This window comes from Arthrobacter sp. SAFR-179 (assembly GCF_059414945.1).
In genome coordinates, this window is sequence record NZ_JBPFDM010000001.1 from 506672 (window position 1) to 599725 (window position 93054).

Here is a 93054-nt window from a genome sequence, read left to right on the forward strand (position 1 = left end):
GGCGCCGGCCAACAATTTCGTGGCGTCCTTCGTGGGGCGGGACCGTGGCTTCCGCCACTTGGGCTTCACCCCGTCCGACGGCGTGGCCATCCATCCCGTGCCGACGATTGTCCGCTCCCCGTCAGGAGTTGAGTCGGATTCCAGCGCTGCAGGTGACTGGCAGCTGGTGGTGGACGCGGACATGCACCCCCAGGGATGGTCCGCGCCGGGCACCGAGACCGAGCTCGTTCCGGGCGGGTCGCTGTTCCGCCCCGGGGAGAGCCTGCGGCGGGCATTGGACGCCGCCCTGTCCTCGCCGTCGGGCCTCGGTGTTGCCGTGGATCCCGACGGCAGGGTCCTGGGCGTGGTCCGCGGCGGTGAGGTCCTGGCACTGATCGAAGAAGCGCGCCAGGTGCGGCAGGCTGCCCTCTGATGGAATGGTTCCTGGCCAACACCGGCATGATCCTGGAGCGCGGCGGCCAGCACCTGGTGCTGGCACTCATTCCCATGGTCCTGGGCCTGCTGATTTCCATCCCGCTGGCGCAGTTGGCACGGAAGAACAGGGCACTCCGCTCCCTGGTGCTGACGGCATCCTCACTCCTCTACACCATTCCCTCGCTGGCCCTGTTCATCATCCTGCCCACCATCCTGGGCACGCGGATCCTGGATCCCCTCAACGTGGTGGTGGCGCTGACCATCTATGCGGTGGCACTTCTGGTCCGCGCCGCCCTGGATGCCTTCGATTCCGTCGACGCGGACGTCAGCCAGGCCGCCCAGGCCATGGGGTTCAAGCCCCTGGCCCGGTTCCTGCAGGTTGACCTGCCGCTGTCCCTGCCGGTCATGTTCGCCGGGCTGCGCGTGGTGTCCGTCAGCAACATCTCGCTGGTCAGCGTTGCGGCCCTGCTGGGTGTCGGCAACCTGGGCATGCTCTTCACGGATGGACTCCAGCGTGACTTCGTCACCGAGGTGGTGGTGGGGATCGTGGCCATCCTGGTCCTCGCGCTGGTGATGGATGCTCTCCTCGTCCTGCTGGAACGCATCCTCACCCCATGGGAGCGGGCAGGAACGCGGCGGGGCCGCTCCCATGGGGACAACGTTGGGCCGGCCGCAGCGAAGCCGGGGACGGCCATGGCGGGAGAAACAGCGTGAGCAACGTCTTTTCCGATACCTTCGCCTGGCTCGCCGACCCGCTGCACTGGTCCGGAAGCATGGGCATCCCCGCCCGGCTGGGTGAGCATCTGCAGTACACGGGGCTCGTGATGCTGATCGCCACTGCCATCGCCGTCCCAGTGGGGCTCTTTGTCGGCCATACCGGCAGGGGCCGGGTGGCCGTCGTCGCGCTGGCGGGAGCCCTGCGTGCCCTTCCCACCCTTGGCCTGCTCACCCTGTTCGTGCTGCTGGCCGGAATTGGGCTGATGCCGCCTATCTGGGCGCTGGTGATCCTCACCGTGCCCCCGCTGTTGGCTGGAACGTACGCCGGCATCTCCAGCGTGGACCGGAACGTGGTGGACGCGGCGCGGGCCATGGGGATGACTGAACTGCAGGTCCTGTTCCGGGCCGAGCTGCCCAACGCGCTCACCGTCATGTTCGGCGGGTTCCGGACCGGCGTGCTGCAGGTGATCGCCACCGTCTCCGTCGTCGCCTACATCAATCTTGGCGGCCTGGGCCGCTATCTCTTCGACGGCCTTGTCCTGAGCGATTTCCCCCAAATGCTGGGAGGTTCCCTCCTGATCGCGGTGCTGGCGATCGCCGTCGACCTCGTCCTGTCCCTTTTCCAGAGGCTGTTCCTGACCCGGGGCGCCTTGAAGCTGTCCTACCGCAGCCAGGAGGCTGCGGTTGATCTCACAGACCCCGTTGTTGCGGAGACTGTTGTACAAGGAGGTAAGTCATGAAAGATAGCCGTCCCCAGCGCCTTGGCAGGCGGGCGTTCAGCGGCCTGGCCGCCGGGCTTGGCCTGGCAGTGGCATTGTCCGCATGTGGAGGCTCGTCCGACCCGCTGAAGAACCCACCTGCATCCAGCAGCGGCGCATCGGGTGGGGCAACATCGCTGGTGGTGGGTTCCGCCGACTTCCCGGAGAGCCAGATCATCGCCGAGCTGTACGCCGGTGCCTTGAACGCCAATGGCATCACCGCCACTACCAAACCGAACATCGGCTCCCGCGAGGTCTACTTCAAGGCGGTCCAGGACGGGTCCGTTGACGTGGTGCCGGATTACAGCGGCAACCTGCTGCTGTACGTAGACAAGGAAGCCAAGGAAGTCTCCGCCGCTGACATCGCCAAGGCGCTGCCCGGCAAACTGCCGGACGCCCTGGGCGTACTGGACGTGTCCAAAGCCGAGGACAAGGACGCCATGGTTGTCACCAAGGCAACCGCCGAGAAATACCAGTTGAAGTCCATCGAGGACCTCGCCAAGGTCTGCAGCGAAATCGTGGTGGGGGCCCCGGCCACGTTCGCCGAGCGCGCCTACGGCCTGCCCGGATTGAAGAAGAACTACAACTGCGTCCCCAAGAAGCTGGAGCCATTCAGCGACGGCGGCGGTCCGGTGACGCTCAAGGCGCTGCTGGAGGACAAGGTGCAGGTGGCCGATATCTACACCACCACACCTTCCATCGCAGACAACGACCTTGTGGTGCTGGAGGACCCGAAGAACAACTTCATCGCCCAGCAGGTCCTCCCGCTGTACAACAAGGCGAAGATGACGGACAAGGCCGAGCAGGCGCTGAACTCCGTGTCCAGCACGCTGACCACCGATGACCTGATCAACCTCAACCGGGCTGTCAGTGGCAGCCAGAAGCAGGACGCCAAGGCGGCGGCAACCGCCTGGCTGAAGGACAAGGGCATCGTTAAGTAACACGTTCCCTGCCTGCGTGGGCAGGCAACAAATTGGTGATGACGACGGCGGCTGCCGGACCTGCAAGGGCCCGGCAGCCGCCGTCGTCCATGTGGCAGACGTCTCAACGGCCGTCCATCCTTCCTGTGGCATATTTGAGGGATGGCAGAATTCAGGCAGTCCACGAAGCTCAACAACGTCCTCTATGACATCCGTGGACCCATCCTGCAGGCCGCCCAGCAGATGGAGGCGGAGGGCCACCGCATCCTCAAGCTGAACATCGGGAACCCGGCCCCGTTTGGCTTCGAGGCGCCGGACGCCATCCTGGTGGACATGATCCGGCACCTGCCCCACGCCCAGGGCTACAGCGATTCCCGCGGCATTTTCTCCGCGCGCACCGCCGTCTCGCAGTACTACCAGACCCGTGGCATCCAGAACATCCATGTCGATGACATCTACCTGGGCAACGGCGTCAGCGAGCTCATCACCATGTCCCTCATGGCCCTTTTGGACGACGGTGACGAAGTCCTGATCCCAACCCCCGATTACCCGTTGTGGACGGCGTCCGTGGCACTGGCCAGCGGCAAGCCGGTGCATTACCTCTGCGACGAGGAATCCGGGTGGCAGCCCGACCTCGATGACCTGGAAGCCAAGATCACGCCACGCACCAAGGGCATCGTGGTCATCAACCCGAACAACCCCACGGGTGCGGTGTATCCGGAAGAGACGCTGAAACGGATCGTTAACCTGGCGCATAAGCACGGCCTGGTAATTTTCGCGGACGAGATTTACGAGAAGATCCTGTACGAGGATGCCGTCCATGTGAACCTTGCCAAGCTCACCGACGACCATGTCCTGTGCCTGACTTTCAGCGGGCTTTCCAAGGCCTACCGGGTCTGCGGCTACCGCGCAGGATGGATGGCGATTTCAGGGCCCAAGAAGGACGCTGCGGACTACCTGGAGGGCATTAACCTTCTCGCCAACATGCGCCTGTGCGCCAACGTCCCGGCCCAGCACGCCATCCAGACGGCGCTGGGCGGTTACCAGAGCATCAACGACCTGATCCTCCCCGGCGGCCGGCTCCTGGAGCAGCGCAACAAGGCGTACGACATGCTGAACGCCATTCCCGGCGTCAGCACCCAGCAGGCCAGGGGAGCCCTGTACCTCTTTCCCCGGCTTGACCCGGAGGTCTACCACATCCGGGACGACGAGAAATTTGTCCTCGACCTCCTCAGGGAACAGAAAATCCTGGTCTCGCACGGCCGGGCCTTCAACTGGGTGCGCCCGGACCACTTCCGCATGGTGACGCTGCCCAATGTCAAGGACATTGAAGAGGCCATTGGCCGCATGGGGGACTTCCTAAGCAGGTACCAGGGGAACTAGCCTGTGCTCACGGGCCCGCCGGTCCGTTGCATCCTGCGGAAAGGACTCCCATGGCCCGCGTCGTCGGCTTTGACCAGCACCCTGCAGAGACCCTTCGGGTAGGGAAGGGGTTCTCCCTTGCCGCGGTGGATCCCGGGTCAACACCGGGGTACAGCGGCAACAAGGCCGACGGGAGGCTGCTGTTGACGGAGATGGACGATGAACTTTCCGAACTGCAGGAAAAGCTCTTTGCCGAATCACGCTTCGGCGGGACCAAAAGGGTCCTGCTGATCCTGCAGGCTATGGACACCGCCGGCAAGGGCGGCATCGTCAACCACGTCATGGCCGCCATGAACCCGCAGGGCGTCCAGTTCAAGGCGTTCAAGGCCCCCACGGACGAGGAAAAGTCGTACGACTTCCTGTGGCGGATCGAAAAGGAAGTACCGGCCGCCGGGATGGTGGGTGTGTTCGACCGCTCCCACTACGAGGACGTGCTGATCCACCGTGTCCACGGCTGGGCCAGCCCGGACGAGATCAAGCGGCGCTACGTGGCCATCAATGAGTTCGAGGCGCGGTTGGGGGACTCGGGAACGAAGGTCGTTAAGGTGATGCTCCACATCAGCGGTGCGGAGCAAAAGGAAAGGCTGATGGCCCGGCTGGATGATCCCTCCAAACACTGGAAGTACAGCCGGGGCGACCTGGACGAGCGGGCCCACTGGGAGGACTACATGGCCGCGTACCAGGCGGCCATCGACGAAACGAGCACGCCGAATGCGCCGTGGCACGTTGTTCCGGCGAACAAGAAGTGGTTTGCCCGGATTGCCGTCCAGCAGCTGCTGCTCGGCGCCTTGTCAGACATGTCGCTCGAGTGGCCCAAGGCCGAATTCGACGTCGCTGCCGAGCGGGAGCTCGTGGCGCGTTCCTGACACCCCCTGGCCCGGGTGCTGCCGGTTCCAGTTCTTTCCGGTGGTTAGAGCGGCTGATCCCGGGCCGCTGCCAGCCGCTTCCGCGCGCCTTCCAGCCACTCCTCGCAGCCTGCGGCCAGTGCCTCGCCGCGTTCCCACAGTGCCAGGGATTCCTCCAGGCTTGCCCCTCCTGCTTCCAGCCTGCCCACCACTGCGATGAGCTGCTCCCGCGCCTCCTCATAGCTCAGGGCTGCGACGTCGGACTCTGGTTTCTGTTCTGTCATGCCTTCTCTTCCAATTCCTGCTGGTGGTCTGCGTTTCCTGCGTGCGCCACGGTGGATGTGGCGCCGGTGGACGTGGCGCCGAAACGGCCCTCCGCCACACGGATGGACAGGGCCGCCCCCGCCGGCGCGTCGGCGGGACGGCGGACAACAGCGTGGCCCGCTTGGGCAATCCGGGCGGCCTGGTCTCCCGCCAATTCGACGACGGCGTATCCCCGGTCCAGGGTCTTCTGCGGTGAGAGGGCGCGGACCTGGGCCTTCAGGTGCTCAAGCTGGTCGGCCGCACGCACCACCGTGGAACTCACTGCAGCGGAGGAGCGCCGCAGCAGCCGCTCGATTTCCTCTGCCCGGACTGAGACCATGCCCTCCGGCGCGGCCATGACCGGGCGGGAGTGCAGTGCCATCAGCCGGTCCGACTCCCGGTCCACCAGTCGCTCCATGCACCGCCGCAGCTGCTCCCGCGCCTGGCGCACGCCGGCAAGTTCTTCGGAGACCTCGGGAACGATCCGCTTGGCGGCATCAGTGGGGGTGGAGGCCCGAAGGTCGGCAACATCATCCAGCAGCGGGCGGTCTGCCTCATGCCCGATGGCACTCACCACGGGGGTGGCGGCAGCAGCCACGGCCCGGATCAGGTCCTCGCTGTTGAAGGGCAGAAGGTCCTCCAGCGCGCCGCCGCCGCGGGCGATAACGATGACGTCCACCTCCGGCCGGGCATCCAGGTCACGCAGGGCGCGGACCACCTGGGCCACCGCGGTATTCCCCTGGACGGCAACCTCGCGGATCTCAAATTCCACCGCCGGCCAGCGCAGGGCTGCGTTCCGCAGGATGTCCTTCTTTGCGTCCGAATCGCGGCCCGTGATGAGGCCGATCCGGTGCGGCAGCAGGGGCAGGGGCTTCTTCCTGGACTCGGCAAACAGGCCCTCAGCCGCCAGGGCCTGGCGCAACCGCTCAATCCTGGCCAGCAGGTCGCCCAGGCCCACAGGCCGGATATCCCGCACCAGCATGTTGAGCCGGCCCGTCTTCAGCCAGAATTCCGGTTTCAGCAGGGCCACCACCCGCGAACCACGCTCCAGCGGAAGGTTCTGCCGTTCCAGCACCTTGGTCCAGACGGATGCCGGAAGGGAAACCTCCGCATCCACGTCGCGAAGTGTGAGGTAGGCGTTGGTGCCGCGACGGTTCAGCTCAATGACCTGGCCTTCCACCCATGCAGACGGGGTGCGGTCGATATGGGCCTTGAGCTTCTGCGACAGCAGCTGCAGCGGCCAGGGGTTATCCGGGCTTGTCTCCGCTGCAGTGGCCGGCAGGGTAGTGGGCGCCGTACCTGGAAGGGAGGCCTGGTCAGACATGCGGACGCCGGTGGGAGGCTGGTGCTGCGGGCATGCGGTCCTTCATCTGTTGTTGGCGGTCAATCAACCTTATCCATAAGGTCTAGCACCGGGGACTGACACGGAAGGCCCTTCGACCCTGCCTAGGATGGGGTAAGGCCCCCCAACCCCGAAGGACCTGCTGTGCGTACTTTTGTTTCCGCCGTCGCCACCGTGCTGGGCATCCTCCTGGCCGCCGTTGCCGTTCCCGCCATCTGGGTGGACCGGAACGTGGTCCAGGAAGATGGTTTTGTCCGTCTTGCGGCACCGCTGGGCAAGGACTCGGAGTTCCAACGGAAGCTGGCCACGGCGGCGGTGGGAACGATCGATACCGGATCAGTTCCAGGTTTTCTCTCCGGGCTGGTCCAGCCGATGCTTGAGAAGGCAGCGCAGTCGCTGACCGGGCTTCCAGGGTATCCGGCGGCCTGGGAGGAGACACTCCGCAAGAGCCACCGCCTCAGCTTCGCGGACCCTGCCGGTTCCCAGGACGGTGCCTCGACATCCTCGCTGACCCTCGACGTCGCCCCGTTAGTTTCCCTTGGTTCGGAGGAGATTTCGCGCACCACCCGGCTCCCGCTGGACCCGCCGGAGCAAACGCTGATCAACGTGGGCCAGCCCGCGCAAAAGGAGTGGACCGAGCGGCTGGCAACGTATGCGCCCATGGGCTACATCCTGGCCATCGGTTCGGCCGTGGCGTTCCTGCTGGCCCTCGTGGCGGCCCGCCGCCGCTGGACAGTGCTGCTGGCCGCCGGACTTGGGGGCCTGGCCCTCGCCGGGCTGTGGGGGTTGGGCTTGCAGCTGGGCTCCGAGCGGGCACAGGCAACGGACACCGGCAATGCTGTGGCCAACATGTTCCGTGACGAGTTCCTTGCCGCGGCAGGCGCCGATTTCCAGATATGGATCACCACGGCCGCGGTGACGGGCGGCGTCCTGGTGGCGGCAGCCGTTGTGACCTTGTTCGCATCCCGGAAACGGGCCCGGACCAGCCGGTAGCATGGAGGAATGACCACCTCGGCTGTATCCCTCTCGATGCCAACCATTCCGCGCAGGCGCCGCTCGCCTGAGGACGTAGCAGCTGCCGCCCCCGTCAACGGCGCCAAGAAGGTGCTGTTGGCTGCCCCCCGCGGCTACTGCGCAGGCGTTGACCGGGCCGTGATCGCCGTCGAAAAGGCGCTGGAACACTACGGACCGCCCGTCTATGTGCGCAAGCAGATCGTCCACAACGTGCACGTGGTCAGCTCCCTGGAGGAAAAGGGTGCCATCTTCGTCGACGAGACGGACGAAGTGCCCGAAGGCGCACTGGTGATCTTCTCTGCCCACGGAGTGTCCCCGGCAGTGGTGGAATCTGCCGAAAACCGCGGACTGCGCACCATTGATGCGACTTGCCCGCTGGTTACCAAGGTGCACAAGGAAGCCGTCCGCTTCGCCAAAGACGATTTCGACATCCTCCTGATCGGCCACGACGGGCACGAGGAAGTGGAAGGCACCTCCGGTGAAGCACCGGAGCACATCCAGATCATCAACGGACCCCACGAAGTGGATAAGGTCACCGTCCGCGACCCCGAGAAGGTCATCTGGCTCTCCCAGACCACCCTGAGCGTAGACGAGACCATGGAAACCGTCCGGCTGCTCAAGGAGCGGTTCCCCACCCTGCAGGACCCGCCCAGCGACGACATCTGCTACGCCACCACCAACCGCCAAGTGGCTATCAAGAAGATTGCGCCCAAGGCGGACCTGGTGATCGTGGTCGGCTCGGCCAACTCATCGAACTCCGTCCGGCTGGTGGAGGTGGCACTCGAGTATGGCGCCAAGGCCTCCTACCGGGTGGACTTCGCCAACGAGGTTGACGAAGCCTGGTTCGAGGGCGTCGCCACTGTGGGCGTCACGTCCGGGGCTTCCGTTCCGGAGGTACTGGTGCAGGACGTCCTGAGGCTGCTGGCCGACTACGGCTACGGCGCGGTGGAGGAAGTGGTCACCGCAGAGGAGGACCTCCTGTTCTCGCTGCCCAAGGAACTCCGCGCCACCCTGAAGCAGGCCGGCGACGTCAGCCGCGCGCTGGGCGGGCGCAGGCCCCGCAGCTGACAGAGCGGCGGCTGTATCCAGGAGCCGGCATCCGGCAGAAGTAAAAGGATGGGCCGGGCAGTTAACCAACTGCCCGGCCCATCCTGCACTCGCGGTCCCTTGTCAGGCTGCTTCCTCGTCGCCCTGGAGTTCGGGCGCCACCAGCGCGCGGGGGGCCACCTCCACCACCGGAGGTGTCACCAACCCGGACTCCTCGAGGGAGTTGAGTTTCCGTGCCGTGGGCAGGACCCGGGCTTCCAGGGTGCCCACCATCGCGTTGTAGCGGTCCACCGATGACTTCAGGGATGAGCCCAGTTTGCTCACGTTTTCGCCCAGGGTTCCCATCCGGTCGTACAGCTGCCGCGCGAGCTCGAACAGCTCGCGTGCACTGTCCGTCAGGACGTCCTGGCGCCAGGTGAACGCCACGGACTTCAGTACGGCCAGCAGGGTGCTGGGGGAGGCCAGGACCACGTTGCGCGACAACGCGTGGTCCAGGAGCCCGGCGTCGGCCGTGAGGGCTGCAGCGAGGATGGATTCGGCCGGGATGAAGCAGACCACAAGTTCCGGAGAGTTCCCCGGGATGTCCCAGTACTTCTTTGTGCCCAGCGCGTCGACGTGCGCCCTCAGCGCCTTGGCGTGCGCTGCCAGCAGGGCCTGCCGGTTCCGCCCGTCGTTGGCAGACTGCAGCCCGGACGGCTGGCCAGCGCGCGGGTCCACCGCCCCCAGTTCCTGCGCCTCAAGGTAGGACGAGAGCGGGACTTTTGCGTCCACCACCAGCTGCTTGTCGCCCGGCAACTGGACCACCAGGTCGGGGCGGACAGCCGAATCGTGGCCTGCGCTGTGCACCTGCTCCACGAAGTCCACGTGGCGAAGCATCCCCGCGGCCTCCACTACACGCCGCAGCTGCACCTCGCCCCACTGGCCCCTGGCGCTGTTGGAACGCAGGGCAGACTCCAGGGCATGCGTGGACCGGATGAGCTGCTCATCGGAAAGCCTTGCCTCCTGCAGCTGCTGTGCCAGCTGGCCGTACTGTTCCACCCGGTCCCGCTCCAGCAGTGCCACCTGCTGCTGGACCGCGGACAGCTTTTCGGCCACCGGAGCCAGGGCGCGCAGGACGCTGCCGTCCTGCGTCCTGGCCTCACCCAGCTCACGGTTCTGTACCGCCAAAAGCCGCCGCTCGGCGTCGGCCGCTGCCAGCTGCGCCGTGACCTCTGAAAGGCGGGACGACACCTGGTCAAAGTCTGCCTCCAGGGCATGGGAGTTCCTGCGCAGTGAGAAGTAAGTGGCAGCGGCGCCGGCAAGCGCGCCCAGCAGCAGCATGAGAAGGGCCAGAATCAAGGCGAAAGCATCCATGGCTTCACTGTTGCACGGGCCTCTGACAATCACAGGCAGTGACATCCGCCGGTACTGCCTCCAGGGGCCCGGCGGGTAGAATCAATGCTCGTGGCTCTTACTATTGGCATCGTCGGACTGCCCAACGTCGGCAAATCAACCCTCTTCAACGCGCTTACCCGCAACCAGGTCCTGGCCGCGAACTACCCGTTCGCCACCATTGAACCCAATGTCGGTGTCGTGAACCTCCCGGACCCCAGGCTCCAGAAGCTCGCCGGGATCTTCGGCTCCCAGCGTGTCCTGCCTGCCGCCGTGTCCTTCGTCGACATCGCAGGCATCGTCAAGGGTGCGTCCGAGGGGGAGGGGCTGGGCAACCAGTTCCTGGCCAACATCCGGGAGGCTGAAGCCATCGCTGAAGTTGTCCGGGTCTTCGACGACCCCGATGTGGTGCACGTTGACGGCAAAGTGGATCCCCGCTCGGACATGGAAACCATCAACACCGAGCTGATCCTCGCCGACCTGCAGACCATCGAAAAGGCGATCCCGCGGATCGAAAAAGAAGTCAAGATCAAGAAGCGGGAGGCCGCCGAGCTTGCCGCCATCAAAGCCGCCCAGGCTGTGCTGGAGCGGGGCGACACCATCTATTCCTCGATCAAGAGCGACAAGCTGGAGATGGAGCACCTCAAGGAGCTGGGGCTTCTGACGGCCAAGCCCTTCATCTACGTGTTCAACGCGGATGAAGCCATTCTGGGCAGCCCGGAAAAGCAGGAGGAACTGCGCGCCATGGTTGCCCCGGCGGACTGCATCTTCCTGGACGCAAAGCTCGAAGCAGACCTCGTGGAACTGGACGAGGAAGAAGCCCGCGAGATGCTTGAAATGAACGGCCAGGACGAATCCGGCCTGGACCAGCTGGCGCGCGTCGGCTTCCACACTCTGGGGCTTCAGACCTACCTCACCGCCGGGCCCAAGGAAGCACGCGCCTGGACCATCCGGCAGGGGGACACGGCGCCGCAGGCCGCCGGCGTCATCCACTCCGACTTCCAGCGCGGGTTCATCAAGGCCGAGGTGGTGTCCTTCGCGGATCTTGTGGAGGCTGGCTCCATGGCTGAGGCAAAGTCCCGCGGCAAAGTCCGCATCGAAGGTAAGGAATACGTCATGGCCGACGGCGACGTGGTGGAGTTCCGCTTCAACGTCTGACCGCCCGGACGGCTTATCCTGAATCTGCAGGGCGTGATCGTGGCGACCCAGTCCCCTCCTGGGAGGGAAAACACAAGGAGGCGGCATGCCGGTCCGGCGTCTGATGCAATTGCTCATCGCCGCGGTGGTGGCTGCCCTGGTTCTTTCGGGGTGCTCGGGAACCAGTGCCCCGTCCGTTGTGGTGGGGGAGGCAAAGCGCGGCGGCAGCGTGACCGTGGCAGAGGTCAATGCCTTCTCCTCGTTCAACCCGTACAGCGCCAACGGCAATACCGACATCAATTCGAAAATCGGTGCCATCACCCACTCGGGCTTCTTCTACCTCGACGACAGCTCCAAGGTTGTCCGCAACGACAAGTTCGGGCACTTCGAGAAGGTTTCCGACGAGCCGCTCAAGGTGAAGTACACGGTCAACGAGGGCGTCAAGTGGTCAGACGGTGCACAGATCGGCGCAGCGGACCTCCTGTTGAGCTGGGCCGCCGGGTCGGGCTATTTCGACGACCTGGATCCAGCCGCAGGGAAGGGAACCAAGTACTTCTCGGTAGCCTCTGACACCACCGGACTGGCGGGCACCCTGTTTCCCGAGGTCGGGTCCGATGGCCGGTCCATCACCATCGAGTACGCCGCGCCGTACGCTGACTGGGAGGTGGCGTTCGACGTCGGACTGCCCGCGCACGTCGTCGCTGCCAAGAGCGGCCTGAACGACGAGGAGGACCTGGTCCAGCTCCTCAAGGACACCCCGCGCGGCAATCCGGAAAAGCCTGCATCACACCCTGAGCTCAAGAAAGTCAGCGACTTCTGGAACACCGGGTTCGATGCAAAGTCCGTTCCCGACGATCCGGCGATCTATCTGTCCAGCGGACCTTACATTGTCCGCGACATCGTGCCGGAAGTTTCCATGAAACTTGTCCGTAACCGGGACTACGTATGGGGTGCCGAACCCTGGCTGGACGAGATCAATGTCAGGTTCACCGGGGCGGTGCCCGCCGCCGTCGATGCCCTGCGCAACGGCCAGGCGGACATCATTTCGCCCCAGCCGTCAGCCGCCACGGACAACTTGCTCACGGGACTGTCGCGCCAGGGCATCACCGTGGAACGGTACAAACAGTCCGGCTACGACCACCTGGACCTCAATTTCGCCGGACCCTTCGCCACCAAGGACGTCCGGGAAGCATTCCTCATGACGGTTCCACGGCAGGCAATCGTGGACGCAGTGGTGGGGACCCAGGTCCCGGACAGCAAGCCGCTGGACTCCCACGTCTTCCTGCCAGGACAGCCAAAATACGACGAAACCGTAAAGAACAACGGCTCCTCGAACTACGCCAAGGTGGACGTCGACGCCGCAAAGCGGCTCCTGAAGGGTGCCACCCCCACCGTCCGCATCCTCTATAACCGGGACAATCCCAACCGTGCCAAGGCGTTTGCCCTGATCCGCGACTCCGCTGCGCTGGCCGGCTTCCGCGTGTCCGACGGCGGGCAGGGGAGTGCCGACTGGGCAGCGGCGCTCAGCCGCGGCGGCTACGACGCTGCGTTGTCCGGATGGATTGGCACGGAAGCCGGCGTCAGCCGGGTGCCGCAGATCTTCCGGACCGGGGCAGGAAGCAACTTCACGGGATATTCCGACGGCGACGCGGACAAGGTCATGGAGCAACTGGCCGCGACCACGGACCTGGGCAGGCAGGATGAACTCCTGGCCGACATCGACAAGCATGTGTGGGAGGACGCGTACGGCCTGCCGCTCTACCAAACCCTTGGCACTACCGCCTTCAATTCGCGCGTGGCCGGCATCAAGACCAGTCCTGGCCCCCTCGGCGTGTGGTGGAACGTATGGGACTGGCGGCTGTCCTGATTCAGCCGCGTCACCTTTGGGCCTTCCGCCCCTTGCGGACCCTTCACCCTGCCGATTCGCCGTCCGGCCTACCGGCGAGTAGCATGTGACGTGCCTAACTGATTGCTGTGACTTGGGGCATTTCACTGCCCCGGTCACGTTTTGGCAACGGAGTACCAGTATCTGGACTTCGTGCGGTTAGGCTAACTCGTATTATGTAGGTTTCGTCACAGCGGTGAGCTGCGTCCGGCCTGCGGGGAAGCACAAGATTCCCCTATATATCTCTCCCACAACTCATAGGAGGCGGAATGCGTTTTACGCGCACTTCCAAAGCACTGGGCATCGTGGCAATCGCCGCGCTTGCCCTGACCGGGTGCGGCGCCGGCGGCGGCGGCAGCACTGACGGGTCCAGCACTGCTGCCGGGGATCCGAACAAGGTCATCACCGCCTACAGCAACGAGCCACAAAACCCGTTGCTGCCGGCGAACACCAATGAGGTCTACGGCGGCCGCGTGGTCGAGCTCCTCTTCGAGGGCCTGCGCACGTACGACGCCAGCGGCAAGCCCGTCAATGCCCTGGCCGACTCCATCGAGTCCTCGGACGCCCAGAACTGGACCATCAAGGTCAAGCAGGGCCAGAAGTTCACCAATGGTGAAGCCATCACGGCGAAGACCTTCGTTGACTCCTGGAACTTTGCAGCCAACTCCAAGAACCTGCAGAACAACGGATTCTTCTTTGAGTCCATCGCCGGTTACGAAGATGTTTCGGCCGTGAACTCGGAGAAGGGTGCTGACGGCAAGACCAAGACCACGCCGGCTCCCAAGGCCGACACCATGTCCGGCCTGGCAGCAACCGATGATTCCACCATCACCGTCAAGCTCGCCCAGCCTGAAGCCGACTGGTCCCTGCGCCTTGGCTACTCCGCCTTCTTCCCGCTTCCGTCCGCCGCGCTGACTGACCCCAAGACCTTCGGTGAAAACCCCGTGGGCAACGGTCCCTACAAGTTCGAGAAGCAGGGTTCCTGGGTCCACGACCAGTCCATCTCCCTGGTCAAGAACGCCGATTACAAGGGACCGCGTGAGGCCAAGAACGGCGGCGTGACCTTCAAGTTCTACACCGACCCGGGCCCCGCATACACGGACCTCCAGTCTGACAACCTGGACATCACCGATGTCCTTCCGTCCAACGCCCTGAAGACCTACGTTGCTGACTTCCCGGACCGGAATGCCACCAAGCCGGTTGCCACCAACTCCACGCTGAACATCCCGCCGTACAACCCCAATTTCCAGGGTGAAGCCGGCAAGCTGCGCCGCCAGGCACTGTCCTACGCCATCAACCGCGAGGAAATCGCCAAGGTGGTCTTCAACGGCACCCGCACCCCGGCCAAGGCATTCGTCCCGCCGGTCATTGACGGGTTCAAGGAAGGCCTCAAGGGCAGCGAAGTCCTGAAGTTCGATGCCGCAAAGGCCAAGGACCTGTGGGCACAGGCTGAGAAGATCCAGCCGTACGACAACTCCAAGCCGCTTCAGATTGCCTCCAACACCGATGGCGGCAACAAGGAATGGATCGACGCCGTAGCCAACGGCTTCAAGAACAACCTGGGCATCCAGGCTGAAATCCAGCCCTTCGCCAAGTTCGCTGAAGTCCTGAACCTCCGCAAGTCCCAGCAGCTGCCCGGCCTGACCCGCGCGGGCTGGCAGGGCGACTACCCGTCGCTGTACAACTTCCTGGGACCGGTCTGGGCCACCAACGCCTCCTCCAACTACGAGAAGTACTCGAACCCCGAGTTCGACAAGCTCCTCAAGGAGGGCCTGGCTGCCAAGAGCACGGATGAAGCCAACGGCAAGTTCAACCAGGCACAGGAAATCCTGTTCCAGGACCTGCCCGGCCTGCCGCTCTGGGATCAGGCACGCCCGATCGTTTGGAGCAACAACATCGTGAAGGCCGAAACCGGCTGGAACGGCGGCATCCTGTACTACGGCATCACTGCCAAGTAGTCCCAGATCTAACTTGCCGAAAGCTGATGGGGGTTCCGGTCACGTCCGGGCCCCCATTGGCTTGCAAGCGGCAGGAAGGCACTCATGAACGCGTTCTCCCCCTTACCGGAAGGCAGGTAATCCTGTGACCCGGTTCATTTTGCGCCGACTTCTTCAGGTGATCCCTGTCTTCCTCGGCACTACCCTTCTGGTGTACTACATGGTGTTCGCCCTGCCGGGCGATCCCATCGCCGCGCTGTTCGGCGACCGCCAGCCCCCGCAGTCAGTGATCGACACCCTGCGCAGCCAGTACAACCTGGACCAGCCGTTCTGGGTCCAGTACGGCCTGTTCCTCAAGAACCTTTTTACCTTCAACCTGGGCAATGACTTCACCGGCCAGCCCATCGCGGCAAGCCTTGCCCGTGTGTTCCCCGTGACGGCCATGCTCGCCATCGAGGCACTGGCCATCCAGGCCGTCTTCGGCGTGGCGTTCGGCGTCTTCGCGGGCCTGCGCCGCGGCGGCTGGTTCGATTCCACCGTGCTGGTGGCCTCGCTGGTGGTTATCGCCGTCCCCACCTTTGTCCTGGGCTTCGTTTTCCAGCTCGTCTTTGGAGTTCAGCTCGGCTGGGCCAAACCCACCGTGGGCGCCAATGCCAACTGGGTAACCCTGCTTCTGCCGGCAGTGGTCCTGGGTCTGGTGTCCTTCGCCTATGTCCTCCGACTGACCCGTGCATCGGTCAGCGAAAACATGAACGCCGACTACGTTCGGACGGCAACCGCCAAAGGCCTTTCCAGGCCCCGGGTGGTCCTGGCGCACATCCTGCGCAACTCGCTGATTCCAGTGGTGACGTACCTGGGCGCCAACCTTGGCGGCCTGATGGGCGGTGCCATTGTCACGGAGGGCATCTTCAACGTTCCCGGTGTAGGCAACAAGCTCTACCAGGCTGTCCTTCGCAGTGAGGGCCCCACCATCGTCTCCATCGTCAGCGTGCTGGTGCTGGTGTTCGTGGTGGCCAACCTGCTTGTCGATCTCCTGTACGCCTGGCTTGACCCGAGGATCCGCTATGACCAGTAACAACAGCCACTACGTGGCCCCCATCGACGAGACACCGCTGCAGGCAACGGACGCCGTCAAGACGGACCAGGCCCCCCTCAGCCTGTGGGCAGACGCCTGGCGCAAGCTCCGCCGTCGTCCGCTGTTCATCATCTCCACACTGCTGATCCTTGCCCTGATCGTGATTGCGCTGTTCCCGGGCCTTTTCACTTCCACCCCGCCCAACGAGGGCTGTGAACTCGCCAACTCCGAGGCCGGCCCCACCGCAGGGCACCCGTTCGGCTTCACCTTCCAGGGCTGCGACGTCTACTCCAGGGTCATCCACGGCACGCAGGCCTCCCTTTCCGTGGGCCTGCTCTCCGTACTCTGCGTCCTGGTCATCGGCGTGACCCTCGGCGCACTGGCCGGATACTACGGCGGCTGGATCGATGCCGTCCTGGCCCGGCTGGGCGATATCTTCTTTGCCCTGCCGCTGGTGCTCGGCGCGCTGGTGATCACCCAGCTTCCGCTGTTCCGCGAGAACAAGAGCGTATGGACCGTGGTGTTCGTCATCTCGCTCCTGGCGTGGCCGCAAATGGCCCGCATCACCCGGGGCGCGGTGATCGAAGTGCGCAACGCGGACTTCGTCACCGCTGCACGCGCGCTGGGCGTTTCCAAGTTCGGCGCACTGATCCGCCACGTCCTGCCGAACGCCCTGGCTCCGATCATTGTCCTGGCAACGCTGGAACTTGGCGTGTTCATCGTGGCCGAAGCCACCCTGTCCTTCCTGGGCATTGGCCTCCCGCAGAGCATCATGTCCTGGGGCAATGACATCGCAGGTGCGCAGGCATCGATCAGGACCAGGCCGGAAATCATGCTCTACCCGGCCGCCGCGCTCTCCCTTACGGTGTTGAGCTTCATCATGCTGGGCGACGCCGTGCGTGACGCCCTTGACCCGAAGAGCCGTCAGCGATGAGAGAAAAAGAGATGACAACTCCAGAAGTCCGCATCGATGAAGCCGGCACCACCGGCGTCAGGCCGCTGCTCGAAATCCGTGACCTGGCCATCACCTTCAAGACCGGCGGCGGTGAAGTCAAGGCTGTCCGGGACGCCCACCTGACCATCATGCCGGGTGAGACTGTCGCAATCGTGGGGGAGTCCGGCTCCGGAAAGTCCACCACGGCCCTGGCCGCCATCGGACTCCTGCCCAACAACGGCAGGGTCTCCGGCGGCCAGATCCTGCTTGACGGCGAGGACATCGCCCATGCCTCCGAGCAGCGCATGATCGAACTGCGCGGCAACACCATCGGCATGGTCCCGCAGGACCCCATGTCCAACCTGAACCCGGTATGGAAGATCGGCTACCAGGTCAGGGAAACACTGAAGGCGAATGGCCGTCCCAGCGGACCGGACGACATCGCCAAGGTGCTGTCCCAGGCAGGGCTGCCGGATGCCAAACGACGGGCCAACCAGTACCCGCACGAGTTCTCGGGCGGCATGCGCCAGCGCGCGCTGATTGCCATTGGCCTCTCCTGCCAGCCGCGCCTGCTGATCGCGGACGAGCCGACCTCGGCCCTCGACGTCACCGTGCAGCGCCAGATCCTGGACCACCTGGAGACCATGACCAACGAGCTTGGCACCTCGGTCCTGCTGATCACCCACGACCTGGGCCTGGCCGCCGAGCGTGCAGACAAAGTGGTGGTTATGTACCAGGGCCGCGTGGTTGAAGCTGGGCCCTCGCTGGAATTGCTCCGGAACCCGCAGCACCCTTACACCAAGCGGCTCGTTGAGTCCGCGCCCTCGCTGGCCAGCCGCCGAATCCAGGTGGCCAAGGAGCAGGGTGTGGAGACGACGGACCTCCTGGCACCCGCCGCAGAAACGCTGAAGTCCGATACGTTCCTGCAGATCCAGGACCTGCGGAAGGTGTACAAGCTGCGCCAGGGGCTTGGCAAGGCAACGGACTTCGCGGCGGTCGACGGCGTGAGCTTCGACGTGCGGCGTGGAACCACGACGGCGATCGTGGGGGAGTCGGGGTCCGGCAAGTCCACAGTGGCCAAGATGGTGCTCCAGCTGGAAAAGCCGACGGACGGCAGGATCCTGTTTGACGGGGTGGATACCTCCGCCCTGAAGCCGGCCGAACTGTTCAAGTTCCGCAGGCGGGTCCAGCCGATCTTCCAGGACCCGTACGGTTCCCTCGATCCGATGTACAACATCTACCGCACCATCGAGGAACCGCTAAGGGTCCACAAGATCGGGGACCAGGCCAGCCGGGAGAAGAAAGTCCGGACGCTGCTGGACCAGGTGGCGCTGCCCCAGTCCGCCATGCAGCGGTATCCGAACGAGCTTTCAGGCGGGCAGCGGCAGCGTGTTGCCATTGCCCGGGCGCTGGCGCTGGACCCCGAAGTCATCATCTGTGATGAGGCGGTCTCTGCACTGGACGTACTGGTGCAGGCGCAGGTGCTCAACCTGCTCGCCGACCTGCAGGCCAACCTTGGGCTGACGTACCTGTTCATTACGCACGACCTTGCGGTGGTGCGGCAGATCGCGGACCACGTGTGCGTGATGGAAAAGGGCCGCCTGGTGGAGACCGGGTCCACGGATGAAGTCTTCGAATCGCCGAAGCAGGACTACACGAAGGCGCTGCTGAACGCCATCCCCGGCGCGAAGCTGATGCTTCCGCCTGAGGTGGCATAGCGGGACGCCTGATCTGAACAGCTGGAGCCGGGACCTTTGGGTCCCGGCTCCGGCTGTTTAACTGCACTACTGCTCCACCGCTGTCTTTCGGTCCAGCCCCAGTTGACGCAGTCTGTGGTCAAGGATCCCGCCGAGCGCTGCGCGGCCTTCGGTGTTCATGTGGACGGCGTCTGCAAGGTCCTTGGCCAGTCCGTACCTGGTGAGCCAGTCGCCCACGGAAACAAAGGGAAGTCCGTTGCCGGCTGCCACGGCACCCAGCAGGGCGTCCACCTCGCTCCGGCGGCCGCCGCCGTCGTTTGCTCCCCGTGCCAGGGTGCCGATGATGGCAATCCTTGTGCCGGGATAGCGGGTCCGCAGCTCGGCAATCAGCCGCTGGGCGTTTCCGGTGATCTGCGCGTCGCTTGCGCCCTTGGCGGCGTCGTTCCCGCCGCCCTCGATAACGATCAGGGCCGGAGTGCCGGAGGGAAGCAGCCAGTCCCCGCGCTGCAGGGCATCGATGTAGTTGCCTGTGGCGCCGTTCGCCGCAACATAACCGGTACCGCCGCGGCCGCAGAAGTACACGTTGTAACCGGCGGCGGCGAGGCCCAGGCGCGGCCAGCCGTCCGCCGGCTCCGACTGTGAGTCACCGATCAGCAGGACAGTCCTGCTGATGTCCGGAACCACGGCTTCCAGCCTTCCGTTGCCGGGATTCAGGATCCGCGACGTGGCCGTCACCGCGGGATTCCCTCCTGCGCTGACGGCTTGCCCGGTTGCCGCCCGCGCCAGTCCGCCCGCGGCAGAGTCGCCGGAAAGTCCACAGGCGGCGAGTCCCAGGACCGCCGATACCGCCAGGAGGCCGGACACAGCGGCAGTGGTGGCCCGGGCGGCACCGCGGGGTGTGCTGGCCTTAGCAGGGGGCATCGTTGTCTCCGGCGCGCTCAAGAGTGGGCTGTGTCACAGCAATCATGCCACGCAGGCGGAAGTGGTAGTGAACTTAGTCACACTGCGCAGGGGGGATGCCTGAGGGCAGCGTCCCCGGCGGCGGCAAACCCTGCCGGAATTTAGGCCAACAAATGGCTCAGCGGCTAGAATGGAGGAAGGCGCCCTGTGCCAAGGGCCTTGTCCGTCGTGCGTTCCAGTTGGAAATGTCGCGATACAACAGCTGACTCCACTGAATCGAGCCATTACGCATGTCTGAAACCACCACCAACACCGCGGTAGCCACTGCATCGCGCAGTGACCTGCGCAACGTCGCGATCGTGGCCCACGTTGACCACGGCAAGACCACCCTGGTCGACGCCATGCTCAAGCAGACCAACTCCTTTGCCGAGCACAACCACCTCGAAGACCGCGTGATGGACTCCGGTGACCTGGAGCGCGAAAAGGGCATCACCATCCTGGCCAAGAACACCACGGTGGCCTACAACGGTCCGTCCTCCAACGGCGAGACCATCACCATCAACGTCATCGACACCCCCGGCCACGCCGACTTCGGTGGCGAAGTGGAGCGCGGCCTGTCCATGGTGGACGGCGTTGTCCTCCTCGTCGACTCCTCCGAGGGCCCGCTGCCCCAGACCCGCTTCGTGCTCCGCAAGGCCCTTGCCGCGCACCTCCCGGTGATCCTGCTGGTCAACAAGACCGACCGTCCGGACGCCCGGATCGACGAAGTGGTTCACGAGTCCATGGACCTGCTCCTGGGCCTGGCGTCCGACCTCGCCGACGAAGTGCCGGACCTGGACCTGGACAAGGTCCTTGAGGTTCCCGTTGTCTACGCCGCCGCCAAGGTTGGCCGCGCCTCCCTGGAGCAGCCGGCCAACGGCTCCGCCCCGGACAACGAGGACCTTGAGCCGCTGTTCAAGACCATCATCGAGCACATCCCGGCCCCCACGTACAACCCCGAGGGTGTCCTGCAGGCGCACGTCACCAACCTGGACGCCTCCCCGTTCCTGGGACGCCTCGCCCTGCTCCGCATCTACAACGGCACGCTCCGCAAGGGCCAGCAGGTTGCCTGGGCCCGCCACAACGGTGAGCTCAAGACCGTCAAGATCACCGAACTCCTCGCCACCAAGGCACTGGAGCGCGTTCCGGCCGAGTCCGCCGGCCCCGGCGAGATCGTGGCTGTCGCCGGTATCGAGGACATCACCATCGGTGAAACCCTCACCGACGTCGAGAACCCGCAGCCGCTGCCGCTGATCACCGTGGACGATCCCGCGATCTCCATGACCATCGGTATCAACACCTCCCCGCTGGCCGGCAAGGTCAAGGGTGCAAAGGTCACCGCCCGCCAGGTGAAGGACCGCCTGGACAAGGAACTGATCGGTAACGTCTCCATCAAGGTGCTCCCCACAGAGCGTCCGGATGCCTGGGAAGTCCAGGGCCGTGGCGAGCTGGCGCTGGCCATCCTGGTTGAGCAGATGCGCCGCGAGGGCTTTGAGCTGACCGTCGGCAAGCCGCAGGTTGTCACCAAGACCGTCGACGGCAAGATCCACGAACCGATGGAGCACATGACCATCGACGTGCCCGAGGAATACCTGGGCGCCGTCACGCAGCTCATGGCTGCCCGCAAGGGCCGCATGACCAACATGGCCAACCACGGCACCGGCTGGTGCCGCATGGAATTCATCGTTCCCGCCCGCGGCCTGATCGGCTTCCGCACCCGCTTCCTCACCGACACCCGCGGCGCCGGCATCGCAGCCTCCATCTCCGAAGGCTACGAGCCCTGGGCCGGCCCCATTGAGTACCGCACCAACGGCTCCATGGTGGCCGACCGCGCCGGTGTTGTCACCCCGTTCGCCATGATCAACCTGCAGGAACGCGGCTCCTTCTTCGTGAAGCCCACCTCCGAGGTGTACGAGGGCATGATCGTGGGCGAGAACTCCCGCGCCGACGACATGGACGTCAACATCACCAAGGAAAAGAAGCTCACCAACATGCGTGCCGCTTCCTCCGACACCTTCGAGAACCTGACCCCGCCCCGCGATCTCACCCTCGAAGAATCGCTGGAATTCGCCCGCGAGGACGAGTGCGTCGAGGTGACCCCGGAAGCCATCCGCATCCGCAAGGTCATTCTGGACACCAACGAGCGCGCCAAGGCCAACCGCGCCCGCGCCAAGGCATAACACCGCCCTGACCTAACAGAATGCCACCGGCCCCAGGCCGGTGGCATTCTGCGTTAAGTCTTATTCCTGCCGTGAGGGCGGCGCTTGTCGGGCTGGACGGCGCGGGGGAGCGGGCGGGACCTCCCTGGCGGCCACCACCTGCGCAAAGGGAATGACGACGTCGGCCTGCCGCGTCCGGACCGTGCAGGAACCGGCGTCGCAGGCCAGCAGATGGCCCAGTGCGTCCGTGAGGCCACCTTCGATCCGGTAACGCACCACCACTCGGATCCCGGGCGCAGCCGAGGCAAGAAAGCGGGCGGGTGAAGGTAATGGCTGACTCACCAGTTCATACTAGGGGCGCCGGCTAGGTTCGCGGGAACGGGCTGGGAGATAATAGGCTCAGATGTCAATAGTCCGGCCATGCTGCCGGATGCAAGAGCCGGCGGGAAGCCGGAACCCAACGTGGAGAGGCCAGGGACGTGACGTACGTAATCGCGCAGCCGTGTGTGGATGTCAAGGACAAGGCATGTATTGAGGAATGCCCGGTCGACTGCATCTATGAGGGCGAGCGTTCGCTGTACATCCATCCGGACGAATGCGTGGACTGCGGCGCCTGCGAACCGGTGTGCCCGGTGGAAGCCATTTACTACGAGGATGACACCCCGGAGGAATGGGCCGACTACTACAAGGCCAACGTGGAGTTCTTCGACGACCTCGGTTCCCCCGGCGGCGCGGCCAAGATCGGCAACACCGGCAAGGACCACCCCATGATCGCCGCCCTGCCGCCGCAGAACCAAGACCACTGACGCGGACGCACGCCGTGACCGCAGCAGTGAATTCGTTTGGCCTGGACCTGCCCGACTACCCGTGGGAGGCCATGGCCCCGTACCTGGCCAAGGCTTCGGAGCATCCCGGCGGAGCCGTGAACCTGTCGATCGGCACACCTGTGGATCCCACGCCGCAGCTGGTGCAGGACGCACTGAAGGCTGCCGCGAACGCCCCTGGCTATCCCACAGTTCACGGCACCCCGGCCCTCCGGGAGGCTATCGCGGGCTGGTTCGAACGGCGCCGCGGCGTCGCCGGGCTGGACCCCGTCAACATCATGCCAACGGTTGGCTCGAAGGAACTCGTCGCGTGGCTCCCGCTGCTGCTGGGCCTCAAGCCCGGTGACGTCGTCGTACGCCCCAAGGTGGCCTACCCCACGTACGATATCGGCGCCACCCTTGCCGGCGTCACCTCGGTGGCGACGGACAACCTGGGCGAACTCGATGACGCCACCCGCTCCCGTGTCCGTCTCATTTGGGTCAACTCGCCTGGCAATCCCACCGGCAGCGTCCGGAACGTCGAATCCCTGAAAGCGCTGGTGGAGCAGGCCCGTCAGCTGGGCGCCGTGGTGGCCTCGGACGAATGCTACGCAGAACTCGGATGGGGGGACTGGGATGTCCAGCGCGGCGGCCGGCGCGTCCCCAGCATCCTGGACCCGCAGGTGGCGGGCGGCTCGCACCAGGGCCTGCTGGCCGTGTACTCACTGAGCAAGCAGTCCAACCTGGCCGGCTACCGGGCAGCCTTCGTTGCCGGTGATCCGGACCTGATGCCCAACCTGGTCAACAGCCGCAAGCACGCAGGGATGATCGTCCCCTATCCGGTCCAGGAGGCTATGCGCGTGGCCCTGGGCGACGACTCGCACGTCGAGGCCCAGAAGGACCTGTATCGGGGCCGCCGGGACCGGCTGGTGCCGGCCCTGCTCGACTTCGGCCTGCAGATCAAGGATTCCGACGCCGGCCTGTACCTTTGGTCGACGGCGGGGGAGGGCACGTGGGACACGGTGGCCCGCCTGGCTGACCTCGGCATTGTGGTTGGACCGGGCGTCTTCTACGGAGACGCAGGCAACGGGTATGTCCGGGTTGCCCTCACCGGATCCGACGAACGGATTGACGCTGCCGTGGCACGCATGGCCGCATCAGCTTCCTAGGGGTACGTAATAATCATGTGACTCGCCCCACATCCAGTGCCTTTTGGGCTGGGTTTGAAGGCTGCGGATTAGTGACACCCGCCAAGGAGCGGTACTTTTTAAGTGACTATCAATGGTGGCTTTCTACAAGAAGGCAGCCCGGGTGTTGGAACCTGTCCTCTCAGGCTTCGTGCGCGGCTCACCTGATGTTGGATCAAGCTTTCGACAGAGGCCCAGAAGCCTCATGAAGGGGACTCCATGACTGAGACCAACAATGCTGCGACCCTGCTCCACGCAGGTGGCGAGCTGAAGCTCCCGCGCATCCAGGTTGTTGAAGGGAACGAAGGTTACGACGTCTCCAAGCTGCTGAAGCAGACCGGTGCCGTGACCTTTGACCCCGGCTTCATGAACACCGCAGCAACCACCTCGGCAATCACCTACATCGATGGCGATGCGGGCATCCTGCGCTACCGCGGATACCCCATCGAGCAGCTGGCGCAGCACTCCAGCTTCCTTGAGGTGTCCTACCTGCTGATCTACGGCAACCTGCCCACGCCCACCGAGCTGGACGAGTTTGACCAGAAGATCCGGCGCCACACCCTGCTGCACGAGGAGCTCAAGGGCTTCTTCGGCGGCTTCCCCCGGGATGCGCACCCCATGCCGGTGCTGTCCTCGGCTGTGTCCGCGCTGTCCACGTTCTACCAGGACTCGCTGGACCCGTTCAACGCCGAACAGGTGGAGGTCTCCACCATCCGCCTCATGGCCAAGCTGCCGGTCATCGCCGCCTACGCGCACAAGAAGTCCATCGGCCAGCCCATGCTGTACCCGGACAACTCCATGAACCTGGTGGAGAACTTCCTGCGCCTCAGCTTCGGCCTGCCCGCCGAGCAGTACGAGCTGGACCCGGTCATCGTCAAGGCCCTGGACCTGCTCCTCATCCTGCACGCCGACCACGAGCAGAACTGCTCCACCTCCACGGTGCGCCTGGTCGGTTCCTCCAACGCCAACCTCTTCGCCTCGGTATCCGCGGGCATCAACGCGCTCTTCGGCCCGGCCCACGGCGGTGCCAACGAGGCCGTGCTGAAGATGCTCCGCCAGATCCAGGCCGAGGGCCTCAAGCCCGAGGACTACATGGAGAAGGTCAAGAACAAGGAAGACGGCGTCCGGCTCATGGGCTTCGGGCACCGCGTGTACAAGAACTACGATCCGCGCGCCAAGATCGTCAAGGCCACGGCACACGAGATCCTTAGCAAGCTCGGCGGCAACGACGAACTGCTGGACATCGCCATGCGGCTGGAAGAGAAGGCACTCAGCGATGACTACTTCATCCAGCGCAAGCTCTACCCCAACGTGGACTTCTACACCGGCCTGATCTACAAGGCGATGGGTTTCCCCGAGAAGATGTTCACCGTCCTGTTCGCCATCGGCCGGCTCCCGGGCTGGATTGCCCAGTGGCGCGAAATGATCAGCGACCCCAACACCAAGATCGGCCGTCCGCGCCAGCTCTACATCGGCGAGCCGGAGCGGGACTACCCGGCCCGCTAATCCTGCAAAGGCCTGAATTACGACGGCGGCCGCCCACCTTTCCAGGTGGGCGGCCGCTTTTGTTTCAATCGAATGCTCCGTACTGGTCGTTCTGACGGGCTAGAACGACAAGTACGGGGCAATCGACGGGGTCAGGAGGCGTAGCCCTGGGGGTTGTTCTTCTGCCAGCGCCAGTGGTCCTCGCACATCTGGTCCACGGTCTTGGTGGTGGACCAGCTCAGGTCTGCCAGGGCGGAGGTGGCGTCGGCCCAGAAGGCGGGAAGATCCCCCGCGCGTCGGCCGGTGATCTCGTAGGGGATGGGCTTGCCTACTGCCTTTTCAAAGGAGCGCAGGACCTCCAGGACGGAGGAGCCCTTGCCGGAGCCCAGGTTCCAGCGGAAGACGCCTGCGCGCCCGGCGATGTGGTCCAGCGCCGCAACGTGCCCTTCGGCCAGGTCCACCACATGGATGTAGTCGCGCAGGCAGGTGCCGTCAGGGGTGTCGTAGTCGCCGCCGAAGACCATGAGCTTCTCGCGGCGGCCCACTGCCACCTGTGCGATGAACGGAACCAGGTTGTTGGGGATGCCTTGGGGGTCTTCGCCGATCCGGCCGGAGGGGTGGGCGCCTACTGGGTTGAAGTAGCGCAGCAGTGCTATGTGCCAGCGGGGGTCGGCGGCGCCGAGGTCGGAGAGGATGTCTTCGATCTGTTCCTTGGTGCGGCCGTAGGGGTTGTTGGCGCCGATCTCCATTTTTTCCACGTAGGGGACGGGGTTGTGTTCGCCATAGACGGTGGCTGAGGAACTGAACACGATGGAGCGGACGTCGTGCCGGTCCATGACCCGGATCAGGTTCAGGGTGCCCACCAGGTTGTTGTAGTAGTACTTCAACGGCTCCTGAACCGATTCCCCTACGGCCTTGAGCCCGGCGAAGTGGATGACGGCCTCGATGCCGCTGCCGGCAAAGACCTTTTCGACGGCGGCCTCGTCCACCAGGTCAACGTGGTGGAACTCTGCGGCCTTGCCGCTGAGTTCGGCCACGCGCCGCAGCGATTCCTCGCTGGAGTTGACCAGGTTGTCCATGACGACCACGTCGTGGCCGGCTTCCTGCAGGGAAAGAACAGTGTGGGAACCGATGTAGCCGGTGCCCCCTGTAACCAAGATTTTCATGCCCCAACGCTATCCCACGGGGAGCGGTACCCGCCCCAGGGTTCCGGATGGCGGGCACGCAGCAAGGGCGGCGGAAGAAGCAGTGGAAGCACAAGTGTGCTAATAAGAATGGTGCCCAAAATAGTAGACGCTGATGCCCGGCGCCAGGATGTAGTCCAAGCTGTTCTCCGTATCATCGCCGTGGACGGGCTGGAGCGGGCCTCGCTGCGGGAGGTGGCGGACGAGGCCGGGCTTGCGGTTGGTTCCGTCCGGCACTACTTCGAAGGCAGCGAGGAACTCCTGGCGTTCTCGTTCGGCACTGTGGTGGACCGGGTGGTTGGCCGGCTCCAGGCCCTGCTGCCGGCGGTGCGGGACGCTGCACAGGCCAGCCCGGAACAGCGGCAGGCCGTCTTGACCCTGCTGGGCGGCATGCTTCCCCTGGATGAGGAAACAGCTGTGGAGGCCTGCGCCTGGCTGGCCTTCAAGAACGCGGGGCGGATCAGGCCGTTCCTCGCTGCGGAAGCCGACCGCAGCCATCGGGACGTCGCGGTCATCGTTGGCGGGGTGGTGGCTTCCCTGCTCCCGGAGGATGAATCGCAGGAGAACCTGGTGGTGGAGGCGGAACGGCTGCTGGCGACGCTGGATGGGCTGTGCATGCATGCCCTGCTGCAGCCCGGCTGGATGACCGCGCAGATGTGCCGCGACGTGCTTGAGCGGCACCTGGACGGGCTCGCACGGTAAGCCTCCCGCCATCCGCAGCCTGTCCTGCACTACCGTGAAGTGGCTGCGGGAATAGACTGATAACCGGGTACAGCGCACCGGCTCACGCCGTCCGGCACGGGCAGGCCAGGGAAGGACTTGGGATGCATCACGCAAGCGGTTCAGGGTGGCAGATCACCACCGACACGTCCGGGCCGATGATGATCGCGCTTTACGTCCGGGACGCGGCCGGCCTGAACGGAGTGGGGCATCCCATGCTGTCCCATACGACGCCCAAAGTGCGCCCCGCCGACCACACCCACCTGACGGCGGACGTGGGCGGGCTCGGCGCGCTTAAGACCGAGTGGGAAGCCTGGTGGGAGCAGCTGCTGAAGGCCCACCCGCACACCGCTCCGGAGCTCTCCCCGCCCAGCTTCGAAGCGTTCGGCAACTCTCCGGCACTCCAGCGGGTCCTGCAGGCGCATTTTGGCTCCGCCCTCACCTGGGCCAGGGAACGCAGGAGCGAATACGCCGAGCTGGAGGCCGAGCGCGTGGCCTCGGGAACGGACCAGTTGCTTGAGGACATGGTGGACGACAGGCTGATGGAAGTGGGGCGGGACTCGCGGGACTTCAGGCTCACCATCATCGAACTTCCCTTGGACGAGCAGCGGGCCTGGTACCTGGAGCCGGACAAGATCATCATGAGCCGGCATCTGATGGGGCAGCCCGATCTTTTCCGCAGCTACGTCCAGCCCGTGCTGGAAATCCTGGTCTAGCCCTCCGCAGCCAGCCCTTAGCAAGGCAGGACGACGGCGGCGCTCAGCTGCCGCCGTCGTCCGCCCGTACGGTGATCCGCACCTGCCCGTCAGGGACCCCTGACACCTGCCAACCGTCCCCGTTGGGACGGTTCCAGGTGCGGCCGGCGACGTCCACCTGGGTAATGGCCAGGTCCTTGGCGCTGGCGACCGCCCATTGCGCAACGGACCAGGCCAAGGGCCCGGTGGCGTCCACCACCAGGGTGGCCCCGTCCACCTGTGAATCCACACCACCGTAGGCCTGCTCCAGTTCAGCGGCTACCGATGCGGAATCCCCGCCGGCCACCGAGGAGCGCAGGGTGCACTGGACTCCCGCCGGCGTCTGCCCGGTAAGCGCGGAGGCAAAGGCCCGTCCCATGTCCTCGTGCTGGGCATAGGCCTTGGGGTAGGCAGACTTCTGGACCAGCTGTGCTGCCTCCGTAATGTCCAGCGACTCGTATTCCGGGATTTTCACCAATGCGTCGTAGAAGGCGTTGACAGCGTAGTAGGGATCCATGATTTGGGCCTCGGTGCCCCAGCCCTGGGAGGGGCGCTGCTGGAAGAGCCCGCGCGAGTCGGGGCCGGCCTGGTCGCCGTGCCCGATGTTGCGCAGTTTCGATTCCTGCATGGCAGTGGCCAGGGCGATGGTGGCGGCCCGCGGCGGCAGTCCCCGCCGGACAGCCACCGCGGTGATCAGCGCTGCGTTGGCTGCCTGGTCCGGCGCCAGCTCACCGCTCCGGTTGCCGGCCGTGGCGGTGCAGCGTTCCGAAACGAGGGTTTCGGAACGCTGCACAAAGAACACGGCGGTGTAGATGCCGCCCGCTGCCAGCGCGAGGGTGAGCAGCAGCACCGCCAGGCGGCGCAGGCCGCGTCTGCGTGCCACGAAGGAATCAGTTGGCGTGAAGGGCGTCGTTCAGTTCAACGGTCTGGCCCTTCCGGGGAAGGGCCTCCACCGCGCCGGTGGTGGAGTTGCGCCGGAACAGCAGGTTGGGCACGCCGGAGAGCTCGGCGGCCTTGACGATCCTGGTGGTGTCCTCACCAACCTCATCCTTGGGGCCCGGAACGCGGACGCGCGTGCCCGCCGTGACGTACAGCCCGGCTTCCACCACCGAATCGTCACCGATGCTGATGCCCACGCCGGAGTTGGCGCCGAGGAGGACGCGCTCACCGATGGTGATCTTCTCCTTGCCGCCGCCCGACAGGGTACCCATGATCGAGGCGCCGCCGCCCACGTCGCTGCCGTCGCCGGTGACAACGCCGGCGGAAATGCGGCCCTCAACCATGGAGGTGCCCAGGGTGCCCGCGTTGAAGTTCACGAAGCCTTCGTGCATGACGGTGGTGCCCGGCGCGAGGTGGGCACCCAGGCGGACGCGGTCGGCGTCGGCAATCCTCACGCCGGTGGGAACGACATAGTCCACCATGCGCGGGAACTTGTCGATGCCGTAGACCGTGACGGCACCACGGCGGCGCAGGCGTGCGCGCGTCAGTTCGAAGCCCTCGACGGCGGCGGGGCCGAAGTTGGTCCAGACCACGTTGGGGAGCTTGCCGAAGATCCCGTCCAGGTTGATGGTGTTGGGCTGGACCAGGCGGTGCGAGAGCAGGTGCAGACGGAGGTAGGCGTCCGCGGTGTCGGCCGGCGCTTCGTCGAGGTCGATCTGGACAAAGACCACCTTCTGCTCAGTGCCGCGGTCCTCATCGGCGCCGTCCTCGGCGATCCGGGTCAGGACCTCGTCAGCGTTGTCCACCGAGCGGAGGTTCTCCGCTGCGACACCCAGGGCCGGCGCCGGGAACCAGACGTCCAGGACGGTGGCGTCAGCGGTGGCTATGGTGGCAATGCCAAAGCCATAGGCGGAACGGTCTTCAGCGGTGGAGGTCAGGGTTTCGGGCACAGCAGAGGAAGCGGTCTCAGTCATGTGCCCCAGTCTATCGACGGCGGGGCATGGGGTTCGAACTAGACTGGCTTCGTGACTGCCGAAACCGCCCCTGACTCTTCCGTGTCCACCCTCGACCTGCGCCAGGACGTGGCGCTGCTGACCGCGGCGCTGATGGACATTAACAGCGTGTCCGGCAATGAGAAGCAGCTCGCCGACGCCGTGGAAGCCGCTTTGCTGGAGATCCCGCAGCTGAGCGTGGTGCGTGACGGCGACGCCATCATCGCCCGGACCGAACTTGGCCTAAGTGAGCGTGTGATCCTCGCTGGCCATCTGGACACGGTGCCCCTTCCGCTCACCGAAGGTTCCCGGGGCACCGTTCCCTCGAGCTGGGAATCCGGTGTTCCGGGGGAGGGTGTCCTGTATGGCCGCGGCGCCACGGACATGAAGGGCGGGGTGGCCGTCCAGCTGGCGCTGGCGGCAGGATTGTTCGACGGCGGCGCGCAGCCCAAGCGGGACGTCACCTTTGTCTTCTACGACCACGAGGAAGTGGAAGCCGTGAAGAGCGGCCTGGGACGACTGGTCCGCAACCATGGAGGCCTGCTGCAGGGAGACTTCGCCATCCTGCTCGAACCGACGGACGGCACGGTGGAGGGCGGCTGCAACGGCACCAGCCGGTTCGAGGCAAGCACGGTGGGGGAGGCCGCGCACTCGGCCCGAGCCTGGATGGGCAGCAATGCCATCCACGCCGCGGCACCCATCCTGGCCCGCCTGGCGGCTTACGAACCCCGGACCATTAATGTTGATGGACTCGACTACCGGGAAAGCCTCAACGCGGTGAAGATCAACGGCGGCACGGCCGGCAATGTCATCCCTGACCGCTGCGTGGTGGAAATCAATTACCGGTTCGCCCCGGACAAGACGCCGGACCAGGCCGAGGCCCACGTCCGGGAGCTGCTGGCGGGCTTCGACGTGGTCCGCACCGATGCCGCCGCCGGTGCACGGCCGGGACTGCAGCACCCTGCTGCCGCCTCCTTCGTTGCCGCCGTGGGAGCCGAGCCGAAGCCCAAGTACGGCTGGACCGACGTCGCCCGATTCAGTGAGCTGGGCATCCCGGCGGTGAACTTCGGCCCGGGGGACGCGCTGCTGGCGCACAAGGACAACGAGCACGTGCACGCCGACGCCATCCGCAAGTGCCTTGCCGCGCTGGAGAGCTGGCTCGCTGCCTGAACTTAAGGGCGCCCCATTTCTTAAAGCAGGATGGCCCGGACCAGAAGGTCCGGGCCATCCGCTTCATGAAACAGCCTGCAGGGGGTTAGGGAACCGGGGCGCTGGCCTTTTCAGGTTCGGCCTTCGCCACACCGCCGGCAGCCTTCTTGGAACCGCGGCGCTCGATCCACACCGCAAGCCGTGACACCGAGATGTTGATGGCGATGTAGATGGCCGCCGCCACGAAGAAGATCGGGAACAGGTACTGCGTGCCCAGGAAGTCCGCCATGACCTGGACCGCGCGCAGCAGCTCGCCGTAAGCCACAATGTAGCCAAGCGAGGTGTCCTTGAGCAGCACCACCATCTGCGCCACGAGCGAGGGCATCATGCGCCGGATCGCCTGCGGCAGCTCGATCAGCATGCGTGACTTGTAGCTGGTCAGGCCGATGGCCAGGCCCGCTTCCCGCTGGCCCTTGGGCAGCGACTGGATACCGGCACGGATGATTTCTGCGAACACCGCGGCGTTATACAGCACCAGGCCGGCCACGACCGCGACGAACGCGGAGGTGCCGAAGCCCAGCAGGATGAAGAGCATCATCAGGACCACCGGCATGCCGCGCAGGAACTCCAGGATGACCCGTATGGGCACCCGGATGAAGGCGGCGTCCGAAATGCGCAGCAGGCAGAGCATCAGGCCCAGGGGGAACGCGATGACTGCCGCGAGTGCCGCCGCCGAAAGCGTGGACCCCAGGCCGTTGCCAAGCAAACGCCAAACGTCGGCGCGGGTGAAGATCTGCCAGCGGCGGGCCTCGAAGATGCCCTGTTGGGCAAGGATCAAAACCACCCAGGCCAGCAGGCCGATAATCAGCAGGCCGCCGATGATGGAGGCAATGAGGGAGACCCGGCGTGCTTTGGGGCCGGGGACGTCGTAGAGAACGGAGCTCATCGGGCAATCGCCACCTTTCGTTCCACCGTGTTGGCCAGGATTCCCAGCGGAACGGTGAGGAGCAGATAGAAGAACGCCGTGCCCAGCAGGACGGTGATGACGGCGTCGCCATTGGCGTTGGCCAACTGCCGGCCGTAGCCGAACAGCTCCAGGACGAAGAAGGCGCCGGCCACCGAAGAGTTCTTGACGAGCGCGATCAGGATGTTGATCAGCGGCGGGATCACCGTCCGCAGCGCCTGGGGGAGGATGATGAGCGAGAGCACCTGGCCGAACTTCATGCCGATGCTGCGTGCTGCCTCCGCCTGGCCGACGGGCACACTGTTGACACCTGAGCGGACAGCTTCGGCGATGAACGCGGCGGTGTAGGTGCTGAGGGCGATGATGGCGGCGATCTCGAACTGCTCGAACTTGACCCCGATGCGGGGGAGCACGACTGCTGCGAAGAAGAAGGCGATGGTCAGCGGGGTGTTGCGGAGGACTTCCACGTACACGGTGCTGAAACCGCGGAGCGCCGCGACCGGGGAGACGCGTGCCGCGGCAAGCAAGGTGCCAAGGATCAACGCGAAGATACCGGAGACGACGGACAGGAAAAGAGTGCGGAGAAAACCCTCCCAGTACAGGGGCAGGTTTTCAAAGATGACGTCCATAAGATCCTTCGGCTGTAAGCGTGGACGGATTGAAGGCTGTGCTGCCGGGGCCGTTGGGTGGCCCCGGCAGCTTGCGGACGCTGCTTAGTAACGGTTGATGGCCGGGAGCTTGGGCGCGGTCTTAATGACCGAACCGGCGGTGGCTTCCCAGGCCTTCTTGTAGGAGCCGTCCTTCTCGAAGGATTCCAGCTGGTCGTTGATCCAGTTGCGGAACTCGGTGTCGCCCTTCTTCAGGCCGATGCCGTAGGGCTCCTTGGTGAAGGTTTCCTCCGACGCGAGTTTGAAGGCTTCCGGTTCCTTGTCCACGAAGCCGGCGAGGATCACGTTGTCGGTGGTCACGGCTTCAACCTGCTTGTTGCGCAGCGGCTCCAGGCAGGCGGAGTAGGTGGCGGCCGGAACCAGTTCCGCGCCGTACTTGTCCACGATGGTGGCGGCGGGGGTGGAACCCGTCACGGAGCAGACCTTCTTGCCCTTGACGTCCTCGGGCTTCTTGATGGAGTCGTTGTCCTTGTTCACCATGAGGGCCTGGCCGGCTTCGTAGTACGGGCCGGCGAAGTCGACAACCTGCTTGCGCTTGTCGCTGATGGTGTACGTGGCGATGACCAGGTCAACCTTGCCCTGCTCGATGAAGGGTTCGCGGTTGGCCGAAACGGTCTCGGACCATTCGATCTTGTCTGCGGCGATACCCAGCTTGGCGGCGATCAGCTTGCCGATTTCAACGTCGAAACCGACGGGCTTGCCGTCCAGGCCGACCTGGCCGAACAGCGGCTGGTCGAATTTGGTGCCGATCTTGATGGTGCCCGCGGAGGACAGCTTTGCCATGGTGGTTCCGGCAGCGAACGACGGCTTCTCCACCGGGCTGGGGTTGCTGGAGCCACCGGAGTCCCCTCCGCCGCAGGCGCTCAGGGACAGGGCGAGGGCAGCTGTAGCCGCCACGACGAAGGATTTCCGCCTGGACATAAATGCCTTCATGACATTCCTTTCATTGGTGGCCGGGGGTTTTGCGGCCTGGATGCGAACTGACGTGTGGTTGGTTCGGTAATTCAGTGGGTGAGCAGCTTGGACAGGAAGTCCTTGGCGCGGTCGCTCTTCGGGTTGGTGAAGAACTCCTCCGGGGTGGCGTCCTCCACGATCTGGCCGTCCGCCATGAAGACCACGCGGTCCGCAGCCTTGCGGGCGAAGCCCATTTCGTGCGTGACCACGATCATGGTCATGCCTTCCTTGGCCAGCTGGACCATGACATCCAGGACCTCGTTGATCATTTCGGGGTCCAGTGCGGATGTGGGCTCGTCGAACAGCATGACCTTCGGCTTCATTGCCAAGGCACGGGCAATCGCAACGCGCTGCTGCTGGCCGCCGGAGAGCTGGGCCGGCAGCTTGGGGGCCTGGTGGCCCACGCCCACGCGTTCGAGGAGGGCCATGGCGTCCTTTTCGGCGGCTGCCTTGGAGGCGCCCTTGACCTTGATGGGTCCCAGGGTCACGTTCTCGAGGATCGTTTTGTGGGCGAAGAGGTTGAAGGACTGGAAAACCATTCCGACGTCGGCGCGGAGCTGGGCGAGTTCCTTGCCTTCCTCGGGGAGGACTTTCCCGTCGATGCTGATGGTTCCACCCTCAATGGTTTCCAGGCGGTTGATCGCCCGGCAGAGGGTGGACTTACCGGAACCCGAGGGTCCGATGACCACAACAACCTCGCCCTTGCGGACCTGCAGGTTGATGTCCTTCAAAACGTGCAGCTGGCCGTAATGCTTATTAACGGCGTTCAGGGAGACGAGGGCATCGCCGGGCACATGAGTAGTCATAGGAACGAATCTAGCGAACAACACTGCGTTATGACGCCAATCACCCCAAGTTCCTGCTGATCGTGATTCAAGAGATACCTGGATCAGGAGGTTAGCCTAGGGGAATGAGCATCAACGCAGATCCGGCCAAGAATTCCCAGCCACGCCGTAAGGGGCCCCTTGAGCTGCGCCGCAAACAGGCGGCCGTGGAAATGTCGGACCAGCACCTGCTTGATACCAAGGGGCCGGGCCAGTTCGTCCACACCGACCCGTGGCGGGTCCTGCGGATCCAGAGCGAATTCGTCGAAGGCTTCGGTGCCCTCGCGGACATCGGAAAAGCGGTCAGCGTCTTCGGTTCGGCACGGACCAAGCCCGGCAGCCAGTATTACGAGATGGGCGTGGAGGTGGGCCGAAAGCTCGCCGAAGCCGGAGTGGCAGTGATCACCGGCGGCGGTCCGGGCTCCATGGAGGCGGCCAACCGGGGGACAGTGGAAGGCAATGGTGTGTCCGTTGGCCTCGGCATTGAACTGCCGTTCGAGCAGGGCCTGAACCAGTGGGTGGACCTGGGGATCAACTTCCGGTACTTCTTCGCCCGCAAGACCATGTTCGTCAAATACGCGCAGGGCTTCATTGTGTTGCCCGGCGGACTGGGCACGCTGGATGAGCTTTTCGAAGCCATGGTCCTGGTCCAGACGCGCAAGGTGACATCTTTTCCCATCGTGCTCCTCGGCGTCGAATTCTGGGGGCCGATGATCGACTGGATCAGGGGCACCCTGGTGGCAGAGGGCATGGTCTCGGAGAAGGACCTGGACCTCATCCAACTGGTGGACGATCCCGCCGAGGCTGTGGACCGGGTCCTGCAGGCCGGAGTGACGCCGTCCCTTAACGGGGAGCAGCGGCCGGAGTAGCCGCAGGCCAAAGTCCGGGCCGCCGGTCTGGCACGATGGAACCGTGAGCTTCTTCCTCGTTTTCCTGGCCGTCGTACTGGTGGCGGCCGTCCTTTGGGCCGGCCTCGGCCGGCGTTCCCGCAAGACCGGCGGTGCCGTGCTGCCCGGATTGCTGGACGGGGGATTCGAAGAACCGCCCGCAAACCTTCCACCCGTGCTGCTGCCGGAGCGCGCCGCACCCGGAGACATTGAGCAGGTGCGTTTTTCGCTTGGCCTTCGCGGCTACCGGATGGACCAGGTGGACCAGGTCCTGGACGAACTGCGCGACCAGTTGGCCACACGGGATGCGGAACTGGCTGGGCTTCGCAGCCGGCTGGCTGCAATGGAGCAGGCCGGAGTGCAGCACGGGGAGCACAGTTCCGACGGCGGATCCGGGGCGGGCGCCGCGTCGCCCGGACAACAGGACCCGGAAACGGGTGCAGAAACTGGTACAGGAACTGCTGCGGGAGACGGCGGGAACCGGGCGGCCGATGAGGTTGCCGCCCAGGGGACGGGCGGCCAGTGAGCACGGTGGCCCGCCGCAACCCGCTGGCCTCGGCCGGGGATCTGGCCCTCCGGATGGTTTCCGCCGTCCGGAGTTGGCCGTGGTGGCTTCAGGTCACAGCCCTGTACTGCGGCACCCGGCTCGTCACAGCCTGCGTCTTCATGGCCGCGGCGCTCCACCAGGGCTTCAGCCCCTGGTTCCCGGCCAAACCGGATTACTGGAACTTCATCAACATCTGGGATGCCCGCTGGTATGCGCAAGTCATCACCCACGGCTACCCTTCAGTTCTTCCCACGAACACGGCCGGCACTGTGCAGGAGAATACCTGGGCCTTCTACCCGCTCTTTCCCGCACTGGCCGGCGGACTCAGCCGACTCACCGGGCTCAATCCTGCCGCGTCGCTCACCCTGGTCGCCATGCTTGCCGGTTGGGGCGCCGCGCTGGCGGTGTACGCGCTCTTCCGGCAGAAGGCGCCGCACCCGCCAGCCATGTGGGGGGTGGCGTTCTTTTCGACGTTCCCCGTCTCCGCCGTGCTGCAGGTGCCCTACGCCGAGCCGCTGTCCCTCCTGCTGCTCGCGTGGGCCCTGCTGCTGGTGGTCCGCCGGCAATACCTGTGGGCCATGCCCGTGGTGTTCCTGCTGTCCCTGTCCCGGCCCGTCGGCGTTCCCTTCGCCGCCATGGCGGGGCTGCTGCTGGTATCCCGCTGCATCGCGCACATCAGGAAGGGGCGGGAGCGCAACGGCGATGAAGCCGCCCATTCCCTGGGGGACCTGGCGGCACTGGCCGGTCTCACCGCCGTCGCGGGCATCTCGGCGCTCGCCTGGCCCGCCGCTGCATGGGTAGCGACGGGTGACCCGGAGGCGTACACCAAAACCGAAACCGTGTGGCGGCACGAGGCCCTGGTCCCTTTCAAGCCGTGGTTCGACACCGGCGTCGAACTTTTCGGCCCCGTCCTGGGCCTCCTTGCCCCCCTCGTTTTCGTGGGATTGTTCGCCGCGATGCTGTTCCTTCCGCCCGTGGTGCGGCTCGGCACGGAGCTCCGGCTCTGGTGCGCCTGCTACATGGGATACCTGCTGATGTTCCTGCACCCGCAAACCAGCACCTTCCGGATGCTGCTGCCGCTGTTTCCGCTGGCACTGGGGGCGGCACTCCTGTCCCGCTCGAGGGCTTACCGGGGGACTGTGGTGGCCATGTTCCTGCTGCTCCAGATCGTGTGGATCGTCTGGCTTTGGGCCTGGGCGCAGTTGCCCGGCGGCGGGGATTACCCGCCCTGACAAATCCTGCTTCTGCGCAGGTCAGCCCGGGAATAACGGTTGCCGGGAAATGTCCATCGATTAGCTACGTACGTGTAATTACGCGATAATGATAGGTAAGCAAGGACAAAAGCATTCAGAAAGCGCGCAGCCTTGGCGGTGGAAACACCACCCTGCCATAGCGGCCTGATCGACATGCGGACACAGCCCGCCCGGGCTGATTAGTCCTGGGACAAATGGAGGGGAATTCCTCATGGCGGCTATGAAACCACGCACCGGCGACGGCCCAATGGAAGTCACCAAGGAGGGCCGCAGCCTGATCATGCGCGTCCCGCTCGAAGGCGGCGGGCGCCTGGTGGTCGAACTCAATGCGGCCGAAGCAGCCAACCTCAAGGAATGTCTGGTCGGCGTTACTGAATAATCGTGCCGGACAGGGTGCGCAGCCCGCGGGCTGCGCACCCTGTCCCTTTTCGCTACGCCTACTTCTTGACTGCCACCAGCAGGCCGTCCCCGGTGGGCAGCATTGCCGACGCCAGCCGGTCGTCGTCGCGGATTGCCCTGCCCACCTGGCGCAGGACTACAGTGGTTGCCTCCCGGCCCGCGGGGTTGGCTACCTTGTCCTTGTCCAGCGCGTCATTGATGACCAGCAGGCCCGCGGGCTTCAGCAGCCGGATGGCCTGCTCCACGTAGCCGGGGAGGCCCGGCTTGTCCGCATCGATGAAGACGAGGTCGTAGGCGCCGTCCGTGAGCCGGGGCAGGACATCGCCCGCGCGGCCGGAAATGGTGCGGGTCCGGTTGGCGGGGCTGCCGGCCTCGGCGAACGCTTCGCGCGCGGCCCTGAGGTGTTCGACATCCACATCGATGGTGGTCAGGACGGCGTGCGGGCCCAGCCCCCGCAGCAGGCAGACGCCGGAGACGCCGGCGCCGGTGCCGATCTCGACGGCGGTCTGGGCCTTGGAGGCAGCAGCCAGCACCGTGAGGACGGCGCCCACACCGGGGCTGATGGCGCTGACTCCCAATTCATACGAACGTTCCCGGGCCCGAAGCATGACCTCGTCCTCAGCGGGCAGATCTTCTGCATAGGACCAGCTGCTGGACTTGTCGGCGCTCATGAATTATCGCTTTCTGGGCGTAAAGGGGGAATGTCTCCTCAAGCCTACTGTGTCCCGCCGGGCTGGCCGGGAAAGACAGTGTTGCGCCCAAGGCTGAAGTTTGCCGGCGGTCAGGAAATTCCCAGCCAAGTTTGACATGATTAATGTCCGCTCATCCAAAAGGTGACCGGCGCCGAATCAGAGATGTCAACAGTATCCGGGCGTTAGCATTCCACGAGGGGAGTGGACGATGTCATCTTCAGTTGTGGCACCTGTCCCTGCAGTAAACAATCCCGACGATGAGTGGGTCCGTCCCACCTGGGAAGAAGTGGTCACCAACCACTCCGCAAAGGTTTACCGGCTGGCGTACCGGCTGACGGGCAACAAGTACGACGCCGAGGACCTCACCCAGGAGGTCTTCGTCCGCGTCTTCCGGTCGCTGGAGAACTTCAAGCCCGGAACGCTGGATGGCTGGCTCCACCGCATCACCACCAACCTGTTCCTTGACCAGGCCCGGCGGAAGACGCGCATCCGGTTCGACGCCCTTGCCGAGGATGCCGAGTCCCGGCTGCCCGGTCGCGAACCCGGGCCCGAACAGAGCTTCGAGCTGAACAACCTGGATCTGGACGTACAGGCCGCCCTGGAGGAACTTCCGCCGGACTTCCGTGCCGCCGTAGTCCTGTGCGACCTTGAGGGTCTGTCCTATGACGAGGTCGCCGAGGCCCTGGGCGTGAAGCTGGGCACTGTCCGCTCGCGCATCCACCGCGGCCGGACCATGCTGCGCGAAAAGCTGGCCCACCGTGACCCCCGTCCGCAGCAGTCCCGCCGCAAGCTTGCGCTGCCGCGCATCGCCGGCATCCTCTGAACGGCACATGAGGTCCCAGTTTCCTTTCGGCGGCAGGCATCAGCGCACCGGCAGCCACCTAGAGGCCTGCCAGGAGTGTGCTGCAGCCGTGCGCCGGGAACGGCAGTACCTTGAACGGCTGCGCGAAGCCCCCATCCCGCCTGCCAGCCAGGACCTGACGGCACGGCTGCTGGCACGCACCCACGAACTGGCTGCCCAGCCTCCCGTGCCTCAGGGCGGCACCTCCCGCATGGCCGCGCGTGCGCTGGGGCTCGCCGCCGGCGGGACCATGGCGGCGGCCGGTGTGTTGGCCGTGGGTGCCTTCACCGCAGCGGGTGATCCCGCCGCGGACGGGCCGGTGGGAACCGAAGCGGCCTTTTCGCACGTTTCCTCCCAGACCCCGGCGGACGGCCGGACTTTGACCGCCCCGCAGCTGGCCACGTTGCGGTCCGAGGGATGGGCCTGCCCCGAACTTCAGGCCATGGGATTCCACCTGGAAGCTGCCCGGGCACTGGTGGTTGACGGGCAACCTGCGGTGGAGCTGCACCTCACTGACGGGACGCATCACGCCACCATCACGGAGCAACACCCGGTGGGTCATCCAGCAGCAGGCCAGGAGGGTGGTCCGCTGCAGGTTTTGGGCACCTCTCCCTGGTCTGCCACCTACCGGGCCGCCGGGCTCACCATCACCTACCGCTCCGACCTGCCCCCGGAGCAGGCCGATGATGCGCTGCCCATCCTCGAGCAACTTGCCCACACCGCCACGGAAGGGGTTGACGCGGCCGTTCCGGAAACGCCGGGAAGCCCAACCCCGGAGCCCCTGGAGGCACGGCTGGAGCGGGGAATCAGCAAGATCGCAGCCATGTTCACCCAATGACACGGACTGTTTCCCCGTCCGCCGGACGGGAATCGTCACTCGCAGCCCGGAGAGGGTAATCTTCCTAAAGTGTTTGGAATCAACGGCCCGGAGTTCATCCTTCTGCTGATCATTGGCGTCCTCGTGATCGGCCCCCAGCGGCTGCCTGAATACACCCAGAAGCTGGCAAACCTGGTCAAGGAACTCCGCCGCATGGCTTCCGGCGCGCGCGAACAGATCAAGGAAGAAGTGGGCATCGACATCGACGATGTCGACTGGAAGAAGTACGACCCGCGCCAGTACGATCCCCGCCGCATTATCAAGGAAGCACTGCTCGACGACGACACCAAGCCCGTCAGTTCAGGAGCCCCTGCCGCCGTGGCCGCAGTCTCCGGCGCCGCAGCCGCAGCAGATTCGGCACCTCAGCGTCCCGAACGGGTGGTGCAGAGGCTGGCCCCGGGCGATACCGCCCCGTTCGACACCGAAGCCACCTAGGGTAAGCGCCGGCAGTGCCGGGTCCGATCAGCGCGGCTGCAGCCCCAGCTTCATCCCGGCGAGCCCGCGGGGTTTGGCGGCCAATTGGCCTGCGATGCCTGCCAGCGCGACAGCCCCCGCCGAACCGGGCTGGCCCAGGACGATTGGAACGCCCGAGTCCCCGCCTTCGCGCAACTGGATGTCCAGGGGAATCTGGCCCAGCAGCGGCACGTCCGTCCCCACCGTGGCGCTGAGGCGCTCGGTGAGCACCGCCCCGCCGCCGCTTCCGAAAAGTTCCATCCTGCCGCCGTCGGGCATCTCCAGGTAGGACATGTTCTCGATGACGCCCGCGATCTTCTGCCCCGTCTGGGTGGCGATGGCGCCTGCGCGTTCTGCAACGTCGGCAGCCGCCGCCTGGGGGGTGGTGACCACCAGGATTTCTGCCTTGGGCAGCAGCTGGGCCACGGAGATGGCGATGTCACCTGTCCCGGGCGGAAGGTCCAGGAACAAGGCATCCAGGTCGCCGAAATAGACGTCGGTGAGGAACTGTTCCAGGGCCCGGTGCAGCATGGGTCCGCGCCAGGCAACGGGCTGGTTGCCGGTCACGAACATGCCAATGGAGATGACCTTCACCCCGTAGGCAACCGGAGGGAGGATCATGTCATCGACTTGGGTTGGGGCTTGGGTGATGCCCATCAGCGCCGGCACGGAGAAGCCGTAAACGTCCGCATCCACGATGCCCACCCGCAGGCCCTGGGCAGCCAGCGCGGTGGCCAGGTTGACCGTGACCGAGGACTTGCCCACTCCGCCCTTGCCGCTGGCCACGGCATAGACCCTGGTGAGGGAATCCGGTTCGTTGAACGGGATCCTGCGCTGGCCGCCGGCGCCGCGCAGCTTCTCCTTGAGGGCATCGCGCTGGGCCTGGTCCATTACTTTGAGCTCGACGTCGACGGCGGTGACGCCGGGGACGGCGAAAAGGGCCTTCTGCGAATCGGCGGTGATGGTGTCCCGCAGCGGGCAGCCGGCGATGGTGAGCAGGACCGCCACGGTGACTTTTCCGTCGTCGGAAACGTGGACCGAGTCCACCATGCCCAGCTCGGTGATGGGACGCCGGAGCTCGGGGTCGATCACAGTGGCCAGGGCAGCATTGACTGCCTCAGCCAACGGGGTGCTGGCAATGGGTTCGGTCATTAGCGGTCCTGTGTGGAATGGCCGGGTTTCACCCGGGGGATTTGCTGGGTGCGCGGGCTCCGTTGCCGGTCCCGCTGTTCGCGCAACTTGTCTTTCACTTTGTCGCGGGGGGATTCGTGCGAACCGGGTCCGGTGTCGTCGTGGGTCCGCAGCTCCTCCTGGGCTTCCAGCAGGTCTTCGAGGAGTGAGCGCAGCTCGGCCCGGACGTAGTCGCGGGTGGCCACCTCGCGCAGTGCGATCCGCAGGGAGGCGAGCTCCCGGGTCAGGTACTCGGTGTCGGAGAGGTTGCGTTCGGCGCGCTGCCGGTCCTGCTGCACCGAGACGCGGTCCCGGTCATCCTGCCGGTTCTGCGCCAGCAGCAGCAGGGGCGCCGCGTAGGAGGCCTGCAGCGACAGCATCAGGGTCAGCAGGGTGAAGCCAAGGTCCCTCGAATCGAACTGCCACTCGGCGGGCGCCCACGTGTTCCACCCCAGCCAGAAGATGCAGAACACCGTCATGTAGACCAGGAACTGCGGGGTGCCCATGAACCGGGCAAAGCCTTCTGTGGCGTGCCCGAACGCGTCCGGATCCGGGGAGAACTTGGGCAGGATCCGCTGGCGGGCGCTCAGGGGTGTGTCGAGGCTGCCTTTTGAATCCGCGTTGGCCAGGTTCCGCTGGTTGGGGTTCTTCGGAGCGCTGTTATCAGCCAATGCGGCCACCCAGCCTTCTTATCGGGGCCTCACCATCATGGGCGCGCCAGTCGTCCGGCAACAAGTGATCCAATACGTCATCAACAGTCACCGCCCCCACAAGCCGGCCGGCGTCATTGACCACCGGGAGGGAGTTCAGGTTGTACGTGGCCAGGGTCCGGGCCACTTCGCTGATGTGCGCCTGGTCGGACAACGGCTCGAGGTTCTTGTCCACCAGGTTTCCCAGTGCCTCGAACGGCGGGAAACGCAGCAGCTGCTGGATGTGCACCACGCCCAGGAAGCGGCCGGTGGGAGTTTCCAGCGGCGGCCGGGCAATGAAGATCGACGACGCCAGTGCCGGGGAGAGCTCCTCCCGCCGGACGTGGGCCAGGGCTTCGGCGACCGTGGCTTCCGGCGGCAGGATGACCGGCACCGGGGTCATGAGGCCGCCGGCGGTGTCCTCGTCGTACTCCAGCAGGCGGCGGACATCCTCTGCGCCTTCGGGCTCCATCAGCTGGAGCAGTTCCTCCGCCTGGGCAGAGGGGAGTTCACCGAGGAGGTCGGCGGCGTCATCGGGATCCATCTCCTCCAGGACATCCGCGGCGCGCTGGACATCCAGCGCGGAGAGAATTTCCACCTGGTCGTCTTCCGGCAGTTCCTGGAGGACATCTGCCAGCCGCTCGTCCTGCAGTTCGCTGGCCACTTCGAAACGGCGCTTGTCGCTCATTTCCTGCAGTGCCTCGGCGAAGTCGGCGGGTTTGAGGTCCTCGTGGTTGGCCACGAACTGGGTGGCGGCCTGCGGCTCGGTGCGCGGCCCCTGCTGGGCGTCCGCCCAGTCGATGATCAGGGTCTCGTTGCGGCGCAGCCGGCTCAGGGGGGACAGTGAATGGCCGCGGCGGACGAAGAGCTTGCTGACGAACCAGTCGCGGGATCGGTGCTGGTCAATGGCGATGTCCTCGATGGTGGCGTCGCCGCTGCCGTCTCGGAGCGTCACCCGCCGGTCGAACATTTCGGCCACCACCAGCGTTTCGGCTCCGCGCTGTTCAAACCGGCGCAGGTTGACCAGGCCCGTGCAGATGATCTGGGTTTGGTCGATCGACGTAATGCGCGTCATGGGCACGAAGACACGCTTCTTTCCCGGTACTTCCACCACGATGCCCACCACGTGCGGGGCTCCCTGGGTTCCCCGGGACAGCACAACAACATCGCGCAACCGGCCCAGCCGGTCGCCCAGGGGGTCGAAAACATCGAGGCCCAGGAGGCGCGCCACGAAGACGCGGGTAGGTGTTGTACTCACCTCTACAGGCTACCGAGTCTGCTCTCTTTTAGCTGAATTTACAGGCAGCACCCACCTTGATGGGCAAGAATGGGGTTATGTCTAACATTTTTGGTGCTCCCAGGGCCGGTGGCCCCAACGGTACGGATGACGCCCGTGCCGTACCCACCGGTGACACCGTAGGCTCCTACAACTCCTACCTCGATGCCCAGAAGGCGGTGGACTACCTCGCCGACCAGCAGTTTCCGGTCCAGATGGTGTCCATCGTGGGTAACGAACTGAAGATGGTGGAGCGGGTTACGGGGCGCCTGAGCTACCCCAGGGTGGCCCTTTCGGGGGCGCTGAGCGGCATGTGGTTCGGCCTGTTCGTGGGCGTCATGCTGTCCTTCTTCGCACCGTCACCCGGATACTTCTCGATCATGACGTCCGTGCTGATGGGTGCGGCCTTCTTCATGCTGTTCGGCATCGTCACCTACGCCATGCAGCGCGGGAAGCGCGACTTCACGTCCACCAGCCAGGTGGTGGCCACCAGCTACGACGTCATTGTTGCGCCCGAGGCCGCCCACGAGGCCCGGCGCCTGCTGCAGCAGCTGCCCATGACCCGTTCGGATGCGGCATCCGGACCGGGACCGTACACACAGCACGACTACTACAACCAGCCGTACCAGCACCAGCAGCAGCCGGGGCAGCAGCAGGGTCCGGCCCGGCCCGCGGGCTGGAACGACCCCTACGGCCAGCGGTCCTCCGGCTCATCGGTCCAGGACGGATCGGGGCAGGGCGGCCCCGGCCAGGACGGACACGGCTACCCGGACGACGGCGGCCAGCAGCACAGCGCCCCGCAGCAGAGCGGGCAGCAATACAGTGGCCAGCAGTACGACGGCGGCCAGCACCAGCAGCCGGCACAGCCGGCCGGCCCGGCCCGGTCGGTCCGCTACCCGGACCTGCCGGACGGACGCCCGCAGTACGGTGTCCGGCTGCCGCAGAGTCCTGCAGCAGCCCCGGGCCAGCAGGGGACAGGACAGCCGGGGCGGGGACAGGACGCAGAACCTGGTGCCGAACACCCTGCCGAGGGCCAGTACGGTCCGGACGGGGATCAGCACCAGGGCGGGCACCGGCAGTAAGACGGCAGGAGCGGCCCGGGTTCAAGCAGCCTGGGAGCGCCTGGCCTGAAACTGCCCGGCCAGCGCCGGAACAAAGAGCGGGGCCGCCGGATTGAATCCGGCGGCCCCGCTCTTTGCTGTTTGGCCCTGGTGACCAGTGTTTCTGGCCGGGTCAGGCTTCTTCGGTCCGGTAGATGCCGGCCATCCAGTCCTCCACGTCCTCCGGATTACGCGGCAGGGCGGCACTGAGGTTGACGGGGCCGTCAGCCGTCATGAGGATGTCATCCTCGATCCTGACGCCGATGCCCCGGTATTCCTCGGGGATCGCCAGGTCTTCCTCCTTGAAGTAGAGGCCGGGTTCGATGGTGAAGACCATGCCTTCGGTGAGGATGCCGTCCAGATACAGTTCGCGCTTGGCCTGGGCGCAGTCGTGGACGTCCAGGCCCAGGTGGTGGCTGGTACCGTGCGGCATCCAGCGGCGGTGCTGCTGGCCTTCGGGACTGATGGCCTCCTCCACGCTGACGGGCAGGATGCCCCATTCGGCCAGGCGCTCGGCCAGGACCGTGGTGGCGGCGGTGTGGATGTCCCGGAACTTGGTGCCCGGCTGGGCCGCGGCGAACCCGGCGTCGGCAGCATCGAGGACCGCCTGGTAGATCTTGCGCTGGATGTCGCTGAAGGCGCCGCTGGCCGGAAGTGTCCGGGTGATGTCTGCCGTGTACAGCGAGTCAGCCTCGACGCCGGCGTCCAGGAGCAGGAGCTCGCCGGCGTGGATGCGCCCGGTGTTGCGGGTCCAGTGCAGCACGGTGGCATTGTTGCCGGACGCTGCGATGGTGTCGTAACCCAGCTCGTTGCCCACCTCGCGGGCGCGGGCGAAGAATGCTCCTTCCACCACCCGCTCGCCGCGGGCATGGGTAAGCGCCCGCGGCAACGCCTTGACCACTTCTTCAAACCCTTCAACGGTGGCGGAGACCGCGGTCTTCATCTGCTCGATTTCCCACTCATCCTTGAGCAGGCGCAGTTCGGAGAGGGCCTCAGAGAGCTTTTCGTCCAGGGCGTCCAGGACGGCAAGGTCCAGGTTCTCGGGGTCCCTGGCCGTGTTGTACCGGGCCGTGTCCACCAGGGCGTCAATGTTGTCGTCCACCTTGCGGACCAGCCGGATGGAGATGCCGCCGATTTCCGGGGCGCCCACGTCCTTGGTGATGGCGGTTTCCAGTTGGTCGATGTGCGCGGTGGCCAGTCCCAGGCGGGCCTCGAACTCTTCGAGCGTGGGACGGGCGCCGATCCAGAATTCGCCGGAGCGGGAGTCCGCATAGAACTGTTCCGTGTCCCTGCCGGCCAGCGGCCGGAAGTACAGCGTGGCCCGGTGGTTCGCGCCGTCGTCGCCCGTTCCTTCTGCAACCGGTTCCAGGATCAGGACGGCGTCCGGTTCGTGGTCCAGGCCCAGTCCCGTCAGGTGGGCGAAGCCGGAATGCGGGCGGAAGCGGTAGTCGCAGTCATTGGAGCGGACTTTCAGCGGCCCCGCGGGGATGACCAGGCGTTCGCCGTTGAACAGGGCAGAGATCGCCTTGCGGCGCGCTGCGGCGTAGCCGGCCACGACGTCCCGCTGCGGAAGTTCGTGGCTGGACGGTGCCCAGTTGCTGGCCATGAAGGCCTTGAAGGCGTTGGAACTGGGCCGCTGGGAGCGGTTGTTGACGCGTTCCTCCAGCGGCTGGGAAGCGGAGTTTTGGGTGTTTTCGGCATCGTTCACGGCACCATCGTCTCACCAGCTTCGCGGCTATGCGAACGTGCCGGCCGGGTTCCCTGCCGTGCCGTCCACTACGCTGGACCAGTGAGGATTGACCTGCATGCCCACTCCAATGTTTCCGACGGCACCGAGACGCCCGCCGATGTCATGGCATCCGCTGCGCGCGCCGGCCTTGACGTGGTTGCCCTGACCGATCACGATTCAACGGCAGGCTGGGCGGAGGCAGCCGTGGCCGCCGCAACCTGCGGGGTGGCACTGGTGCCCGGCATGGAGGTCTCGTGCCGGACGGAAGAGGGCATCAGCGTCCACCTGCTGAGCTACCTGCACGACCCCAACCATCCGGGACTCCTGGAGGAAATCACCAAGGCCAAGGACTCCCGCCTCAGCAGGGCCGAGCGGATGGTCACCATCCTCGCGGAGGACTACCCGCTGACGTGGGACGACGTGATCCACCACGTGGCACCCGGCGCCACCCTTGGGCGGCCGCACATCGCCGACGCCCTGGTCGCGGCGGGCGTGGTGGAGGACCGTTCGGAGGCGTTTGCCTCCATCCTCACATCCCGGTCCCGGTACTTCATCCCGCATTACGCACCCGACCCGGCCACCGCCGTCGAACTTGTCCGTGCCGCCGGCGGTGTTCCCGTGTTTGCCCATCCCGTGGCGTCGGCCCGGGGACGGATCGTGGGGGAGCGGACGTACCGTGACATGATCGACGCCGGGCTGGCAGGCCTGGAGATCGACCACCGGGACAACCCGGAAGAGGGCAGGGATTTCCTGCGGAAGCTGGCCGCCGAACACGACCTGCTGATCACCGGTTCCTCGGACTATCACGGCACCGGCAAGCCCAACCTGCTCGGCGAAAACCTGACCTCGCCGGACATGCTCGCCCGGATCGAGGCACTGGGCACGGGAGCCGCCGTCGTCCGTCCCTAGTTGGGCTGGAACGAGGCCAGGGTGGCGTGGGCACCCAGCCGTTTGGCCATGATGTCGATGGCGGGCTGGTTTTGGTCCACGCACACGAACTTCCGGCCAAGCTTGGCGGCAACTGCCCCCAGCGTGCCGGAACCGGCGAAGAAGTCCAGGCACCAGTCACCGGGCCTGCTCGACGCGGCAACCACCCGGCGGACCAGGCCCTCCGGCTTCTGCGTGGGGTAGCCGGTCTTCTCCTTGCCCGTGGGCGAGACGATGGTGTGCCACCAGACGTCGGTGGGCAGCTTTCCCAGTTCACGTTTGGCAGGCGTCACCAGCCCGGGGGCCATGTACGGCTCGCGGTCCACCTCGGCACTGTCGAAGTGGTACTTGGCCGGGTTCTTCACGTACACCAGGATGTTGTCGTGCTTGGTGGGCCACCGGTTTTTCGCCCGGGCGCCGTAGTCGTAGGCCCAGATGATCTCGTTCAGGAAGCATTCACGGCCGAAGATCGCGTCCAGCATCACCTTGGCGTAGTGCACCTCGCGGTAGTCCAGGTGCAGGTACAGGGTTCCGTCGTCGGCCAGCAGTCGCCATGCCTCGACCAGCCGGGGTTCCAGGAAGGACCAGTAGTCGCTGAACGCGTCATCGTAGCGGTGCAGGGCGCCCTTGATGGTGTCGTAGGAGCGGCCCTTGAAGCCCACGCGGTCGCCGCTGCCGCCGGCGTTGACCACCATCCGGGTTTCCTGGCGCTGCTGCGGCCTGCCTGTATTGAAGGGCGGGTCCACGTAGATTAGTGTGAAGGCGCCGTCCGGCAGCGTGGGGAGGTACTCCGCGTTGTCCGCGTGCACCACCAGGCTGCCGCCGTCCGGCGCCCAAACAGTGTCAGTCATCGGGGCAGTTAGCCCTCGGAGTTGCCAGGCTGCGTGCCCGTGTCGGCGCCGGCCACCACTTCGCCGTTGCGGCGGCGGGTGCGGGTCCTGGTCCGGCGGGCGCGTGAGGGCTGTTCGCCCTCGGTTGCGGGAGCAGCAGCCTCACCTGCGGGAGCGGCGGAAGAGTCGGAGGTACGACGACGGCGCTCACCGCTGCGCTTCGTGTCGCCGCCGCTGCGGCCACCTTCGCTGCGGCCACCTTCACGGTTGCCGCTGCGGCTTTCGCGGCCGCGGCCGTCCCTGTCGCTTGTCCTGTCCCGGGACCGGCCGCCGTCGCGGCCGCCGCTGCGGCTGTTCTTCTTGCCGGTTTCGCCCAGGTCCTCAAGCACCTCGGCGTCAACGCCGGCCAGGGTGCGCTTGTCACGCGGCAGCCGTCCCTTGGTGCCCACGGGGATGTCGAGGTCCGCGTAGAGGTGCGGCGAGGAGGAGTAGGTTTCCACGGGTTCGGGCACATTGAGGCCCAGTGCCTTGTTGATCAACGCCCAACGGGGAACATCGTCCCAGTCCACGAACGTGACTGCGGTGCCCTTGTTGCCCGCGCGGCCGGTGCGGCCCACCCGGTGCAGGTAGATCTTTTCGTCTTCCACGCACTGGTAGTTGATGACGTGGGTGACGTCCTCGACGTCGATGCCGCGGGCCGCAACGTCGGTGGCCACCAGGACGTCCACCTTGTTGTTGCGGAACGCCCGCAGCGCCTGTTCGCGGGCACCCTGGCCCAGGTCGCCGTGGATGGCGGCAGCAGCGAACCCGCGGTCCACCAGTTCCTCGGCCACCTTGGCGGCGGTGCGCTTGGTCTTGGTGAAGATGATGGTGCGTCCACGGCCCCTGGCCTGGAGGATGCGCGCCACCACCTCGATCTTGTCCATGCTGTGGGCGCGGTAGATCAGTTGGCGGATGTCGCGCTTGGTCAGGCCCTCATCCTCGGGGTCCGCGGCCCGGATGTGGGTGGGCTGGGTCATGTAGCGGCGGGCCATGGCGATGACCGGGCCGGGCATGGTGGCGGAGAACAGGAGTGTCTGCCGGACGGCCGGCGTCGCCGCGATGAGGGTCTCCACATCCGGGAGGAAGCCAAGGTCCAGCATCTCGTCGGCCTCGTCCAGGACCACGATCTTGACGTTCTTCAGGCTCAGGTGCTTCTGCTTGTAAAGGTCGATGAGGCGGCCCGGGGTACCCACCACAACCTCCACGCCCTGCTTCAGCGCCTCCACCTGGGGCTCGTAGGCGCGGCCGCCGTAGATGGTGGCGATCCTCGCATTGCGCTTCCGCGATGCCGTCACCAGGTCCCCGGCCACCTGCACGGCCAGTTCGCGGGTGGGGACGATGACCAGGGCCTGCGGGGCTCCCGGCACGGCCAGCTTGGCGTAGCCGGGGTCGTCCTGCCCGATGACCCGCTGGAGTGCGGGAATGCCGAAGCCCAGGGTCTTGCCGGTGCCGGTCTTGGCCTGGCCGATGATGTCGTGGCCGCCCAGCGCCACCGGCAGGGTCATGGCCTGGATGGGGAAGGGGTGGGTGATCCCGGCGTCAGCCAGGGACTCCACGATGTCCTCGCGGACGTTGTAGTCGGCAAAGGACTTCTCCGCGATCTCATGCGGGGTCTCGTCCGAGATGATGGTTTCTTCCGGCTCGATGGTTTCCGTACCGGACTCATCGCTCAGAAGCTGGTGGGTATGCAATTCACTCACGGGGGAGTTTCCTTATTCATTTGGGCAATGGCGCTGCCTGCTCAACGGGCCGGCCAAGGCTGGCCGCTCCGGAGCACGCTCAGGCGCGCAAGCGATTCCAGTGGAAGCCGATCGCGGGCTATCTAATGCTGGCACTGGTGACCAGCGGGTAATTCTCAAGATCGCGTAGGGGCGGGCTTGTTGGTTTCAAATCAAGGAAATCAACGACCGGGCATCCATTTCTACCCTTTCAGTCTAGCCGTACGGGCGCAGAAACACTGTTCCGGCCCGCCTGCCGCGCCTGCCGGCCCTCAGGGGACGAGCTCGAAATGGATCTCGCGGGTGGTGATGTCCGACGAAAGCAGGCGGACCCGGACCTTGGTTCCGGACTCCAGCTCGCCGGCGCACCGCGCGGTGACAGCCGGTTCGGCAACCTGGATAATGCCCGAACTTCCGCCGCCGTTGCCGTTCTTTCCGTTGCCGTTTTTCCCCGTGCCGTTGCCATTGCCGTTCTGCGGTTTGGACCCGGAAATCACGATCGCGTCGAACTCCTGCCCAATGTGGTTCAGCAGCAGCGCCGCCTCCACGGTGTCCAGGGCCAGGCGTTCCATCCGGGACGCCAGCTGGTCTGAGCCGGCCATGATGCCCGGCAGCAGCGGAAGGGCCTCCCGGGCCCAGCCAGGAACATCGCCTCCGTTGCTCAGGGCCTCGCAGATGACCAGGACGAAGCGGTCCACCAGGCGGCGCAGCGGTGCGGTGGTGTGGGCATAGGCCGCGCCGATGGCGGACTGCACCCCGTCCTCGGGGACCGTGCCGTCGAAAGCGGTATACGAGGCTCCCCGGAACAGCATGCCGGCGGAATGCATGATGGCCAGTTGGCGCGGATCGGTGGGATCGAGTGAACGCAGGTACTCGCCGTAGCTGACCTCGCCGTCCCAGGGCCTGCCCAGCACCTCGGTCTGCAGGCGGAAGTGCCGCAGGGACCGTTCGTCCGGGGCGGGCATGGTGCGCAGGATTCCCACCTTGCCCTCCAGCATGAGCTGCGCGGCCGCCATCCCGGTCATCAGCGATATCTGCGCGTTCCAGTCCTCCACGGGAAGCTGCGGGACGGCGTCAATGCGGTAGCCGCCATCGGGCAGCTGGACAATTTCCTGCTCGGGCATGTTGAGGCTTGCCCCTCCACGTTCCCTTTCCAGGGCTACCCGTTTCAGGCCCACCTCGCGGAGCAGCCGCAGCACCGTTGATGCAGTCCCGGCGTCGAGGTCTGCCTGCGCGCCCTTGTAGCTGAGCTTGTCGCGGCTGCGGACCCGCGCCCTCCTGACACCCACCGACAAAACGGACGCATCGCCGTCGAGCGTGAAGTCCCATACGAACGCTGAACAGTCCTGCCCCGGCAGCAGGCTCCCTGCCCCCTCGCTGATGACTTCCGGATGCAGCGGAATCCTGCCGTCCGGAGCGTAGAACGTCTGGCCCCGGCGACGGGTCTCGGCGTCCAGGGGCCCTCCCGGGGCAACAAACGCCGGGACGTCGGCGATCGCGTACAGCACCCGGTAGCCGTTCCCGTCCGGTTCGATGAACACCGCCTGGTCAAGGTCCGTGGACGATGCCGGATCGATGGTCACGAACTCCACGGCGGTCAGGTCATAGGACGGCAGCTTCAGGGCAGCCACGGCGGCCCGGGCATCGGCTACTGCGTCAGCGGGGTAGGGCCCCGGCAGTTCGAGTTCGGTCCGCAGCAGGCCCAACGCCTCTTCCAAGGCGTTCCTGTGGTCATGGACGTTGGGGGCCAGCCGATGATGTGACACAAAAATCAGCGTAGCTCCAAGTCCACGGATATGGCATCAGGCGCCGGCGGCGTCCAGCGCGTCGAGGAGTGAAGCAGCCGCGGCCGCGGGGTCGGGAGCCTCAGTGATGGCGCGGACCACCACGATCCTGCGGGCACCGGCTTCCGCCACCTGCCGGACGTTTCCGTGGTCGATGCCGCCAATGGCAAACCAGGGCACCGGATCTGCCACCTTTCCTGAGGCGTCCGCGGCGTACTTCACCAGGTCTGGTCCGACGGCTGCCCTGCCGGGTTTGGTGGGGGTGGCCCAGACCGGACCCACGCAGAAATAGTCCAGGCCGGCCGGACCGGCAGCTGCTGCCAGCGCGGCGTCCACCTGCCCCGTTGTGTGGCTGGAGAGCCCGATTGCGGCATTTCCATTGACCAACGTACGTGCTGCGGGCAAGGGAAGGTCCTTTTGGCCGATGTGGAACACCGGCGCCCCGGAGAGGACGGCGATGTCCGCACGGTCATTGACAGCCCACAGCCTGCCGTGCCGTACCGCCGTCTCCTTCAGCACCGCCAGGAGGTCCAGTTCCTCGGCAGCCTCGATGGCTTTGTCGCGCAGCTGGATGATGTCCACGCCGCCGGCGAACGCGGCGTCAACGAACTCCGCAAAGTCGCCGCGGTCCCGGCGCGCATCGGTGCAGAGGTACAGGCGGGCCGCCTTGAGGGCGTCGCTGTCCCGTGAATTGACAACTTCGGTGGCGGGAGCGCGGTGGCCGGCGGGGAAGGATGGGGTGGACACATTCATGCGTGCAAGCCTAGTTCCTCTAAACTGGGCTGGTACTGCGGGAGCCCGCGGCAGCTGTCACAAAGCGCCGGGCTGAGAGGGCGTCAGAGCCGACCGCTTGACCTGATCCGGGTAATGCCGGCGTAGGGAAGGAATCCATATGCGCACCCCTTTCAACCATCCCGGGTCCGCCGACGCCTCCAGCTCCTCCACGGTCCGGGCCGATGTTGCGGTCATCGGCGGGGGAGTGGTGGGGCACGGAATCGCCTGGGAGGCGCAGCGTTCCGGACGCTCGGTGGTCCTCATCGACCACGCACCGGGCACCGGCGCCAGCTGGGCGGCCGCCGGCATGCTGGCCCCCGTCAGCGAACTGCACTACCAGGAGGAAGACCTCCTGGAACTGATGCTGGACGCATCATCGCGCTGGCCGGGGTTCGCCGCCGCCCTGGACAGTGCCACGGGCGCGGATTCCGGATACCTCACGACGGCGACACTCGCGGTGGGTGCCGACGCAGCCGACCGCCGGGCACTCATGGATTTGCGTTTGGTCCAGCAGGACAACGGGCTGGAGGTGGAGCCCCTCACCGTGCGCGAAGCCCGGAAGCGCGAGCCGCTGCTCAGCCCGGCCATTGCCTGCGCCCTGGACACCCCGGCAGACCACCAGGTGGACCCGCGGCGCCTGGTGGCAGCCCTGCGCCTGGCCCTGGCCGGCGCGGCGCAGGAGTTGCCGGAACTGGCCGTTGCCGGGGCAGTCGATGGTTACGCCGTTCCGGACCGGGCAGCCCGGCTGTTGTGGGACGGCGGAGCTGTTGCCGGCGTCCGCCTTGCGGGCGGCGGCACGGTGCTGGCAACGGAGACGGTGGTGGCCAACGGGCTGCAGGCGGGGGCGCTTGACGGCCTGCCGGACGGCCTCGAGCTGCCGTTGCGGCCCGTGCACGGGGACATCCTCCGCCTTGCCGTTCCCCGCCACCTTCAGCCCCTGGTCACGTCAACGGTCCGCGGGCTGGTCCACGGCGTGCCGGTGTATATCGTCCCGCGGCAGGACGGGACGGTGGTGATTGGAGCCACCCAGCGCGAGGATGCCCTGTCCGGCGCCGTCAGTGCCGGAGGCGTATACCAGCTGCTGCGGGACGCGCAGGCGCTGGTGCCCGCCGTCGCCGAACTTGAACTCCTGGAATCCACCGCCCGTGCCCGGCCCGGAACCCCTGACAACGCACCGCTCCTGGGCCGGGTGCCGGTGCCTGGGGCCTCCGTGGGCGGACAAGCCGGGCATGTCCCGGGGCTCATCATTGCCACCGGATTCTTCCGGCACGGCGTCCTGCTCACCCCCGCCGCAGCGGCCATCTGCAGGGAGCTGCTGGACGGAAAGTCCGATCCCCGCTGGGCACCCTTCAGCCCGGACCGGTTCTCCAGGCCGGCCACAGCAGCAACAAGCCCCTTCATCAAGGAGACAGCGTGAACATCACCCTTAACGGAAACCCGCACACGGTTGCCGACGGCGCCTCCATCACCACGCTGGTCAGCCAGGTCACCGGACGCCCGCTGGCTGACAACGGGCAGGCGACCGACGGCGAGAAGCTGGGGGTCGCCGTCGCGCACAACGCACAGGTGGTGCCGCGCAGCCAATGGTTCGCCACCGCGCTCGCCGAGGGTGACGACATCGAACTTGTCACAGCAGTACAGGGAGGCTGACACCATGACCGAAACCAGCACCATCAACCCCGCAGGAAGCCCCGGGACCGGCGACGCCCTGGTGATCGACGGCGTCGCCCTCGGATCCAGGCTCATCATGGGCACCGGGGGAGCGCCCAGCCTCGACGGCCTGGGCGCAGCGCTCCTGGCTTCCGGCACCGCGCTGACCACCGTGGCCATGCGGCGCTACTCCACCGCGGAAACCGGATCACTGTTCCAGCTGCTGGTGGACCACGGGATCCGGGTCCTGCCCAACACCGCCGGCTGCTTCACCGCCCGGGACGCGGTCCTCACCGCAGAACTTGCCCGCGAGGCACTGGAGACCGACTGGGTCAAACTCGAGGTCATCGCGGACGAACAAACCCTCCTCCCGGACGCCGTGGAACTCGTCGAGGCCACCGAGCAGCTGGTCAACCGCGGCTTCAAGGTCTTTGCCTACACCAATGACGATCCCGTGCTGGCGCTGCGGCTGGAGAACCTTGGCGCCACCGCCGTCATGCCGCTGGGCGCCCCGATCGGCACCGGCCTGGGGATCCTGAACCCGCACAACATCGAGCTCATTGTTTCCCGGGCCACCGTGCCTGTGGTCCTGGACGCCGGCATCGGCACGGCGTCCGACGCCGCCCTTGCCATGGAGTTGGGCTGCGATGCCGTGCTGCTGGCCACGGCTGTCACCCGGGCGCAGAACCCGACGCTCATGGGCGAGGCCTTCAAGCACGCAGTGATTTCCGGCCGGATGGCCCGGGCGGCCGGGCGCATCCCGCGCAGGGAGCACGCCCTGGCATCGTCGGCAATGGAGGGCAGGGCAGAGTTCCTCTAGGCTCCCGATATCCGGTTAAACGGCTGTGGCCACCACCCGCGTGGGTGGTGGCCACAGCCGTTTAGTCTTTGCCGCCACGTGCACGCGACTGGAAGCTCAGCGCCGCAGGATCGCCGTGAGCTGCTGTGCGTCGTGGCGCGCACGCGTGCGGCCCAGGTAGACGACGGCGGCGATGGCGGCTGCAATGCCGAGAACGATGGGCAGGACCCAGGGAAGCCAGGTCAGCCCTGGCAGGTAGCCGAAACCGGCTGCCATCAGGATGATCCACACCAGCGCCGCAACACCTGCGGCCACGCCCGCCGGCAGCGCCGCCCCGTACTTGGCATGCCGCCTGTCATTGGCCCAGACGACGAAGCCCGCGGCGACAGTGGCCAGCACCACAATGATCAGCGAAAGCATGGATCTCCTTGGAACCGGGGACTAGAACTGGCCGAACCCGACGCGCCGGACCTCTTCGGCGCCGATTTCCACATACGCCAGTGCGTTGCCCGGAACGATGATCACGCGTCCTTTGTCATCCTTGAGCCGCAGTTCGCTGCCGCCATTGATGGCTTCACCAACAACCTTGGCCACAGTCTCCGCGTCCTGGGTCGATTCCAGCACGATCTCGCGGCCAACGTTTTGAACGCCGATCTTAATTTCCAAGGGGGCCTCCCAGCCTGTGAAAGTACTCGTGTCTACGAGGTGTTGTCTTATTTGTAGTCTAGGACTCTTTGGGGAAGCGAGAGATTCCGCGCCAAGCTAAACGGTAGATCAGGTCGCTGGCCACGTTGAGGTCCAGGTTGCCGTCCGTTTCCAGCCAGTACCGGGCGCTGACCTGCGCCATTCCAGCCAGTCCGCGGCCCAGGAGTTCGGCTTCGAGGTGGGGGAGCTTGGTGTCCTCGGCAATGACCCGGGCGATGGCATCGGCGAAGGTCCGGTTAAAGGTTTCCAGCCTGGAACTCACATCGGGGTCGTTGATCAGGTCGGACTCGAATACCAGCCGGTGGGCCTGGTCGTCATTGGCGATGAAGTGGAAGTAGGCGCGCATGACGGCCTGGACGCGTTCATCATTGTCCGTGGTGGAATTCAGGGCGCCCAGCATCAGCTCGGTCAGGGATGCCAGATGGCTTTCCAGCAGTGCCAGGTACAGGTCGCGCTTGGAGGGAAAGTGCTGGTACAGCACGGGTTTACTCACGTGCGCGGTCTCTGCAATTTCATCCATGGCCGCACCGTGGTAGCCATTGGCTACGAACACCTCCTGGGCTGCCGCCAGCAGCTGTGCGCGGCGCTCATCCCGGGGCAGCCGGGCGGACCGATGGCCTGCGGGGCGGGAGGCGGTTTGCGGTTCGGCGGCGGGCGGGCGGTCAGCCCGTGCTTCAGGGACCACAGTTGTCCTTCTTTCCATTGCAGTTACCCTTCACTTTACTGCGGGGTAATATGACCCGCTGGTATTCCGGGGCATACATTGAAGTATGGCTTCGTCTTTCACCGCAAATGTTTCAACCCTTTCGCTGGATCCGCTGGTGGAACCGGCTGCCGGCCTGACCCCTGATGAGGTGGAGCGTTACTCCCGGCACTTGATCATTCCCGAGATCGGAGCCCTGGGCCAGCGGCGGCTCAAGAACGCCAAGGTCCTGGTGATCGGTGCCGGCGGCCTGGGCGCACCGGCCTTGCTCTACCTGGCCGCGGCGGGCGTTGGCACCATTGGAATCGTTGATGACGACGTGGTGGACCTGAGCAACCTGCAGCGCCAGGTGATCCACGGTGTCAGCGACGTGGGCCGGCCCAAGATCGAGTCTGCGCGCGATGCCATCGCGGAGCTGAATCCGCTGGTGGATGTCCGGCTGCACAACCTGCGCCTGGACGCGTCCAACGCCCTGGAGCTGTTCAGCGGGTATGACCTCATTCTTGACGGAGCCGACAACTTTGCCACCAGGTACCTGGTGAACGACGCCGCCGCCATCCTGGGCAAGCCCTACGTGTGGGGTTCCATCTTCCGGTTCGACGGCCAGGTCAGCGTGTTCTGGGAGAAGCACGGTCCCACCTACCGCGACCTGTATCCGGAGGCTCCCCCCGCCGGTTCCGTCCCTTCCTGCGGCGAGGGCGGGGTGTTCGGCATGCTCTGCGCTGCCGTGGGATCGCTCATGGTGACCGAGGCAGTGAAGCTGATCACCGGCGTCGGGCGTTCCCTGCTGGGCCGCGTGGCCCTGTTCGACGCCCTGGGCGGCAGTTGGCGCGAGATCCGCGTGTCGAAGGACCCCGCGGCGGAACCCATCACGGAACTCACCGACTATGAGGCCTTCTGCGGCATCCCGCCCACAGCCGAGGCGGATACGGAACATACTGTTACCGCCACGCAGCTGGCCACCATGCTGGCGTCCCGGAAAGCCGGGCTCAAGGACTTCGAACTGGTGGACGTCCGCGAGGCCGGCGAATACGACATCGTCCGGATCGACGGGGCCAAACTGATCCCGCAGGGACGGATCCTCGCCGGCGAGGCGTGGGACGAACTGCCGGAGGACCGGGACATCGTGTTCCACTGCAAGGCCGGGACCCGGTCCGCAAACGTGCTGGCGGCGGCACGGCAGGCGGGCTACCAGCGGGTCAGCCACCTCGACGGCGGGATCCTGGCCTGGGTGCGCGACGTGGAACCCGACAAGCCGGTCTACTGACAGGAACGCCCGCTCACGTCTGGCAGCTTTTTTGGTAACGCCCGCTCACTTGCTTGAAAAAAGTGAGCGGGCGTTGCCTGGAAATGGACCAAACGTGAGCGGGCGTTGCCGGATGTGGCGCAGGTGCTGATGGCGCGTTGCGGGGGTCAGGCGGTTTCGCGGCCCTGGTGGTCCACCGGGCATTCGGCCTCGACGGCGGCAGGGGCGGCGGTGCCGGGCTGTTCGACGGTGATGCCGTAGAGGGCCTCCAGTGCGGCGACGTAGTCGTCCTGCTGGCCGTTGGCGGCCAGTTCGCGGGCGCGGACCGTGGGAACGTGCAGCAGCTGCTTGACCATGCGGCGGAGCGCGAACTCCACTTCTTCAGCGGCGGCGGTGCAGCCGTGGCGGGCGCGGACCTTTTCCATCTCCGCGTCCAGGACGTTCATGGTGTGCCGCCGCAGGGCAACGATGGCTGAGTCGACGGACCGGGCTTTCCGCTCCTGCTCGAACGCCTTGGCAGCACCCTTCACGATGCCGCTGGCCTGGGTCAGGGATTCCGCCTGTTCCTGCGGCGCGGCAAGGCGCACTGACTCCAGGGTGAGCAGCTCCACGCCGTCCAGCTCGCCGACGGCGGGGTCGAAGTCGTGGGTAAGGGCAAGGTCGATGGCGATCAGGGGCTGCGGTGAATCGGCCCGCACTTCGGCCAGCTCATCGGCTTCAACCCGGGTGTCCGATCCGCTGCAGCCGATCATCACATCGGCAGCAGCCACGGCGGACCGCAGTGAATCCACGTCCAGGGCGGTGCCGCCGCGGGAGGCCACGAAACCTTCGGCCCGGCCGGAGGAGGAGTAAACGGAAATGTCCGTGCAGCCGCGTTCACGCAGCAGTGCCATGGTGGCCCCGGCGTAGGCACCGGTTCCGAACAGCACAACCTTCTTGGCTGACCAGTCGGGGTTCTCGGAAAGATCGGTGGCCAGGTCCAGTGCAACGGAGACGATGGACAGGCCGCGGGAACCAAGGGCCGTCTGCGCGCCCACGTCCTTGGCGGTCTTGGAGGCGGCCTGGAAAAGCCGGACCAGGCCGGCGCTGGCAGTGCCGTCGTGCTGGGCGGTAATCAACGCCCGCCGCACCTGCCCGGCAATTTCGCGTTCACCGACGACGGCGGAGTCAAGTCCCGCGCTGACGGCGAACAGGTGCTGGGTCACCTCGGGTCCGGTGCGCGTGCTGAAGGAACGCGAGACGAGGGGTTCGGCCAGCCCGCTGGCCTCGCTGATGCGGGCCACGAGTGCTGCACGGGCAGCTTCGACGTCGTTGGGGTTGGCGGCTTCACCGTAAATTTCGTAGCGGTTGCAGGTGGCCAGGACCACTGCCCCTGCGACGGCGGGGGATTCGGTGAGGGCGGATGCGGCAATCCCGGAGGAACCGTTGCTCAACTGAGCAACGGTTTCAAGATCGATGTCGGCGTGTGTAGCCACCAATGAGAAAAGAACCACAGCAGACCAATCATAGCTTTTTCGTTGCCTGGTAGAACAACCACCGGAAAGGATAGTCGCCACAGTCCACGGTGATCTGCGCCACCCTTCCTGCGCCCACACTGTCAGCGACAGGTTGTCGTTATCTTTTGCAGCTCTTTTTCGGCACAATCAAAAGCATGACTCCTAGCCCTGCCGTCTCCGCTGCCGGCGTCCTTTCCGCATACCATCCGCTGATGGACGGCCGTACAGCGGACTCACCGCTGATCACGGCCTACCGCGGGGGCAAGCCGTCCCGCCGCCCCGTCTGGTTCATGCGGCAGGCAGGCCGGTCGCTGCCGGAATACCTCATGGTGCGCGAGGGTATCGCCATGCTGGACTCCTGCCTCCGGCCTGAGCTGGCATCCGAGATCACGCTCCAGCCAGTCCGCCGCCACGACGTGGACGCCGGCATCTTCTTCTCGGACATCGTGATCCCGCTGAAGCTCGCCGGGGTAGGTGTGGACATCGTCCCCGGCGTGGGTCCTGTCCTGGACAAGCCCGTGCGCACCGCGGCCGACGTTGCCGCGCTGCCCCAGCTCACCTGGGAAGCCCTCGAACCCATCCGCGAAGCCGTCCGCCTTACCGTGGCTGAACTGGGGAAAACGCCTCTGATCGGTTTCGCCGGTGCGCCGTTCACCCTGGCCGCCTACATGGTGGAAGGGAAGCCCTCGCGCGACCACCTCGGCCCGCGGACCATGATGCATGCCGATCCGGAGACCTGGACCGCGCTGGCCAACTGGGCCGCCGACGCCTCCGGCATGTTCCTCCAGGCGCAGCTGGAGGCCGGCGCCTCCGCCGCCCAGCTCTTCGACTCCTGGGCCGGTTCGCTGGGACTGGCCGATTACACCAAATACGTTGCGCCGGCGTCGGCCCGTGCCCTGGACCATGTGCGCCACCTCGGGGCTCCGCTGATCCACTTCGGCACGGGTACCTCCGAACTTCTCGTGGCCATGCGCGACGTGGGCGTGGACGTGGTGGGCGTCGATTACCGGCTACCGCTCGATGAGGCCAACCGGCGGCTGGGCGGAACCGTGCCGCTGCAGGGAAACATCGACCCCGCACTGCTGTCCGCCCCGTGGGAAATCCTTGAGGCCCACGTCCGCGAGGTCATCGCGGCCGGCTCCGCAGCTCCCGGCCACGTCTTGAACCTGGGGCACGGTGTACCTCCCGAAACCAACCCGGACGTCCTGACCCGGGTGGTGGAGCTCATCCACTCCATCTCGCCGGAATAACCAGTGGGCACCTCAGCGGCGAAGCCCCGGACAGCACTGGTGGTGGGCGGCGGTATCTCCGGACTGCTCGCCGCCCGGGAACTGGCGGCCGCCGGGCACCAGGTGACCGTCCTGGAGGCGGGCACGGCGTGGGGCGGCTGCGTAGGCAGCCATACCGTTGCGGGGCTCACCCTGGACAGCGGTGCGGAGTCGTTCGCCACACGCTCCGACGCCGTCGCCCGGCTCTGTGCCGAACTCGGCCTGGGCAGCAAGATTGTTCCTCCGCGTCCCGGCGGCGCGTGGGTGCAGCTTCCGGACGGTCCCCGCGAACTGCCGAGGACCGGCGTGCTGGGCATCCCCGCCAACCCCTGGGACCCTGAGGTCCGCCGCACCCTGGGCACCCTGGGTTCGCTGCGGGCTTCCCTGGACCGGCTGCTGCCCACTTCCGTGGGAGCCGGCAAGGACGTCACCAGCGTCTCCGCCCTGGTCCGGGCCCGGATGGGTTCGCGGGTGCTGGAACGCCTGGTCTCGCCTGTGGTGGGCGGCGTCCACTCTGCAGATCCCGGCTTGCTCGACGTCGACATGGTGGCTCCCGGCCTGCGGGCCGGAATGCGCCAACACGGTTCGCTCGCTGCCGCCGTTTCAGCCCAGCGGCGCGGCGGAACAAACAAGGCCGACGCACCTGCGGACAAACCCGCCAAGGCCGGCTCCGCCGTCGCCGGCCTCGAGGGCGGGATGCACACTCTCGTGGAGGCGCTGGTGGCGGATCTCCGCGGCCGGGGCGTCACACTTCTGGCGGGCACCGCCGCGACATCGGTGTCACGTACTCCGGACGGCTGGCTGGTCGACGCCGCCGGGACAATCTTCCGCACCGCCCTGCTGGTCATGGCCGTGGACGGCCCGGCCGCCGTCGGACTGCTGGAAAATGCTGTCCCCCTGATCGCGGGCAAGAAGCCTGCGTCCGGACCCGACGTCAAGCTGGTCACGCTGTTCCTGGACAAGCCGGAGCTGGACCGGCGGCCCAGGGGAACAGGAATCCTGGTGGCCCCGCAAACGCCGGGCATCGAAGCAAAGGCGCTGACCCACGCCACGGGCAAATGGGATTGGCTGACGGCCGCTGCCGGGCCCGGACGCCACGTGGTGCGGCTGTCCTATGGCCGGGTGGACGGCGCTTCCGCGCAGCAACCCGCCGGCCCGGAAACCGATGACGAGCTTTTCGCTGCCGCACTGCGGGACGCTTCCGCCCTCCTGGACGTGCAGATAGCCGGGGACGAGGTACGGGGCTGGGATGTGGTGCGGTGGCGCGGATCCCTGCCGTTCGCGGCTGTGGGACACCGGGCGCGGGCAGCGGCAATCCGCCAGGCGTGCACTGCCACTGGTGGGCTGGCGGTGGTGGGCGGCTGGGTGGCAGGAAACGGCCTCGCCGCCGTCGTTGCCGACACACGTGAGCAAATCGGCCAATTGACCCACGCCTGAACATCGCCGCTGGTCAGCGCGGCGCGTCTGGTTGGCGCCGGCGCTGAGCAGGGGCCGCCGGGCGCTTCCCGGTTTTCAATCGGGCAAGCGTTCTGGTTAGGGTCGATGACTATGGTTTCAAACAGGTCCGAGCTTTCCATGTCCCGGACCGGTATCCATGGGGGACTCCGCCGCGGCACTGCAGCCGCAGCCGTCGGAGTGGTACTGGTTCTTTCCACCGGCGTCCAGGCGTCCTTGGCCGATGACGCGGCCCCGCCCCAGGATCCCTTGGTGCAGGCGACTGCCGCAGCAAATGCCGCAGCGTCCGGTGGTTCCGGCGACGCCCGGACCCCGCGCGGAAAGGCTCCCGCCATCCCTGCGGTGCCGGGTGCATTGCTTCCGGCCGTGAAGGCCACGCTCTCCACGGGTTCGACGTCGGCGACGGCCACGGCCACAGCCACCGGGGACGCTGCGATTTCCGGCCTGCCCGTTCCAGTCCTCCCCACCGTCTCAGGGACGCCCCTGGCGCCCGGTGGACAGACCGCCGCTCCCACAGCGCGGGCGACGGCTCCCACGGGAGCGCCGGGCACCTCCTCCTCTGCGGCCCAAACCGGCGCCACCCAAAAACCAGGCTCCACGCAGCCGGGATCCACATCAGCCGCCGCAGCCGGGGCTGCCCCCGCCGCCGGCACGCCCGACCTGCCCGGGGCAGTCCCTCCTCTCCTGGGAACGGGAGCCGGCGAAGCCGCTGACCAGGCTGACGCACAGGCGGCCGGGCCGGGATCCGGCGGGACGGCAGGAACGCTGGCTCTTGACGGTGCAGGCGCTGCGGAACCCGGCGGCGGGGCCGGCACAGCCGCCGGCGGGGCAGGGGCTGCGCCTTCTTCCGCCCTGCCCACGGCGTTGTCCATCAATGCGCGGCAGTCCCAGCCCACCCGGATGCCCCAGGCTGCCGCTGCACCCGAAGGCCCGGGCCGCGCCGTTTCCTCCACCGGACCGCTGCCGGAGATGCCTGATGCCCTAGTGTGGCTGGGCGCAGGACTGGTTGGCCTGGGGACCGCCGCAGGGCTCGTGTTCCTGCGTATGCGCCGCCCCTTCTGATGCTGCGGGGGATGGCTCCCGCGCCCGCGAACGTGACTTTGCTCACTTCTACGAGTTGTAGAACTCTTCGGTTTCGCCTTGGGGGCAGCGAAGGGGCAAACTTGTAACCATGAGCCACACTTCTGCCGAATCTGTCACTAAAACCGAAGAATCAGCCGAGCAATTCTTTACCCTCTGGACGGTATTCAAGCGGTCAGTGCCCGTAGTCCGCAGTGCGAATGCCGCCGCCGACTTCGAAGCCCTGCTGGAGCGGCTCGCCGCGGCCGGCGTCACCCACCGCGGCAGCTACGATGTCTCGGCCATGCGCGCCGACGCTGACGTCATGGTGTGGCTCCACGGCCCCAAGCCGGAGGCGCTGCAGCAGGCCATCCGCGACATCCGCCGCAGCACACTCTTCGCCGGCACCGAGATCGTATGGTCCGCCATGGGCGTCCACCGCGAGGCAGAGTTCGCCAAGAACCACACCCCCGCCTACTCGCGGGGCGTCGCTCCGGCCGAATGGCTCTGTGTCTACCCGTTTGTGCGCTCCTACGAGTGGTACATCCTGCCGGAGGCCGAGCGCGGCAAGATGCTGCGCGACCACGGCCTGCTGGGCAGGGATTTCCCCCAGGTCATTTCCAACACCGTCTCGTCCTTCGCCCTGGGCGACTGGGAGTGGATCCTCGGCCTGGAGGCACCCGAACTGGTCGACCTTGTGGACCTCATGCGCCACCTGCGGGCCACGGAGGCGCGCAACCACGTCCGTGAGGAAGTCCCGTTCTATACCGGACGCCGGATCACCGCCGAAGAAGTAGCAGAGGTGCTCGCATGAACCCGCTCGATCCCACACTTGCCACGGCCGTCAACCCGGTCACCGAGGCCGGACGCATGGCGCCCAAGAACTACGACGCCGTCCTGCTCGCCTCTTTCGGCGGCCCGGAAGGCCAGGAAGACGTCATCCCGTTCCTCCGCAACGTCACCCGCGGCCGGGGGATTCCGGATGAGCGGCTTGAGGAAGTGTCGCACCACTACCGCGCCAACGGCGGCATCAGCCCCATCAACCAGCAGAACCGCGAGCTGAAGGCAGCGCTGGAAGCCGAACTGGCTGCCCGCGGCATCGAGCTGCCCGTGCTGTGGGGCAACCGTAACTGGGCGCCATACATCCCCCAGACCCTGCAGGAAGCGTACGACGCCGGCCACCGCCGGGTGCTGATGCTCACCACGAGTGCCTACTCCTGCTACTCCAGCTGCCGCCAGTACCGCGAGGACATCGGCATGGCATTGACGGAGACCGGCCTGGACGGCCGGCTCGAGGTGGACAAGGTCCGCCAGTACTTCGACCACCCCGGTTTCGTTGAGCCGTTCGTCGAAGGAACGTCCGCCGGACTGGCCGATGTCCGCGCCAAGCTGGCCGATGCCGGAAGTCCGGACGCTCCCATCCACATCCTGTTCGCCACCCACTCCATTCCTACCCGGGACGCGGAGGCTGCAGGCCGGTCCGAGGGTGAGCCGCGGAAGTTCGAGGAAGGGTCCGCCTACGTGGCCCAGCACCTTGCCAACGCCGCAGCCGTCATGGAGCGGGTCAAGGAAGAATCGGGCGACACCGCGCCGTGGTCCCTGGTGTACCAGTCCCGCTCCGGCGCTCCGCATGTGCCGTGGCTGGAGCCGGACATCAACGACGCCATCGAGGAACTGGCCGGGCAGGGTGTCAAGGGCATCGTCATCGTCCCCCTCGGCTTCGTCAGCGACCACATGGAAGTTGTCTGGGACCTGGACACCGAAGCCATGGAAACCTGCGGAAACCTCGGCCTGGCCGCAACCCGCGTCCCCACTCCCGGTACGCACCGGAAGTTCGTCAGTGGCCTGGTGGACCTCATTTGCGAGCGGACGGTGGCCAACAACATCAGTGACCGGCCCGCCCTGACCGGTCTTGGCCCCTGGTACGACGTGTGCCGTCCAGGCTGCTGCGCCAACTTCCGCGGTGAAAAGCCCACTATTTCCGGCGCCGACACCACGATTGGGACCGGGCATGATCCCTATCCGTCGGGGGATGCAGCCGAAACGGCCCAGCCGTGACCGTCCGGATCGGCACCCGCGCCAGCAAACTGGCGCTCACCCAGACCCAGCAGACCGCTGACCAGCTCGCCGCCGTGGGAGGTTTCCCGGTGGAGCTGGTGCACATCCGCACGGATGGCGACGTCCTCACCGGGTCGCTCTCCCAGATGGGCGGAACCGGGGTCTTCGTCGCCGCGTTGCGCGATGCGCTGCTGCGCAATGAGTGCGATGTCGCCGTCCATTCGCTGAAGGACCTGCCCACCGGCGCGGCGGTAGGACTTAGCCTTGCCGCCACGCCGCGGCGGGTGGACGTCCGCGACGTGCTATGCGCCCGGGACGGACTGAAACTGGCCGACCTGCCGGCCGGAGCCCGCGTTGGCACCGGATCGCCGCGGCGCGCAGCACAGTTGCGCGCCGCCCGCACCGACCTGGACATCGTGGACATCCGCGGCAACGTGGACACGCGCCTGGGCCGCGTTCCCGGCCTGCCCGGCAACTCGACCGACCAGGTGGTGCCCGGAAAGTCATGCGACCTCGATGCCGTAGTGCTTGCCGCCGCTGGCCTGGAGCGCATTGGCCGGCTGGACACCGTCAGCGAGTACCTCGAAACCGACGTCATGCTGCCCGCGGCCGGCCAGGGATCGCTGGCCATCGAGTGCCGCACCGCCGACGCGCCACCAAAGCCGGGATCGGCCGAAGGCTCCCGCGAGGTCCTGGCCCAGGCCCTTGCGGCCCTGGACGATCCCGACACCCGCCTCGCCGTCACGGCGGAACGTGCCCTGCTGGCACGGCTCGAGGCAGGCTGCGCAGCTCCGGTGGGCGCCTACGCGTTCCGGAAAGGCAGCATGCTGCACCTGGAAGCCGTTGTGTGCGCCGTTGACGGCACCGCCACGGTCCGGGACAAGAGGGCCACGGACGGGCTGACGGAAGTCGGAGCCACCCTTTTGGGCATCGAACTTGCCGAAGCCCTTCTTGCTGCCGGTGCCGCCGACATCGCAGACCTGCAGGCGTCCTGACCTGGCAATGACGCAGCCTTCCCGCAGATCCGGATCCGGCACGCCGCCCAGCCAACCCCTGCTGGCTGGAGCCCGGGTCCTGGTGACGCGCAGCCCGGAACGGTCCGGAGCCCTGGTGGAGGCGCTGGCAGAAGCCGGCGCGTCGCCGGTGCTGCTGCCGCTCATCGACTTCGAACGGGCCCCTGACCAGCACGCGCTCGACGTCGCCTGCGACGCCCTGGCTGCGGGTGCCTTCGACTGGCTGGTGGTCAGCAGCGCGACCACGGTGCACGTCCTGATGGAAAAGGCCGCCGAGCGCGGCCTCGCCCTGGCCCAGTTGGTTCCCGCCAAAACATGGATCGCCGCCATCGGTCCCGCAACGCAAAGACTCCTGGAATCCGGCGGCCTGACCGTGGCTTTGGTCCCGGCCGGTGAACAGTCGGCCGCCGGTCTCCTCGCGGTGTGGCCCGGCGGCGGCAGGGTCCTTTTGCCGCAGGCAGACATTGCCGCCGGCACGCTGGCGGAGGGCCTCGTGGCCGCAGGGAGCGACGTCACCGCCGTTACTGCCTACCGCACCGTTGACTATCCGGCGGCAGCCGAGCGCAGGCTGGCCGTGCAGCCGGAAGACGGCGACGGCGGGCCGCAACCGCCGTCGTACACCCTCCTGACGCCACAAACGGCCGCCGCGGACATCGCCGAAGGGCGCATATCGGCCGTGATCGCTGCCTCGCCGAGCGCCGTGCGCAGAATTTCCGCCCTGGGTCCGCTGGCCGGCTGCAAGCTGGTGGTTATTGGCCGATCGACGGCGGAACAGGCAACTGCCCTGGGACTGGACGTGGCCGCAGTGGCGGCCGAGCCCACACCTGACGGGCTGGTGGCAGCGGTTGCGAAGGCCCTCAACCCGCCCTGACCGGGCACCACGCCTCCCGCTCCACAGAAGCTTCAAGAACAACGCGAAGGACAGGACCCATGACTTTCCCCAACCAACGCCCCCGCCGCCTGCGCACCACCCCCGCCATGCGCCGGCTCACCGCCGAAACCCGCCTGGCGCCGTCGGAACTCATCCTCCCGGCCTTCATCCGGGAAGGCCTGGCCGAGCCCAATCCCATCACCTCAATGCCGGGCGTGGTCCAGCACACCACCGATACGCTCAAGCGGGCCGCGGCGGAGGCCGTGGAGCTCGGCCTGGGCGGCATCATGCTCTTCGGCATCCCCGAAACCCGGGACGCCGAAGGCTCGGCATCGCTGGACCCCAAGGGCGTGCTGAACAAGGCCATCCGGGACGTCCGTGCCGAAGTGGGCGATGACCTGGTGGTCATGAGCGATGTGTGCCTGGACGAATTCACCGACCACGGCCACTGCGGAGTGCTCGACGCCGACGGTTACGTGGACAACGACCGCACCGTGGAGATCTACGCCAGGATGGCCGTGGCGCAGGCAGAGGCCGGCGCGCACATGCTGGGCCCCTCCGGCATGATGGACGGCCAGATCGCCGCCATCCGCTCAGCACTGGATGAGGCCGGCCACACCAACACCTCCGTCATTGCGTACGCCGCCAAGTACGCCTCGGCGTTCTACGGCCCGTTCCGGGAAGCAGTGGACTCACAGCTCAAGGGCGACCGCCGGACCTACCAGATGGATGCCGGCAACCGCACCGAAGCACTTCGCGAGGTCGAACTGGACCTGGCGGAAGGAGCGGACATCATTATGGTCAAGCCGGCCATGAGCTACCTGGACATCGTGGCCGATGTTGCGGCAATGAGCCCCGTCCCGGTCTCGGCCTACCAGATCTCCGGCGAGTACGCGATGATCGAGGCTGCCGCCGCCAATGGTTGGATTGACCGGCGTGCCGCCATCACCGAATCCGTCCTGGGCATCCGGCGCGCCGGCGCCCACATGGTCCTCACGTACTGGGCCGCCGAACTGGCCGGGTGGCTGAAGGAAGCCCGGTGACCGCCGGGCAGGCAGCGGAACCCACCGGGCCCGTGGGGGAGGACCGCATCCTCCTCGGCCTGAACACCTTCGGGGACGTCGGTGAGAATGCGGACGGCAGCCAGCAGCCGCATGCCCAGGTCCTGCGCCAGCTGCTGGAACAGGCGGAACTTGCCGACGCCGTCGGACTCCATGCCTTTGGCGTGGGGGAGCACCACCGCAAGGACTACGCGGTGTCCGCGCCGGAGGTCTTCCTGGCCGCCGCTGCCGCCCGCACCACCCGTATCAGGCTGGGCTCCGCCGTAACGGTGCTGAGCTCGGACGATCCCATCCGTGTCTTCCAGCGCTTTTCCACCGTGGACGCCATCTCCAACGGCCGCGCCGAGGTGATGCTGGGGCGGGGGTCGTTCGTGGAGTCCTTCCCGCTGTTCGGGCTGGACCTGGCGGACTATGAGGTCCTGTTCGAAGAGAAGCTCGAGCTGTTCGACAAGGTCCGGGCACAAAAGCCAGTGCACTGGGAGGGCCGCACCAGGCCTGCCCTGCATGGCCTGAGCGTCTATCCGCCCCTGGAACACCACCTGCTGCCAACCTGGATCGGGGTGGGGGGAACACCCGAATCGGTGCTCCGCTGCGCCCAGTACGGCTATCCCATCATCTTCGCCATCATCGGCGGCCAGCCGCGGGGCTTCCGGCCCCTCGCCGACCTCTACCGGGAAGCGATGGGCAAGTACGGCCACCCAATGCAGCAGATGGCCACGCACTCGCCGGGCCACGTGGCCGACACTGACGAGCAGGCCCGCGAAGAGCTTTTCCCGCACTGGCTGAAGCTGCGCAACAAGCTCGGCGCCGAGCGCGGGTGGGGACCGGCCGGGCGCGGGGAGTTCGATGCCCTGTGTTCCGCGGAAGGTGCCCTGTACGTCGGATCGCCGGAAACAGTGGCCCAAAAGATTGTCCGGCTGAAGCGGAACCTGGGTGTTGACCGTTTCGACCTCAAATACAGCAACGGGCCGCTGCCGCACGCGGCCATGATGCGCTCGATCGAACTGATGGGCACCCAGGTGGCACCCCGGGTGGCAGAGCTGCTCGCCGGCTGACTGCGCTCCTGGCCAACTGTGCTTCCGGCTAACTGAGAGAATAGGAACCATGACTTCCAGCAATCCTCGCAATGAGGCACTCTTCGACCGCGCCCGCCAGCTCATGCCGGGCGGAGTCAATTCGCCGGTCCGGGCCTTCGGGTCCGTGGGCGGAACGCCGCGCTTCATGGTCTCCGCCAAGGGACCGTACCTGACCGATGCCGACGGCAAGGAATACGTTGACCTGGTCTGCTCCTGGGGCCCGGCCCTGCTGGGGCACGCCCACCCGGCCGTGCTCGATGCCGTCCACGCCGCCGTCGACCGCGGCCTCTCCTTCGGTGCTTCCACTCCCGACGAAGCGAACCTGGCCGAAATCGTGAAGGAGCGTGTCCCCGCCGTCGAACGGCTCCGGATGGTGTCCACCGGCACTGAAGCCACCATGACGGCGGTCCGGCTGGCCCGCGGCTTCACCGGCCGCAACCTCATCATTAAGTTCGCCGGCTGCTACCACGGCCACCTTGATGGGCTTCTGGCCGCGGCAGGCTCCGGCGTGGCAACCCTCGCCCTGCCCGGTTCCGCCGGTGTTACCGAAGCGACCGCCGCCGAAACCCTGGTGCTGCCCTACAACGACCTTCAGGCCGTCAAGGAAGCATTTGCCACGCACGGGCCCCACATTGCGGCCGTCATTACCGAGGCAGCGCCGGCCAACATGGGCGTGGTCACCCCCGCCGAAGGGTTCAACGCCGGGCTTTCGCGGATCACCCGCGAGCACGGCGCACTGCTCATCGTCGATGAGGTCCTCACCGGTTTCCGCACCGGCTACTCCGGCTACTGGGGCCTCACCGGCGGCGCGCCGGACGCCCAGGATCCGTGGACCCCGGACCTGCTCACCTTCGGCAAGGTCATTGGCGGCGGAATGCCGACGGCGGCACTGGGCGGACGTGCCGACGTCATGGACTACCTCGCCCCCACCGGCCCGGTCTACCAGGCCGGAACGCTGTCCGGGAACCCGGTGGCCATGGCGGCCGGCGTTGCCACCCTGACCAACGCCACCCGCGACGTCTACTCCTTCATCGACGTCCGGTCCCTGGAACTCTCCTCGGCGCTGTCCACCGCCCTGGATGCCGCAGGGGTGGACCACTCCATCCAGTTCGCCGGCAACCTGTTCTCGGTGGCTTTCGGCACCTCGGCCCACGGCGTCCACAACTACGCCGACGCCCAGGCCCAGGAGGCGTTCCGCTACGCGCCGTTCTTCCACTCCATGCTGGAGTCCGGCGTGTACCTGCCGCCGTCGGTCTTTGAAGCCTGGTTCCTCTCTGCCGCGCACGATGACGACGCCATGAACCGGATCTACGACGCCCTTCCCGCGGCAGCCAAGGCCGCCGCAGCCGCCCAAGGGTAGGGCCGCCGCCCAGGGCTAGCGCCGCCGTCGGGCCCCTGCCCGCAGGGACGAAAAATCCCCGCCTTCCGGACCAATCCCCCTGCATGCAAGGGGGAAAAATCCGGGAAGCGGGGATTTCCTGTCTAAGCCTGCCTATTGGGCCTAGAGGACGTCCGAGAGGAAGCCCTGGAGGCGGTCCGTGCGGGGCGCCGTGAAGATCTGTTCCGGGGGGCCGGATTCGACCACCACGCCGGCGTCCATGAAGGTCACCGTGTCCGACACGTTGCGCGAGAATCCCATCTCGTGGGTCACCACCACCATGGTCATGCCGCCCTTCGCCAGATCCGCCATCAGGGACAGGACGCCCTTCACCAGTTCGGGATCCAGCGCGGACGTGGCCTCATCGAAGAACATGACCTCAGGCTTCATGGCCAGCGCGCGGGCAATGGCCACGCGCTGCTGCTGCCCGCCGGACAGGTTTGCCGGACGGGACTCCGCCTTGTGCTTCAGCCCTACCAGGTCCAGCTGTTCCAGGGCCTGGCTGCGCGCCTCCTCCTTGGAGAGCTTGCGCAGCTTCCGCAGGGCGAGCGAGATGTTCTCCTCCACCGTTTTGTGCGGGAAGAGGTTGAACTGCTGGAACACCATGCCGATCCGGCGGCGGAGTTCGTCCGGGTTATCCTTCAGCACCGAACGCCCGTCCAGGAGGATATCGCCCTGGTCCGGCTCGATGAGCCGGTTCATGACGCGCAGCAGGGTGGACTTGCCCGAACCCGAGGGTCCGATCACGGACGCCGTGGTTCCCTGGGGGACGTGCAGATCGATGCCCCGCAGCACGTGGTTGCTGCCGAAGGAAAGGTGGATGTTCTTTGCGCTCAGTGTTCCCGATGCGAATTCACTCATGCCTGGGCTCCCTTTCCAACGACTGCTGCGGCCTCGTCCGGTTCCTTCTTTTCCGGCCGGCCGGTGCGGAGCCGGGCATCGATCCAGTTCACGAAGTGGGTCAGCGGGATGGTGAGCGCAAGGTAGAAGACGGCTGCCGCCACGTAGGGCGACAGGTTGCCGGTAGTGGCCGCCGCATCCTTGCCGATCTGGAAGATCTCACGCTCACTTGCCAGCAGGCCCAGAAGGAACACCAGGGACGACTCCTTGATCAGCGCAATGAACTGGTTGACCAGGGCCGGAAGCACCCGGCGGATACCCTGGGGCACCACTACGAGGCGCATGGAGGCGCCGTAGCCGAACCCCAGGGCACGGGAAGCCTCGAGTTGTCCCTTGTCTACGCTCTGGATGCCGGAGCGGAAGATCTCCCCGATGTAGGCGCCGGACATCAGCGAGAGCGCCGCCACCGCCATCGGGTAGGGGCTCGTGGACCCGGTGAATTCACGAACGATCGGCCCGAACCCGAATCCGATGACCAGGATGGTCAGGACCGGGGGAAGACCGCGAAGGATGTCGGTGTAAACCCGTGCGATCCAGCGCGCTGCTGCGTTCCGGGAGATCCCCATCAGGGCGAGCAGCATCCCGAGGGCTGTCCCGATGATGCCGGAAATGATGGCCAGCACGAGGGTGTTCGGCAAACCGACGGCGAACATCTTGGGGATGACTTCGCCCATTGCCTTCCAGTCAAGGAAGGTGTCAGCGAGTTGCTTGAGGATATCCATGGAACGCCCTGGTTACTTGGCGGCCGGGATCTGGACTGCCTTGCTGCCCGGCTTCCAGCCCTGGGGGGTCTGTTCAGCGGCGGTGGGGCGGTCCTTGTACCACTCGGACGTCAGCTTGGCCCAGGTACCGTCCGCGATGACCGCGTCCAGGCCGGAGTTCAGCGCGTCGATCAGGGGCTGGTTGTCCTTGTTCACTGCGTAGGCGGTGAAGTTTTGGGTGTTCACAACCTTCTCGGCGATCTTGGTGTTGTCGCCTTCCTTGACCTGGCCGGTAGCCTGCTGGGACGGTGCCACCCAAGCGTCAATCTGGCCGTTCTTCACGTTGCCGTAAACGGTGTTGTAGTCCGGGAAGCGGACGGGCTCCAGCTTGAGGGTGTTGGTGACGTAGTCATCCTGCACGGTGCCCTGGACGACGCCGATCCGGACGCCTTCCTTGAGGTCGGCGAAGCCGTTGACCTTGGAGCCGTTCTTGGTCACCACTGCCATGTAGCCGAAGTCGTAGCCGTTGGTGAAGCCCACGGTCTTGCGGCGTGCGTCGGTAGTGGAGATCGAGGAGGATCCGACGTCGAACTGCTTGTTGGCAACCTGGGAAAGCAGGGCCGAGAAGTCGGTGGAGGCAAACTCAACCTTGAGGCCGAGCTTGTCGCCGATGGCGCGCAGCAGTTCGTTGTCGTAGCCGGTGAACTTGCCCGAAGGGTCGATGAAGATGTTGGGCGGGGCGTCCGAGAGGGTTCCCACGCGCAGGGTGCCCTCGGTGATGAGGCCAAGCTTGGTCTTGTCGATCTTGTCCACGGGGGTGACGTCAGCCGTGGTGTATTTGTCCAGCGTCTGCTGGTCGCTGCCGGCGAGGGCATCGGTGGGGGTGCCGCTGGGCTGGGAAGACCCGCCGCCGCAGGCAGCGAGGGAAACCGCGAGGGCAAGTGCAACGGGAGCGGTAGTGAGCCACTTCATCGCTTTGATTTTCATCAGGTTGTCACTTTCATATGAGTCATAAGTCGACCGGGCCGCAAGGCAGCGCTGTGGCGCCTGGCACCTGCCCGTTGCTGGTCGAGCCGTTGGGGCAGGGGTGACCGCAAAACTTTATTGTCTCATTAGCGTGAACAGCAGGCCTTCCTCGAAGAATTGCCAGCCAGGTCTGGGTTCTGACAAGCAAAATTCTGCCGCGGGGCCATGCCTTGGATCACCTTGCGCATGATTTCCATCTTCTGATGAATGATCAGAGTGCGTTCACGCCCGCAAATGTGAAGCAGGATGACTGTGACATGCCTCCCAATCGGCAGCAGTGCGGCCGTGGAAGGAGTAACGCAGTGTGGCCCTAAAAGCCGCCTGCCGTGGCATCCTGGGGCGGCAGAACCGGCCAGTCTCCCTCGATCACGGCGGCCGGTTTCGTCTTTCTGAGGTACCCCTGGAAGTCGGCCGCCTGGCTGACCGCCCAATCCACCTGCAGTTGGTGCAACTGGCTGGCAGGCATCACCAGCTTTGGGAACTTGCCCGCCATCGCATCCAGGACGCGCAGGGTGGCCAGCGCATCCGCCGCCGACGTGTGTGCGTTGTCCAGGACCACGCCGTACTCCTCACACAACGCGGTGAGGGTGCGCTTGCCCTTGCGGTACCGGTCAACCTGCTTGTTCATGATGTAGGGGTCAAGAACGGGGAACCGGGTGAGTTGTGGAATACCGTAACGGGCGGATTCCGCTGCGAGCACCGTAAAATCGTAGCTCGCGTTGAAGGCGATCACGGGGGTGGCGGAATCGAAGAGCTCCTGGAGTACTGCGGCCACTTCGCGGGTGACCTCGTGGGCCGGCCGGCCGTCGCGCCTGGCCTGTTCCGTGGTGATGCCGTGGACGTCACTTGCCTCGGTGGGGATTTCCACGCCGGGATCAGCGAGCCATTCGTGCTCCTTGATGACTTCGCCGTGGTGGTCCACCACAGTTATCGATGCCGTGACGATCCTTGCCGCCCGCGAATTGCGGCCGGTGGTCTCCAGGTCGAAGGCTGCACGGGGGAGGGTGTTCCAGGAACTCATGCTTCAACGCTAAAGGGACCCACCGACAATTCCGTGGAACGCCACTGCGGCTAGATTGGATCAATGCGGAATGAGTATGTCCAAGCAGTCCTGGCCGTCGTCAGGCTGGTGCCGGCAGGGTCCGCAGTTTCCTACGGCGACGTTGCCGAGCTCCTGGGGTCAGGCGGCCCGCGCCAGATCGGTTACGTCATGAGCCACCATGGTGGAAGTGTTCCCTGGTGGCGGATCCTGAAGGCCAGCGGCCATGCGCCCGAGGGCCACGAAGCCGAGGCCCTGCTCCTTTACCTTGAAGAGGGCACGCCGCTCCTCGGCGCTTTCAGTTCGTATCTCCGGACCGGGGAGGGGCGGTGGCGGGTGGACCTGAACACCGCCCGCTGGGCGCCGACGGACAATGATTTTGACAGTATCGACATAATTGCCGAGCAGCTGGAGCGCAGCCTCCATAGATTGTCGGTGGCTGATGATGGAATGATTTTGTGACCGTAACAATTCCTTTGACCGGCCCCTGGGACCCGCACTGGCAAGAACCGGGGGCAGGGGAAACGGGCCGGGTGCATGACCCTGCCCAGGGAAACCCGGATAACAGCACTGACCTGCAGGCTAACCCTGCCCTTCGGTTGCTGCCGCCACGGCGGGCGCACGCTGAAGCGCTTCGGCTCACACCCGACCAGCAGGCGGCCGTTGACGTCGGCCAGGGTTCGGGGCCCGTGCTGGTCCCGGGCGCGCCGGGCACGGGAAAGACCACCGTACTGGTTGAGGCGGCCGTCCAGCGGGTCTTCCGTGACGGCGTCGACCCCGAGCGCATGTTGATCCTCGCGCCCACCCGCCTTGCCGCCGATTTCCTGCGTGACCGCTTCACCGCACGGCTGGACAGGAGCCTCAGCACCACCCCCGCCAGGACGTGGGCCTCTTACGCCTTCGACCTGATCCGCCGTGCCAAAGCCGAGGGTGTCATCCCGCTGTCCAGGCCGCCGCGCCTGTTGTCCGGCCCGGAGCAGGACCTCATCATCAGGGAACTCCTCGAAGGCCACCGGCTTCCCGGCTTGGAACTGCCCTGGCCCGCGGATCTTGACGGGGCCCTGGAAACCCGAGGCTTCCGTCAGGAAGTGCGGCAGCTCTTTGACCGCATCATCGAGTCGGGCCGCACGGCCGAAGACCTGGTTCAGCTGGCGCATGACTGCAACCGGCCGGACTGGAAAGCCGCCGCAGCCCTGTATGCCGAATACCGGGACGTCCTTGACCTGCGGATGCCCGAAGCCTTCGATCCCGCCGGGATCATCACGGCCGCCCGGCAGATCTTCCAGGATGCACCCGATTTCCTCGAAGCGGAGCGCGCCCGGCTACAGGTTGTCCTGGTGGACGATATCCAGGAAGCAAACCCCGCCATCTTCGAGTTGCTGGCAGACGTTGCCGCCGGACAAGACTGCTACGTGACGTCCTCCCCGGACACCGTGGTGCAGGGATTCCGCGGGGCACGCCCGGACCTGGTGGCTGAGCTGCCCCGGCTGCTGTCAACCCAGGCGCCTGTCCTGGAGCGCCCACTGTGGCATGCCCACAGGCTGGCCCCCGCCGTGGCGGAGGCGTGGTTGAACGTCGCGGGCCGCATTTCCCAGCGTGCGGGCGGGCAGCTGGCACGGCGGCTTGAACCGCTGGGGCGGCACGGACAGCCTGAAAGCCCTGGGCACGCCGGACCCGCCGGTCACGGTAACGTCGAGGCGCATCTGGTTCCCACTCCGGTGCATGAGCTGCGGTATGTTGCCCAGCGGATCCTGGACCAGCACATCAACCACGGCCGCGAGCTTGCGGACATTGCAGTCATCGTTCGGAACGGCGGCCAGGTCAGCGAGCTGCAGCGCTACCTGTCCGGGCAGGGCATTCCTGTGCGGGTGCCCGTGGCCGAATCCGCCGTCCGGGACGAGGTTGCCGTCAGGCCCCTGCTGGATGCCTTCGCCATCGCCCTGGATCCGCAGCTGCTGACACCCGAAGCCGCCGTGTCGCTTCTTACGTCGCGCATCGGCGGTGCCACCTCGATTGAACTGCGCCGGCTCCGGCAATCGCTGCGGCGCGAAGAACTCCTGGGCGGTGGAGGCCGCGCCAGCGATGCCCTCTTGGTGGAGGCGCTGCTTGAACCCGGTGCGCTCGGTGCGCTGGGCATTGAGGGCCGTGCCGCCCGGCGCACGGCCCGCATGATCCAGGCTGGGCGGGACGCCGTCCGTCTGCCCGGCGCCAATGCGGAATCGGTGCTGTGGGCGCTGTGGAACTCCACGGGGCTCTCGTCGGCGTGGACAGCCACGGCATTGTCGGGCGGCCCCCATGGTGCCCGGGCTGACCGCGACCTTGACGCGATGATGGCGCTTTTCCACACGGCGGAACGCTATGTGGACCAGATGCCCGGCGCCGGCCCGGAACAGTTCCTGGAATACCTTCTGAACCAGGAGCTTCCCATGGACACCCTGGCCGCCCGGGCCCAGGTTGATGACGCGGTGGAACTGATGACGCCCGCCAGCGCGGCCGGGCGGGAATGGCCGGTCGTGATCGTTGCGGGGCTGCAGGAGGGAGTGTGGCCCAACACCAGGCTCCGGGGTGAACTGCTCGGCAGCACCCTCTACGCGGACGCCGTCGAGCATGGCCCCGGATACGCCCTCCAGCGTGACCCCTTGAGCCGGCTACGGGACATCCGCTACGACGAACTCCGCAGTTTCTCCACGGCGGTATCCAGGGCACGGGAACTGCTGGTTTGCACCGCCGTCTCGTCGGAGGACCACCAGCCCTCATCCTTCCTGGACTTCGTTGCGCCCCTGGCGCCGGGAGAGGAAGGACGGGCGTTTACGCAGGTGGAGCGGCCCATGACCCTGCGCGCGCTGGTCGCCGAGCTCAGGCAACATGCCCAGCAGGAAGGCACAGCGCAGGCAGAGGAGGCCGCCAGGGTGCTGGCGCATCTCGCCGCCCAGGAGCCTGCCGTCTCCGGAGCAAACCCGGACAGCTGGTGGGGACTTGCCCCCTTGTCCTCCGCCGATGCCGTAGTCCCACCAGGAGGAACGGTGTCTGTATCCCCCTCAAAGGTGGAGACTGTCCAAAAATCGCCGTTGGACTGGTTCGTCCAGGCAGCCGGTGGGGAAGCAGCCACCGACTTCGCCCGAAGCCTCGGCACGCTGGTGCACGCGATTGCCCAAGACATGCCGGACGCATCCGGATCGGAATACGTTGCCGAACTGGTGCGGCGCTGGCCGGCGCTGGGCATGAAGGACAACTGGGAGGGAAGGCTGGACTTCCAGCGTGCCGAGGCCATGGTGCGGAAGCTGGCGCAGTACGTGCTCTTAATGAGGAGTGAAGGCCGCAGCCTGGTGGGGGTGGAGCAGGACTTCGAAGTGACCCTCGGCCAGGTAGCGGTGGACGAAGCTCCGCCGCGGGAAGCAGTCCTCCGCGGCCAGGTGGACCGGTTGGAGATCGACGGCGACGGCCGGCTGGTGGTGGTGGACCTCAAGACTGGCAAGCGGCAGCCAGGGAAGGATGAGCTCTCCCGCCACCCGCAGCTTGGCGCATACCAGGCGGCAGTGCTCGCCGGCGGTTTTGACGCCGGCGCGGAGGGGGACGGCGGCCGGTCCGGCGGAGCCGTGCTGGCTCAGCTCGGGACCGGTGCCGTCAATCCAGCCGTCCAGCAGCAGGAGCCACTCGACCCACAGGAGAACTGGGCACTGGACATGGTGAAGGAGGCAGCCTCCGTGATGGCAGGCAAGGAATTCATTGCACGGCATGACCCTGCCAAAGGCAGCCATGGCGGCCACGGTTGCCGGCTCCCTGAGGTGTGCCCCTTGTGTGCGCGCGGAAGGCAGGTAACAGAATGAGCGGGGCACTGGTTGCCGCGGAAGCCGCCCCGGCGGTGCGCTTCAGCCCCGAAGAACTGTCCCGGCTGCTCGGTGAAAAAAATACCCCCACTCCTGAGCAGGCAGCCATCATCTCCTCCCCGCTGGCACCGCGGCTGGTCATCGCTGGAGCCGGATCGGGAAAGACCGCCACCATGGCGGACCGGGTGGTCTGGCTCGTGGCCAATGGGTGGGTCACCCCGGAGGAGATCCTGGGCGTGACCTTCACCCGGAAGGCGGCCGGCGAACTTGCCAGCCGGATCCGGTCAAAGCTCCTGGCACTGCAGCGTCTTGCCGCCCAGGACACCGGCAAGGGGATCTTCCCGGAGGGCCTGCGCAACAGCGAAACCCTGGAGCCGAAAGTTTCCACCTATCATTCGTTCGCCAGCGGCATCGTCTCCGATTACGGACTGCGGCTCGGTGTGGAGCGGGATGTGGTGCTGCTCGGCGGCGCGCAGGCGTGGCAGCTGGCCAGCGAGGTGGTTGAGGCCTACGACGGCGAATACGCGCACTTCCGGGCCGCCAAGTCCACGCTGGTGAAGGCAGTCATCCAAATGGCCGGGGAATGCGCGGAGCACCTGCAGGAACCCGAGGACGTCGAAGCCTGGTTGATGGCGCGCCTTTCGGAGTATGAGTCGCTGCCCTACGTGGCCGGCAAGAAGAGGAACCCGTCCAAGGCTGCCCTGGACCTCGGTGGAATGCTGCGGACCAGGGCAAGCGTCGCTGACATGGTGGGCCGCTATGCCGCAGCCAAACGCGCCCGCGGCGCACTCGATTTCGGCGACCTCGTGGCGCTCGCCGCCAAGGTGGCCCAAGAGGTTCCCCTGGCAGCGCAAATGGAACGCCAGCGGTACAAAGTGGTTTTGCTTGACGAGTTCCAGGACACCTCGCACGCGCAGCTGGTGCTTTTCTCCCGTCTCTTCGGTGGCGGCCATGCCGTGACAGCGGTGGGAGATCCCAACCAGTCAATCTACGGTTTCCGCGGCGCTTCGGCAGGCCAGTTGTTCCACTTCGTCCGCGAATTTCCCGTCCGCAAGGGTGAGTCGGACGAAGGAGCGGAGTGGGCGCCCGCCCCAACCTCCTACCTAACAACAGCATGGCGGAATGGCCGCTCAATCCTGGCCGCAGCCAACGTCATGTCCCAATCCCTCGGCCGGGCAGCCGCCCACAACGGCCCCGCCGGCGACAGGGCCGCCGCTCCTGAAGTTCCTCCCTTGCAGCCAAGCCCCCATGCCGTGGACGGGACGGTGGTGCTGGGCCGTTTCGCCAGCGATGCCGAGGAAGCTGCAGCCCTGGCTGAGGACGTCCTGAGATACCGGGTGACCGACTTTGAGCTGAAAGCCGACGGGACTGCCGAGCCACCGGCTCTCGCCGTGCTGTGCCGCAGGCGCGCCCAAATGGAAGCTGTCCGGCGGCAGTTCGAGGCCCGGGGGATCCCGTACGAAATCGTGGGTCTCGGGGGCCTCCTTGACACCCCGGAGGTCGTTGACCTGGTGGCCACCCTTCGCGTCCTTGCCGACCCCGGCCGCTCCGATGCCCTCATGCGGCTGCTCGCAGGTGCCCGGTGGCGCATAGGCCCCGCCGACCTCATGGCCCTGCGCGACTGGTCGAGCCAGCTGGCACGGAGCCGGGGGAGGGCGCCGCTGGGGTTCGACAGCGACAGCCAGGACAGCGACAGTGATGAAGCAGATGCCCCCGTCCTGGAAGGTGACCTGACTGACGGCGCCAGCCTGGTGGAGGCCTTGGACTTCCTGCCGCGTGATGAATGGACCTCGGCGAACGGACGCACCCTCAGCCCGGGGGCGCGCAGCAGGCTGGCCAGGTTGTCCACCGAGCTGCGGCAACTGCGCGGCTATCTCGGCGATGACCTCACCACCCTCCTGGGCGAGGTGGAGAGGGCCATGCTGCTGGACATCGAAGTGGCAGCGCGCCCGGGAATCAGCATCCACCAGGCCCGCCGCAACCTCGATGCCTTCCAGGATGCCGCCTCCGGATTCCTCCGCACCTCCCAGAGAGTGGACATCCTCGCGTTCCTGGCCTGGCTGGAGGCAGCATCGGCGGAAGAAAACGGGTTGGAGGCGCCCGCCAGCGATGTGAACCGGGAAGCCGTGCAGTTGTTGACCGTCCATGCTTCCAAAGGCCTGGAATGGGATGTTGTGTTTGTTCCTGGAATGAACGCAGGAGCTTTCCCCAGCGACAGGGACTCCCGCTGGAGCAGTGGTTCTGCCGCACTGCCCTGGCCCCTTCGTGGTGACCGGGCCGATCTTCCGCAGTGGGATCTTGACCAGCCGGACCAGAAAGGCTGGCTGGATGCCGAGAAGGACTATAAAGGCGCCGTACAGGCCCACGGGGAGTCGGAGGAGAGACGGCTGGCCTATGTGGCCTACACCAGGGCCAAGCACGTCTTGTGGGTGTCCAGCACGGCCTGGGTGGGTTCACGGGCCGGCAGGGCGGAAATGTCGCCGTTCCTTGCGGAGCTGGAAGTGTTGACCCGGCCGGCCGGCTCCGTCCGGCATTCGGATGCCGTGATCCACCCGCTGTCCCTGGAGGAAGCCGCACTGCCGCAGCAGAGCCCATTGACCTTGGAAGCAGAAGAAGCCACGTGGCCCTACGACCCCCTTGAAGGACCAGTGGATCCACGGACCGGTGAGCGGCTCCGCCTGGCCCGCGGGCGCAGGACAGCCATGGAAGCGGCGGCGCAGCGTGTGCGCGAAATCCTGGCCGCTGGCGGGGGACAGTCAGTGCCGCCGGAAGGGCCTGCGCATGCGCCGAGCCTAACGGGAGCAGCGGCAGGCTGGGCGCGCGAAGCCGCCCTGCTGCTGGAGCGCAGGGCAAGAAGGTCCAGTGGACAGGATGTGCATCTGCCCACCCATATCTCTGCCTCCACCCTGGTTGACCTCGGGGACGATCCCGAGGCCGTGCTGGCCCGCCTGCGCCGGCCGGTGCCACGGGAACCGGGCATGTCGGCCCGGAAGGGCACCGCCTTCCACGCCTGGGTGGAGGAATACTTTGGAAAGGCCGGGATGCTGGACCTCGGCGAAGCGCCGGGGTCGGACGACCACATTGACGCCGCCTACGACCTGGACGAGATGGTGGCCACGTTCAAGGCTTCACCTTGGGCAGAGAGGTCGCCGGCATTCGTCGAGGTTCCGGTGGAAACCAGGGTGGGAGAGGTTGTGGTGCGCGGCCGGGTTGACGCTATATTCCGCGACGCCGACGGCCGATGGGACCTCGTGGACTGGAAGACCGGCCGCCGGCCGTCCGCGGAGCAACTGAAGACCCGTTCGATCCAGCTGGCCGTGTACCGACTGGCGTGGGCCCGCCTTAAGGATGTTCCCCTAGAGGACGTGAGGGCTGCGTTCTTCTATGTTGCTGACAACGCCGTGGTCCGCCCGCACGATTTGGGGACTGCCGACGAGCTGGAAGGAATCGTGGCCGCTGCGCTGAGCAGGTCCTGAGCAGGGACGTCCATGGGCTGGGCCGTCCTTGAGCTGGTCGTCCTCGGATGGCGCAGCCAGGGAGCAATGCCAGGCCCGGCTCAGCCCTGTTTGGCGTTGACGATTGAAATGGCGGCGGTGGATGTGTCGTCCGGACCCTTGGTTTCGGCGTTCCCGGGGACCGCTGGGTCAGCCGTAGGCTCCGTTTGCTCCACCGGGATGGGGGTGACGTGCACTGCCGGCTCGATTGAAACTGCCGGATGCACAGGCGCCGCCGCTTGGACCGGCGACACTGACGGTTGTGCCGGAGCAGCGGGTTGGGCAGGGACCGGGACGACCGTAACAGCGGGAGTAACAGCGGAACTGCCGCCCCCGGAGACGGGAGCTGCCCCGGAACCCGTGGTGGAAGCAGGAACGGACGTTCCGGCCTCATCCGGGCTGCCCGTGGCCGGAAGGGGCTCGACGCTGATCGGCCGGCCACCATACTCGGCAATGTCGCCGGCCAAACTCTCCAGCATGTCCTCCGCCTCCCTGACCATGTCCTGGTCCCCGGCCGCAAGGCCTTTCACCAGGTATTGGGCCAGGGCGAACTCAGCGGACAGGGCAGACCGCCGCAGCAGGTGCTGGTCCGGGACGTCCCTACGGCTGGACGTGTAGGCCTTTAGGACGGCGTCGATAAAGTCCTGTTCATTCGAAGCCACCAGCCAGGCAAAGTCATCGGCCGGGTCCCCGATGCGCAGGTCCGTCCAACCGGTAACTGCTGTCACCCTGCCCGACTCCACCAGCAGGTTGTCCTCGTGCAGGTCGCCGTGGACCACGCACGGGTTGAACCGCCACAGTGACACATCCTCCATGGCGTGTTCCCAGCGGCGCAGCAGGGCCGCCGGAATCTTGCCCGTAGTTGCAGCCTGGTCCAGTTCGTTCAGCCGCCGCTGGCGGAACTCATTGGGGGTGTAGCTGGGAAGATCGGCGTTGCTGACCAGGGACCTGGGCAGGTCGTGGACCGCGGCCAGGGCGGAGCCGATCTCCCGCGCCAGTCCGGCCGGCCCCGACGTGAGTTCCTCGACGCTGCGGGTGGTGCCGGAGAGGTGTGAGTAAACGAACGTGGTCAATGTCCCCAGCCGGACGCTGCCGGCCACCGTCGGCATCAGGAACGGCAGTTCCGCCCGGACGGCAGGAGCGAAAGCCCGGAGCACAAGGAACTCCGTTTCGAGGCGCGCGCTGGCTTCGGCATGCCGCGGTGACCGGACCCGCCAGCGCTTGCCTTCGGAATCGAGGAGCAGGGCCGAGTCGAAGTCCGCGGGGTCGTCCGGGGCGGAGCTAACGGCCGTCGGGGTCAGTCCGGGGACTGCCGCGGTTGCAATTGCCGCCAGTTCAATCGGTTTTCTTCTCACCGTTCCACGGTAGATTGCCTGCCCTCCCACACCGCGGTCCGGCCGCGGCGAGTCTTGAGATAGGTGCAAAACGAGGGGGGTGGGGCAGGCAGTGGAAGCTGCGGAAATGCGAAATGTCGGTAGCAGTCAGTACGGTGGAACCATGAGCCATGCGGAGTCTGTAATACCTGTCCACCAGGGTGCGCCGGCACGGCTGCCGGCCAACCATCTGGCGGACACCCTCCTCCCGGTACGGCCGGCGCTGGTGGACCGCGGTTCAGTGGCGCGTATCAGGCCCGGCATGGTCGATGACCTTCTGTCCCGCCCGGATGCCCTGGCTGCAGTCCTGTCAGGACGGCAGGGGCTGGTGCACGGCAGCAACATGGTGCTGACGGGGGCCAAGGAGCTTCTGGCGGCGCTGGCAGACGCAGGATTAACACCGGACCTCGTGGTGTACCTGGGATCGGCCCTCCCGGCCGCCGACATGCCAGCCGGGACCGAACTGCTGCTCTTCGTCCTTCCTGAGCCTCCCGAGCCCGGGGCCGCCGGTATCCCGGCGGACGCGCAGTGGGCCGGATTCCGGGAGGTCGCCGCAGGTTTGACCGCCACCTCCACAGCCTTGTTCGTTGAAGCCAGCGCCATCGCCAACTGGCACGCTGCCCACACGCACTGCCCCCGGTGCGGCACGCCAACAAACGTGGAAGCGGGCGGTTGGGTGCGGCGGTGCCCGGCGGACAATTCGGAGCACTACCCCCGGACGGATCCCGCCATCATTGTCACGGTGGTCGGTCCGGACGGCCGGCTGCTGCTGGGCGGGGGAGGGCCAGTGGACGCCCGGAACTACTCCACCCTCGCCGGCTTTGTGGAGCCCGGCGAATCACTCGAAGAGGCCGTGGTGCGCGAGATCCAGGAGGAGGTTGGGGTGCGGGTCACCGCCTGCCAGTACCTCGGCTCCCAGTCGTGGCCGTTCCCCGCCTCGCTTATGCTTGGATTTACCGCCGTCACGGAGGATGCCCAGGCAACGCCCGACGGCGTGGAGGTCACCAGGGCCCGTTGGTTCAGCCGCGAGGAACTGCAGGAAGCGGTGCTCAGCGGTGAGATCACCATCTCCAGCAGGCTCTCCATTGCCCGCTCGCTCATTGAGCACTGGTACGGCGGCCGGATCCAGGACCTGACTGGCGCCTAAGTTATTCCATCCACCAGACTCCAGCACGCGGTAGTCGAGAAACAAAGCAGCAGAAGTGACTACAGAGAATTTTGACGGAGCAGCCTCACTGGAGGACCGGATCCTTGGGGGACTCGACGCCGAACAGCGTGAGGTGGCCAGCACCCTGAACGGGCCGCTGTGCGTGCTGGCCGGCGCGGGCACCGGGAAGACCCGCGCCATCACCCACCGCATCGCCTACGGCGTTCACTCGGGGGTCTACACTCCACAGCGCCTGCTCGCCGTAACATTCACTGCGAGGGCCGCGGCAGAGATGCGCAGCCGCCTGCGGGACCTCGGCGCCGGCAATGTCCAAGCCCGCACCTTCCATGCTGCTGCCCTGCGCCAGCTGCAGTTCTTCTGGCCGCAGGCGGTGGGCGGAACACTGCCCAACCTGCTGGACCACAAGGCGCAGATGCTGGCAGAGGCCGCCCGGCGGCTTCGGCTCAGCACGGACCGTGCCTCCATCCGCGACCTTGCCTCGGAAATCGAATGGGCCAAGGTGTCCATGCTGACACCGGCAAACTACCTGGAAAACGCCCAGGGGAGGGGCGCGCCCGGCGGCTTCGACCTCACCACGGTGGCCCGCGTCTTCCAGTCCTATGAGGACGTCAAGACCGACCGCAACGTGATCGACTTCGAGGACGTCCTGCTGATCACAGTAGGTATCCTCCAGGAGGACGAGAAGGTCGCTGCCACGGTCCGGGAACAGTACCGGCACTTCGTGGTGGATGAATACCAGGACGTCTCCCCGCTTCAGCAGCGGCTCCTTGAGCTTTGGCTCGGCGGCCGTGACGAACTCTGCGTGGTGGGTGACGCCAGCCAGACCATCTATTCCTTTACCGGCGCGTCGCCCAGGCACCTCCTGGACTTCAAGACCCGCTATCCGCAGGCCAACGTGGTCAAGCTCATCAGGGACTACCGCTCCACCCCGCAGGTGGTGAAACTGGCCAACGACCTGCTGGCCGCCCGCCGCAGCGGCGGCCCCACCGCCGACGCCGCATGGGCTTCGCCGCTGCAGCTCGTGGCGCAGCGCCCCGTGGGACCCGCGCCGCAGTTCACCGAATGCACGGACGATGAGGCCGAAGCCGCCACCGTGGCGCAGAAGATCAAGGCACTGCTCGACGCCGGGACTCCGGCCAGCGAGGTGGCCATCCTTTTCCGCACCAACGGCCAGTCCGAGGCCTACGAGCAGGCGCTGGCAGCGGCAGGGATCGGCTACCAACTGCGCGGCGGCGAGCGGTTCTTCGCCCGCAAGGAGGTCCGGGACGCAATCCTGCAGCTGCGTGCAGCCACCCGGGCGGTTTCCGAATCAGATGCGCCGGAACCGCTGGGGCAACTGGTGCGGGACATCGTCTCCTCCCTCGGTTACACCGATGCTGCACCTCACAGCGGAGGTGCACTGCGTGAACGCTGGGAGTCCCTCGCGGCATTGGTGGCACTCGCCGATGAACTCGTTCAGGCCCGCGGCCCCCAGTTCGGCCTGGCGGATTTCGTGAACGAACTCCAGGAGCGTTCCCTCGCCCAGCATGCGCCCACCGTGCAGGGCGTGACGCTCGCCTCGCTGCACGCGGCCAAGGGCCTGGAGTGGGATGCTGTCTTCCTGGTGGGACTCAGCGAGGGCCTGATGCCGATTTCTTTCGCCGATTCACCCGAATCCGTGGATGAGGAGCGCCGCCTCCTGTATGTGGGAATCACCCGCGCCCGCGAACACCTTTCCCTCTCATGGAGCACCGCGAGGACTCCCGGGGGCCGGGCCAACCGGAAGCCGTCCCGGTTCCTGGAGGGCCTGCGGCCGGACTCGGTGGCAAGCTCGAGTACCCGGGGCAAGGGGCCGGCGCCACGCCGCAAAGCTGCCGCGCCGGCTGTGTGCCGCGTCTGCGGCAGCATGCTGGCCAGCGGGGCCGAAAGGAAGGTGGGCCGCTGCAACGCGTGTCCCCCCAGCTACGAGGAACAGACCTTTGACGCCCTTCGCAACTGGCGCCGCGAGGTGGCACAGTCCGCGGACGTCCCGGCATTTGTTGTCTTCACCGACGCCACCCTTACCGCCATCGCGGAGGCCAGGCCGGCGTCCATGGAGGAGCTTGCCGGCCTCGCCGGAGTTGGCCCGTCCAAGCTCGAAAAGTACGGGGAGGACGTCCTCCGGGTCCTTGTCGAAAGCTCCGTCCTGTGAGGCCCGGACCCGGCGGTTCCGAGGGAGCTTCCACGCTGACCACCCCAAACGGTTCTCCCGTGGAGGTACGGCGTTCTGCCCGGCGGACCCGCACTGTGGCAGCATTCTGGGAAGACGGAACAGCGGTTGTTGCCATTCCGGCCCGCTTCACGGCCGCGCAGGAGCGGGAGTGGGTTCACAAGATGCTGGCCAAACTGCACAGGCAGGGGAAGCGGCAAGCTGCTGCCGGTCGGCGGCGTCCTGCCACCGACGAAGCCCTGGCAGCCCATGCGGCCCAGTTGTCCGCCCAATATCTGGGTGGCCGGTCAGTGCCCATCTCCGTCCGTTGGGTCAGCAACCAGAATTCCCGCTGGGGGTCCGCCACACCGGCCGAGGGCACCATTCGCCTGTCTGACAAGCTGCGGCCCATGCCGCAATGGGTCATCGACTACGTTCTGCTCCACGAGCTGGCCCATCTCCTGGTGGCCTCGCACAACGCCGCGTTCTGGAAGCTGCTGGAGGCCTACCCCGAAACCCAGCGGGCCAAGGCGTTCCTTGAGGGCGTTTCGTTTGCCACGTCGCGGGGAATGGACAAGGACGCCGACTAGGTCCAGCGCAAGACACCAAGCCGGGCAGAAAGCACTCTGGCGGGCCAGGAACCCCTGGCCCGCCCGAAAAGTGTCAGCCCCGCGGCTGGTCCGTTCCGTCGTCGTTGTCCGTGCCGGCGCCGTCGTCGTCCTTGCTGCCGGTGCCTCCGGCAGCGTCATCATCGCCGGAGGTGTCGTCGAAACCGCCGTTCAGCAGTTTCTGCAGTGCGTCGTCCACCTCGCTGTCGCTGGCTTCGGCGAGCTTGCGGCGGGAGCTGAAGCCTTTCGGATCATCCAGGTCTTCGGCCGTGGGCAAGAGGTCGGGGTGGTGCCAGATGGCGTCACGGCCCTCAATCCCGCGTTCTTCCTTCAGGGTGGCCCACAGGGTGGCCGCGTCACGCAGCCTGCGCGGGCGCAGCTCGAGCCCTACCAGGGAAGCAAAGGCGTGCTCGGCGGGACCGCCCGTTGCCCGGCGGCGCCGCACTGTTTCGCGCAGTGCGCCGGCGGACGGCAGGACCTTCTCCGTGGCGGCTGCGGTCAGCTCATCCACCCAGCCCTCCACGAGAGCCAGCGCGGTCTCCAGCTTTTCCAGTGCCTGTTCCTGGGCCGGCGTCCGCTGCGGCATGAAGACGCCCTGGGACAATGCCTCCTGGATGCCTTCGGGATTGCTCGGATCGAGGTCGCGGGCAAGCTCTTCGATCCGGGAGGTGTCGATGTGGATGCCGCGGGCGTAGGCCTCGATGGCTCCCAGCAGGTGTCCGCGCAGCCAGGGAACCTGAACGAAGAGGCGCGCGTGCGCGGCTTCCCGCACGGCAAGGAACAGCCGGATGTCGTTCTGTGGCAGGGACAGGCCCTCACCGAAGGCGGCAACATTTGTTGGCAGGAGCGCCATCTCAAGGTCGACGAGGGGAACGCCGATGTCGGTGGAGCTCACCACGTCCTGGGACAGTGCGCCGATGGCCTGCCCCAGCTGCATGCCGAAGATGGCTCCGCCCATGTTCTGCAGCATCGAGGAGGCGCCGCCCATCATGGACTTCATTTCCTCGGGCATCTGCTCCGTCATGGCGGAGGAGAGCGCATTGGCGATGCTGTTGGCCACGGGTTCGGTCAGCCGCTTCCAGGTGCCCAGGGTGGCTTCCACCCATTCCGCGCGCGACCACGCCTTGCCGATCAGGCCGGTGCCGGGCAGGTCGGTGACCGGGTCCAGCCACAGTTCAGCGAGGCGGAGGGCTTCATCCACTTCCCGGGACTGCTGGGCGGTGACCGATGGATCAGAAGTGCCGGCCGCTACCCGACGGGCGTTGTCGTGGGCCAGCGTCCAGTTGACGGGACCCTCGGACGGGGCGCTCATCATCGCCTGCACCTGGGAGAACATCTGGGCCAGCAGGTTGGGGTCATCCGGCAGGCCGGCAGCCTTGGCGAGCTCGGCGGGATCGAAGTTCTCCATCCCCTTGCCGCCCATCAGGTTCTGCAGCATTTCGGTCAACGGATCCTTGGGGGTGTCGTCGTCGCCGTTGGACGGATTGAGTGGGTTGGAGGTCATGGTCCCGCCGATCGATGGTGTGACTGTTGATCAACCTTCACGGTACCCCGGCGGGGGTCGGCTGTCTGCCGCCCGCCGCCGTCGTTCGCTCTAGGCAAAGCACCCCCGCCCACTGCCACCGCGTACTGTTGGTGGGGTGACTACAACCCGTGGCGGCCATCCCTCCGAGGACCACGTTCCCGATCTTCCCCCCTTCTCCAATCCCGGTCCGTTGGGTGCCGGCGGCCCGCCGGAAGGCCCGGGGGACAGTGGCGGCACAGCGGCTGCGGGCAGCAGCGCCAACGCGTCCGACGGCGGAGGCCGGGGGAAGCGGCTTTCCACCATGATGGTTGCCGGGCTGGCGGCGCTGGGGCTGGGAATTGCCGTGGGCACGCTTCCGGTGCCGTATGTCATCGAATCGCCCGGTCCCACCTACAACACGCTGGGGGAGACCCAGGGGCATCCCGTCATCAATGTCAGCGGCCGTGAAACGTATCCGGCAGCCGGAAGCCTGGACCTGACCACCGTCTATGTCGACGGCGGCCCCACCGGCTCCGTCAGTATCCTTAACGCGTTCTCCGCATGGCTGGACCCTTCCAAGGCGGTCTACCCGGTTGAACTGATCTATCCAACCGGCACCACCAGGGAAGCGGCGCAGGAACAAAGTGCGGTGGCCATGGCCACCTCCCAGGAGAACGCCGTGGCCTCCGCACTGAACGAACTCAGGATTCCCTTCGGCCAGCAGCTTCAGGCCGCAGACCTGTCAAAGGATTCCGCTTCCGCCGGCAAGATCCAGCAGGGAGACATCCTCAAGTCCATCAACGGCAAGGACATCACCGCACTCAGCGTGATCCAGGATGAGCTGGCCGCCGGCAAGGGCGCCCCGGTATCGGTGACGGTGGAACGCGACGGCCGGCCCGTCACCGTTGAGGTCACTCCCAAGGACAATGGCCAGGGCCGGTTCATCCTTGGCGTCATGCTGAAGTACCTGTTCAGTTTCCCGTTCCAGGTGCAGATCTCCCTGGACAAGGTGGGCGGCCCCAGCGCGGGGCTGATGTTCTCGCTGGGCATTATCGATACTGTCACCCCTGGCGACCTCACCGGCGGCAAGCACGTCGCGGGTACCGGCACCATCTCACCGGATGGCGCGGTGGGACCCATCGGCGGCATCGGGCAGAAAATGCGGGGTGCACGCTCCTCGGGCGCCACCCTTTTCCTGGCGCCCGCCGGGAACTGCGACGAAGTTGCGGGGCATGTCCCGGACGGCCTCCAAGTGGTCCGCGTGGAAAACCTTTCGGAAGCCCGGCATGCCGTGGAAGTGGCCGGGAGCGGACAGGACACATCCGCGCTCCCGGCGTGCACCAGCAAATAGACTGGGCGCAACTAGACTCACAGGAACTAAGCTTTACCGCCACTCGTGGCACAGTTGACGGACGAAACCAGCCGTTTGACCGGTACCGTACGTCGCCCGCTCGCTTCGAATATCTGACGACCAGCTATGAGGTACCCAGTTTGTCCCGTCCCGCCAGCACCATGTCCACCGGCAGGCCCCCTTCACGGCGAGGCGTGCTGACGCCCACCTTGATCATTGTTGCCCTGGTGGTAGTGGGCTTCATCTTCTTCGCCAACGTCTGGACCGACGTCCTCTGGTACCGGCAGCTGGGCTTCATCGAGGTCTTCGTCACCGAGAACCTCGCCAAGATCGCCACCTTCGTGGCCGGCTTCGCCATCATGTTCGCGGCAGTCTTCTTCTCGATCCGTATTGCCTACAACGCCAGGCCGGTCTACGCGCCGGACTCCGAGATCCGGGACAACCTCAACCGGTACCAGGCCCAGCTGGAGCCGGTCCGGCGGATCGTCATGGTGGGCCTGCCTGTCCTCTTCGGCCTGTTTGCGGGCAGCGCTGCGGCAAGCCAGTGGCAGAAGGTCCTGCTGTTCTTCAACCAGGTTGGCTTCGGCGAGGCCGATCCCCAGTTCAACATGGACATCAGTTTCTACCTGATGACCCTGCCGTTCCTCGGGTTTGTGACCGGGTTCCTGATCAGCGTGGTGGTGATCGCGGGCATCGCCGGCATCCTCACGCACTACCTGTACGGCAGCATCCGGCTGATGGAACGCGGCGTCTTCACCAGCCGCGCAGCGCAAATCCATATCGCCGTGACCGGCGCCGCATTCCTGGTACTCCTGGGCGTCAACTTCTGGCTGGACCGTTACTCTTCCGTCCAGAGCAACGGGGGCCGCTGGGCCGGCGCGCTCTACACGGACGTCAACGCCGTCATCCCCACCAAGGCAATCCTCGCGGTGGCCGCCGTCCTGGTGGCCATCCTGTTCATCGTGGCCGCCGTGATCGGCCGGTGGCGCCTCCCGGTGATCGGCACGGCGATGCTGATCATCACCTCCATCCTGGCCGGCGGCGTCTACCCCTGGGTAATCCAGCAGTTCCAGGTCCGCCCGTCCGAGCAGACGCTGGAAAGCAAGTACATCCAGCGCAACATCGAGAATACGCGCAAGGCCTACGGCCTGAACGGCATCCAGGAGACCCGGTACGACGCCACCAACACTGCCAACACCGGCGCACTCGCGCCGGACGCCCAGACCACTGCCAACATCCGGCTCCTGGACCCGAACCTGATCTCGGACGCCTTTGCGCAGCTGGAACAGTACCGCCCGTACTACCAGTTCCCCAAGGCCCTGAACGTGGACCGCTACGAGGTGGACGGCAAGATCCAGGACACCGTGATCGCCGTGCGGGAACTGAACCCCACGAACGTTGCAACCAATCAGCAGGGCTGGCTGAACCAGCACGTGGTGTACACCCACGGTTACGGGGTTGTGGCTGCCAAGGGCAACAAGTTCACCGTTGACGGCAAGCCTGAATTCCTGCAGTCCGGCATTCCGTCCACCGGCGTGCTGGGGAACGACACCACCTACGAACCGCGGATCTACTTCGGTGAGACTTCCCCCGAATACTCCATTGTGGGTGCCCCCGACGGCGCCGCGCCGCGCGAGCAGGACCGTCCCTCCGGAAAGGAAGGCGAGGGCGAAACCCAGTACACGTTCAAGGGCAACGCCGGTCCCAATGTGGGCTCCTTCTTCAACAAGGTCCTCTACGCCATCAAGTTCCAGTCTTCGGACCTGCTGCTTTCGGACGGCGTGAACCCGGAGTCGCAGATCCTGTACGACCGCAACCCCCGCGAGCGGGTCCAGAAGGTGGCGCCCTACCTGACGGTTGACGGCGGCGCCTACCCGGCAGTGGTGGACGGCCGGGTCAAGTGGATCGTGGACGGTTACACCACCAGCCAGTACTACCCGTACTCACAGCAGAAGCAGCTCTCGGATGCCACTACTGATTCGCAGACCAGCTCCGGCCGCGCTGTGGCCCTGCCCAACAGCACGGTGAACTACATCCGCAACTCGGTCAAGGCCACGGTGGACGCGTACGACGGCTCGGTCACCCTCTATGCCTGGGACGACACGGACCCGGTCCTCAAGGCCTGGCAGAAGGTCTTCCCGTCATCCCTGAAGCCGTACTCGGAGATGTCCGGGGCAGTCATGAGCCACGTCCGCTACCCGGAGGACCTGTTCAAGGTCCAGCGTGAGCTCCTGGGGCAGTACCACGTGACGGATCCCACCAGCTTCTACAAGAACAACGACGCGTGGAGCGTCCCCGCCGATCCGACGGTGGATACCGACGTCAAGCAGCCGCCGTTCTACATGTCACTGCAGATGCCCGACCAGGAAAAGCCGGCGTTCCAGCTGACCTCCTCCTTCATCCCGCAGATCGTGAACGGAAACGCCCGCAACGTCCTGTACGGCTTCCTCGCCGCGGATTCGGACGCGGGGAACCAGGCCGGCGTGAAGGCGGAAGGCTACGGCAAGCTGCGGCTGCTGCAGATCCCGCCGGAAACACAGGTGCCCGGTCCCGGACAGGCGCAGAACAAGTTCAACTCCGACCCCACGGTTTCGCAGGCGCTGAACCTGCTGCGCCAGGGTGCGTCGGACGTGTTGAACGGCAACCTGCTCACCCTGCCCGTGGGCGGCGGCATCCTCTATGTCCAGCCGGTCTACCTCAAGTCCACGGGTGAGACGTCATACCCCACCCTGCAGCGCGTGCTGGTGGCGTTTGGTGACAAGGTGGGCTTCGCCCCGACACTGGACGCAGCCCTCAAGCAGCTCTTCGGCGGTGATTCCGGCGCGGCCGCGGGTGACTCGGCCAACAATGGGCAGACGCCGGCCGGTCCGGCGGCGCCTGCCACACCGGCAGAGGCGGACGCAAAGGCCCAGCTGAAGGCGGCCCTGGATGAGGCGAACGCGGCCATCCAGTCCGGACAGACGGCACTCGCGGCCGGTGACTTCGCTGCCTACGGCGAAGCGCAGAAGAAGATCGCCGCAGCGTTGAAGAAGGCTATGGACGCCGAGGCCAAGATTCCGGTGACCGCTCCGGAGGCCAGCCCGGCCCCCGCAGCATCCAGCTCACCTTCGGCCACGCCGTCCGCATCAGCGGGCCAGTAGTACGACGGCGGCCCGGCACCGGAAGCCCTAACGGGGCCAGGGTGCCGGGCCGGCGTAACGGACGTCACGCCGCTTCGATTTGGCCTCCGGTTCACCTCCCGGTAAAGTAGTTCTTGCGACGCGGGGTGGAGCAGTTCGGTAGCTCGCTGGGCTCATAACCCAGAGGTCACAGGTTCAAATCCTGTCCCCGCAACCGAAGAAAGGCCCGGACACTGGAAACAGTGTCCGGGCCTTTTGCTTTCCCTGGCGTCACTGCCGCGGCGTCCGTCGAATTCCAAACGGACCTGGTGGAGCGTGGTCAGGGCGGCCGCAAAAGTAGGGTAGTGTTGATCAAGCGACGCGGGGTGGAGCAGTTCGGTAGCTCGCTGGGCTCATAACCCAGAGGTCACAGGTTCAAATCCTGTCCCCGCA

At 66.2% G+C, this 93054-nt stretch carries 83 protein-coding genes, 2 tRNA genes and 1 riboswitch (1 of these 86 running past the window's edge); of the genes, 54 read left to right on the forward strand and 31 right to left on the reverse strand.

Going from position 1 to position 93054, the window contains the following annotated elements:
• The 6 genes from ACR65K_RS02550 to ACR65K_RS02575 form a co-directional block, all read left to right on the forward strand.
• Positions 1–412, forward strand: the final stretch of a protein-coding gene (locus ACR65K_RS02550) for an ABC transporter ATP-binding protein (protein ID WP_440151224.1). Its footprint begins 689 nt before the window's first position; only the last 412 of its 1101 coding nucleotides appear in the window; its start codon lies off the left edge, out of view; the stop codon is at positions 410–412.
• Positions 412–1128 (forward strand): ABC transporter permease, encoded by a 717-nt coding sequence (locus tag ACR65K_RS02555; RefSeq protein ID WP_440151225.1) that lies wholly within the window; start codon positions 412–414, stop codon positions 1126–1128. Before ACR65K_RS02550 ends, ACR65K_RS02555 begins: the two co-directional genes overlap by 1 nt.
• A complete protein-coding gene (locus tag ACR65K_RS02560) occupies positions 1125–1871 on the forward strand; it encodes an ABC transporter permease (RefSeq protein WP_056334554.1) in 747 nt (248 codons plus the stop codon). The genes ACR65K_RS02555 and ACR65K_RS02560 overlap by 4 nt, the downstream gene beginning before the upstream one ends.
• Entirely contained in the window at positions 1868–2830 is a 963-nt protein-coding gene (locus ACR65K_RS02565; RefSeq protein ID WP_440151226.1) for an ABC transporter substrate-binding protein, read from the forward strand. Before ACR65K_RS02560 ends, ACR65K_RS02565 begins: the two co-directional genes overlap by 4 nt.
• 141 nt (positions 2831–2971) lie before the next feature.
• Positions 2972–4192: a pyridoxal phosphate-dependent aminotransferase gene (locus tag ACR65K_RS02570; RefSeq protein WP_056334559.1), complete on the forward strand. Its 1221-nt coding sequence runs from the start codon at positions 2972–2974 to the stop codon at positions 4190–4192.
• 50 nt (positions 4193–4242) lie between these two features.
• Complete coding sequence (locus ACR65K_RS02575; RefSeq protein ID WP_440151227.1) at positions 4243–5097, forward strand: polyphosphate kinase 2 family protein; 855 nt, start codon at positions 4243–4245, stop codon at positions 5095–5097.
• 44 nt (positions 5098–5141) lie between these two features.
• On the opposite strand, the gene ACR65K_RS02580 is transcribed toward ACR65K_RS02575, so the two are convergent.
• Entirely contained in the window at positions 5142–5360 is a 219-nt protein-coding gene (locus ACR65K_RS02580; RefSeq protein ID WP_440151228.1) for an exodeoxyribonuclease VII small subunit, read from the reverse strand.
• The gene (gene xseA / locus ACR65K_RS02585; protein ID WP_440151229.1) at positions 5357–6703 is read right to left on the reverse strand and encodes an exodeoxyribonuclease VII large subunit; all 1347 of its coding nucleotides are present in this window, start codon (positions 6701–6703) and stop codon (positions 5357–5359) included. Before xseA ends, ACR65K_RS02580 begins: the two co-directional genes overlap by 4 nt.
• Positions 6704–6865: 162 nt before the next feature.
• Between xseA and ACR65K_RS02590 the strand changes: the two genes are divergently transcribed.
• On the forward strand, positions 6866–7714 hold the full coding sequence (locus ACR65K_RS02590) for a hypothetical protein (protein WP_440151230.1): 849 nt from the start codon (positions 6866–6868) through the stop codon (positions 7712–7714).
• A gap of 9 nt (positions 7715–7723) precedes the next feature.
• Positions 7724–8803: a 4-hydroxy-3-methylbut-2-enyl diphosphate reductase gene (locus tag ACR65K_RS02595; RefSeq protein ID WP_056334578.1), complete on the forward strand. Its 1080-nt coding sequence runs from the start codon at positions 7724–7726 to the stop codon at positions 8801–8803.
• A gap of 102 nt (positions 8804–8905) precedes the next feature.
• On the opposite strand, the gene ACR65K_RS02600 is transcribed toward ACR65K_RS02595, so the two are convergent.
• Positions 8906–10135 carry a DNA recombination protein RmuC gene (locus ACR65K_RS02600; protein ID WP_056335472.1) on the reverse strand — a complete coding sequence of 410 codons (1230 nt, stop codon included), beginning with the start codon at positions 10133–10135 and terminating at the stop codon, positions 8906–8908.
• Between the two features lie 90 nt (positions 10136–10225).
• Between ACR65K_RS02600 and ychF the strand changes: the two genes are divergently transcribed.
• From ychF to ACR65K_RS02630, 6 genes are all read left to right on the forward strand, one after another.
• Entirely contained in the window at positions 10226–11311 is a 1086-nt protein-coding gene (ychF, locus tag ACR65K_RS02605) for a redox-regulated ATPase YchF (RefSeq protein ID WP_056335475.1), read from the forward strand.
• Positions 11312–11396: 85 nt separating this feature from the next.
• Positions 11397–13157, forward strand: a complete 1761-nt coding sequence (locus ACR65K_RS02610; RefSeq protein ID WP_056334581.1) for an ABC transporter family substrate-binding protein — start codon at positions 11397–11399, stop codon at positions 13155–13157.
• Positions 13158–13444: 287 nt separating this feature from the next.
• Positions 13445–15133: a peptide ABC transporter substrate-binding protein gene (locus ACR65K_RS02615; RefSeq protein WP_440151231.1), complete on the forward strand. Its 1689-nt coding sequence runs from the start codon at positions 13445–13447 to the stop codon at positions 15131–15133.
• A gap of 124 nt (positions 15134–15257) precedes the next feature.
• Positions 15258–16187, forward strand: coding sequence for an ABC transporter permease (locus ACR65K_RS02620; RefSeq protein ID WP_056334587.1), 930 nt, complete (start codon positions 15258–15260; stop codon positions 16185–16187).
• Entirely contained in the window at positions 16177–17121 is a 945-nt protein-coding gene (locus tag ACR65K_RS02625) for an ABC transporter permease (RefSeq protein ID WP_056334589.1), read from the forward strand. Before ACR65K_RS02620 ends, ACR65K_RS02625 begins: the two co-directional genes overlap by 11 nt.
• Positions 17122–17132: 11 nt before the next feature.
• On the forward strand, positions 17133–18839 hold the full coding sequence (locus ACR65K_RS02630) for a dipeptide ABC transporter ATP-binding protein (protein ID WP_440151232.1): 1707 nt from the start codon (positions 17133–17135) through the stop codon (positions 18837–18839).
• 66 nt (positions 18840–18905) lie between these two features.
• Here ACR65K_RS02630 and ACR65K_RS02635 read toward each other — a convergent pair whose 3' ends face one another.
• Positions 18906–19739 (reverse strand): SGNH/GDSL hydrolase family protein, encoded by an 834-nt coding sequence (locus ACR65K_RS02635; RefSeq protein WP_440151233.1) that lies wholly within the window; start codon positions 19737–19739, stop codon positions 18906–18908.
• Positions 19740–20008: 269 nt separating this feature from the next.
• Between ACR65K_RS02635 and typA the strand changes: the two genes are divergently transcribed.
• On the forward strand, positions 20009–21937 hold the full coding sequence (gene typA / locus ACR65K_RS02640) for a translational GTPase TypA (protein WP_056334597.1): 1929 nt from the start codon (positions 20009–20011) through the stop codon (positions 21935–21937).
• A 60-nt stretch (positions 21938–21997) separates the two neighbouring features.
• Here typA and ACR65K_RS02645 read toward each other — a convergent pair whose 3' ends face one another.
• Positions 21998–22258 carry a putative acetyltransferase gene (locus ACR65K_RS02645; protein ID WP_440151234.1) on the reverse strand — a complete coding sequence of 87 codons (261 nt, stop codon included), beginning with the start codon at positions 22256–22258 and terminating at the stop codon, positions 21998–22000.
• Between the two features lie 137 nt (positions 22259–22395).
• Between ACR65K_RS02645 and fdxA the strand changes: the two genes are divergently transcribed.
• The 3 genes from fdxA to ACR65K_RS02660 all read left to right on the forward strand — a co-directional run bounded on the left by fdxA (position 22396) and on the right by ACR65K_RS02660 (position 25412).
• A complete protein-coding gene (gene fdxA, locus ACR65K_RS02650) occupies positions 22396–22722 on the forward strand; it encodes a ferredoxin (RefSeq protein ID WP_013601705.1) in 327 nt (108 codons plus the stop codon).
• A 14-nt stretch (positions 22723–22736) separates the two neighbouring features.
• Positions 22737–23888 (forward strand): succinyldiaminopimelate transaminase, encoded by a 1152-nt coding sequence (gene dapC, locus ACR65K_RS02655; protein WP_440151235.1) that lies wholly within the window; start codon positions 22737–22739, stop codon positions 23886–23888.
• Positions 23889–24125: 237 nt separating this feature from the next.
• Entirely contained in the window at positions 24126–25412 is a 1287-nt protein-coding gene (locus ACR65K_RS02660) for a citrate synthase (protein ID WP_056334606.1), read from the forward strand.
• A 131-nt stretch (positions 25413–25543) separates the two neighbouring features.
• Here the strand turns inward: ACR65K_RS02660 and galE are convergent, their stop codons facing one another.
• Positions 25544–26557 carry a UDP-glucose 4-epimerase GalE gene (galE, locus tag ACR65K_RS02665; protein ID WP_440151236.1) on the reverse strand — a complete coding sequence of 338 codons (1014 nt, stop codon included), beginning with the start codon at positions 26555–26557 and terminating at the stop codon, positions 25544–25546.
• 111 nt (positions 26558–26668) lie between these two features.
• On the opposite strand from galE, the gene ACR65K_RS02670 reads away from it, so the two are divergent.
• The gene (locus ACR65K_RS02670) at positions 26669–27277 is read left to right on the forward strand and encodes a TetR/AcrR family transcriptional regulator (protein WP_440151237.1); all 609 of its coding nucleotides are present in this window, start codon (positions 26669–26671) and stop codon (positions 27275–27277) included.
• Positions 27278–27399: 122 nt separating this feature from the next.
• The gene (locus ACR65K_RS02675; RefSeq protein ID WP_440151238.1) at positions 27400–28011 is read left to right on the forward strand and encodes a hypothetical protein; all 612 of its coding nucleotides are present in this window, start codon (positions 27400–27402) and stop codon (positions 28009–28011) included.
• 43 nt (positions 28012–28054) lie between these two features.
• On the opposite strand, the gene ACR65K_RS02680 is transcribed toward ACR65K_RS02675, so the two are convergent.
• Together ACR65K_RS02680 and dapD are read right to left on the reverse strand one after the other, a co-directional pair.
• On the reverse strand, positions 28055–28912 hold the full coding sequence (locus tag ACR65K_RS02680; protein WP_440151239.1) for a transglycosylase SLT domain-containing protein: 858 nt from the start codon (positions 28910–28912) through the stop codon (positions 28055–28057).
• Positions 28913–28919: 7 nt separating this feature from the next.
• Positions 28920–29942 (reverse strand): 2,3,4,5-tetrahydropyridine-2,6-dicarboxylate N-succinyltransferase, encoded by a 1023-nt coding sequence (dapD, locus tag ACR65K_RS02685; protein WP_440151240.1) that lies wholly within the window; start codon positions 29940–29942, stop codon positions 28920–28922.
• A 51-nt stretch (positions 29943–29993) separates the two neighbouring features.
• Between dapD and dapE the strand changes: the two genes are divergently transcribed.
• Positions 29994–31130: a succinyl-diaminopimelate desuccinylase gene (gene dapE / locus ACR65K_RS02690; protein ID WP_440151241.1), complete on the forward strand. Its 1137-nt coding sequence runs from the start codon at positions 29994–29996 to the stop codon at positions 31128–31130.
• Positions 31131–31215: 85 nt separating this feature from the next.
• On the opposite strand, the gene ACR65K_RS02695 is transcribed toward dapE, so the two are convergent.
• The 4 genes from ACR65K_RS02695 to ACR65K_RS02710 form a co-directional block, all read right to left on the reverse strand.
• On the reverse strand, positions 31216–32055 hold the full coding sequence (locus ACR65K_RS02695; RefSeq protein ID WP_440151242.1) for an amino acid ABC transporter permease: 840 nt from the start codon (positions 32053–32055) through the stop codon (positions 31216–31218).
• Positions 32052–32702 carry an amino acid ABC transporter permease gene (locus ACR65K_RS02700; protein WP_018768597.1) on the reverse strand — a complete coding sequence of 217 codons (651 nt, stop codon included), beginning with the start codon at positions 32700–32702 and terminating at the stop codon, positions 32052–32054. Before ACR65K_RS02700 ends, ACR65K_RS02695 begins: the two co-directional genes overlap by 4 nt.
• An 84-nt stretch (positions 32703–32786) precedes the next feature.
• Entirely contained in the window at positions 32787–33674 is an 888-nt protein-coding gene (locus tag ACR65K_RS02705; protein WP_056334617.1) for a glutamate ABC transporter substrate-binding protein, read from the reverse strand.
• 71 nt (positions 33675–33745) lie between these two features.
• Positions 33746–34501 carry an amino acid ABC transporter ATP-binding protein gene (locus ACR65K_RS02710; protein ID WP_056334619.1) on the reverse strand — a complete coding sequence of 252 codons (756 nt, stop codon included), beginning with the start codon at positions 34499–34501 and terminating at the stop codon, positions 33746–33748.
• A 104-nt stretch (positions 34502–34605) separates the two neighbouring features.
• On the opposite strand from ACR65K_RS02710, the gene ACR65K_RS02715 reads away from it, so the two are divergent.
• From ACR65K_RS02715 to ACR65K_RS02730, 4 genes are all read left to right on the forward strand, one after another.
• Complete coding sequence (locus ACR65K_RS02715) at positions 34606–35388, forward strand: LOG family protein (protein WP_056334622.1); 783 nt, start codon at positions 34606–34608, stop codon at positions 35386–35388.
• A 43-nt stretch (positions 35389–35431) separates the two neighbouring features.
• A complete protein-coding gene (locus tag ACR65K_RS02720) occupies positions 35432–35932 on the forward strand; it encodes a DivIVA domain-containing protein (protein ID WP_440151243.1) in 501 nt (166 codons plus the stop codon).
• Positions 35929–37185 (forward strand): putative hexosyltransferase, encoded by a 1257-nt coding sequence (locus tag ACR65K_RS02725; RefSeq protein WP_440151244.1) that lies wholly within the window; start codon positions 35929–35931, stop codon positions 37183–37185. The genes ACR65K_RS02720 and ACR65K_RS02725 overlap by 4 nt, the downstream gene beginning before the upstream one ends.
• Positions 37186–37417: 232 nt before the next feature.
• Complete coding sequence (locus ACR65K_RS02730; protein WP_009357720.1) at positions 37418–37585, forward strand: DUF3117 domain-containing protein; 168 nt, start codon at positions 37418–37420, stop codon at positions 37583–37585.
• Positions 37586–37643: 58 nt separating this feature from the next.
• On the opposite strand, the gene ACR65K_RS02735 is transcribed toward ACR65K_RS02730, so the two are convergent.
• On the reverse strand, positions 37644–38276 hold the full coding sequence (locus tag ACR65K_RS02735) for an O-methyltransferase (RefSeq protein ID WP_440151245.1): 633 nt from the start codon (positions 38274–38276) through the stop codon (positions 37644–37646).
• Between the two features lie 229 nt (positions 38277–38505).
• Here ACR65K_RS02735 and sigE point away from each other — a divergent pair, with 229 nt between their 5' ends.
• From sigE to ACR65K_RS02750, 3 genes are all read left to right on the forward strand, one after another.
• Complete coding sequence (gene sigE / locus ACR65K_RS02740; RefSeq protein WP_056334632.1) at positions 38506–39120, forward strand: RNA polymerase sigma factor SigE; 615 nt, start codon at positions 38506–38508, stop codon at positions 39118–39120.
• A gap of 88 nt (positions 39121–39208) precedes the next feature.
• Entirely contained in the window at positions 39209–39976 is a 768-nt protein-coding gene (locus ACR65K_RS02745) for an anti-sigma factor (protein WP_440151246.1), read from the forward strand.
• A 69-nt stretch (positions 39977–40045) separates the two neighbouring features.
• Positions 40046–40450 carry a twin-arginine translocase TatA/TatE family subunit gene (locus tag ACR65K_RS02750; protein WP_056334638.1) on the forward strand — a complete coding sequence of 135 codons (405 nt, stop codon included), beginning with the start codon at positions 40046–40048 and terminating at the stop codon, positions 40448–40450.
• Between the two features lie 27 nt (positions 40451–40477).
• Here ACR65K_RS02750 and ACR65K_RS02755 read toward each other — a convergent pair whose 3' ends face one another.
• Genes ACR65K_RS02755 through ACR65K_RS02765 form a run of 3 tightly spaced genes read right to left on the reverse strand, consistent with a single transcriptional unit; the run spans position 40478 to position 43585 of the window.
• On the reverse strand, positions 40478–41620 hold the full coding sequence (locus ACR65K_RS02755; RefSeq protein ID WP_440151247.1) for an Mrp/NBP35 family ATP-binding protein: 1143 nt from the start codon (positions 41618–41620) through the stop codon (positions 40478–40480).
• Positions 41620–42318, reverse strand: coding sequence for a DUF1003 domain-containing protein (locus tag ACR65K_RS02760; protein WP_056334645.1), 699 nt, complete (start codon positions 42316–42318; stop codon positions 41620–41622). The genes ACR65K_RS02755 and ACR65K_RS02760 overlap by 1 nt, the downstream gene beginning before the upstream one ends.
• On the reverse strand, positions 42302–43585 hold the full coding sequence (locus ACR65K_RS02765) for a magnesium transporter MgtE N-terminal domain-containing protein (RefSeq protein ID WP_056334647.1): 1284 nt from the start codon (positions 43583–43585) through the stop codon (positions 42302–42304). Before ACR65K_RS02765 ends, ACR65K_RS02760 begins: the two co-directional genes overlap by 17 nt.
• A gap of 77 nt (positions 43586–43662) precedes the next feature.
• On the opposite strand from ACR65K_RS02765, the gene ACR65K_RS02770 reads away from it, so the two are divergent.
• Entirely contained in the window at positions 43663–44685 is a 1023-nt protein-coding gene (locus ACR65K_RS02770; protein WP_440151248.1) for a YflT domain-containing protein, read from the forward strand.
• A gap of 151 nt (positions 44686–44836) precedes the next feature.
• Here the strand turns inward: ACR65K_RS02770 and ACR65K_RS02775 are convergent, their stop codons facing one another.
• Positions 44837–46411 carry an aminopeptidase P family protein gene (locus tag ACR65K_RS02775; RefSeq protein ID WP_440151249.1) on the reverse strand — a complete coding sequence of 525 codons (1575 nt, stop codon included), beginning with the start codon at positions 46409–46411 and terminating at the stop codon, positions 44837–44839.
• A gap of 81 nt (positions 46412–46492) precedes the next feature.
• On the opposite strand from ACR65K_RS02775, the gene ACR65K_RS02780 reads away from it, so the two are divergent.
• Positions 46493–47341: a PHP domain-containing protein gene (locus ACR65K_RS02780; protein WP_440151250.1), complete on the forward strand. Its 849-nt coding sequence runs from the start codon at positions 46493–46495 to the stop codon at positions 47339–47341.
• Here ACR65K_RS02780 and ACR65K_RS02785 read toward each other — a convergent pair.
• From ACR65K_RS02785 to thiE, 4 genes are all read right to left on the reverse strand, one after another.
• On the reverse strand, positions 47338–48210 hold the full coding sequence (locus tag ACR65K_RS02785) for a DNA-methyltransferase (protein WP_440151251.1): 873 nt from the start codon (positions 48208–48210) through the stop codon (positions 47338–47340). The genes ACR65K_RS02780 and ACR65K_RS02785 overlap by 4 nt on opposite strands.
• 8 nt (positions 48211–48218) lie before the next feature.
• Entirely contained in the window at positions 48219–49931 is a 1713-nt protein-coding gene (locus ACR65K_RS02790) for a DEAD/DEAH box helicase (RefSeq protein WP_056334663.1), read from the reverse strand.
• A 290-nt stretch (positions 49932–50221) separates the two neighbouring features.
• Entirely contained in the window at positions 50222–51715 is a 1494-nt protein-coding gene (locus ACR65K_RS02795) for an RNB domain-containing ribonuclease (RefSeq protein WP_440151252.1), read from the reverse strand.
• Positions 51716–51751: 36 nt separating this feature from the next.
• Positions 51752–52486: a thiamine phosphate synthase gene (thiE, locus tag ACR65K_RS02800; protein WP_440151253.1), complete on the reverse strand. Its 735-nt coding sequence runs from the start codon at positions 52484–52486 to the stop codon at positions 51752–51754.
• A gap of 27 nt (positions 52487–52513) precedes the next feature.
• A riboswitch (TPP riboswitch) is annotated at positions 52514–52632 on the forward strand.
• Here thiE and thiO point away from each other — a divergent pair.
• The 3 genes from thiO to ACR65K_RS02815 all read left to right on the forward strand — a co-directional run bounded on the left by thiO (position 52626) and on the right by ACR65K_RS02815 (position 54977).
• Entirely contained in the window at positions 52626–53924 is a 1299-nt protein-coding gene (thiO, locus tag ACR65K_RS02805) for a glycine oxidase ThiO (RefSeq protein ID WP_440151254.1), read from the forward strand. It overlaps the preceding riboswitch by 7 nt.
• The gene (gene thiS, locus ACR65K_RS02810) at positions 53921–54157 is read left to right on the forward strand and encodes a sulfur carrier protein ThiS (protein WP_440151255.1); all 237 of its coding nucleotides are present in this window, start codon (positions 53921–53923) and stop codon (positions 54155–54157) included. The genes thiO and thiS overlap by 4 nt, the downstream gene beginning before the upstream one ends.
• A 4-nt stretch (positions 54158–54161) precedes the next feature.
• The gene (locus ACR65K_RS02815) at positions 54162–54977 is read left to right on the forward strand and encodes a thiazole synthase (RefSeq protein WP_440151256.1); all 816 of its coding nucleotides are present in this window, start codon (positions 54162–54164) and stop codon (positions 54975–54977) included.
• A 96-nt stretch (positions 54978–55073) separates the two neighbouring features.
• Here the strand turns inward: ACR65K_RS02815 and ACR65K_RS02820 are convergent, their stop codons facing one another.
• From ACR65K_RS02820 to ACR65K_RS02830, 3 genes are read right to left on the reverse strand one after another with little or no spacing between them, the layout of a single operon-like run.
• The gene (locus ACR65K_RS02820; protein WP_440151257.1) at positions 55074–55376 is read right to left on the reverse strand and encodes a hypothetical protein; all 303 of its coding nucleotides are present in this window, start codon (positions 55374–55376) and stop codon (positions 55074–55076) included.
• Between the two features lie 21 nt (positions 55377–55397).
• Positions 55398–55622 carry a DUF3107 domain-containing protein gene (locus ACR65K_RS02825; RefSeq protein WP_056334681.1) on the reverse strand — a complete coding sequence of 75 codons (225 nt, stop codon included), beginning with the start codon at positions 55620–55622 and terminating at the stop codon, positions 55398–55400.
• A 58-nt stretch (positions 55623–55680) separates the two neighbouring features.
• Positions 55681–56346, reverse strand: coding sequence for a TetR/AcrR family transcriptional regulator (locus ACR65K_RS02830; RefSeq protein WP_056334683.1), 666 nt, complete (start codon positions 56344–56346; stop codon positions 55681–55683).
• Positions 56347–56431: 85 nt separating this feature from the next.
• Between ACR65K_RS02830 and moeB the strand changes: the two genes are divergently transcribed.
• Positions 56432–57631, forward strand: coding sequence for a molybdopterin-synthase adenylyltransferase MoeB (gene moeB / locus ACR65K_RS02835; protein ID WP_440151258.1), 1200 nt, complete (start codon positions 56432–56434; stop codon positions 57629–57631).
• A 146-nt stretch (positions 57632–57777) separates the two neighbouring features.
• On the opposite strand, the gene ACR65K_RS02840 is transcribed toward moeB, so the two are convergent.
• A complete protein-coding gene (locus tag ACR65K_RS02840) occupies positions 57778–59103 on the reverse strand; it encodes a glutamyl-tRNA reductase (protein WP_440151259.1) in 1326 nt (441 codons plus the stop codon).
• A gap of 158 nt (positions 59104–59261) precedes the next feature.
• On the opposite strand from ACR65K_RS02840, the gene hemE reads away from it, so the two are divergent.
• From hemE to hemL, 10 genes are all read left to right on the forward strand, one after another.
• Entirely contained in the window at positions 59262–60356 is a 1095-nt protein-coding gene (gene hemE, locus ACR65K_RS02845) for a uroporphyrinogen decarboxylase (RefSeq protein WP_440151260.1), read from the forward strand.
• Between the two features lie 3 nt (positions 60357–60359).
• Positions 60360–61811, forward strand: a complete 1452-nt coding sequence (hemG, locus tag ACR65K_RS02850) for a protoporphyrinogen oxidase (RefSeq protein WP_440151261.1) — start codon at positions 60360–60362, stop codon at positions 61809–61811.
• A 105-nt stretch (positions 61812–61916) separates the two neighbouring features.
• The gene (locus ACR65K_RS02855) at positions 61917–62891 is read left to right on the forward strand and encodes a hypothetical protein (RefSeq protein ID WP_440151262.1); all 975 of its coding nucleotides are present in this window, start codon (positions 61917–61919) and stop codon (positions 62889–62891) included.
• Positions 62892–63000: 109 nt separating this feature from the next.
• Positions 63001–63702, forward strand: coding sequence for a hydrogen peroxide-dependent heme synthase (gene hemQ / locus ACR65K_RS02860; protein WP_440151263.1), 702 nt, complete (start codon positions 63001–63003; stop codon positions 63700–63702).
• Positions 63699–64946 (forward strand): ferrochelatase, encoded by a 1248-nt coding sequence (locus ACR65K_RS02865; RefSeq protein WP_440151264.1) that lies wholly within the window; start codon positions 63699–63701, stop codon positions 64944–64946. Before hemQ ends, ACR65K_RS02865 begins: the two co-directional genes overlap by 4 nt.
• A complete protein-coding gene (hemC, locus tag ACR65K_RS02870; protein ID WP_440151265.1) occupies positions 64943–65941 on the forward strand; it encodes a hydroxymethylbilane synthase in 999 nt (332 codons plus the stop codon). Before ACR65K_RS02865 ends, hemC begins: the two co-directional genes overlap by 4 nt.
• Before the next feature lie 7 nt (positions 65942–65948).
• Positions 65949–66830 carry a uroporphyrinogen-III synthase gene (locus ACR65K_RS02875; RefSeq protein ID WP_440151266.1) on the forward strand — a complete coding sequence of 294 codons (882 nt, stop codon included), beginning with the start codon at positions 65949–65951 and terminating at the stop codon, positions 66828–66830.
• Between the two features lie 59 nt (positions 66831–66889).
• The gene (gene hemB / locus ACR65K_RS02880) at positions 66890–67873 is read left to right on the forward strand and encodes a porphobilinogen synthase (protein WP_440151267.1); all 984 of its coding nucleotides are present in this window, start codon (positions 66890–66892) and stop codon (positions 67871–67873) included.
• Positions 67870–68946 (forward strand): LLM class flavin-dependent oxidoreductase, encoded by a 1077-nt coding sequence (locus tag ACR65K_RS02885; protein ID WP_440151461.1) that lies wholly within the window; start codon positions 67870–67872, stop codon positions 68944–68946. The genes hemB and ACR65K_RS02885 overlap by 4 nt, the downstream gene beginning before the upstream one ends.
• A gap of 49 nt (positions 68947–68995) precedes the next feature.
• Positions 68996–70327 carry a glutamate-1-semialdehyde 2,1-aminomutase gene (gene hemL / locus ACR65K_RS02890; protein ID WP_440151268.1) on the forward strand — a complete coding sequence of 444 codons (1332 nt, stop codon included), beginning with the start codon at positions 68996–68998 and terminating at the stop codon, positions 70325–70327.
• Positions 70328–70468: 141 nt separating this feature from the next.
• On the opposite strand, the gene ACR65K_RS02895 is transcribed toward hemL, so the two are convergent.
• The 4 genes from ACR65K_RS02895 to ACR65K_RS02910 form a co-directional block, all read right to left on the reverse strand.
• Positions 70469–71206: an amino acid ABC transporter ATP-binding protein gene (locus ACR65K_RS02895; RefSeq protein WP_056334714.1), complete on the reverse strand. Its 738-nt coding sequence runs from the start codon at positions 71204–71206 to the stop codon at positions 70469–70471.
• Positions 71203–71967, reverse strand: a complete 765-nt coding sequence (locus tag ACR65K_RS02900; RefSeq protein WP_056334717.1) for an amino acid ABC transporter permease — start codon at positions 71965–71967, stop codon at positions 71203–71205. The genes ACR65K_RS02895 and ACR65K_RS02900 overlap by 4 nt, the downstream gene beginning before the upstream one ends.
• A 12-nt stretch (positions 71968–71979) precedes the next feature.
• Positions 71980–72933 (reverse strand): ABC transporter substrate-binding protein, encoded by a 954-nt coding sequence (locus ACR65K_RS02905; RefSeq protein ID WP_056334719.1) that lies wholly within the window; start codon positions 72931–72933, stop codon positions 71980–71982.
• A 349-nt stretch (positions 72934–73282) separates the two neighbouring features.
• Positions 73283–73993: a 3'-5' exonuclease gene (locus ACR65K_RS02910; RefSeq protein ID WP_440151269.1), complete on the reverse strand. Its 711-nt coding sequence runs from the start codon at positions 73991–73993 to the stop codon at positions 73283–73285.
• Between the two features lie 63 nt (positions 73994–74056).
• Here ACR65K_RS02910 and ACR65K_RS02915 point away from each other — a divergent pair, with 63 nt between their 5' ends.
• The 3 genes from ACR65K_RS02915 (at position 74057) to ACR65K_RS02925 (ending at position 81314) form a co-directional block, all read left to right on the forward strand.
• Positions 74057–74473 (forward strand): MGMT family protein, encoded by a 417-nt coding sequence (locus tag ACR65K_RS02915; RefSeq protein ID WP_440151270.1) that lies wholly within the window; start codon positions 74057–74059, stop codon positions 74471–74473.
• 71 nt (positions 74474–74544) lie between these two features.
• On the forward strand, positions 74545–77838 hold the full coding sequence (locus tag ACR65K_RS02920; RefSeq protein ID WP_440151462.1) for an ATP-dependent helicase: 3294 nt from the start codon (positions 74545–74547) through the stop codon (positions 77836–77838).
• On the forward strand, positions 77835–81314 hold the full coding sequence (locus ACR65K_RS02925; protein WP_440151271.1) for an ATP-dependent helicase: 3480 nt from the start codon (positions 77835–77837) through the stop codon (positions 81312–81314). The genes ACR65K_RS02920 and ACR65K_RS02925 overlap by 4 nt, the downstream gene beginning before the upstream one ends.
• Positions 81315–81394: 80 nt before the next feature.
• Here ACR65K_RS02925 and ACR65K_RS02930 read toward each other — a convergent pair whose 3' ends face one another.
• The gene (locus ACR65K_RS02930) at positions 81395–82687 is read right to left on the reverse strand and encodes a macrolide 2'-phosphotransferase (protein WP_440151272.1); all 1293 of its coding nucleotides are present in this window, start codon (positions 82685–82687) and stop codon (positions 81395–81397) included.
• 142 nt (positions 82688–82829) lie between these two features.
• On the opposite strand from ACR65K_RS02930, the gene nudC reads away from it, so the two are divergent.
• The 3 genes from nudC to ACR65K_RS02945 are packed head-to-tail and all read left to right on the forward strand — an operon-like array spanning position 82830 to position 86630.
• Positions 82830–83852: an NAD(+) diphosphatase gene (gene nudC, locus ACR65K_RS02935; RefSeq protein ID WP_440151273.1), complete on the forward strand. Its 1023-nt coding sequence runs from the start codon at positions 82830–82832 to the stop codon at positions 83850–83852.
• A gap of 55 nt (positions 83853–83907) precedes the next feature.
• Positions 83908–86043 carry an ATP-dependent helicase gene (locus ACR65K_RS02940; RefSeq protein WP_440151274.1) on the forward strand — a complete coding sequence of 712 codons (2136 nt, stop codon included), beginning with the start codon at positions 83908–83910 and terminating at the stop codon, positions 86041–86043.
• On the forward strand, positions 86040–86630 hold the full coding sequence (locus tag ACR65K_RS02945; RefSeq protein WP_440151275.1) for a M48 metallopeptidase family protein: 591 nt from the start codon (positions 86040–86042) through the stop codon (positions 86628–86630). The genes ACR65K_RS02940 and ACR65K_RS02945 overlap by 4 nt, the downstream gene beginning before the upstream one ends.
• Positions 86631–86703: 73 nt before the next feature.
• On the opposite strand, the gene ACR65K_RS02950 is transcribed toward ACR65K_RS02945, so the two are convergent.
• Complete coding sequence (locus tag ACR65K_RS02950; protein WP_440151276.1) at positions 86704–88152, reverse strand: zinc-dependent metalloprotease; 1449 nt, start codon at positions 88150–88152, stop codon at positions 86704–86706.
• A gap of 136 nt (positions 88153–88288) precedes the next feature.
• Between ACR65K_RS02950 and ACR65K_RS02955 the strand changes: the two genes are divergently transcribed.
• From ACR65K_RS02955 to ACR65K_RS02970, 4 genes are all read left to right on the forward strand, one after another.
• A complete protein-coding gene (locus ACR65K_RS02955; protein ID WP_082566781.1) occupies positions 88289–89503 on the forward strand; it encodes a YlbL family protein in 1215 nt (404 codons plus the stop codon).
• Between the two features lie 161 nt (positions 89504–89664).
• Positions 89665–92643: a UPF0182 family membrane protein gene (locus ACR65K_RS02960; protein ID WP_200946265.1), complete on the forward strand. Its 2979-nt coding sequence runs from the start codon at positions 89665–89667 to the stop codon at positions 92641–92643.
• 119 nt (positions 92644–92762) lie between these two features.
• Positions 92763–92836: transfer RNA gene (locus tag ACR65K_RS02965), tRNA-Met, on the forward strand.
• 145 nt (positions 92837–92981) lie between these two features.
• Positions 92982–93054 (forward strand) — tRNA-Met (locus ACR65K_RS02970).

Bases quoted from the DNA above. Each gene is read 5' to 3' on its own strand.
- ACR65K_RS02555 (WP_440151225.1), top strand. From the start codon at position 412: ATGGAATGGTTCCTGGCCAACACCGGCATGATCCTGGAGCGCGGCGGC.
- ACR65K_RS02565 (WP_440151226.1), top strand. From the start codon at position 1,868: ATGAAAGATAGCCGTCCCCAGCGCCTTGGCAGGCGGGCGTTCAGCGGC.
- ACR65K_RS02570 (WP_056334559.1), top strand. From the start codon at position 2,972: ATGGCAGAATTCAGGCAGTCCACGAAGCTCAACAACGTCCTCTATGAC.
- ACR65K_RS02575 (WP_440151227.1), top strand. From the start codon at position 4,243: ATGGCCCGCGTCGTCGGCTTTGACCAGCACCCTGCAGAGACCCTTCGG.
- ACR65K_RS02580 (WP_440151228.1), bottom strand. From the start codon at position 5,360: ATGACAGAACAGAAACCAGAGTCCGACGTCGCAGCCCTGAGCTATGAG.
- xseA (WP_440151229.1), bottom strand. From the start codon at position 6,703: ATGTCTGACCAGGCCTCCCTTCCAGGTACGGCGCCCACTACCCTGCCG.
- ACR65K_RS02595 (WP_056334578.1), top strand. From the start codon at position 7,724: ATGACCACCTCGGCTGTATCCCTCTCGATGCCAACCATTCCGCGCAGG.
- ACR65K_RS02600 (WP_056335472.1), bottom strand. From the start codon at position 10,135: ATGGATGCTTTCGCCTTGATTCTGGCCCTTCTCATGCTGCTGCTGGGC.
- ACR65K_RS02610 (WP_056334581.1), top strand. From the start codon at position 11,397: ATGCCGGTCCGGCGTCTGATGCAATTGCTCATCGCCGCGGTGGTGGCT.
- ACR65K_RS02615 (WP_440151231.1), top strand. From the start codon at position 13,445: ATGCGTTTTACGCGCACTTCCAAAGCACTGGGCATCGTGGCAATCGCC.
- ACR65K_RS02625 (WP_056334589.1), top strand. From the start codon at position 16,177: ATGACCAGTAACAACAGCCACTACGTGGCCCCCATCGACGAGACACCG.
- ACR65K_RS02630 (WP_440151232.1), top strand. From the start codon at position 17,133: ATGACAACTCCAGAAGTCCGCATCGATGAAGCCGGCACCACCGGCGTC.
- ACR65K_RS02635 (WP_440151233.1), bottom strand. From the start codon at position 19,739: ATGCCCCCTGCTAAGGCCAGCACACCCCGCGGTGCCGCCCGGGCCACC.
- typA (WP_056334597.1), top strand. From the start codon at position 20,009: ATGTCTGAAACCACCACCAACACCGCGGTAGCCACTGCATCGCGCAGT.
- ACR65K_RS02660 (WP_056334606.1), top strand. From the start codon at position 24,126: ATGACTGAGACCAACAATGCTGCGACCCTGCTCCACGCAGGTGGCGAG.
- galE (WP_440151236.1), bottom strand. From the start codon at position 26,557: ATGAAAATCTTGGTTACAGGGGGCACCGGCTACATCGGTTCCCACACT.
- ACR65K_RS02675 (WP_440151238.1), top strand. From the start codon at position 27,400: ATGCATCACGCAAGCGGTTCAGGGTGGCAGATCACCACCGACACGTCC.
- dapD (WP_440151240.1), bottom strand. From the start codon at position 29,942: ATGACTGAGACCGCTTCCTCTGCTGTGCCCGAAACCCTGACCTCCACC.
- ACR65K_RS02695 (WP_440151242.1), bottom strand. From the start codon at position 32,055: ATGAGCTCCGTTCTCTACGACGTCCCCGGCCCCAAAGCACGCCGGGTC.
- ACR65K_RS02700 (WP_018768597.1), bottom strand. From the start codon at position 32,702: ATGGACGTCATCTTTGAAAACCTGCCCCTGTACTGGGAGGGTTTTCTC.
- ACR65K_RS02705 (WP_056334617.1), bottom strand. From the start codon at position 33,674: ATGAAGGCATTTATGTCCAGGCGGAAATCCTTCGTCGTGGCGGCTACA.
- ACR65K_RS02710 (WP_056334619.1), bottom strand. From the start codon at position 34,501: ATGACTACTCATGTGCCCGGCGATGCCCTCGTCTCCCTGAACGCCGTT.
- ACR65K_RS02715 (WP_056334622.1), top strand. From the start codon at position 34,606: ATGAGCATCAACGCAGATCCGGCCAAGAATTCCCAGCCACGCCGTAAG.
- ACR65K_RS02730 (WP_009357720.1), top strand. From the start codon at position 37,418: ATGGCGGCTATGAAACCACGCACCGGCGACGGCCCAATGGAAGTCACC.
- ACR65K_RS02735 (WP_440151245.1), bottom strand. From the start codon at position 38,276: ATGAGCGCCGACAAGTCCAGCAGCTGGTCCTATGCAGAAGATCTGCCC.
- sigE (WP_056334632.1), top strand. From the start codon at position 38,506: ATGTCATCTTCAGTTGTGGCACCTGTCCCTGCAGTAAACAATCCCGAC.
- ACR65K_RS02755 (WP_440151247.1), bottom strand. From the start codon at position 41,620: ATGACCGAACCCATTGCCAGCACCCCGTTGGCTGAGGCAGTCAATGCT.
- ACR65K_RS02770 (WP_440151248.1), top strand. From the start codon at position 43,663: ATGTCTAACATTTTTGGTGCTCCCAGGGCCGGTGGCCCCAACGGTACG.
- ACR65K_RS02785 (WP_440151251.1), bottom strand. From the start codon at position 48,210: ATGACTGACACTGTTTGGGCGCCGGACGGCGGCAGCCTGGTGGTGCAC.
- thiE (WP_440151253.1), bottom strand. From the start codon at position 52,486: ATGAATGTGTCCACCCCATCCTTCCCCGCCGGCCACCGCGCTCCCGCC.
- thiO (WP_440151254.1), top strand. From the start codon at position 52,626: ATGCGCACCCCTTTCAACCATCCCGGGTCCGCCGACGCCTCCAGCTCC.
- ACR65K_RS02815 (WP_440151256.1), top strand. From the start codon at position 54,162: ATGACCGAAACCAGCACCATCAACCCCGCAGGAAGCCCCGGGACCGGC.
- ACR65K_RS02820 (WP_440151257.1), bottom strand. From the start codon at position 55,376: ATGCTTTCGCTGATCATTGTGGTGCTGGCCACTGTCGCCGCGGGCTTC.
- moeB (WP_440151258.1), top strand. From the start codon at position 56,432: ATGGCTTCGTCTTTCACCGCAAATGTTTCAACCCTTTCGCTGGATCCG.
- hemE (WP_440151260.1), top strand. From the start codon at position 59,262: ATGACTCCTAGCCCTGCCGTCTCCGCTGCCGGCGTCCTTTCCGCATAC.
- ACR65K_RS02855 (WP_440151262.1), top strand. From the start codon at position 61,917: ATGACTATGGTTTCAAACAGGTCCGAGCTTTCCATGTCCCGGACCGGT.
- hemQ (WP_440151263.1), top strand. From the start codon at position 63,001: ATGAGCCACACTTCTGCCGAATCTGTCACTAAAACCGAAGAATCAGCC.
- ACR65K_RS02865 (WP_440151264.1), top strand. From the start codon at position 63,699: ATGAACCCGCTCGATCCCACACTTGCCACGGCCGTCAACCCGGTCACC.
- ACR65K_RS02875 (WP_440151266.1), top strand. From the start codon at position 65,949: ATGACGCAGCCTTCCCGCAGATCCGGATCCGGCACGCCGCCCAGCCAA.
- hemB (WP_440151267.1), top strand. From the start codon at position 66,890: ATGACTTTCCCCAACCAACGCCCCCGCCGCCTGCGCACCACCCCCGCC.
- hemL (WP_440151268.1), top strand. From the start codon at position 68,996: ATGACTTCCAGCAATCCTCGCAATGAGGCACTCTTCGACCGCGCCCGC.
- ACR65K_RS02895 (WP_056334714.1), bottom strand. From the start codon at position 71,206: ATGAGTGAATTCGCATCGGGAACACTGAGCGCAAAGAACATCCACCTT.
- ACR65K_RS02900 (WP_056334717.1), bottom strand. From the start codon at position 71,967: ATGGATATCCTCAAGCAACTCGCTGACACCTTCCTTGACTGGAAGGCA.
- ACR65K_RS02905 (WP_056334719.1), bottom strand. From the start codon at position 72,933: ATGAAAATCAAAGCGATGAAGTGGCTCACTACCGCTCCCGTTGCACTT.
- ACR65K_RS02910 (WP_440151269.1), bottom strand. From the start codon at position 73,993: ATGAGTTCCTGGAACACCCTCCCCCGTGCAGCCTTCGACCTGGAGACC.
- ACR65K_RS02915 (WP_440151270.1), top strand. From the start codon at position 74,057: ATGCGGAATGAGTATGTCCAAGCAGTCCTGGCCGTCGTCAGGCTGGTG.
- ACR65K_RS02925 (WP_440151271.1), top strand. From the start codon at position 77,835: ATGAGCGGGGCACTGGTTGCCGCGGAAGCCGCCCCGGCGGTGCGCTTC.
- nudC (WP_440151273.1), top strand. From the start codon at position 82,830: ATGAGCCATGCGGAGTCTGTAATACCTGTCCACCAGGGTGCGCCGGCA.
- ACR65K_RS02950 (WP_440151276.1), bottom strand. From the start codon at position 88,152: ATGACCTCCAACCCACTCAATCCGTCCAACGGCGACGACGACACCCCC.
- ACR65K_RS02960 (WP_200946265.1), top strand. From the start codon at position 89,665: ATGTCCACCGGCAGGCCCCCTTCACGGCGAGGCGTGCTGACGCCCACC.